This window comes from Marinobacterium sp. xm-d-530, from assembly GCF_013283365.1.
Lineage (GTDB): Bacteria > Pseudomonadota > Gammaproteobacteria > Pseudomonadales > Balneatricaceae > Marinobacterium_E.
Window position 1 is genome coordinate 173,015 of the sequence record NZ_WBYM01000003.1, and the last position, 112,007, is coordinate 285,021.

The following is a 112,007-nucleotide window of genomic DNA, read 5'->3' on the forward strand; positions in this document are numbered from 1 at the left end:
GGATTTCGCTCTTCCCTGCTTTCAAGCCGGCACAACTGGCCAACCTGCTGACCAGTGAAGTCGACAAGCTCAAAGAGTATTACGCAGAGTTTAAGATTCAAAAGCAGATGGCTGTATGGACTCCCGTTTTGATTCTAATTGCCGCTAGCTTTGTGAACTGGTTAGTGCCGCTGATTTTGTTGCTGACCACGCCTTTGATTCCGATCTTTATGATCATTGTCGGTAATAAAGCGGGGGAAGCGTCACGCAACAACTTAGAGCAGCTCAATCGGCTTGGCCATCTACTCGAAGATCGTCTTCGTAACGTCGATCTGCTTCAGCAAGAGAGAGCAGTCGATAGAGAGACCGAGGCGTTGCATCATCAATCGGATCAGTTCCGTATTAGCACGATGAAAGTTCTGCGTTTGGCGTTTCTGTCCGGGACGCTCTTGGAGTTTTTTGCCGCGATCAGCGTGGCACTGGTCGCAGTCTATTTAGGACTCTTCTTTTTGGACAAATACTCTCTCGGTGCATGGGGAACAGACATCAGTTTTGCTGAAGGTGCCTTTCTATTGATGCTAGCGCCCGAATACTACTTACCCCTGCGTAAGATGGGCGCGCTATACCACGCAAAATCGAATGCTCGGGCTGTCGCCGAGCAAATTGAGCAACTCAAACAGGCCGCTGAACAGTCAAGGGTAGTTAGTGAACCTTCAAAAGCAGGCTCTTTTAAAGCATCGATAAAAATCGAAGGCCTAGTATCAGGTAGTGATCAAGCCATTCACAAACCTGTCTCTGTTGAGCTTAAAGCGGGTGAATCACTACTGATTGAAGCGCCTTCTGGCACAGGAAAAACGAGCTTACTCGATACCCTAGCAGGGCTTCGTCCCCCACTATCTGGATCCCTGTCTGCTGACGAAACAACAATCGAACCTTACAGCAACCCTCACTGGCAGCAGACCATTGGATACATAACCCAGCACCCAGAACTGATCTATGGATCGTTAAGGGAGAACCTCTGCTTAGGTAAGAGTTACTCTGATGATGACATTTGGGCTGCCCTAGGATCGGCTCAATTAGAAACCGTCGTTAAGCAACTTCCGCAGGGTTTGGACTACTTCATCACGGACTCTGGGCACTTTCTATCGGGAGGTCAGACACAACGTCTTTCGATTGCGCGAGCGCTTCTGCATCGACCTAAACTACTGCTTCTTGATGAACCTGTAGCGAACTTAGATGTTGATACCGCCGAATTGTTTATGAATGCTCTAAACCAGTATGTTGAACAGGGTGGCATGATCATCATGGCCAGTCACCGCACCAATCGCTTCAACTTCACGCAACGACTCACTTTAGCTAAAGCGGAGGTAGATGCATGAATCGACACTACTGGTCTCTACTGCTAGCAGAGCGAGGCGTCTTTCTACTCGGCTTAACCCTATCCATTGTCACTGCATTTGCCGGCATCGCTCTACTGGCTGTATCAGGCTGGTTCATCAGTGCAGCGGCTTTAGCCGGTGTGACGGCAGCCGCCGCTCATGCATTTAACTTTTTCACCCCCGGCGCCATCGTTCGTGGTCTCTCCATTGCCCGCACAGCTGGTCGCTACGGGGAGCGATTGGCCAATCACGAAGCAACCTTTAGGCTCATATCGACACTAAGACGAGATATCTTCTCTCGATTAGCCAACAGCCAAAACATCAGCGCACGGATGAATCGACACGACAGTGCGAGTCAGATGCTGCAGGATATTCAAAACATTGAAGGGATCCATCTGCATTCGCTCGTGCCTGCCATTACCGCTCTCTTTTCAGCGCTTGGGTTTATTCTGGTTACGGCTCTGTTTCTACCCGGTCTAGCGATAGCTAGCCTGCCATTAATTCTATTAGCTTTGATCGGAATTCCTTGGCTCTATGCTAAAGCGGTTCTGGAGCCCGAGTCTGAGCTGCATCTGAGTCGAAATGCACTCTGGTCACGCGCCAGCGGTATCTTCTCAAGCTTGCGCCTGCTCACCCTGTCGCAGCAGCTTGAACATGAGGGCAATAGGTTGCGCCAGCAGAGCCGACAGTCGGATCTATTCGAACTCCAAGCCCTAAAGCGCCAGCAACTCATCAACCTTCTATCGCAATTGATTAATTTATCTTTGGTCGGCTTAACACTGCTCATGGCTCTGCAGGCCTATCTCACGGGTGAACTGGCCGGCGCATTAATCTTTATGTTGCTGCTGTTATCTCTCGGAACCATTGAGGTCTTTGCCGCTGCAAATGGAGCCATCTCGCACCTTCTGTTAGGCCAACGCGCTTTAAGTCGCTTAGGCAAAAGTAGTAAAAATCAGCAAAACTTCGAAGAAAAACGCACTATATGCATAGAAAAGCCCTATTTTGGTATCTCAATCAAAGAGCTCTCATACGCTTATGAGGGGAGTGCACAGAGCGTCTTCGAAGCGCGATCTGTTGAGTTTAATCAGCTAGGTTTAAACTGGATTGCCGGACAGAGTGGCCGCGGTAAAACCACACTACTTCGATTAATTGCTGGCGAACTTGAGCTACAGCAGGGCAGCCTGATCGTTGAAGGTACCGCCTTATCTCAAATCGCTTATCTACCTCAACGAGTACAGATTGTTCGCTCTACACTGCGTCACAACCTAGACTTCACTGGCCAACGAAGCGACGAAGAGATTATCAGTGCACTGCAAACAGTAGAGCTAGGCGAATGGGTCGAATCACTACCCAAGCAACTCGACACTTGGATTGGTCCTGGTGAATGGGAGCCATCTGGCGGTGAGTTAAAACGCATTGGTTTGGCGCGTCTGCTTCTGAAACAGGCTGACATCCTGCTGTTAGATGAGCCCTTCGCTGGAATGGATGCTGAGCTTCAATCCACCATCGTCAATTCGCTACGAGATCTTTGGCAACATAAGCTGGTTATTCTGGTGTCACATGATCTTGAGCAACGAGCTTCGCAGGACGCCTTACACCAGCTGTAGAGAGACATTGTTATGAAAACCCCTATTACACTCCTCACAGGCTTTTTAGGCAGTGGAAAAACCACACTACTGAATTACTTAATTAATCAGCCTGAACTATCAGATACTCTGGTTATCATTAATGAGTTTGGTGAAATCGCCTTGGATCATCTGTTGGTGGCTGAGAGCAACGAGAATGTCTTGATGGAGATGGACAGCGGGTGCATGTGTTGCACCGTGCGGGGTGATCTGGTCAACACGCTTCACGAAGTAACCGCACAAATTTCAGAGCCTGAGGGTCGACAATTCAAGCGCATCATCATTGAGACAACTGGGTTGGCAGACCCTGCTCCCATCATTCACACTCTGATGACCGATCGCTGGATTGCTGAAGCCTATCAATTAGATGGTGTTGTCACGACGGTCGATCTGGCTACGGGGTCACACACCTTAGATCAGCATAAAGAGTCCGTAAAACAGGCTGCTTTGGCAGACCTGCTGCTACTCACCAAAGGGGATATGACCGATAAAGTGGCAAAAGAGGCGTTAATCAGCCGACTTACCCAAATCAATCCCAGTGCGCGTAAGCTTGAGGTGGCCAGCGGTAAAGCAGACCCTAATCAGCTGCTCAACCTAGGATTGTTCACTACTGAGGGCAAACTAACCGATGTAGAGGCCTGGTTAAAAGAGGAGGCTTATTCTGAACAACATGATCACCACCATGACCATGATTGCCATCAGCATGGCTGCGATCATGATCATGCCAAACGTCATGGTGACAACATCGAATCCTTCTGCCTGACCGTTGAAAAGCCGATTAGCAAAGAAGCGCTTCAAGATTGGATGCAGTTATTAATGAGTCTAGTCGGCAGCAACATCCTACGTATCAAAGGCCTACTAAATATTGAAGGCGTTGCAGAACCCCTAGTCATTCATGGGGTACAGCAACTGTTTCACCCACCCGTTCCTCTACCAGCCTGGCCAAACGATGATCAGCGAACACGATTAGTGTTTATCACGCAAAACGTCAGCAAAGAGTTTATCGAGAACACGTTTAAGGAGCTGATTGATATTGCGGAGCCGTAAAGTAAAAACCCCATGAAATAACGACATTTCATGGGGTTTTTCAGTTAATCGCGACCTCTTCGAGATCGCTCCTACTGTTTATACTGCAGGTTCTACCACTAACTCTGGGTGGCGAAGCATGTTGTTTGTAAGGCGGACAATCGCATAAATCGTCGCGGCCTGAATCAAGAACATAACCCCGATACCCAACCAGTAGACTAAGCCAAACTTAGCGACAATGCCGTTGCCGACAATCGCAACGTGCCACCAGAAAAGGTTCAGCACAAAGAAGGCAACACCTGGGCAGACCAGACCAAAGGCAACTGGGCTGTGCTCACCTCCGTGCAGATACTTGTCTAGGTAACCATTCAACTTCATGACACGGTACCCAACCATCAAGATCACGGCTTGCAGGGCAACCATCAACGTCATCATTTGGAAGTTATCGCCAGCATCCAATGCACCACCGGTTAGGTGAGCAATGCCATGTTCCATACGTAACCACTCAATACCGAGCAGTGTCACAATCGGTACCAACATCCAAAGACTTGGCGTCGCTTGCTCTTGTAGACCATGCTGCATCATCGCATTGACGCCCGACACCAACACAACCAGAACAACCAACACTGCGGCGATTAAGAACAGGTAAGAGAACACCGCGGCAATTGTAATAACAGCGGGAATGTGTGACATCGCTGCAGGCGCCGCAAAGCCGACCGATAGCATCGAAAAGGTAAAGGCCGCCATCAAAGGTGAAAGGTGGTTGTGCTCTTCACTGCGGTAACCCCCCTGCGTCAACATGCGACCCAAGTAACGTCCGTACATTTTTAGCGCGTAGTAACCGATGATCAAAAAGGCGATCAGCGCGCCGGGGAACATCCACTCAATAATCGTCCATAGACCCGGAACAAATAGCGCACCCGATACAAACATCACGTTCACTGTCATGGAGAAGGTCAGAGGCAAGGCCATCATTTGAACTTCAGCGGGTGAGTTCAAAATCTTCTCGTGGGCGTCAGTGCCTTTAACTGCGTTGTATTCGCGGATATTCCAAACCAACAGCGCAATGTGCAACAAGCCAAAAATAACGACACCGGCAATAGCAAAAACGATAATCAATGGCATTGGAATACCACTGGCAATGTCAGCACTCCAGGCACTCGTCCAGTGGTCCCAAGTTGGCATAGGGTAACCCTTATGCGGAACCATCCACATTAGGTACATAAAAAATGCCACTGACATACCGCCAGCGCCAAGTGCAGCTAAGAAAAAGCTAGGATGCCAAGGCTGAGTTGAGTCTCTTCTGAACATGGGAGATCTCCTAATTAGTTAAACCATAATGTATTAGACTTTTCTAATATATTAACAAATCATTAAATTAGCAATATCTAATATAGATATTAATCATCCCCTTTTGATTTATCGCAAAAGCCTATAAATCCGGTTGCGGATTCTCAATGCGACGATCACTGCATGAATAGATACTGCTCGCCAAGCTGGTCGAGATGACTCGACCATTGAGCGGGGAGGTACTCCCCAAAACGTATCGTCTTCAAGGGGAATTATTCAATGGAGATGCTAGGACTCTATCCAGTCTGGTTTGAGCCGACACTCGGTTCAGGTTGGATCATCGGTATCATTGCGACCATACACGTTCTGTTTTCACACACATCTGTGGGTGCAGCACTGGTCTTCTCTTACCTTGCGGTGGTCGCTTACCGTAAGAACCGCCCAGAGCTTCTCGACTACATTCGTCGTTACGGCCTGTTTCTTTTGGTCTTCTCTTATGTCTTAGGTTCGATTACCGGACCAGGCATCTGGTTCTCAACTACGGTCGGCAGTCCGCGTGGTATCTCTGCACTGATTCATAGCTTTGTCTGGAAGTGGGCAACCGAGTGGGTCTTCTTTGTCATCGAGGTCATCGGTGTCTACATGATCGTCTACTTGGTGAATAAGGTGGATCAGAAAACACACCTGCGCATCAGTATCATCTTTGGCCTAGCCTCTTACACCACCATGCTAATCATTATCGGTATTCTGTCGTTCATGCTGATGCCTGGTAATGAAAACTGGTACACCGAAGGCGGTTACTTGAACGGTTTCTATGGCGCCAACACCTTTGCGCAATTGGCTATGCGAACGGCGTTTATGTTCACCATGACAGCGGTAGTCGGAGGCATTGTTGCCTCTTCAATTAAAGATATCGATTTCCGCAAAGAGATGGTTCGTCGTCTGGCGATTCTAGGTTTGGTTGCGACTGCAGCCGGTCTTGGTCTATTCAAATGGTACCTATCAACGATTCCAGCGACCGCTGAATTGGTGATGGAGAATCGTCTACCGGAGTACTTCACACCCGCTCTAATCTCTGTAATGGGCGGCATCATGGCCTACTTCGCAGCCACTCTGGCCGCACCAAAGCTGCTAAAACCAGCCATTGCGGGCGTCATGACGGTCGTCATTTTGGTGTTCGGACTTTGGCCAGAAGAGGTTGCGCGTGAGTCGATTCGTAAGCCTTATGTTGCAGGTGGATACGTCTACTCTAACCAGGTTATTGGTCGTGATGTTCCGGGGCTTGGTATTCACAGTGAGATCCCGACCATTGAAGAGCATGGCTTCACTAACGCTCTAATCTTCCTTCCCGAAGAGCTTCGCACGGTGACTGATTCTAATAAAGAGGCGGTTGGTCAAGCTCTGGCGTTGAACACCTGTTCAAACTGTCACTCACTGACCGATACAGGGATTCGCCCACTGGCAAATTACTTTGGTGACGACTCAAGCGAGTCGGATATTGCGGCCTACCTAAGAGCTGCACTGTCGAGTGGTACAACGCTCTACATGCCACAAATTCCACTTCAACAAGATGAAGCAGTGGCCTTGGCTAGCTTTATTCGTCAGTTGAAAGATCAATCTATTGCTGTCGCGGCTGATCAGGGTAATCCGATCACTGTGTCTCAGTCTCACTAAGGAGTATCACGATGAATGTAGACTCTTTATACGCACTTCGTGATGTGGCCGGGGTTCCCTCACATCCGATTCTATTTTTAGTGTTAGGTGTCGTCACCTTTGCACTTCATATGTTTGCGGTTCACGTTATGTTGGGCGGTGCAGCGCTGACTATTCGTGGTGCATTAAGCCAAGACAGTTACTGGCGTCAGCTTGCTAATGCCATGCTATCGACCGCAAAAATTGCGGTGTCGGTTGCTGTGGTTATCGGCGTTGCGCCACTACTGTTTGTGCAGGTGATCTATGATCCTTTCTGGTACACCTCTAATGTGCTGTCCGCTTGGTGGGTCATTGGATTCATTATCATACTGTCAGTCGCTTATCTGTTGATCTACCTCTTCTACTTTAAAAATGAAGATCTGACGCAGAATAAGACGAAATGTCCTGGCAGCATGATTCTATCGCTCGCACTGTTCATTGTTGTGGGTCTGATTATGCACACCCTAACCAACCAGATGCTCTCCCCTGATCAGTGGATGGAGTGGTACGCACCGCAGGGGCAGATCGATGCCAGCGGTACTCAGCTTCACTCAATCAACTGGGCGCGTTTCATCTTTATGATTGCTCTAGCAGCACCGGTAACCGGCGCATGGCTTTACGGCTACCGCCACTACATCAGCGTTCGTCCTGGTAGCGACTCGGGTTACCTTGAGTTTGTTCATAATCTGGCGCGTAAACTGCTTGCTCAAGGCTCTGTGGTATCGATTCTTATTGGTGCAATCTGGATGGTTAGCCTGCCAGAGAACCAAATTGAGTTTTTAACCAACCCGATGCTCTACATCACAGCCCTAGCATTGATCGCTTTAGCGATGGTGCCGACTCTGTTTGGCAGCAAAATTAACAACGGCTACAACGCCTACTGGTTAGTAGCGGTCGCCTTTGTAGTGATCGCACTGGTCGCGGTTGATCGTGAAATCATTCGCTGGGTTGCCCTAGTCGTTGAGTCTGGCTACAACCCAATGGACTACCCAATTAACATGGATTGGTACAGCACCATTCTGTTCTTCGCGACTTTCGCAGTTGTCGGTGGCATGGCCTGCACCTACCTAATCACGGTTGCATGGCAGGCGGGACAAACAGAAGGCACCTACACACCATCTGTGGCTATCTCTCGCCTGGGTAACTGGACCATTTACATCATCTTAATCTGGATCGTGCACTACTTTGCCGTCGGATTCTGGGTATGGGCACAGTAAGGAGATGACGATGAAAAAAGTAATGATTTTAAGCGCCCTACTCCTATCCACTTCAGCTTTTGCCGATGAGCGAGCGGAAATTATGGCGAACCCCTGCGCTGTGTGCCACGGCACCAATGGACAGGTTGAAAATTCAGCGTTCATGCCGTTAGCAGGAATGAGTGCCGAGACCTTTGTTAAAACCATGTTGGATTTCCGGACAGGTGAACGCGACTCTACTCTGATGAGAGGTCTTGCTCTTGCATACAGTGACGATGAGATCGCAGCAATGGGTAAATACTTTGAATCACTTGAAGTTGGAGGTGAACAATGATTTCACGTAGAGACTTCCTTGGCATGGCTTTGACTGCTGGTGCAGCAGGTCTGCTGCCACTAAATGCGCACGCTGCAACCGGTAAAGTTGTCGTTATTGGTGGCGGTGTCGGCGGTGCAACCTTCGCTAAATATATGAAGATGAAGGCACCTCAAATTGAGGTCACCATAATTGAGCAAAATCCAATTTACATTCGCCCGTACGGATCCTCTGAAGTGCTCAATGGACACATTGATATGTCTGATCTCGAGGTCAGCTATGATGCTTTAAGAATCAAATACGGCGTCAACGTTGTGATCGATAAAGCAGTTGGACTGGATGCCGATAAACGCATTGTCACAACCGCTTCGGGAGCAAACTTCCCATATGATCGTTTAGTTGTCTCACCTGGTATAGAGCTGCTGTACGAGCGCCTAGACGGCTATTCTCGGGAGATAGCAGAGACTAAAGCACCTTCTGGCTGGATTCCGGGATCACAGACTGCTCTGTTACGTGACCAGATCAAAAACATGCGTCAGGGTGGCACCTTTCTGATCGTAGCTCCGCCTAACCCTTATCGTTGTCCACCTGGGCCATATGAGCGAGGCGCGCTGGTTGCAGAGTGGATGCAGAAATACAATCCAACCGGAAAAGTAATCATTACCGATCCAAAAAATGATTTCGTAACGGGCCCTGACATGCGTCTGGGCTGGAACCGAATGTATGGTTACAACGTCCCTGAAGATCTTCAAGCGGGTATGCCAACACTCAAACAGCACAGTGAAGCTGGCATGATCGATTGGATTCGTGAAGTTGACGGTGGTCGACCACTGTCGATTGACGCAGCAAAGATGCAAGTTGAAACAGAGCAAGGCTTCATTAAAGCTGATGTCATCAATGTTGTGCCGCCGATGAAAGCGGGCAAGATTGCCACAACTTTCGGACTAACCGATCAATCAGGATGGTGCCCCGTAGACCCTTATACTTTTGAATCTAAGCTAGTGGCCAATATCCACGTGCTAGGGGATTCAGCATCCGCTAGCCCTCTCCCTAAATCTGGCTTTGCAGCCAACAATGAGGCCAAAGTCGCAGCGTATGCCATCATCAATCTATTTGCAGGGCGTCCAGTTGAGGAGCCCTCTTGGGAAAACACCTGTTACGCACTAGCCGGTAAAGATTATGGATTCATGGTAATCGGCGTCTACGGAATGCGTGATGGAAAGATAGCTAACCTGCCGAGACCTGGTTTCCAAACACTGGATGTCAGTGAGACAAAACATCGTCTTGCTGCTGTTTACCAGCAAGCATGGATGAAATCCTTCACGGAGGACTCTTTCGCATGAAAAAGTTAATACTTTCAGGCCTTCTTTTAGCAGCCACAACAAGTTATGCATCAGATCAGGTCACACAAGCAACTGAGTGGACTTCTCATTCGCTTCGCTTGGCAACAAGCTCAAGACCTACTGGTGATATATCTCGTGGTAAGGCGCTGAATGACTCTATGATGTGCAGCTCCTGTCACGGTAAAGAGGGGCTACCACCGACTAACCGTTGGCCAGCCGTTGCAGGACAGCTGGAGAGCTACACTTACAAGATGCTGTTGGACTATCAGTCCGGCGCGCGAAGCGAGGATAACCGAGCTAACATCATGACGGCCGTCGCTGACCTAATGTCAGAACAGGATATGTCAGATATTGCAGCCTACTACGCATCGCTACCCGCACCGACCCTAGCGCAACAGTCAGCACCGGCACTGGTAACCGAGGGTGATAAAGATCGACTGATTACTGCCTGTGCCTCTTGTCATGGCCTTAGCGGCCAAGGTGGTATTAAGGGAACCCCTGCTATTGCGGGCCAAACTGCCGAGACTTTGAAGCGTGCGTTAGAGATGTATCGCAGTGGTGATCGTGACTCTGATCTCTATTCTGTCATGCGACAAGCAAGTCAAAGACTCACAAGTAGTGAAATTGACTCATTAGCCAACTATTATAGTGGAACTAATTAACTATAAGAGCGTTGAGTATGGGAACACTGGTTGGTCAAGGGCACTGTTTAACCTGCCCGATTAGGCCGTCGAGTCTGTTTGGATGTCTAAAAGAGTCCGAGCTTTCGCTGATTGAAGATTTTCAGACGCGTGTCATTAAATTTGAGACGGGCGACATTATCTACAATGAGGGCGAGAGTCTCGGACTGATCTACACTCTTCGAGCCGGCCATATCAAACTGACTAAATTCAACAATGAGGGCAATGCTCAGATTGTTCGCTTAGTTCGTCCTGGCGATCTCTTTGGCTATGAAAAGCTGATCAGCAGTGGCACCTATATGCACACAGCCGAGGCGCTGGAACCGATCGAGCTCTGCCAGCTTTCGGTTGAGAAGTTGAACCACCTGCGTGATCAGAGTGGCGCCATCAACCAAGCCATTATTGAACGTGCACTGCAGCAGGTGATGAAAACAGAAGATCACCTAACCCAGGTAGGTCTACTCAAATCCAAACCTCGTTTGGCTTGGTTCCTGCTTCAATGGGTGGGTGAGACTGCAGAAGCGGTCAGCTTCCCGATCAGTCGAAGAGATCTCGCTCAGTATCTCGGCTTAACCATCGAGACCATTTCACGCCATACCGCGGAGTGGAAACGCCAAGGCATTATTAGCGAATCAAAGAACTTGTTAACGATATCTGACAGAGATGCTCTGCAGGAAATAGCGAACAGCTAAAGGAGTTCCAATGAAGACAGCACAAGATCTAGTCATGGCCGCAAAGGCGACCATTAAAGAGGTCAGCGTTGCAGATGCCGATGGTGCCATTCACGACGCTGAGATCGTTATTGATGTGCGTGAACCGGCCGAATATGAACAGGGCCATCTAAGTGGTGCTATCAATATTCCGCGTGGTCTTCTCGAGTTTAAAATCGGTGGCATGCCGGCTCTAGAGTCGCGTGACACCAACATCGTGATCTACTGTAAGACCAGTGGTCGTGCTGCTCTTGCCGCTGCATCTCTTGCCGAGATGGGCTACCTGAATGTCACATCCATTGCCGGCGGTTACGACGGATGGGTAGAGGCAGGTAAGCCGGTTGTGACCCAGAACTTGCCTGAGTTCGGTTAATCACAAGAGCCACACCCTAAGAATCAAAAACGGCGTTCAAAAGCGCCGTTTTTATTTTTGATTTACTGACTAGGGTTTATAGGCGGCGTTTTGTTGCCAGCCAATAAAACCAGACTGCAGAACCACAACATTTTCTCGTCCCGCGACACGCAGTGCAAAAGTAGCCTGTGCTGAGAGAGAACCTGTATTACAGAACAGAATCACCTTGCCAGTCTCTGGAATTTCGTCGATGCGATCCAACACCTGGCGCCACTCAATGTTGATCGCACCCGGAATAGTCGCTTCTGCGAACTGCTCTGCATCACGAGTATCGATAAAGGTTGATGCTTCAAATACGACTTGATCAATCTGCTGAGGGACCATAATACCCGACTCATACTCTTGAAAAGCCATGTAGTCGTTCATCGCTTCAATCGCCTCTTCGTTGGCAACCGCAGCAGACATATTAAATGTGAATAAAATCGTAACCAACGAGGTCATTAAGGCACGCATCATTAAACCCTACTCTTAAAATTATCAATTGGCTGCATTGTAACGACACAACCTGTAAAACTCAGTGATTCATTTAGACTCTTTTGCCACAAATAAAAGTCTCTCTATAACGTTAGTGCATCAGGCTGATGGACAGAGCGTCTTGGCTGACAAATTAATCACCGCTTCACAACCTGGGTCCTTGGCATGGAAACTAGCCCGCACTCGATAGTCACCTTCCGCAACCGTCCACATACCTGTTTTGATATCAAAGTATGCAAAACGACGAAGAGGTAGATGAAATGTTAGATCAGCACTCTCTCCAGCTTTCAGTTCCAGCTTCTCAAAGTCGGCCAACTCGAGTTCTGGACGTTCAATGTCAGAGTTAACTTCACCACAGTAAATCTGAACAACGGTCTGACCCTGTCGCTGACCAATATTGTTAACACTCACCTTCAATTCGACATAATCATTAGCCACCTTTCGACAACTTAGATTTTCGAGTTGGTAATCACTGTAACTGAGGCCAAATCCGAAGGGGAATAGCGGCTCAATCTTGTTGGCCTGATAGTGACGATAGCCGATAAACACGCCTTCACGATAAAGCACATGGCCGTCTCGTCCAGGGTAGACCAGTGGGTCATCGGTGTAGGTAGGATTATCTTCCAACTTGACTGGGAAGGTCTGAGGCAAACGGCCGGAGGGATCTTGTTTGCCGAATAAAACATCGGCAATCGCATTGCCACACTCCTGTCCTGGGTACCAAGCCTGCAATATGCCAGATACTTGATCTACCCAAGGCATTTCAACCGGTCCACCCGTTTGCAATACCACTAGGGTGTTAGGGTTAGCACTGGCCACGGCTGCGACCAACTCATCCTGACGTCCAGGGAGTTTAATGCCTTCAAGGTCACTTCCTTCCGTATCCCATTGACCGGATCGACCAACAAACAGGATGGCTACTTCGGCACTTTTTGCTAGTTCTACCGCAGCTTGTATTGCCTCATCCCCTAAGGGTTTTGATAGACCAAAGCGCCAAGCGGCAAGGTCGAGATTGTCCGTATCCTTGGTAGCAAACTCCATCTCAAGGGTATAGGTTTTACCTTCCTCGAATCGATAACTGGCAACGACCTCATCACATCCCTCCTCGAAGAAGGTTCGACCTTTCTGCCAGTGATCCCACACATTGATCACCAACTCGCCATTCACATAGAACTTGGCAAGGCCTGCACTGTGAAGGCCAATATTAAAATCGCCCGTCACCGTTGCTATATAATCAACACTCGCTCGCAGAGAAAATGCGTGTTGATCGACCAGTCCATTCGCAACAGGGGGCAGAATGAAACTCTGGCTCTCATCAACCTCTTCAGTGAAAACCACCTCACCCGAAAGATCTCGATTAGCGAAGTAATCGACTCGTATCTTTTGGTTGACCAGGGGCTCCCAGCGATGATTAGTACACCCCTGTGCATAATGAATAGCATCGCCACCCAGAAGGTTTGTTAATCCCTGCATAGGTGAAACTGAATAGTGGGGATTAAGCATCGAGGAGCCACCGCCCATGATCTGAGCCTCGATGGCATTAGGCCCAATTACCGCAACGCTCTTTAGGTCAGTAGACAGGGGTAGCAAGCCAGTGTTCTTAAGCAGCACACTAGCCTCAACACCGGCACGTCTGATCAGCTGCTGGTGTTCAGGGCGATTATCGGCAATCTCTTTGAACGGCGAAGCATCATTAATAGCACCGCAACGCTCCATCAACTGAACCATGTTAACGGCCAGCTGACGAACCTGTTCAACAGGCACTTCACCGCGATCCACGGCGTTGAGCAATGTGTCACCGCGGTCTCGGGTTGGCCCTGGCATCTCTAAATCTAAACCCGCATTAATGGTTGGTGCCGTTGTTCTAGAACCAAACCAATCGGACATCACAATGCCGTCATAGCCCCACTCGTTGCGAAGAATTTCTGTCAATAACCAGTGATTTTCGGCGGCATAGGTACCATTAATCTTGTTGTATGAGCCCATAATAGCCCAAGTACCCGCCTCTTTAATGGCAGCTTCAAAGGGGCGAAGGTAGATCTCGCGCAGTGTGCGCTCATCAATATCGGAACTGACCGTTGTGCGCTCAATTTCAGATTCATTTCCGATGAAATGCTTGGGTGTGGCAGCAACCCCTGCGCTTTGAAGCCCTCGGATGTATGAGACCGCCAGTGCAGCGGTTAGCTCAGGATCTTCTGAATAGCACTCAAAGTTACGGCCATTAGTCACAGATCGTTGAATATTGATGGTCGGACCAAGCAGCACGTGTGCCGATTTAGATTTAACTTCATCAGCAATAGCGCCACCCACCTTCGCAAGCAGGGCTCGGTTCCAGGTTGCGCCTAAGGCAATACCAACGGGGAAGCAGGCTGCCGTCACACCGCCAAATAGAGAACCACCACCACGTGCACCATTAGGTCCATCAGTGACACGCAGCTTATGGATTCCTAGTCTAGGGATAGCATTAACTGACCAAACATCTTCACCGGACAGTAGAGAGATTTGCTCTCTCAAACTCATCGAATCAACCAGTACCTCAGCCGTCTGTCGGTCAGCCATCACCTCTCCCTTTTATTTATTGGTTTTACCCTTTTAAACGTCGTGCAAAACGTTTCTCAATAGCGGTGATCATAGCGCCCGCAACATCCTTACCGGAAGCCCCCTCAATACCCTCTAAACCTGGGGATGAGTTAACCTCCAATAGAAGAGGGCCTTTGCGAGAACGGATGATATCAACACCCGCCACCTTCAGACCTAGGGTTTTAGCCGCTTTAATCGCTAGCTTGCGCTCTTCTGCTGAAATGCGAACCGAAGAGGCCGAACCGCCTTGGTGTATGTTTGCACGGAACTCGCCTGGTGCCGCAGTACGCATAATCGAAGCGACTACTTTGCCGTCAATGACAAAACAGCGTAGATCTTTGCCATCCGCCTCTTTGACAAACTCTTGTACCAACAAGTTAGCTCGAAGCGCTTTAAACGCGTTGATTACCGACTCAGCTGCTTTACCCGTTTCGGCCAACACAACTCCACGACCTTGCGAGCCTTCGAGTAGCTTTACGATCAAAGGTGCACCGCCGACCATCTCAATGAGGTCATTGGTATCCATCGGTGAATTGGCAAAGCCTGTTGTAGGAATATCCAAACCCGACTTCTGCAGCAGTTGCAGCGAGAAGAGTTTGTCACGCGAACTTGTGATCGCCTCTGCCGTATTCTGAACATAGACGCCAAGACTCTCAAAGTGACGAGCCAGTGCACAGCCATAAAACGTCATTGAAGGTCTAATTCTAGGAATGATGGCATCAAAATCGTTCAGGATAGCGCCACCACGGTAGTGAACCTCTGGATTATCAGCATCCATCTTCATGTAACACTGTTTGATGTTCAAGAAGACCATCTCATGTCCGCGCGCCTCACCCGCCTCAATCAAACGACGGTTTGAGTAGAGATCCGGATTGCTAGCCAACACACCAATTTTCAGAGCAGTGCGAGCTGTTGGGTTCACACCGTACATCTGATTACACTCAGTAATGGTGCGCTCACCCTGCAGACAACTACCTTCAGGATCAACGATCATGCGACCTGACATCGCTTCACGACCCAGCAACATTCTATAACCCATAGAATCACGGTTAGTGAGTGTTAACTCAGCCTCAAACGTTTGATCTGCCAGGGTAATGTTGGTTTTTACAACGTAACGTCTCTCGGCTGTTCCGCTTGATGACTTTACAGTACGGCGATCAACTACCTGAGCTTCACAACGAACAACTAGCTCATCATTTTTTTGCAGAGGGTGGATCTCGAAAGAGACCCAAGTGTCTCGATTACGAGTGAATTTACGAATGTTAAACGCATGCAGTGATGAGGTTTTTGCCCCCGAATCGACACGAGCTTTAACAGCGGGCAGGCCCAATAGAGGAAGGCCACACCACTCCTCAGAACCAACGATCAGTTTGTCCATAATGTTCTCCATTTAATGGGGCGAACCATAGCTCATAAATCCCCAATCACGTAGCTTTTTATAGCAACGATTGGTGAAAAATACTCAGCCTTTATCTGTATATTTTTTAGCCATATTTAATACCACTTTCAAAAAATAGGTCTATATTGAAGGAGATAGAGTTAAGTTACTGAATTCAGGAGTTGTAAATTGCGACGTAGGCAATTTATTAAAAACGCTGCGGGTATTGCACTGCCTGCAGCAATTGGGGGCTTCCCTGCGATTTTAAAAGCAGAGAATGCTCGCCCGACTATTCGTGTCATGGGAACTCACGTTACCCTGCAGGAAGAGCTACGTCTGCGTGCCGAAAAAGAGCTCTGGATTAATATTCAGTTCTACCCAGGCGGTAGTGCTGAAGTACTCATGCGCGCAACAACCAACCCCTCCTCATTTGATCTGTATGAGCAGTGGTCAAACTCCATAAGAGTTCTATGGAATGCCGGTGCGATTCAATCAATCGATACACAACGAATTCAGTACTGGAATGAGATCAATAACCTCTCGAAAAACGGTCAGATTTCGGAGGGCGCCAAGATCGGCCGCGGCGATGCACCACACCGTATTCTCTATGTACAGAAGGATAAAACTTTAGGCCGTGAGCCTAGCCAAAACGTTAGTTTCCTACCCTATGTGCACAACACCGACTCCTTTGGCTATGACTCACGCTACATTGATGTTGGCGAACCCTACATCACAGAGAGCTGGGGCTGGCTCTTAAACGATAACTATTCCGGTAAGGTCGCCATTGTGAACGAACCCACGATCGGCATATTTGATTTAGCCTTAGCCGCTCAAGCAAAAGGACTTATGACCTTTAATGACATAGGTAACATGAGTATCAGTGAGATCGATCAGCTGTTTGAGATCGCAATTGATTACAAAAAACGCGGCCATTTCAGGGGGGTATGGTCATCCGTCCCCCACTCCGTTGAGTTGATGGCGAACAACGAAGTCATCATTGAGAGCATGTTCAGTCCCGGTGCTTCTGCACTCCAAGGGCAAGGGATCCCGTGCATTTACGCTGCGCCGAAAGAGGGCTATCGAGCATGGCATGGGGTCATGTGTCTCTCCAGCCAAACGCGGGGCGAGCAAGAGGACGCAGCTTACCAATTTATGAATTGGTGGTTATCGGGTTACCCAGGAGCCTTTATTGCAAGGCAGGGGTATTACATCTCCAACCCAGAACGCTCTAAACAGTTTATGAGCCCAGAGGAGTGGGACTATTGGTACGCGGGCAAACCCGCCGCTACATCGCTAAAAGGGACAGATGGCTCGATTTCAGTAGCGGAAGGTTCCATAAGAACGGGCGGATCCTACGAACAACGCTTCAGCAATGTTGCCGTTTGGAACAGTGTCATGGACACCTATGACTATACACTGCCCAAATGGAAAGAATTTGTGCTGAGTTAGGGGAGTTGAATGCCTGCTCAAAGAGTTCCTTTTACCACTCGAATTTACACCGGTTATTTTTTAATGGGGCTGATTACCCTTGCGCTGGGGATTATTGCTTTTATCGGGCTCACAACCCTTAACAAACAGTTTGATCAACAAAACGATCTATCGAGCAATTTAAAACATGCAACGCAATTAGGTTTTCATGCAGCCGAGATGCAGAGCCGCGCTGAAACCTTTTTAAGAGTTGGTCAGACCCAAGCAGCCGACTCTGTCGACAATGCCTACCGATCTGCACTGTACGAGCTATCAACGCTCTCGTCATTAGAGAGCGAAACAGCCAAACCGATCATAAAACGAGTGGATGAACATCTTCATACTTTTCAAAAGGCGTTTAAGGCAGCTAAAACTCAGCGATCGCGCCGACAACAGCTTGTAAAGACAACACTTCCCAGTGTCACGAATAGTTGGGGCGCTCTAATCGAAGCCTATCAAAAGCAGACCATATCGGCCGGCTCTTTAGCGATTAGCAACAATATTTGGCGAGACCTATTAATCATCGAAAAACACATGGGGCAATATTTTGAGTCACTCAACCCAGCCGAGCTGGAACTGGTGGATGAGTACTATCAACACGTAATGGGGTTGATAGAAGATCTCTACATTCTAGAGAGCTACCCCCCACAAATCACCCGTTTAGATATCATCCATGACTCATTGGCTCGTGGTTACTCAACATTCAATGAGGGTGTTCAAACCACCCGAAACTATCTCTTTTTAATTAATGTTGTCATGGCGGCCGAGAGTTATGAAATTAAATATCTTTCTGAGAAATTAACTCAAGAGTTCAGGCAGGCCCTAAGCAGCACTCAAGAACAATCTTCAAGCATAGTCAGTTCTTTATCACAGCAGCTAATTGCACTCTGCATTCTCTTCATCTTGATGACGGTCATTATCGGAATGGTCGTCGGCAGAAGTATAGAGAGACCCATTGCCAGACTGAGAGAGATTTTTGATCGACTATCCAATGGCGAGCGAAAAGTACCCATCCCAACTTACCACTCTAAAGACGAGATAGCGGCCCTGGCTGTTTCAGCAGAGGCATTTAGGGAGGCCAACGAAAACACACAGAAGTTGCTCGATAAGTACCAAGAGCTCAGTTCGCAACTCGATGAGAAGGTCAAACAACGAACCAAAGAGCTCGAGAAAGCGAATCACCGATTAAAAGATCTATCAGTAAAAGATGGACTTACGCAGATCTATAACCGACGCTTCCTCGATGCAAGCTTGGTCGAAAACTTTAATCGTGCCCGACGCAGCGCCCTTCCACTATCGGTTATTATCTTAGATATCGATTACTTCAAAGCGTACAACGATACCTACGGCCATCAGGCGGGCGATACCTGTATTCAACGTGTCACCCAAGCGATGAGTCATATATTTCATCGCTCTACTGATACCGTCGCTCGTTACGGTGGAGAAGAGTTTGTTGCTCTCCTTTTCGACACGCCTGCACCAGCGGCACAAGCGCTTGCTGAAAAACTGCGTAAAGAGATTGAATCGAAAAACATTCCGCATCGTGCATCACCCATTGGTTGTGTCACGGTGAGTTTGGGCTGTTGCACCTGGACACCTGATACAGAATTCATGAGTGGCGAAGAGCTCTTAAATCAGGCAGACAAAGCGCTGTATCGATCTAAAGATAGCGGGCGAAACCAATTAGGCATCTGTTCTACAAAACCGCCATCAGAAGGGAGTAGCTGAGTATTCCTGCTAGTAATGAGTAGAGTAGGCTTCGCGTCCAAGCGCCAACCAACAAGGTTAAACACGCAGCGATCAGTCGAGTCGGCTCTAACTCTCCGCTGCTGCTACTTAACACCATAGGCATAGCTATACCCGGCAAAATAGCCACCGATGTATAGCCCAAAGCTCGCTCAACCGGTTTGGGAAGTTGACGATCACCAATTAGCCCTAAGAAAGAGAAACGAATCGCAAAGCTGCCCAGACTTAAGCCCGCTATGATCATCCAAACATACAGATCAGAGTGAATCATACAGCCTCCTTCGAACGGCGCTTTTCAAGCCAAACTTCCGATAGATAGCCCACCGCCAACGCCATGACTCCGGCCACCAAAAGTCCTGAACTGAATGGGAAATCTGCAAATAACAAGGTAAACAGGACTGAGGTAAATGCTGCAAGTAGGTGTGGAATACTTCTTAAAAGTGGTGCAACCAAGGCTAAAAAGGTGACGGGGACCGCAAATTCTAGCCCTAATTCGGATGGAATTTGATTGCCCACCACCGCTCCAAGATAAGTGCCGAGATACCATAGAGAGGAGACCGGAATCGCAACCCCAAAAAAGACACCTAACCGCTCATCCAACGAAAGGTTGGGGTTTTTATTGTGCTCTAGCGCTGTCACAGCGTATGACTGATCAAAAATCCAATAGCTTGCTAGGACTCTCTGCCAGAGTTTCGCTTTCCCAATCAGTGGCACTAGGGCAGCTGAGTACATGCCCATCCTCAGGTTCACCGCAAGCGAGGTGGCTAGAATAATGACGGTAGGGGCATTCTCCTCCATAAGTGTCACGGCTGTAATTTGCGCAGCGCCTGCTAAGACCGCAAAGCTAAACCCCATCACTTGAAGCACATTTAAACCTGCTTCTGTGGCTAAAAGCCCAAACAGTGTGCCAAATGGAACCATGACGATATAGAAAGGGAGCGACGAGATAAAACCACGCCTAGCGCCTTGCCAAAATAGCTTATTACGACCAAACAACAGAGGTTTCCTTATGGGACGGAAAAAGTGAGAATAGTGTTTCAGTTAGGTCCACTATTGTGATCTTTAGCCAACGCGACAACAAGTAAAAAGAGGAGCTAAGTGCTCGACAAAATCCTGAATGCATTTCGCAATTCAAAATGGCGAGGCTCAAGTTTCATTATCGTGGGTATCGATTTTGTAGAACATCAACTCGCCCAAGCACTGATTGAGAGAGGTGGAAAAATAATAGCCTTTGTCGATGATGAGCCATGGAGCCATAAAACCGAGATGCTTGGAGCCCCGCTTCGATATCCAAGCGAAATAGAAGCACTGGCTCAGCGACATCATGTTCAAGCTGTGGTTACATTCAACCAAAGATCTGAGCTGCTGCCTGATGAATGCGTTAAGCAACTTAGCTCAATGAACATACCCACTGTCCAAATGGACCCAAACCTGAGTTTGGAAGAACAACTGAATACGATCTCTTCAACGCTGGACTCATATGAACAGAAGTAACGCGACACTGATTGGTTTTTCAGCCATAGCGCTCTGGGGTGCCTTGGCTCTGTTAACTCGGTTAACGGATAACCAGATCCCACCCTTTCAATTAATGTCGATGACCTTCGCCATTGCTTTTCTACTGATGCTTACCAAATGGCGTAAAGAGGGTCACTGGGGTGTCCGTTACGCAAAACAGAAAAAGCCTGTCTGGCTATTAGGCGTAAGTGGCTATTTTGGTTACCACTTCTGCTACTTTTTAGCGATGTCGAAAGCGCCGGCTGTGCAGGTCAGTCTATTAGCCTACCTTTGGCCCCTACTGATTGTTCTATTCTCTACCCTACTTCCAGGCCACCGTTTTAGATGGGCGCATCTAGTCGGCGCTCTATCAGCTCTAGCGGGCTGTTGGTTATTGATTGGGGGTGGCAGTGACGCCTTCGAACCGCAATACACGTCAGGCTATCTAATCGCCCTAGCCTGTGCTCTAATCTGGTCTAGCTTTTCTGTCACCAGCCGTTTGGCCGCCAATGTACCGACCGATGCGGCTGGCTGGTTTTGTGGTGCCACAGCGGTATTGGCCTTCTTCTGTCACCTCGCCTGGGAGACAACCGTCATGCCAGCCAATCTGATTCAATGGATAGGAGTGATTGGCCTTGGCCTGGGGCCAGTCGGCATCGCCTTTTTCAGTTGGGATTACGGGGTAAAGCACGGCAATATTCAACTGCTGGGGGTACTGGCCTATTCAGCACCGTTGATCTCGGTCGTGCTGTTGGTTCTGTTTGGATTAGCGGAACCGAGCTGGACTCTTGCCTGGGCCTGTCTGGCTATTGTCGGTGGGTCACTGATTGCAGGTTTTGAACGCAACAAAAAAGCCGCTTAATAGAGCGGCTCTTCAATCACTTAGCGGAACTTAAAACGCTGTACCCGCTTTACCGCCTAGCTTCTTCAGGATAATTGCCAATGGGCAGAATCCAGTAAAGGCTGTTTGGAATAGGTTCGCACCAACAAAGGCTGTGAACCACAACCAGTACTCACTGACAAACAGTGGGCTAGCCGCTACGCCCAGTGCCAAGCTCAACAAAACCATAAAGCCAGCAAAGGCAAATACCATACGTTCTACAGACATGTTCCGTCCCTCTCAAAATTGAAATTAGGTGGTTCAACTCGAACCAATTTCTATATATTAGTTTTTACTAATTAAACAAGCAACTAATTTATAAAATGCACAGCGACCTCTAACCAAACCGTGTAAAATATTCAGATCGAAAATTTTTAAGGAGTGGGCGATCCCATGAACGAAATCACCATCAAAACACCCGATGATTGGCACCTTCACTTTCGTGATGGCGATATCCTTGCTGAGACAGTAGCAGCAACCGCTCGCTGTTTTGATCGTGCGATTGTCATGCCCAACCTTGCACCACCGGTTCGAAACGCTGCTGACGCAGAGGCCTACAAACAGCGCATTCTAGCTGCACGACCAGAGGGTTCGAACTTTGAGCCTTTAATGACGCTTTACCTCACCGACAGAACCACCGCTGAGGATATCAATGAAGCGGCTAAAGCGGGCATTAAAGCCGTTAAGCTATACCCTGCCGGTGCGACCACAAACTCGGATGCTGCAGTAACAAACATCGATGGCTTAGCCGATGTGTTCGCTGCGCTGGAAGCGAACAACATGCTTCTACTGGTCCATGGTGAGGTCACTGATTCGCATATTGATATTTTTGATCGTGAAAAAGAGTTCATCGATCAACGCATGGGTCCAATCACTCAGAAGTACCCAACGCTTAAAATTGTATTTGAACACATCACCACTAAAGACGCAGCTGAGTTTGTGCTTGCTGCGGGCGGAAACATTGGTGCCACCATTACACCGCAACATTTGATGCTGAACCGAAATGACTTGTTAGTGGGTGGTATTCGCCCACACAACTACTGTTTACCTGTCTTAAAGCGCAACATTCACCAGCAAGCGCTACGTGATGTCGTTGCATCAGGGTCAGATAAGTTCTTCTTAGGCACTGACTCAGCACCTCATGAACAGGCTAAAAAAGAGACCGCCTGTGGCTGTGCAGGCTGTTACAGCGCCTGGGCAGCCATTGAGCTATACACCCAAGTGTTTGATGAGTTAGGGGCACTGAACAAACTAGAGGGTTTTGCGAGCCTACACGGCCCTAAATTTTACGGCCTACCGGAAAACAGCGGCACCATCACACTGTTAAAAGAGTCCTGGACACTACCAGAGAGCATCACTCTACCGAATGGCCGCCCCATCATCCCATTCATGGCCGGAAGTGAGGTTCAGTGGAAGCTGAAAAGCTAGAACTCACTTGCAAAGCGAGGCGGTATCAGTAAGATTCACGCCTCAAGATAAAGCGCCCGTAGCTCACCGGAGCGCCGGCCGGCTAGATAAAGTAACAGCTTCAGATCCTGTTGGTCGGGGGTTCGACAAATTGTGGCAAGAATTTGGACCGCTGTAAGCGCCCGAAGGGGCGTTGAATCGCTTAAGCGATTCAACGAGTCTATCCCGATGATGGATAGCACTATACAATTCAACAACTCAACGCGCCCGTAGCTCAGCTGGATAGAGTAGCAGGTTCCGATCCTGTTGGTCGGGGGTTCGAATCCCTCCGGGCGCGCCATCTTTACCTGAAAGGCCGAGGTCAGGATTGACCGAGTAATCCCGGGCGCGCCATCTCTACCTTCACCAAGCAAAACCAATCCGTTTAAATGGGTAATTCGACTTTAACGCCAAGCCCACCAAGCAATCCGTCACTAAAGCTTAAATTACCCGAATAGCTCTCTACTACCGCTTTACTGATGGCGATACCAAGGCCTGAACCTGACACTGCAGAATCTTCGTCTAAACGAACGCCTCGTTGAGTTAGTCGAATCATATTCTCTTGCGACACCCCTGTTCCATCATCCTCTATTAAAAGAATCCAACGGTGATTTTCACGTGAGTAGGTTATCGATAACTCAGCTTTTGAAGTCGCATACCTTAGGGCGTTATCTAGCAAATTGCCAATAAGCTCGAGCATATCATCTCGATCATAGGGGAGTTCATATCGGGGCAGTTGTTTTAGGTGTAACTCCTTACTGGGGTAAATTCGTTTAAAGAGCTCAACCATAGGGGTCAAGTCAGCGTAAGGAGCAAACAGTTTGCCGGGCGTTGGTGTTCCTGAAATACGAGCTCGTCGAAGTTCGCGGTCCATCAAATGCTGAAACTCTTCACTTAGAGCTATTGCCTTGGCAGAGTTTTCATTTGAATCTAGTTCAGAGGAGAGCCAGCGCAACTTCTGAATAGGCCGCTTCAGCTCATGAGCTAGATTGCCTAAACCTGTGCGTGATCTCTCTATTTGCGCAGCTGAGCGAGCCAATAATCGATTGAGCGCAGAGGCTAAAGGCGCTATCTCTCGAGGAAGTTGATCCGGGAATTGAATCGATGAACTGATGTCACCAGCCTCAATCGCTTGCCGAACTGGCTCTAGGCTAGCAAAACCTGATTTAACCATTCGCCTTTGTAGCCAAACGACCACCCCAAAAACAACCACCATGATTAGAAATAGCAGCAGTTCTAGCAGCCACTGATTGTGATAGAGCTCCGTTACATCCTCAGCAACCGCAAGCGTAAAATTGACATCTGATTTTTTAAATCCTTGAGTAAGAATCATCCAGCGCTGGTCATCATTAATAATCACCGCAATATCAACAATGCCAGGGGCAACTGACGATACATTAAGCTCGCGATCCCAAAGAGAGCGAGAGAGTGCCTGAAACTGCTCGGACTGAAGTTTGAAATAGTGGCCAGACTCTACGCGTTGATAAATAGAGGAGATACGCTCTTGTTGCAGTTGCCACTGACTGTTTGTATCCAAACTCAAAGCGGTGATAATCGTCTCTGCATCATGACCAAGGCGTTGTTCGATAATGTCATCAACAAACGAGCGAACAGTAAGATGTAAGGGCACTAACAGCAGAACAGCAAGAAGCAGCAGAAGTTTAGTTAAGCGAGACTGGAGATGCGCCTCAATTGAGTATCCCTGCTTAAACATCTTATTCGCTCACATCCAACTGAACGATGTATCCCTGGCCACGTTTGGTCTCAATGAACTCTTTCCCAAAATATTGGCGAAGACGGTTGATGTAGACCTCGATCACGTTGCTATCTTTGAGCATCTCCTCTTCATAGACATGTTCACTCAGCTCTGTCTTAGATACGATTTTTCCTGCATGAGTAATCAGATAACGCAGCAATCGAAACTCTTTGCCGGTCAATGAAATACTCTGCCCTAACGCATCAATTGCCTGTTGGGTATCAACGTTTAAAGAAACGCCCTGACAGACTAAAGTGTTATCTGCACGCCCTTGATTACGGCGCATCACCGCTTCTATACGCGCTTGGAGCTCTTCAAAATGGAAAGGCTTAGTAAGGTAGTCATCTGCACCATGCTTAAGACCATCCACCTTCTCTTGCCAGGAGTCGCGAGCCGTAAGAATCACAATGGGGGTATCAATACCCGCACCTCTCAGGTTAGATAGCACCTCAATTCCTGGGCGTTTAGGCAACCCCAGGTCGAGAATAATGCCGTCAAATGACTCTTCTTGAGCAAGAAACTCGCCATCTACTCCATCTCGGGCCACCTCCACTGCAAAGCCCGCTTTTTGCAATTGGGGTTTTAATTGATCGATGAGTTCGGTGTCATCTTCAATGAGCAGTAGGCGCATCATTAATCCTCCAATTTCTCTTGAAGAAGCTCACCCGAAGCTGCGTCGATGTAATACTCACGCACCTCACCGTCACCACCGAGAACCTCAAATTCATAGATCAATTTGCCATCTTTGCGTTCTAGCTCAAGATCTAAGATTTTGCCGATAAATGTCTGTGCGTTTCTGTCCTGTAGTTCCGAAAGTGAGAGGATATGACCCGACTCCAACAACTCCCTCGCCTCCCGCTGTGAGAGGTTATCTCCCGCAATAGAAGGCAACGAAAGTGCTAGGAGATTAATGATCCCAGCGGCCGTGATTCGGAATATTGACCGAGTCGTCATCAAAGTAGCCCTGCTCTGCTCTATCCCCGTGACAAGCCTGACACTGGCTAAAACTACCAACATCTGGATTACCGGTTACCATACGATCCGGTACCTCATCATGCTTCTTTTTAAAGTAACGTAACTCAGTAATACGCAGTGGTGTAGCGTTATCTGATACGCTGCGTAAAAACTTACGTGCCCTTCGATTTGAACTGTTTTCAGCCGCATTATCAACCAGATACTGAGTAATCGCTTGTTGTGATGTAGGATCCAACTCGGCATTTTCACCAAAGTGATTATCTAAATTACCCATCATCTTCTGCCAACTTCGCTCAGGTAGAAATCCTGTAGGATAGGCCATATGACAGTCTGCACACTCATCAATATAGAGCTGGCGTGCTGGCGAATTATCTGTCTGTTTTAAAGCACCATTTCGACGCTCACCGTACTCATCGTCATCTTGACCGAAGATTTTCCAGCCCTCATCAGCGAAGGCGACATTAACAACACCAACCATTCCAACCCCTAGAGCACTAGTAAGCAGTGTCGTACCCAAAATCCAACGGACCGTTTTAATGCTAAGTTTCATATTTCTATCTCGCTCTTATTGATTAGATAACCAGAGTAGGATGTCTCCTTTCTCTGCTGGGGTGCACTCGCGGCCAAGCGTCCATTTACAGTTCCTTAGGAACCACTTATTAATCTTATGATCCTGCGTAAGTCGCTCCGGATTTACGCTTGGCGCTAGAGGATCAATCGCCTTTTTGGTTTTTGCATGCTGGCCTACCAGTTTCACATCAGACCCATGACAGGTTGTACAGCTCTTACCGTTAAAGTCTCGGTTCCACAACGCTTTACCTGCGTCTGCATTAGCACTTTTACCACTAGCCGCCTCGAAGGCTGCCACCATGCGATCACTCACTGGCGTTGCATTTGCAGCCACTACAAAGAGTGAACCTATCAGTGCGATAGCAAATTTATTAATTCTCATCGCCCTTCTCCTCGATCTCTTTTTTCCCGTTGATCATCGCTCGAACTAGGTTTTCCCCATGGACTAAACTGCTGATTAAGACACCTGATATATGGAACAACACGAAGGCTAGAACTAGATTAGCAACGGCCTCATGAACGTCTTCCATCCAGTACCCTGAAATCGACTCTACCCAAGTGCCAGCAAGCGGTCCTATGCCATCTGGCGCTACAGAAGCCATGCCTGTAAAAGTGAGTAATCCAAGAGAGAGAAGCAGGACAATCACCATTAATCCACCTGCCGGGTTATGCCCCACATAGTGTTTAGGACGCAAAGCAGCCAGATCAATCAGATAGCTTTTAATCGTATTTATACGGTAAACAAAATCGCTGAAGCGTGCGTGGCGGGTGCCAATAAAACCCCACACAATACGGAAAGCTACTAAAGCGGCAATGGTATAACCGGCCCAGAAATGTAGAGTGTCAAATTCGTCTGCACTTATCCAAGCGATCGCAAAGCTCAACACGAGCGCCCAGTGAAAAACACGGACTAATGGATCCCAAACCCTGATCTCTTTTTTCATTGAATACTCCAAAGGTTTATTCAAATTTCTCAACTTGAATGAGATCTTGCCTTGAGCAAGATAAAACCAAGCTTAAAAATTTATTATGAGATTGGAGTTACAAAAAATTGAGGAGAAGCAGCTAATAGTGCTTCTTTATGCAGTGCGAATTTAGAATAGCTTATTGGAGATATCCGTCTAATCGGTTATCGCTTTCTGGCACGACCGCCAGACCCACTGGAAGACTTTCCGCTTTTAGCCGCGCCACCGCGTTTTGCTCCTCGATCAGGATGCTTGGTTGTTGGTTTACGCACGATCGGTTTGCCTGCAGCATTTCGTTTTGGTCCGTTGGAATTGGGTTTTTTACCCTCTCCGTGGCTATTACGATTTGCATGCCCTTTCTTGTGTGTGGATTGAGAGGGCTTTGATCTGTTCGGGCTGCGTGACTTACGTGTTCCGGGCTTCGCCTCTGACGAGGAGTGCTCTACTGATTTTAACAGTGTTGTTAACTCTTTTTGTGTCAGATCTCGCCAATCGCCAAGCGCTAGGCCCTTCAGGTCGACGTTCATAATGCGGGTACGCTCTAGCTTTACGACCTCATAGCCAAAATGTTCACACATACGGCGAATCTGTCGGTTAAGCCCTTGAACAAGCGTTATGTTGAACACACGAGTATCTAACTTTTTCACGGGGCACTTTTTGGTCATTGTGCCAAGAATGGGGACTCCGCCCGCCATCCCTTCTATGAACGCCGGAGTGATCGGTTTATTAACCGTGACCACATACTCTTTCTCGTGGTTATTACCCGCGCGCAGGACTTTGTTAACCAAATCGCCATTATTGGTCATAAAAATCAGACCCTGAGAGTCTTTATCTAGACGGCCGATTGGGAAGATACGCACACCGTGATTAACGAAATCAACGATATTGTTGGGACGTGAGCTCTCTGTAGTCGATTCAATCCCTACAGGTTTATTCAGGGCTATAAAGACGAAGTCATCGGGCTCTGGTGGGTCGATCATCTGACCATTGACGCGAACCTGATCTCCAGGGTGTACTTGGTCTCCAATCTGAGCCCGTTTACCGTTAATAAAGACATTACCCTGTTCAATAAAGCGATCGGCTTCTCGTCGAGAGCAGATACCACTCTCACTGATAAATTTATTGAGTCGCTTTGCTGAACCGTTGAACATGGCTTAGAGTAATCCTGATTAATTGATCGTCTATTGTATCGATCGAACCAGGCTTCACCAACTTAGACCGCAGATTCATAAGTGAAAAAATGACAAACATAACCGCTTTGCTCTTGGCCCTGTCTGTAACAGCACCGGTATTAGCCGATACAGATAACTACACCTTTATATCGGGAAGTGATATTTACGAAGCTTTATCACAGGAGTCGATGGTCGTTCAGGGGTATGTGTTAGGCGTGACCGATGCACTGAAGCACAGCACAGATTCCAGTAGCTGTTTTGTGATTCCTATGCGTCCCGATGCGGATGCCGTTATCTATTCAACCTATTTAGACTATTGGCAGAACCGCCAAATTCCCGACAGTGGAACTGAGGCAATCACTCAGATGATGCTAAACAACTTCCCTTGTGCGACCAACGTCGAAAATAACTGATATCTCTTAACAATTTACGTTAATTACTAATCAATATACGTTTTCAGGCCGTAAACTTTGAAAATTGATAAATATCAATCTATTGTTATGGGAGAAGTCAGAAATTGACTGCAAAGTTAATTCTGATACTTCTAAAAATGGAGAACATCATGAATCTTAAATTTCTAGCCGCAATCCTTACATCGTTGATGATGGCTTTCGCATTTGTATCACCAGCTCATGCAGCTGATGAGGGCGAAGCAAAGTCTATCTACTGCGATGACGGTTCACTGTGTGTACCAGAGGGTGAGCCAGAACCAGAGTGTGATTAATTTCAACACTCAATAATTATTAAAAAAGAAACATCACTGAGGAATCAAACATGATCCGTAAATCTCTTGTAATGGGCCTAGTTGGCGTAGTTGCTACAGGTATGGCGAGTCTTTCAATGGCTGGCTCTCACTCGGACGACAAACCAGTCGGCATCACTGGCGACCTATTGTCGATTGAAGTCATGCACAACGGCAGCAAAGTGACTGTTGAGCGTAACGCTGACAACCAGAACACTGTAAACCCATCATTCGCATTGACTTCACGTCCTTGTCCTCCTTTCTGTATCCAACCAATGAAACTTGCACCTGGTGTCGAAACCATTGGTGAAGTAGAGATGATTGGCTACATGGAGAAAGCGTCTGCAGGTGACGACTCTATCCTAATCATCGACTCACGTACTCCAGACTGGGCTGCGCGTGGCATGATCCCTGGTGCGATCAACCTACCATGGACAGCACTATCAACTCGTAAAGGTGCTGACCCAATCTCTATTGGTGAGATCTTCACTGACACATTCGGTGCTGAAGAGTTCGACGGTCTTTGGAAGTTCGGTAACGCTAAAACTCTAGTAATGTACTGTAACGGTATGTGGTGTGGCCAGTCGCCAACTAACATCAAAGCACTTCTAGACTTCGGCTACCCAGCGCACAAAATCAAGTGGTACCGTGGTGGTATGCAGAACTGGGAAAACCTTGGCCTAACAACTGTTAAGCCTTAATTGGGGTTTTATACCTAGTTGAACAAAAAAGCGTAGTTATTAACGACTGCGCTTTTTTTTGCCTAAAAATAAGGAAGATACAATGAAAAAAATTCTAATCGCGTCACTGGCCGCTCTCACACTGGCTGGCTGTAACTCTGCAGCAACTAAAACAGAGTCGGCTGCAGCAACCAAGCCTGTGGGTATCACTGGCAGCCTAATGTCGGCTGAGGTCATGCATAAGGGTGAAAAAGTAACCGTCATGCGTAACCAAGATACTAAAAACACCGTGAACCCTTCTTTCGCAATGACATCACGCCCTTGTCCGCCATTCTGTATTCAGCCAATCGTACTGGCACCCGGTGTTGAGACCATTGGTGAAGTAGAGATGGTCGGCTATATGGAAGCGGTCTCTGCAGGTGATGACTCAATCCTTATCATCGACTCACGCACCCCAGACTGGGCTGCTCGCGGCATGATTCCTGGAGCAGTAAACATTCCATGGACTAAGCTGTCGACTCGTAAAGGGGCAGACCCTATCTCTATCGGCGAGATCATCGTGGAAGATTTCGGTGGTGAAGAGTTTGATGGCCTATGGAAGTACGGTAAGGCTAAAACTCTAGTGATGTACTGTAACGGTATGTGGTGTGGCCAATCGCCAACCAACATCAAAGCGCTGCTTGATTTCGGTTACCCAGCTGACAAGATCAAGTGGTACCGCGGTGGTATGCAGGATTGGGAAACACTCGGTTTCACAACCGTTAAACCCTAAGTCGTGCGTCCCTAAGGATAAGGATAAGAGAGCTTCGGCTCTCTTATCCTTTCACCTTTAATCTTCTCATCTTTTAGTCTAAAGCCAATCCCACCGATCATCTCTGATCCTCGATAAAGCACTAAAACAGTCACAAGTTGCCCCTATATGCTAGTTATACCAACCCCTTACATCTTTAAACGATAAGAACCAAAGATAGCGTTATTTCGAATAAAACTAATAATCGTTATAATGCGCGCAGAATTTTTAGCCTTCGGTCTAGGTTACCCACAAGGTAGCAAGTAGAGCCGACTTCAATACAGAGAGGAGCAGCCAATGAAAGCAATCATTTCTAAGGCTTCAACAGCACTATGTACTCTAGGTCTAACGTTTGTAGCTCTATCAGCGCAAGCCGTTACTTCTGAAGATGTCATCGCAGAACGTCTAATGCCAGTAGGCAAAGTGTGTCTACAAGGTGATGAAAGCTGTGGTTCAGCTTCTGCAGCACCAGCGGGTGGTGCCCGAACTGCAGCGGATATCGTCGCGGTTTCATGTAATTCTTGTCATGGTGCAGGTGTATTAGGCGCTCCTAAGATCGGCTCTGGTGAATGGGCTGCACGCCTAGATGCTAAAGGTCTAGACACCTTGGTTAGCAATGCAATTAATGGCATCGGTGCAATGCCTCCCCGCGGTACATGTTCTGACTGTACTGATGATGAGATCAAAGCATCAATTGAGTACATGATCGCTCAATAAGCGATACTCGATAAAAAACAGCGCCTATAGGCGCTGTTTTTGTGTGTACTATCAGAAATCATCCAATAGATTTTTTAATCCAGCCAAGGTCTGTTTGCCTCTGACTCGGTTTCGTTCTGGATCGACTTCGCCATGCCCTTCACGCTCAATATCCTCATCGGGCAGTTCGTCTAGGAATCGACTCGGTTCACAACTCTGCCACTCCCCAAACTGTTTACGCTTCTTCGCTAACGTCATCGCTAACGTGCGCTGCGCTCGGGTGATGCCCACATAGGCGAGACGACGTTCCTCTTCGATGGTGTCCGACTCGATGCTATTTCGGTGCGGTAACAGATCCTCTTCCATACCCATTAGGTAGACATGGGGGAACTCCAATCCCTTAGAGGCGTGTAGCGTCATTAACTGAACACGATCGGAGTCATCCTCCTCCTCTTGGCGTTCTAGCAAGTCGAGCAGCACAAGTCGCGCAATCGCCTCTTCAATGCCCGCATCTGGATCATCTTCTTGGATACGCTCCAAGGAGGCACGAAGGGAGTCGACTAGGAACCAGACATTCTGAATACGCTTTTCCGCGATAATATCGCTTGAGGCGTTAGCGGTAATCCACTCTTCGTAGCCAATTTCGGCGATCAGTTCACGAATCGCCCCAATGGGATCCGACCCCAAACAGAGTGAGTGCAAACGCTCTATCATCTCAGTAAAGGCACGCAGCCGAGCCAGCGCGTTGGGCTTCATAACCTGCTCGATACCCAACTCATCGACCGCTGCAAACATGCTGATATGTCGCTCGGTTGCATACTCCCCGAGCTGCTGCAGTGTGGTAGGTCCGATCTCTCGACGCGGCAAGTTGATGATACGAAGGAAGGCGTTATCGTCGTCGCGATTGATCAACACTTTGAAGTAAGCCATCAAATCTTTGATCTCGGCGCGAGCAAAGAACGAGGTGCCGCCGCTGAGCTTATAAGGCACCTTAAAGTTCTGCATTTTAATCTCGAGCAACCTGGCTTGGTGATTGCCACGATAGAGCACAGCAAAATCTTTAAAGGGTGCGCGCTCTCGCAGGTGTCGTTCCAGAATCTCGGTCGCGATGCGCTCACACTCCGCATCTTCACTGGGTAGGTGTATCAGACGCAGCGGATCACCCATGCCCATTTCGCTCCACAGCGTCTTATCAAACACGTGGGGGTTGTTCGCAATCAAGGTGTTAGCCGCCTTGAGTATGCGGCTTGTAGAGCGATAGTTCTGCTCTAGCTTTACTAGTTTTAAACTTGGAAAGTCGTGCTGCAGTTGGGCCAGATTCTCTGGACGAGCACCACGCCATGCGTAGATCGACTGATCATCATCACCTACGACGGTTAAACCTGTACGATGCCCCACCAGCTGTCGAACTAGACGGTACTGTGACAAGTTGGTGTCTTGGTACTCATCGACCAACAAATAGCGAATTCGATTTTGCCAACGCTCTAGCACCTCTGGCTTTTGATCAAACAGCCGCACAGGCACCAGTATGAGATCATCAAAATCGACCGCGTTATAGGCACGAAGGTGGCGCTCGTAAGCCTCATAGGCTCTGGCACAGAGAATGTCGATCGGCTCTGAGACAGTCTCCAGAGCCTGTTGAGGCGTGATCATCTCATTCTTCCAAGAGGAGATTTGGCTCTGAACGACATTGATCTTATCCGTGTCCTCATCGTGATGGACTAGAAGATCTCGAATTAAGATGCGACTGTCTTGGTCATCAAACAACGAAAAGCCTGGCTTCATTCCGAGCGCTTTATGCTCACGGCGCAAGATGGTTAGACCAAGATTGTGGAAGGTTGAGACAATCAAACCGCGTGCCGCTTTACCCTCCACCAGCGACATGACTCGCTCTTTCATCTCACGCGAGGCTTTGTTGGTAAAGGTAACCGCCGCAATGTGGCGCGCCTCAATGCCGCACTCTTCAATGAGATAAGCGATTTTTCGCGTGATGACACTGGTTTTCCCTGAGCCAGCGCCAGCCAATACCAGCAGTGGACCACTGATGTATTCGACGGCTTCTTTCTGACGGGGGTTAAGGCGTGACATGTTTGATGAGCAGACTCGATATTAGGGCGCACAGTGTACACCCTGACATCAGCAAGCCCAAGATCTGCTCATCAGTTAAAGCTGTCGATAGCTGAGCGCCTCCATAATGTGGCTGTTTTCGATCGCCTGATCTGCATTCATATCCGCCAGTGTGCGAGCCACGCGAAGTGCTCTATGGCAAGCCCTAGCGGAGAGCTGTAAGCGTGTCGCTATCACCATAAACTCTTTTGATAATGACTCTGAAGCATTCAGCTCTTTTTGGACTTCACTGCCTGTTAGCTCAGAGTTGAGCTTGCCCTGCCGATCATACTGTCGCTGCTGACACTGACTAACTCGCTTACGAACTGCGTCAGAGCACTCCTCATGCGATTCGCCCAGTAATAGCTCCTCTGTGGGCACCGCACTCAAAGCCAGACGCATATCAAATCGATCCAACAATGGGCCAGAGACTCGACCCTGATATCGATCGATTAGAGCCTGAGAACACTGACATCGCTCGGTCCCATCAGCGTAGTAACCGCAGGGGCAAGGATTCATCGCCGCCATCAAAGAGAAACGCGCAGGGTAGGTCAGCGTGCCCGCCACTCTAGAAATACTGACCTCACCGGTTTCAAGCGGCTCTCGCAGAACTTCCAGAACAGAACGGGGAAATTCTGGCAGCTCATCCAGAAATAGAACCCCTTGATGCGCCAGTGAGATCTCACCCGGCCTAGGGGAAGATCCACCCCCCACCATCGCCCGTGATGATGCACTGTGGTGCGGTGCTCTGTAGGGTCGTTCACCCCGAAACAATCGCTCGACCGGCAAACCCGAGACCGAATAGATACTGGCCGTTTCGATACAACTGGATTGCGAAAGTGGCGGTAGGATCGATGGCAGTGCTTGGGCCAACATACTTTTACCACTGCCCGGAGGACCGCTCAAAAGCAGGTTATGCATTCCACTGGCGGCCACTTCCAAGGCACGACGGGCCATCGGTTGTCCCCGAACTTCTGAAAGATCTACGGGGTAACTCGGCGGATAATGAACTGGGGGTTGAGGGTCTATTTCAGGTAGCTTTTCAGCACTCAACGCCTGACATAGATCGTACAGCGTCTTAGCTGAAAGTTGTTGCTTAGCACCCGCGAGAGAGGCTTCTTGGCTATTATCGGGGGCAATAACAATCAGTGAATCCGCTTCAGCACAGGCATAGGCGGCCGGAAATAGGCCTCTAATAGGGTGCAGTTTGCCGTCCAAGCCCAATTCTGAGTAGAGCTCTGCCTGCTGCAGGTGAGTTGTTTTAAGCTGATTGGATGCCAACAGAATGCCAAGCGCAATGGCTAGGTCATAGCGTCCGCCCTCTTTGGGGAGATCGGCCGGTGATAAGTTAACGGTGATTCGTCGTTGCGGGTATTCAAAGCCGGCGTTTAACAGTGCACTGCGCACACGCTCGCGGCTTTCAAGCACCGCGGTCTCTGCCATACCCACAATTGCAAAGGAGGGTAAGCCTCCTGAAAGGTGCACTTCAACGCGAACGCGAGGTGCCTCGATACCGAGCTGAGCTCGGCTATAAAGAGTTGCCAATGCCATGACGCCATCCTTGGGTCCTGCAGTTGGCCTAGCGTTGCTTTAGGACTCTTTTGACTCCAACTCAGCAACCATCGCTTCCAACTGCTCTAATTTTTCTCGAGTTCGCTGAAGTACAGCGGCCTGAGCGTCAAACTCCTCCCGAGTGACTAAATCCAGTTTAGCAAAACTTGATTGAAGTACAGTTTTAATTTGCTGCTGCATCGCCTCCTGACCTGGAAGTGATGAGTTACCCTGAAGGAATTGGGTCATCGTCTGACTTAGGTTTTCAAACATCTTAGGATCAAGCATCTCAGCCCCCTTTAACATCGATATGCGTCTCAATAGATGCACTATACCAGAACCCTTTTAAGACAAGCGTCTATGATCACTATTTTAGCCTCAATATGGCGCACCAAAGTAGTGCATGCACTTTTGTGGTGCATACTGGCGTGCACTATAAAGGTTGATAAAACGGTAAAGAGACCCATGAAAAATTTATAAGTCAATGTTTTATAAGTTATTTTTAAAAGTTGGCACAAGTTTCGCAAATAGAGTTCACAGGAAAAAATTAATCCTCCCTTTTCACATTAAGGAGAAATCTGATGAAACTAGTGTCAGCCGTAATTAAGCCATTCAAGCTTGACGACGTGCGCGAAGCGCTATCAGAGATCGGTGTACAAGGTATCACCGTGACTGAAGTTAAAGGCTTTGGCCGTCAAAAAGGCCACACCGAACTCTACCGTGGTGCAGAGTATGTTGTGGACTTCCTACCTAAAGTTCGCCTAGACGCTGCTGTCTCTGATGAGATCGTAGATCAGGTTATCGAAGCGATCACCAATGCTGCGCAAACCGGCAAAATTGGCGACGGTAAGATTTTTGTTTCAGCGCTTGAACAAGTGGTTCGCATCCGTACCGGTGAGACCGGCGACGAAGCTCTATAACGTTTTGATTTTTGGCCTTATTGGAGGGCATAACAATGGAAGAACTTTTGAATACAACAGCTGGTGATGTTACCCAGCTGAAGTACGCACTCGATACCTTCTACTTCTTGGTGTGTGGTGCGCTGGTTATGTGGATGGCGGCAGGCTTCTCAATGCTAGAAGCAGGTCTTGTTCGTTCTAAGAACACCACTGAAATTCTAACTAAGAACATCGCGCTATTCGCGATCTCTTGCATCATGTACTTCGTTTGCGGTTACGCGATCATGTACGGCGGTGACTACTTCCTATCTAGCATCACGGGTGACGGTGTTGCCGATGAGTGGACCTACGCGCCATCAGCTGACTTCTTCTTCCAGGTGGTATTCGTTGCAACAGCAATGTCTATCGTATCGGGTGCAGTGGCTGAACGTATGAAACTATGGGCGTTCCTAGCGTTCGCGGTTGTGATGACAGGCTTCATCTACCCAATGGAAGGTTCTTGGACTTGGGGCGGCAACGCTGTATTCGGCATGTACACTCTAGGTGATCTTGGTTTCTCTGACTTCGCGGGTTCAGGTATCGTCCACATGGCAGGTGCTGCAGCAGCACTAGCAGGTGTCCTAATGCTTGGCGCACGTAAAGGCAAATACGGTAAGAACGGTGAGATCAATGCGATCCCTGGTGCTAACCTACCAATGGCAACACTGGGCACATTCATCCTTTGGATGGGTTGGTTCGGCTTCAACGGTGGTTCGGTTCTAGCAACGTCTGACGTTGAGAACTCAAACGCAGTTGCCGTTGTCTTCATGAACACTAACGCAGCTGCGGCTGGCGGTGTAGTAGCAGCACTAATCACAGCGCGTCTACTGTTCGGCAAAGCGGACCTTACAATGGCACTTAACGGTGCACTAGCAGGTCTAGTAGCGATCACAGCAGAGCCTTCAACCCCTTCTGCACTACAAGCTCACATCTTCGGTGCGATCGGTGGTGTTCTGGTTGTCTTCTCTATCCTAACGCTGGATAAACTAAAAATTGACGATCCTGTCGGTGCGATCTCTGTACACGGTGTTGTAGGTCTTCTTGGTCTACTACTGGTACCAGTAACTAACGACGGTTCTACTTTCTCTGGCCAGATCATCGGCGCCCTAACAATCTTCGTATGGGTATTCGTTGTCAGCCTAGTGGTTTGGGGCATCATCAAAGCTGTGATGGGCATCCGAGTGACTGAAGAGGAAGAGTACGAAGGTGTCGATATCTCTGAATGTGGTATGGAAGCCTACCCAGAGTTCGTCACTTCACGTAAGTAATAGGGAACTCAGTTTCTGTTGAAACCCGGGGTGTAGCGATACACCCCTCTTCTCAGCCCTACCCCCAGGTAGGGTTTTTTTCGTTTCTGGACAAACAGGTTGATCAGGAAACTTGAAGGTTAAACCATCCATGTACATAATGGATGAAAATTTACAGCGAATTGGGACAGTTTTGCCTGCCCAGTTCAACAAGGAGAAACTATGAAACTGGTATCGGCAGTTATCAAACCGTTCAAACTGGATGATGTGCGCGAAGCGCTGTCTGACATTGGTATCCAAGGTGTTACAGTGACTGAAGTTAAAGGCTTCGGTCGTCAGAAAGGTCACACAGAACTTTACCGTGGTGCCGAGTACGTAGTGGACTTCCTTCCTAAGGTAAAAATTGAAGTCGCGATCGACGACGACATGCTAGATCAAGTCATTGAAGCGATCAGCTCTACGGCCAATACTGGCAAGATCGGTGATGGTAAAATCTTCGTTATGCCAGTTGAGCAAGTGGTACGTATTCGTACTGGCGAGACGGGTTCAGAAGCGCTTTAAGCTTCGATCCATTTCAAAAATGCCGCTACCGATCAGTTCGCTAGCGGCATTTTTATATCTACTTGAAGCCCCGTTGGCGCGAGGTTTTGGAACTGAACCTCCCCACCGACGCGTTCAGTCGCTCGAGTCACGATACTCAAACCCAAACCGTAACCGCCTGAGTTGGCCCCACGTCTAAATGGCTGCCCAATCGAATCTAGAATCGATTCTGGTAATCCGGGTCCATTATCAACCACTCGAATCGTTAGCCTGCCGTTATCAGTAGCGACAGATACCTTAATCAACGTACCCTGTGGCGTGTGATTGATGGCGTTATTCAACAGATTGCTGACGACTCGACTCAGTGGTTCACTCCGAATGGTTGCTCCATCAGTGACATCAAGTGATAGGTCGAATTGATGCTGTGGGCCGCTGACACGAGCGTCCTGCACCAGATCCCGACACAGCAGTGCCACATCCAAAATTGGTGCAGTCGCTTCGGCATCTCGAGCTCGGGCCAGTGTGAGTATTTCAGAGATTAAACCGTCTAATTTAACGCACTCTTTATTAATGCGTTGCAGGGTACGATCATCCTCACCCCACTTCTGCTCTGCCAAACCTGCTGCCGCCTGAAGACGGGCTAAAGGTGCTCGTAGCTCATGAGAGACATCCTGCAGAAGATGCCGTTGGCTATCGAGCGTCTGCTCAACGTAATCAACCATCTGGTTAAACTCACGTGCCAGCTGGCCCAGCTCATCGCCTCGTTTGACGAGCTTACCCTCGGCTCGACTGCTTAAATTACCCTGTTGATGAAGGCGGCGAACAAACCCCTTCAAGTCGTTAATCGGTCTGACGACTAACCACGTGACCAGAAGGCTGCTGCCAAAGGAGACCGCAATGACCCACAAAACTTGGAAGGAGAGTAAGAACCCCCACATCCGTTCAAACAGCTCTTCATTTCGTTCGGGTGGGAAGTAGACGAGGTATGGGGTGCCATCAGCAGCGATGATCTCTGTCACCATTGCATCCTTGGGTTGTGACCGTCTACCTGACGAGTAGATCAGTTGATTGGATCGCTTCTCATAGATCCAAAGCGGTAGACGTCGGCGCTGCTCTTTACGTTGCATCCCATACTGATAATCGGAGATTAACTGCTCTGCGATGATGGTCGCTTTCTGCTTTTGGCTCTCGGTGCGATCGGGAGTATCAGTTACAGAGATGAACAGGGTCAAGCTGATAAGAATACCAAGCGTGCTGACCAGCCAGACGGCGCCGAAGATGCGCCAGAATAGATGTTGATACCAGCGCATTAACCCTCCACCCCAACGACCATCTGGTAGCCTTCACCACGGACTGTTTTAATCATCTCGGCTAAGCCAGGCTTTGCCTGCTCAAGCTTCTGTCTAACACGGCTGACGTGGACATCGATCGATCGATCGTAAGCCGTTAATTTGCGGTGCAGTACCTGTTCGGTCAGCCACTCTTTTGACGCGACCTGCCCAGCACGCTCCATCAACAAAGCCAGCACATTAAATTCAGCTGCGGTTAGCTGTAACTCTATCTCATCAACACAAGCCACTCGACGAGCTGGGGTAAGATTCACTGCCCCAACCGAAAGCGCCTGTTTGTTAGTCTCCTCTTTAACGGGAACAGACCTGCGTAACACGGCACGAATACGCGCCAGCAGCTCGCGCGGGTTGGCCGGTTTAGACAGGTAGTCATCAGCCCCCATCTCTAGTCCCAGGATGCGATCAATATCATCCCCTTTACCGGTCAACATGATGACAGGTGTAGAGACCTTAGGACGAACCTGCTGCAGCAACTCAAGTCCAGATAGGCCAGGCATCATGATATCGAACACACAGAGATCAAACTGACGACCCGCATCAAACAGCTCCATAGCCTGCTCTGCTGACCCTGCTTGAGTCACTGAGAACCCCTCATTCTCAAGGTATTCACCCAGCATGTCCGTCAGATCAAGATCGTCATCAACTAACAGTATTTGTGTGCTCATATTCACTCCTATTTGGGCCCAGTTTACGCTTGGCTGCGTCAAACTCCCAAAACTTTACGCAACTTTACGAACTCGCAACCCAACTTAGCATTGCCATCATCAATAATGGATACATCGAAACGAACAACGAACGGAGAGTTCACATGAAAAAGACAATCATCGCTTCAATTACTGCTGTAACACTAACAATCGGTGCACTATCAGGCGCGGTATACGCACATGAAAAAGGGGGTAAAGGTGGCCCAAAAAGCGCTGAAGATCGTGTTGAGAAACTGACTCAGCGTCTGGATCTATCAGCCGACCAACAATCACAGCTTTTAGCTATGTTCACAAAACGTGATGCGGATCGTGAACAGATGCAAGCGACCCTAACGGCAGAGCAGCGTGAAAACATGAAAGCCAATGCGCGTGATGGCATGCGTGACCAGATGCACAAAGATATAAAATCGCTGCTGACAGAAGATCAAATCGCTAAGTTCGAAAACATGCACTCTGGTAAAGACGGCCACGGCAAAGGTGGTAAAGGCGGCAAACACTAAGAGACACCACTGCAGGCTCTGAATGAGTTTTTGAAACCAACAATAGGTTAGAACCTTTTGCAGTGTAGGGAGCTTCGGCTCCCTTTTTAGTTTCTCTTGACCTGACTAGGTCCGCATAGTTAATTAGGCCTAAACTATAAGGAGCTCCTAATGAAATTGTTACGAGTCGGCGCCATAGGGCAAGAGAGACCTGCCATTCTGGATAAAGATCAACAGATTCGAGACCTCTCTTCTGTTGTTCCAGATATCAACGGCGATCTATTATCGAATCAAGCGCTCGAGAGATTAAGAGCGGTAGATCTCGATTCACTTCCCATTATCGATTCATCAGAAAGAGTCGGCCCCTGTATTGGTGAGGTTGGCAAAATAGTCTGTATCGGCTTGAACTACTCAGATCATGCCGCAGAAGCGGGCATGGAGCTTCCCTCAGAACCCGTTCTCTTTATGAAAGCCACCAGCGCGATTTCAGGCCCAAATGACCCTATACAAATTCCACGTGGTGCCGATAAAACAGACTGGGAAGTCGAGCTGGCCATCGTCATTGGCAAAAAAACAAAATACATTTCAGAAGATCAATCGATGGATCATATTGCTGGCTTTTGTCTTGCCAACGACCTATCCGAACGAGCTTTTCAACTTGAGCGTTTAGGCAGCTGGGACAAAGGGAAATCCCATGACAGCTTTGCTCCTATCGGGCCCTACTTAGTGACCAAAGATGAAATCGTTGATCCGCAAAATCTAAGGATGTTTACAGAGATTAACGGTGAGCGTTTCCAAGACGGAAATACCAATACGATGGTGTTTGATGTCAAAACGATCGTCGCCTATTTGAGCCAATTTATGACCTTAGAAGCTGGCGACGTCATTATGACGGGGACTCCCCCTGGTGTCGGTATGGGTCAATCACCCCAAAAGTATCTTATGGCTGGTGATAGGTGCGAATTGGCATCGAAGGGCTCGGTGAGCAGCACCAGCTCTGCATCGATGCTTAAAACGCGTAACTAATGACCGACTCACCTGAGTTACTAACCGCTAACACGGGGAAGCGCTCAGGGTGAGTTTTGGCCTCATTAAGCTCTGACTCACTGGTGGGTAGTAGATTCGCCTGCAAAAAGTAACCGATCAGCGCTTTACGAATCTCAAACGCTTCAAGCTGCTCCAGGTCAAAATCATCGATGACCAGTCGTTGTTGTGCCGCTGTAAGCGCGTCATTAACGACCAGTCGAACAGAGAGTGATTCATTCCACGCATTGTCGACCGGCAGCTCATCTCCACCCTCTTTAAGAGTCAGAGCACCGCGGAAGCGACTTAACACAAAGTCACGATAAGCTTGTCGCTCCCAACAATAGGCACGTACATGCAATCGATTGCTGGCACTGATGATGGCACAGGGTGTAATCGATCGAAGTGAACCCTCTGGATTCTGCATCGAAACATAGACCGCCTCTATACGGCTTCGATTCTCAATGCCTGCCAAAATAGTGGCTAACGCGCCGGGCGCAGTCGATCGATTCAATACGGGTACAGAGAAGAAGTCGGGGTTCGCCGGAGTCGATAGGCGGGAGATGGTGATCAACGAGTCAGCCGAATCTGGAATCAGCTTAGGCTTAAACCCCTGAGTGGGTTTGTAACTGCGATCAGATGGCGAATAGGAGCGAACATTTTCAGGCGCGAACTCACAGTAGGTATTAATCGCCTCTTGCGCCTCTGGACGAGCAATACCAAAGGCCCCAACCAACATAGGCGCGGTGACTTCACGCTCCCACAACAGCTGACGCTCAATAAACCTTAAGCGCTGCAGCTGCGGCCAAGATGTCTCGTTAATTGTGACTGCCATTTTATCTATTCCATCCCATTTTAGGTAAAGTCTAGCGCATTCAGAATCAAAGTTGGGGATATTCTAATACCCTCTCAGATCTCCTGTTAGCATGGTAATATGGAGTAAAAATTTTAGGAGTCAAAAATGTTAGGTACCGCTCTTTGTAACAGCGCAACACGCGTCATGATGTTGGGTTCTGGTGAACTCGGTAAAGAGGTTGTCATCGAACTTCAGCGCTTGGGTTTAGAGGTGATTGCCGTAGATCGATACGCAAATGCGCCTGCTATGCATGTCGCTCACCGAAGCCACGTCATCAACATGCTGGATGGTGGTGCACTGCGTGCCGTTGTTGAGAGCGAAAAACCGGACTATATCGTGCCCGAGATTGAAGCCTTAGCAACCGAGACACTGCTTGAGCTTGAAAGCGAAGGATTCAAGGTAGTCCCTACCGCACGTGCCGCGCGTCTGACAATGGATCGTGAAGGTATTCGTCGCCTAGCGGCTGAAACACTGGGGGTACCGACTTCAGCTTATCGCTTCGCAGATACTGAGGCCGACTATCAAGACGCTATCAAAGAGATTGGTATTCCCTGTGTCGTGAAACCGATCATGAGCTCATCCGGTAAAGGACAGTCGTTGGTTCGTTCTGAAGGAGATGTGGCACCGGCCTGGCAATATGCTCAAGAGGGTGGCCGTGCCGGGAAAGGCCGTGTCATCGTTGAAGGGTTTGTCGATTTTGATTACGAGATCACACTGCTGACGGTCAACGCCGTTGATGGCATACACTTCTGTGCACCGATTGGCCACCGTCAGGAAGGGGGTGACTACCGTGAATCTTGGCAACCACAAGCGATGTCAGATCTTGCACTACAACGCTCACAAGAGACCGCTCGCAAAGTGGTCGAGAACTTAGCGGGTTTTGGCATTTACGGTGTCGAGCTGTTTATCAAAGGCGATGAGGTCTACTTCAGCGAAGTGTCACCCCGACCACACGATACGGGATTGGTCACACTGATTTCCCAGAATCTCTCTGAATTTGCGCTGCATGCCCGTGCCATTCTCGGCTTCCCTATCGGTAACATTCGCCAGCTTGGTGCTTCTGCATCAGCGGTCATCTTGGGTGATGGACACTCTACAGACATTCAATTTGATGGGGTTAGGGAAGCGCTGAGTGATAACGACACGCAACTGCGTCTATTCGGAAAACCCGAAATCGCTGGAAGTCGCCGCCTAGGTGTGGCGCTTTGTCAGGCTGACAGCGTTGAAGCGGCCATCGAGAAGGCGGTAACCGCTGCCGGCAAAGTTAGTATCAACTACTGATCAGAGACTCAATATGTCACGACACGGCGGCGGCCGGCACTACAAGAGCGACTCCAATAGCAGCAACACTGTTGGCATGAGCGAGGCTTGGTCGGTCATTAAAATGATCTGGCCATACTTATGGGAGTATCGCCGTCGCATGGCGGTCGCGTTTCTGTTGTTGATCTCCGCCAAGCTTGCAGTAGTTGCTATGCCACTGGCTTTGAAGCAGATCGTTGATGGTCTAGATGCCTCTCTGAATCCATTGATTACAGTGCCCATTGCGATGGTCGTAGCCTATGGGATGCTCCGCTTTGGCTCGGTCTTCTTTGCAGAAGCTCGCGATGCGGTGTTTAGCCGAGTCACAGAGAGAGCGATGCGCCGGATGGTGCTCAAAGTCTTTCGCCACCTCCACTCATTAGAACTCGATTTCCATCTCTCTCGGCAGACCGGTGGTATCTCTCGCGACATTGACCGTGGCAGTAATGGCTTCAGCTTTTTGATGAGGATGATGGTCTTTAACATCGTACCAACGCTGATTGAGATCAGCCTCGTTGCTGCCATTTTGCTGTTCAACTTCAGTGTCTGGTACGCATTGGTGGTTGTGGTCTGCGTTGGTATCTACATCTACTTCACCATACTCACTACCGAATGGCGCAACCGCTACGTGCGAGAAACCAATCAACTCGACTCTCAAGCCAATACTCGAGCCATTGATAGCCTGCTCAACTATGAGACCGTAAAATACTTTGGCAATGAGGAGTATGAGGCCAGCCAGTACGATAAAAACCTAGCCAGCTGGGAAACGGCTCGTTTAAAAACGCGCATGACGTTGATGATCCTCAACAGCGGTCAGGCATTCATCATCTCGCTAGGGATCATCTTAATGCTCTGGCTGGCCGCAGAGGATGTTGCAAGCGGAGCCATGACCCTGGGTTCGTTAGTCATGATTAATGCTTACATCTTACAGCTATTCATGCCGCTTAATTTCCTTGGCATGGTCTACCGTGAAGTGCGCAAAGCCCTGACAGACATTGAGAATATGTTTGGGTTGTTGAAGAAGCAGCCTAAGATTGTCGACCGCCCCGATGCAACCGACTTGATAACTCAAGGGGGCGCCATTTGCTTTGACTCCGTCAACTTTGCTTACCACCCCGACCGTCAAATTTTGAAAAGTGTCAGCTTCAAAGTAGAAGCGGGTAAAAAGGTCGCCATCGTCGGGCCAAGTGGATCGGGCAAATCGACCTTAGCGCGACTGCTGTTTCGATTTTATGATGTTCAGTCGGGGCAGATCAGCATAGATGGCCAGCCGATCGACCAAGTGACTCAGCACTCATTACGACAAGCGATTGGCGTGGTTCCGCAGGATACCGTCCTGTTTAACGATACGATCTACAACAACGTGGCTTATGGACGCCCAGGTTCAAGCAGAGAAGAGGTTCTCAAAGCGATTGAGCTGGCCAACCTAAACGACTTCATTGCGGCACTCCCTGAGGGGGTGGATACCCTGGTTGGCGAACGTGGCCTAAAAGTCTCTGGCGGTGAAAAACAACGCATTGCGATTGCCCGCGTGATTCTGAAACGCCCACCCATTTTGCTCTTTGATGAAGCGACCTCAGCGTTGGATAGCGACAATGAGCAGGCGATCCTTAACGCCTTTGCATCACTCTCGAAAAACCATACGAGTTTGGTGATCGCTCACCGTCTATCAACGATTATCGATGCCGATAACATCCTAGTGATGCGCAAAGGCGAAGCGGTGGAACAGGGTACTCACACAGAACTCCTTGCCCAACAGGGCGTTTATGCTGGTATGTGGTCTCTACAGCAACAATAGAGAGCAATCGCCTCATCTTCGATAAGGCTCCAATCCAGTGCTGGAGAACTATTGGCGCTCTGTTGGAGCGGTCTTAAAAAGGCCGCGATAAATGCACTCAGGCACCAAAACGAATCTTAAAGCTTTCCATCAAAGATTAATCTGAATCTATGTACTATGCTAAGTAAAACAGTATCAATTTGGAGTGATCAATGAACGGTGAATTCCTTAGTGGCGGCATGATCGTCACCTTAGCTTTTGCAATCTTCTTCCTCGTACTCGCCTGGTCTGCCGTTAAGGTTGTTCCACAGTCACAGGTATTTGTCGTTGAACGTTTTGGTAAGTTCTCCAAAACCCTGAACGCAGGGATCAACTTTATTGTCCCTATGATCGACCAAGTGCGTCACCGCATCTCTATACTTGAACGCCAGCTACCGGCCTTTGAGATCAGCGTCATTACCAAAGATAACGTTGAAGTGATCCTAGAGGCGACCAACTTCTACCGTATTACCGATGCGGCCCGCTCGGTCTACCGTATTCAGAACATCGATCAAGCCATTCAGACGACAGCCGAGTCGATTGTTCGCTCTGCAGCGGGCAAGCTGGACCTTGATGAGCTGCAATCATCACGCGCTCAGATGAACGAAGAGATCCTGACCAATCTGCAAAAAGCAGCTGAAGTCTGGGGAATTGAGATTACTCGTACTGAGATCACCGATGTTCAAGTGGATGAGCAGACCAAAGAGGCGCAACGTCAGCAACTCAATGCAGAACGTCAGCGTCGGGCACAGGTTGCGCAGGCAGAAGGCCAAAAACGCTCTGTGGAGCTGAATGCAGAGGCACAACTCTACGAAGCACAAAAGCAAGCTGAAGCGGTAAGAGTCGCGGCCGATGCAGATGCCTATGCGATAAAAGTGAAAGCCGAAGCGACCGCCGAGCAGACGCGCATGATAGCCGATGCTATTAATAACGGCGGGCAATCGGCGATCAACTTCGATATTCTACAGAAACAGGTTGCAGCACTGTCTGAGGTTGCAGCAGCTGATAACAGCAAAACAGTGATCATGCCGACAGACATCACTAAAGCAATTGGCTCATTAGAGCTATTAGCACAGACCGTTGGCGACGGATTAAAGAGTAAATGATGGATTTTTTTACAAACGGAAACGGCTGGCTGATTCTTGGATTGGGGCTCATCATCATTGAGATGGTGTTGAACCTCGCTTACATCTCTATCAGCTTCGGTATCGGGTCAATCCTAACGGGCCTATTGATTAAGTTGAATCTGATCCCGACCCTATTGGATTCTGGCGTAATCGATGAGCTACTGATCGTCGGTATTATCTCAGTGATCACGCTGATTGCTCTGCGCGCACTGTTCAATAAAAAGAGTGATCAGGATATCAACCAGTACTGATCTATCGCCTCATCCTCGATAAGGCTCCAACCCAGTGTTGGAGCTCTGTCGGCGCACTGTTGGAGCGGTCTTACAAAGGCCGCGAATAAGACTGATCAGAAATCATCTTCTGAGTGCGGTGTAATGTAATAATCGCCATACCCATCCACTGAGACAGAAAAGTGGATGGGGTGGCAACAGACCGTACAATCACAGACAAACATCTCAGCCTCATCGGGCTCGTAGACAATCTCGATCATCTCCCAACAATAGGGACACTGTACATTTTGACTGGGCAGCATGGGCGATCTCAGCTTAAAGAGTTAACTTCTATAAGTGAGCTTTAACCCGTTGGATCACCCAATGACTACTCGGAATCTTTACTGCGCTTTTTCGCAAAGCTGGCAGAGACGTAGTAGATCAGCAGCAGAAAGGCGCCAATACCGTACTGAAGCAGGGACACATCAAAGCGTGGCGGACCGCCGTTAGCAATGGCGTAACCCCCAGCAATTGAGGCCAGCATCCAAGCTAATGGTAGCGAGAAGAGCTCTTTTTGCGGCGAGCTCTTTTTCTTAAACAGCAGATTACCAATTAACCATACCAACACCCACACACCAATTAACGAAGAGAGTATTGAGAGGAGTATTGCTGTCATATCGGCTCCTTAATTAAGTTGAGAAGTGACTCGAGCGATCAGTCCGCTCTCTCTTCCGCTTTTTTTACACGAATCATATTACGGCCAACCAGTGTGTGGTTTAGATTTTTAACCGCCGCTTTCGCTTCACCTGGCTTAGGCATTTCAACAAACCCAAAGCCCTTCGATGAGCCCGTTTTCTCGTCCATCACCAAGGTGCAGTACTGAACGCTACCGTAACCTTCAAAGAGCTCTTTAATCTCAGCTTCTGTGGTTGAACGATCCAAATTACGGACTAACAATTTCATAATTAACTCTCTCTATTCAGCAGAAGGTATCAATGTAGAGCTGCTCTACCTTATCGCGAGCCCACTGCTGTTTGCGTAAAAATTTTAGGGATGACTTAACGGATGGATCGATCTGAAAGCAGTTAATATCGATCCGCTCGCCCAACTCATCCCAGCCGTAATGATCCACAAGACGCTCGACAACATCAGCCAACTTAACGCCGTGCAGTGGATTATTCGGTTGATTGTCCATCTTAGTTGACGCGCTCGAACATCAGATCCCAAACACCGTGACCTAGCTTTTCACCCCGTTTTTGGAACTTAGTCACAGGGCGGAAGTCTGGCTGTGGCGAAAACTGACCTTCGCCCATCTGGTTTTGATAGCCCTCTGCCGCACTCATCACTTCCATCATATGCTCTGAGTAGGGCTCCCAGTCAGTCGCCATATGGAAGACACCGCCAATCGCCAGCTTTTGACGAATGGTTTGAGCAAATTCAGGTTGTACAATGCGGCGTTTATTGTGCTTCTTCTTATGCCAAGGGTCTGGGAAGAAGAGCTGCACACCCGCCAAAGAGCCATCCGGTATGCACTGTGCCAGTACCTCGATCGCATCTTCACAATAGACGCGAATATTGTCGACCCCTTCGGCACGTGCATCAGCTAACAAACGACCAACACCGGGAGGATGCACTTCGATTCCAATAAAGCCCTTCTCAGGTGAGCGGCGCGCCATCTCTACCAGCGACGCGCCCATACCAAAACCGATCTCTAGAGTGACGGGGCGATCATCGCCAAACAGAGTTTTAAAGTCGACCATGCCATCTTCAAGTTCTAGCCCATACAGAGGCCAGTTCTCTTTCATTGCACGCTCTTGCCCTTCTGTCATGCGTCCAGCGCGTACGACAAAACTTCTAATCGTACGGTGTGGGCGCTGCTGTTCTGTGTCACTCATTGTTCTATCCGTAAGGTTCGTAACGACCAGGCAAACAGTGCCCAGCCAATAATCATTAATATACCACCGATGGGGGTGATCGCTCCTAACCAACCAGTATCAGTTGCGATTAGCAGATAGAGGCTGCCACTGAAGATCAACGTCCCTGCCAACAGCGAATACCCAGCAAGGCGCCAGCTTTTACTATTGAGTTTAAAACCGGTAATACCGACCACCATCAAACCTAGAGCCTGCCAAAACTGGTAATCCACAGCGGTGCTGAAGGTTTCAAAGCGAGCAGCTGACAGGGTGCTTTTCAGTAAATGGGCACCAAAAGCGCCAAAAATCACCGAAAACATCGCTAAAAGCGCACCAATCATCAAAAAACGTTTCGCGTGCATCATCACCTCATTTGGGCCGCAAGCATACACAAAAAAAGCCGCTAATGCGGCTTTTTCACAACACTTTCATCCGTTAGATAACGACTAAAGCGTTTTTAATTTTCTTCATCGCGTTCTTTTCAAGCTGACGGATACGCTCTGCAGAGACCTCATACTTAGCGGCCAACTCGTGCAGCGTTGCTTTTTCATCAAGCAACCAACGCTGTGCCAAGATATCTCGACTGCGCTCGTCCAACTGGCCCATCGCTGCGGCTAACTGGCGGTTAGAATTATCTTCCCAATCCTGCTCTTCAAGTAGCTCGGCTGGATCGGCAGACTTGTCTTCCAAGAACAGTGCCGGTGCAACAGGCGCACTCTCTTCAGAATCATCAGCAGCAGGCGCATCAAAGGCCATGTCAGTGGCGGCCATGCGACCCTCCATCTGACGCACTACTGCAGCATCAACGCCTAGATCTTCTGCGATCGCTTCAACTTCATCATTGTTCATCCAACCTAGGCTCTTCTTCTGTGAGCGTAGGTTAAAGAACAGCTTACGCTGAGCTTTGGTCGTCGCAACTTTAACAATACGCCAGTTGCGAAGAATGAATTCGTGCATTTCGGCTTTGATCCAGTGAACGGCAAAGCTCACTAGACGAACACCAACGGTTGGATCAAAACGCTTAACCGCTTTCATCAAACCAACGTTACCCTCTTGGATCAAATCACCGAGAGGAAGGCCGTAGCCTTTGTAGCTGCGCGCAATGTGCACAACAAAGCGCAGATGTGACATAACCAACTGGCGAGCCGCATCAAGGTCTTGCTCAAAATGCAGACGCTCGGCAAGCTCCCGTTCTTCCTCTGGAGTGAGGATAGGGATAGTGCTGACATTCTGAACGTAAGCGTCAAGATCGCGCCCCGGAGTCAGATGTTCAACTAATTGCAAGCTAGTGCCCATTTCTCTTTAAACCTCAAAAACTTTCGTTTTTTACACTGTTTTAAATCGTTTTAACTGTCTAGTTAGACCCAGTTTTGACAAAAAAGTTCATTAGGAATTACTAATATTTACCAACACTGGACCCAAAAAGATACCAGAGTGACAGATAAACGCAAATCCGGCTAAATCCGATCAATCAGAGCCTTGATTTAACTGCCCCATCTGTCTGGATACAGCAATGAATGCCCCTATCCATCCTAGTATAGTCCCGCCCACTAACAGCGCCATGATTAATGACAAATCAGGTCCCTGAAGATCAAAACGACCAATATAGAGCTCTGTTAACTCAGCCAATGGCGCTTCGACAAGTGCCAGTGAGAAGTAAACCAATACTAGGCTCAACAGTGCACCAAAGTGTCCGTACAGCAGTCCTGCATAGAGGAATGGGCGTCTCACCCAAGCAGCGGTAGCGCCTATCAACAAACTGACCTCAATCTCCTCTTGGCGACTGCTGATCATGGTACGAATGGTGTTAGCGATCACCAGAAGCACGGTCATACCCAATAACAGCGCCAGCACAAAACTGATGCTGGAGAATGAGCCTAAAATCACTTCGAGACGCTCTAACCACTCTACGTCTAACTCGGCGACATCCACCTCTGGCAAGGCTGCCATGCTTTCACGCAGTGCTTTCATGGTCGCAGGATCTTGATCACGCGGCGTCGCGAGCACAACCGCTGGGAGTGGATTCTCATCCAATAGGTTGATCAGCTCACCCAGTTCAGAGTGGCTTTTAAACTCGCTGGCACCTACATCGCTACTGATCAATTCAACCGAAAGTAGATCATCACGCAGCAGGAGTGAACGGCTGAATCGATCTAACTCGTCGGCTTTGAGTTCTGGGCTTAAATAGAGTGCAAGCTGAGGCTCAAAGTCAGTACCCGGTGTCAGCTGTTTCAAATTACCCAACAGCGAATACATAAAGGTTGGCACAGCGAGTACAACCGCCAATAGCAGCAGTGTCACCAGCGTCGACAGTCGATTATGTAGAAGACGCTTAACGGCATCGGCACTCTCTAGACGGTGCTGTACCGCCCAGTGTTTAACGCGTTGCCAACGGCTGACGCTGATATCAGAGGCGCCGCGTGATCGAGTCTCACTACTGGACATGACGCAGTCGCCCCTTATCTAAAATCAGCACTCTATGACGCATTCGCTTGATCAACGCCACATCATGGGTCGCGATCAAGACGGTCGTTCCAATGCGGTTGAACTGCTCGAATAGACTCATGATGTCGAGAGAGAGTCTAGGGTCGAGGTTACCGGTCGGCTCGTCGGCAATCAGCACCCTAGGCTTATGAACAATGGCACGCGCAATACCGATACGCTGCTGCTCGCCACTCGATAACGCCTGTGGGAGCTTCTGCTCTGACTCCAACAGTCCTACTCGATCGAGTGCCGCGCGTACGCGACGACCAATATCCTCTTCGTTATAGCCTGCGATACGCAGTGGAAGTGCAATGTTCTGGTAAACAGTGCGATCTTCTAACAGACGATGATTCTGGTAGACCACACCCAGGGTTCGGCGATATTGCGGAATCTCGCTGCGAGACAATTCAGATAGATTTTGATCACCGACCCACACATCACCACGGCTAGGTTGCTCAACGCGCGTCAGCAGTTTTAACAGGGTACTCTTCCCTGCTCCCGAGTGGCCTGTCAAAAAGGCCATCTCGCCCGACTCCAATGTAAAGTCGACAGACCTTAGGGCCTCTTGACCAGAGTCATAGCGCTTACTGACGTTAGTGAATTGAATAGCCGCCATAGGAGTTAGTCGAACAACGCCTCAACAAAAGCTTTCGCTTCAAAAGGACGTAGGTCATCAGCTTGCTCACCGACACCGATGAATCGAATAGGCAGACCAAACTGTTTGGCGATGGCAAAGATAATACCGCCCTTCGCTGTGCCATCGAGTTTCGTTAGGGTAATGCCCGTCACGCCCACCGCCTCTTTGAACTCTTTAGCCTGGCTGATGGCGTTCTGACCCGTACCCGCGTCGAGTACCAACATCACTTCATGTGGCGCCGAAGGATCTAACTTCTGCATCACACGAACAACCTTCTGTAACTCTTGCATCAGGTTATCTTTGTTCTGCAAACGACCCGCTGTATCTGCAATCAATACATCAACGTTTTTCGCTTTAGCTGACTCAAGCGCATCAAATAGAACAGAGGCTGAGTCTGCACCGGTATGTTGAGCAACCACTGGGACGTTATTTCGCTCACCCCAAACCTGAAGCTGTTCAACCGCCGCGGCACGGAAGGTATCACCCGCCGCTAACATCACCGACTTACCTTCACCCTGATACTTCTTGGCCAGTTTACCGATGGTCGTTGTTTTACCGACACCGTTAACACCCACCATCAGAATCACCATTGGGGATTTGTCACTCTGTAATTCAAGCGGTTGATCAACGGGTTCTAATAGCTCGGCCAGCTCCTGTTTCAGAGCCGCCTGCAGAGCGTCGCCATCCGAGAGCTGTTTACGCTCTACACGATCGGTTAAACGTTCGATAATCTCTGTCGTTGCCTCAACGCCAATATCGGCCATCAGCAACAAGGTCTCGATCTCTTCCATAAGATCTTCATCGATCTCAGGGTTACCGGCGAAGAGGGTTGTAATCTGCTCAGTCAGGCCGGCTTTCGTGCGACTTAGACCGGATTTAACACGATCGAAGAAGCTTTTTGTTGGCTCTGGCTCTGGCTCTGGCTCTGGCTCTGGCTCTGGCTCTGGCTCTGGCTCTGGCTCTGGCTCTGGCTCTGGCTCTGGCTCTGGCTCTGGCTCTGGCTCTGCAGGAGTCTGTTCAACCTCCACTTCGGTCTCAACAGCTTCTGGCTCAACCGTCTCTTCTGCAGCTGCTGGCTCAACTACCTCTTCGACTGCGTCTTCAGCAACAGGCGGCTCTTCAACGGGCGCTTCGTCAACCGATGGTGTTTCAACTGGGGCCTCTGTAACGCTCTCTTCAACGCTTTTTTCTGAAGCAGAATCCTGAATAGCCTCAGTTTTATCCCCTTTCAGATAACGCATCATCACAATCAAAATGACGACGGCAAAAGCGGCCGCAACGTAAGGGATAATGGCTGGATCATAGCCGTTATCAAGCATCCAGTTGTAGAGAGATTCCATAGTCTAAACAGTCCTAATCAGAGGGAACTAAACAGTCAAAATATAAGTCCAGAATTCTACCACATCAGACGCTGTGAAAGCCTATCTATTAGCCTAAGCTGAGGTTAAAATTTCTGTTTACCTAAAACTGCTTTGGCAGAGACCTTTTTCAATGAGCCCTAGACGCAACAGAAACAGCAAACCCGCCCCTCATAATCGAGCAAATGACTCGTTCGTTCGCATCATCGGCGGAGATTGGCGCTCACGAAAACTGAGCTTTCCAGAGAGTGAAGGACTTCGCCCAACACCGGATCGGGTTCGAGAAACGCTATTCAACTGGTTACAAGCTTACACACCAGCAGCCAAATGCCTGGATCTGTTTAGCGGCAGCGGTGCGCTGGCGTTTGAAGCGCTGTCGCGCGGTGCAGCTCACGCCACACTGATTGATGCATCGCGCTTGGTCTGCAATTCACTTAAACACAATCTGCAAGAGCTGAAGGCACAAAACGCTGAAGTGCTCGAAACAGACGCTACTCAATGGCTCCTGCAGCAAGCGAGCCGTGAATTTCGATACGACCTGGTCTTCTTAGACCCCCCCTTCAACAAAGACTTAGTTTCAGGCATCTGTCAGCTACTTGAGGAAAATCAAGTTCTTGCAGATGGATCGATGATATATATAGAGACTGAGAGATCGCTAAGTACCCTATTAGTTCCAGATAACTGGCAACTGTATCGCGACAAACAGGCAGGTGACGTCAGCTACCGCTTGTATAAAAGAAATTAATTTTAGTTATAGATAAATAATTTAATATATCTATTAATTATTAAAAGTTTCTCCTATAATTTGTCGCCTTGACGCAATTCCGTTACCATCCGCGGGAATATTACCGCTATTAGGAGTAGCTGGGATGAAAAGGGTAGCTTACCCAGGAACGTTTGATCCTATTACGAACGGCCATGTAGATTTGGTGGAGAGAGCCTCCAAACTGTTTGGTCAGATTGTAGTAGCTGTGGCAGAGAGCCCAAAAAAACGTCCCCTGCTGGATTTGGATGTTCGAGTAGAACTTGCACGCGAATCCTTGGCACACCTCGACAACGTAGAAGTGGTTGGCTTTAACAGCCTACTGATCGATCTTTTGAAAGATCATCAATGCGACGTCATTTTACGAGGTTTGCGAGCGGTTTCAGATTTTGAATATGAGTTTCAGCTTGCCAATATGAACCGAAAGTTGGCTCCACAAGCTGAGAGCCTGTTTTTAACACCGGCTGAACACTTGTCGTACATCTCATCGACGCTGATTCGCGAAATCGCGTCATTAGGTGGAGACGTGACAGAGTTTGTTCATCCGGCTGTCGATGCGGCATTGAAACGACATTTTTCTAACTAGTTTAGATTTGAGCCTAGAGTGAGGTAGACACGATGGCACTAATGATTACCGACGAATGCATCAACTGTGATGTGTGTGAACCAGAATGTCCTAACGAGGCGATCAGCCCAGGGGATGAGATCTACGAGATCGAGCCAAGTAAATGTACTGAGTGTGTAGGCCACTACGACACGCCACAGTGTGTTGAGGTTTGTCCGGTTGACTGTATTCCAAAAGATCCTGATCACGTTGAAACTGAAGAGCAACTGATGATCAAGTACGAGAAGCTGGTTGGCTAATCGAACTCAAAGACAAAAAAACGCGACCTTGGGTCGCGTTTTTTTGTGCCTGATTGACCTAAAACTCCGGCGCCAGCTCGTTCATCTGAAACTCTTGATCAAGACGCTGGCCAACCACATTGGGCTCCACCAAGTGGTAGGCGTAGTTCATGTGCAGACAACGAACTTTGTCCCAGTTAGCAATACCGCCAATGCCTACCTCGTTGAACATCTTAGTGAACCCAAGAGTTTCGATTCGCTGTCTGTCCTCCGGACGCATCAGTTCCCAGCGGCGCTCCATGTAGTGTTTCTGCTGCGCCATGTAGGTATCACGAAGCTCTGCATCCTCTTGCAGCTCCTCCTCAAAACGCTTAATCCAGCCCGTCATCTCGACACGACTGATCTCAACACTTAAATCCTTACTGCTCAGCCAATAGAGGGTTGGGAAAGGCTTATCATCGATCAGGCTTCGCATCTGTAACACCAATGGCACACCACTAGGGGTTTGTGCCGCTATCGCCTCGATACCGCGAGGCTCGCGACCGATCTGCTGGCGTACTATTTGAAGCTGTCTCTCTGTTGGTTGCATCTTAAACCTGTGCGTATTGATCAGCATTGAGGATCCATCGATCACACAGCTGACGGGTTAATTCTGTTGATGTCTCTATGCGCTCTGCTGTCTGCTGGACACTGTCGAGCATGTCAGCGTCACGTTGCAGATCGGCGATTCTGAAACTCATCATGCCTGTCTGGCGGGTGCCTAACACCTCACCCGGGCCTCGCAACTCAAGATCACGCTCTGCAATACGGAAACCGTCACTGGTCTCACGCATGATTGCCAAACGGTCGCGACCCTGCTGCGAAAGAGGCGCATGATACATCAAAACACAAAAACTCTCTCGCGACCCTCGACCTACACGGCCGCGTAACTGATGCAACTGTGATAATCCCAGTCGTTCGGGGTTCTCGATGATCATTAAACTCGAATTCGGAACGTCTACGCCGACCTCAATCACCGTCGTAGCCACCAAAAGATCCAACTCATGCGCTTTGAATTGCGCCATCACATCCGCTTTTTCGGCCGGTTTCAGACGACCATGCACCAGACCAATTCTAAGATCGGGCAGAGCCTCGCGCAGCTCTTCGGCAGTCGTTTCGGCTGCCTGACACTGCAGCGCTTCGGACTCCTCTACCAGCGTACAGACCCAATAGGCCTGCAGGCCCTGTTTGCAGTTCTGTTCAACGCGCTCAACCACTCGATCGCGACGACTGTCATCAATCACGACCGTTTGCACTGGCGTTCGGCCCGGTGGTAGCTCATCGATGATGGAGCAGTCCAGGTCAGCGTAAGCACTCATTGCTAGTGTACGAGGGATGGGGGTAGCGGTCATTATGAGCTGATGAGGTATTTTACCGTCATTTCGCCCCTTTTCACGCAAACTTAGCCTCTGATCGACGCCAAATCGATGCTGCTCATCAATCACAACCATCGCCAGATCATGGAAGGCGACCTCATCTTGAAACAGGGCGTGGGTTCCGACAACCACCTGAGCCTCACCACCACTGATCTCAGCTAATGCCGCTTCCCGTGCTTTACCTTTTACCTTACCCGCCAACCACGAGACCTTAATCCCAAGCGGCTCCAGCCAACTTTTAAAGTTGATTAGATGCTGTTCGGCCAGAATTTCTGTCGGAGCCATAACCGCCGCTTGTTTGCCGTTTTCAACCGCTTGTAACGCGGCCAATACAGCAATCATGGTCTTACCTGAGCCCACATCACCCTGCACCAACCGCAACATCGGCAAAGGGCGCCCCATATCACGGGCCACCTCTCGTGCCACACGAAGCTGAGCCTCTGTAAGTGAAAAAGGCAGCCGATCTAGAAACGGCAGCGTGAGTCGACCCGTCGATTTCAGCGCTGGCGCACCTTGCGTCTGCATCTGATGACGTACCACGCGAAGCGATAGGTTATGTGCCAATAACTCTTCGAAAGCTAAGCGTCTCTGCGCTGGATGCTGCCCTTCAAGTAGCGACTCCAAATCCACACCAACAGGAGGCTGGTGAAGAAAGCGCACGGCATCGGTTAGTGAGGGGTAATGGTTGCGCGCTAGCTCAGAGTCCGGCAGCAACTCATCTAAGGGTTCAGAACCCAAAGCGGAGAGTGCCTGCCCTACCAGGCTTCTAAGGCGCGGTTGAGTCAAACCTTCAGTCAATGGATAGATTGGGGTCAGCGTCTCTTCCAACTGATCAAAGCCATCGCCCTTCATCAGCTTGTACTCGGGATGAATCAGTTCTAAACCATTTGCACCAGGGCGCACCTCGCCAAAACAGCGAATATCCGCATTGATCAAGCCGCTCTTTTGCGCAGCGCTGAAGTGGAAAAAACGCAGAGTTAGGGTACCAGTGCCATCCTGAATACGGCAGACCAGGCTTCGGCGGCGCCCCATCACGATGTCACACGCGATTACACGCGCCTCAACCACCACCTCATCACCGGGGCGCATCGCTCCTATCGCAGTGATGCGCGTTCGATCTTGGTAGCGCAACGGCAAGTGAAACAGCAGATCCTGAAAGTTATGAATACCTAGCTTGCCAAGTTTGGACGCTAGCGCAGCGCCAACACCCTTTAGCTCAGTGACCTTTCGATGGGCTACCTGAGAAGACACGGCCAGTTAACTATCCAACGCTCGGCACTTAGCGATGGCATCAACCAACACATCAATCGCCTGTGGACGAGGGAAGCTGGCACGCCAAGCAACAGCAACCGATCGCATGGGTTTGGGATCATTGAACGGCACAATATCAACCAACGAATTGGAGGGGTGATTCGCTAAAGCCGACTCTGGTAACACGCTGGTTCCTAAGCCAGAGGCGACCATCATACGAATGGTCTCTAGTGAACTGCCTTCAGTGACTCTGTGTTGATCATGGAACGACTGATTCAAGCTTGGGCAGGCCTCCAGTACCTGATCCCTGAAACAGTGCCCCTCACCCAGCAGCAGCATATCCAGCTCGTTCAACTTCTGAGAGTCCACTGAGCCCGCTTTGCTCAGCTCATGCCCTTTTGGAGTAATTAAACTGAAGGTCTCATCATAAACCGCCCGAGTCAGCACATCGGGCTCATGGAAAGGCAACGCGATGATGATCGCATCCAACTCACCAGTGCGTATTTTGCTTCGAAGAACTTCGGTCAAATTCTCCTCGATGTAGAGAGGCATTTGCGGTGCAATCTGCTGAACTTCGGGAATTAGACGAGGGAAAAGGTAGGGACCGATGGTGTAAATTGCACCCACACGTAACGGGGTAGCCAGCTGATCTTTACCTTCACGGGAGAGCTCTTTAATCGCTTCAGCCTGCTCTAATACGCGCTGTGCTTGACGCACTACTTTGTCACCTATGGGCGTCACGCGTACGGCGTTTTTACTGCGTTCAAACAACGCGACACCGAGCTCATCTTCCAGCTTTTTAACGGCGATAGAGAGCGTCGGCTGACTGACAAAGCATTTTTCGGCGGCATGGCCGAAGTGCTGTTCACGAGCTAGCGTGACGATGTAGCGAAGTTCTGTAAGCGTCATTTTCGATCCTCTGGTAATCTTTAACGACTAAAGGGAGAACACTACCGTGTCGAAACGTTTTCTAATCATTGGCTGTGGTGACTTGGGCAATACCATTGCAACCAAGCTCATCAGTCAACAACATAAGGTCTATGGTCTTAGACGTAATATAGACCAGCTATCGGAAGGCGTACAACCAATAGCGTGCGACTTTTATGAAATTGAAAATCTCCCGCCCCTTCCAGAAGTCGATTACGTCATCTTCTCGGCCGCCGCAAAATCACGCGATATTGAGCACTACCGACAGATATACGTCGATGCCCCGGCTGCCATATTAAAAGCACTGCCAACTGCACCGATACGCTCTTTTGTGGTTAGCTCAACCGGCGTCTATGCTCAAAACCGTGGTGAGTGGATTGATGAATTCAGCGCTGCTGAACCTAACACGGCGCACTCCGTTCTACTTTTGGAAGGCGAATCACAGTTTAAACAGCGATCAGCTTGCACCCTGATCCGCAGCAGCGGCATATACGGCCCTGGCCGTACCCACCTTCTAAAACGCATCCTCAGTGGAACCATTGCGTTAGAGACGCCGACTCATTTTAGCAATCGTATACACAGTGACGACTTGGCCGATTTTGTTGTGCACTTAATTGGCAAAGCGATCGACCAACAACCACTGAAAGAACTCTATTTAGCCAGCGACGGTCACCCAGCACCGATTCATGAGATTACCAAGTGGCTTGCAGAGCAACTGGGCGTGGCAGCCCATCATCAGGAGCCGATACAGCGTGGCGGGAATAAACGCATCGCTAACAGAGCGATGAGGGAGAGTGGCTTTGTCTGTCGATACCAGGACTACAAAGCCGGATTTGCGCCTCTGCTGGATGATTTCAAATCGCAACAGAGGCAGATCACTTAACAGCGGTTAAGCCTTCGATTTAAGCAGGCGTGCCGCTTTAACGGCAAAGTAGGTCAAGATGCCATCGGCACCTGCTCGTTTGAATGCCAGCAGTGACTCCATCATCACCGACTCCTCATCCAACCAGCCATTTTGAAACGCCGCCATGTGCATCGCATATTCGCCGCTCACTTGGTAAGCATAGGTAGGCACACGTAGCTCAGTTTTCACACGGCGCACGATATCAAGATAGGGCATACCCGGTTTTACCATCACCATATCAGCACCCTCAGCTAGATCGAGAGCAACCTCGTGCAGGGCTTCATCGCTGTTAGCAGGGTCCATCTGGTAGCTGTATTTATTGCCTTTGCCAAGATTACCGGCAGAGCCTACTGCGTCACGGAAAGGACCGTAGTAAGCACTTGCATACTTGGCAGAGTAGGCAAGGATGCGAGTATTGACATGACCACCGGCCTCTAGCGCTTCACGGATCGCCTGAATACGGCCATCCATCATATCACTCGGGGCCACCACATCAGCGCCCGCTTCAGCGTGTGAGAGCGCCTGCTTCACCAATACATCAACAGTGATGTCATTGAGTACGTAACCCTCTTCATCGATGATGCCGTCCTGTCCATGGGTAGTAAATGGATCCAACGCAACGTCAGTAATCACACCCAGTTCTGGTAATTTTGCTTTGATCGCTCGCACGGCACGCTGTGCCAAACCCTCTGGATTGAATGCCTCTTCGGCCATTTCAGACTTAGCGGATGCAGGTGTGACTGGGAATAGAGCCACGGCAGGAATACCTAGTTCATAAGCTTCCTGACAGGCATCAACAAGCAGATCAATGCTGAGTCGCTCAACACCCGGCATAGAGGGGACCGTTTCACGCTCACCTTCGCCCTCAATCACAAACATTGGGTAGATCAGATCTTGGGCTGTCAGCTGGTTCTCACGCATCAAATCACGAGAGAAAGTGCTAGCACGCATACGACGCATGCGAGTGAGTGGAAAAATGCGTTGGCTAGGATCGAATGCCACGAGACACCTCATTAGTAGATGATTTTTAACAAGTATAACGCTCAAGATGGCGGCAAGACTAACCCGCCGACCAACAAATCGACACAAAAATGGCTTTGGTTATTTACATATAACTAAATAATATCTAAATAACCTCTTTTTAGCTGTTATGACTATATACAAACCCTATCTCAATCCCTAAAGTACGCACCACGGAATAACTGAGGTCATGGATTGACCCGGTGAGACCAAGGATTGGTTTCAATGGAAGTAAAGCAACACAGGGACATCGCAGGACGCGACTAGGTTGCAAGGAAAGTCTTCCAACAGGGCGTGCCATGGAGTGGCCGCCCTATTTTTTTGCCTGCTATTTGCCCAACAGCAATGCGATGCGATGCGCCAGATCCTCGGGATCATCCCAGGGCATCATATGCCCAGCCCCTTCAATGAACTCCAAATGCATCGGCTGCTTAATCCTATTAGCCACACGTAGCGCATACTCTTTGGATAACACCTCATCATGATCACCTTGCAGATTGATCAATGTAAATGGGAACACCGAATCAGCAATCCCAGCTTGATGGGTAAACAGTGAAGCAAGCGTTGCCAGAGGGTAGTCAAAGATAATCAATGGATCGTCATTGATGTAGGGCCCTGCGGGGTGATCACCCAGAAGCGACTCAAAATCGATAAAGCTCTTAAGTGGCAGGCGCATATTGGGAAACCACAGAGCGCTGAAGCGAGTCCAGCTCCAACCCAAGGCATACATCATATCGGGAGGCTCTTGCCCTAACAGCAGCGTGGTACAGAGCACCGATTGAATGCGCTGATCTAGCTCAGCCAACGCAACCGCCGTGACAGCCCCTATCGAGTAACCATAGACGGACCATGGACCGGTAAAGCGGGATTCAAGGGCATTCAGCACATGGGAAAGGTGATGCTGGAACTGTTCAACAGTATATCGACCGCGATTACCTGCAGAGTAGCCGTGTCCCGGAGGATCGACCGCAATCACATTAAAACCCTGCTGATTAAGGGCTACAGCTAATTCAGCATAGAGCTCGACATAGGTGCCGATCCCTGCGAGAAACAGAATATTGGGGGCGCTGTGCGAGACAGGGTAGATCTCGACATTAATGCTGGCATCCAATCGCCACACTTCACGATGTGTCAGCGCATCCGAAATACCCAACCCCTGACGACGAGCCTTCTGCTCTACCGTCTCAACGGGGAACGCCTGCCTAAAGCTCATTAACGCTGACACCTAGGACAAAATACCGTCGCCCGTTGACCCTGACGAATCTCTTTAAGCGTCGAGCCACAGGATTTACAGGCCTCACCGCCTCGACCGTAGACCGAGAGCTCTTGCGCAAAATAACCTGGCTTGCCGTCACTGGAGAGGAAATCCCTTAAGGTAGTACCACCGCGCGTGATGGCGTACTCAAGCACGCTCTTAATCTCGCCGACCAAACGCTCATAACGCTGTTTTGACACCTTACCCGCCGGCTTACGCGGATCGATACCCGCTCTAAAGAGAGACTCATTAGCATAAATGTTGCCAACACCGACGACGACTTCAGAGGTCATGATGAACTGCTTGATGGCTAGAGAGCGATTACGTGACGCCTTAAACAGATAATCCACGTTAAATGCATCGGACAGAGGCTCTGGGCCTAGCTTCTCCAATAACTTGTGCGTCTCACCTTTGGGTTGCCAGAGCACAGAACCGAAACGGCGAGGATCGGTTAGGCGCACCAACAAGCCATTTTCCATCACGAGATCCACATGATCATGTTTGGCCGGTTCTGTTCCTTTGGGAAGAACTCTCAAGCTACCTGACATACCCAAGTGCACCATGAGATCGCCCTCATCAAAACGTATCAGGATATATTTTCCTCGACGTTCGACGCTATTAACCTTTTTTTCAACGATGTTTTTAGGAATTTCACTAGGCACAGACCAACGCAAACGAGGCTCACGCACCACAAAATCGGCCACACGCTGCTGATCAATGTGCGGCTCTATGCCTCGTCGTGTTGTCTCTACTTCGGGTAACTCTGGCACTTAACTCACCTTAGCCGCACGTTGGGTTAAAAAGACACCTAGCACCGTCACAGCCACACCCACCAAGGTTAGCATCGACAGACGCTCATCAAACAGATACCAAGCTTCTAGCGCTGTTGCGGGCGGAACAAGATAGAAATAGCTGGCTACTTTGGCTGACTCACCTTCACGAATCATCAACATCAATAGCAAAATAGCAGAGAGCGACAGACCAAGCACCAACCAGGTCAACGCGCCAATTAACTCAATGTGCCAAACCACCTCTTGAGTCTCAAAAGCGAAGGTTAAAGCGCCCATGATAATCGCCGTCATCACGTATTGAATGAACGATCCAGTAAGAAGATCCGCCCCCCCACCAAAACGTTTCTGATAGAGGGTGCCAATAGAGATCGCAAAGAGTGCCACCAAGGCGGCCGTGATCGCTCCCGCCGTAAGGGTAATCTCCTCATCCGCCACACCTGACCAGAGCACTGTCACGACGCCGATCAAGCCAAGCCACAACCCAACCCAACCCATAGGGCTCAACTTCGACTTGAGCCATATCTGTGAGATAAAGGCGGTCAGTAGCGGCTGCAGACCGACAATAATCGCCGTTACACCGGCCGGCATATCCAACTTGATGGCTGCAAATACGCCACCCAAATAGCCTGCATGAATCAACGATCCCGTAACCAACTGATGTTTAGCGACATCCCAGCTCGGCCAACGTCCACGGAAGATCTGAATCAATAAAAAGAAGACCGCCAACGTGAACAGCATACGGATAAATAGGTAGTTAAACGGTTCAATATAGGGCAAACCGTATCGAGCACCGATAAAGCCGGTGCTCCAAAGCAGAACAAATGCAAAAGGTACAACACTCATCCATGACTTAGTCATGCGAACATCCTTAAATGGGTAAACGCTGGGCAAAAAAATACCCGCATCAGTGTAACCGAATGCGGGTATCTTTGGGATGCTGTATCAATTACTTGATCTTAGCTTCCTTGTAGATAACGTGCTTACGAACAACCGGATCGTATTTCTTGAATTCGAATTTGTCCGGAGTGTTACGCTTGTTCTTATCTGTAGTGTAGAAGTGACCAGTACCTGCAGAAGAGACTAGTCGGATCTTTTCGCGTGCGCCTTTAGCCATGACTTAGCTCCTTATGCTTAGACTTTGTTGCCATTTTTACGAACGTCAACAAGAACAGCGTCGATGCCTTTCTTGTCGATGATGCGCATACCTTTAGAAGATACGCGTAGACGAACGAATTTGTTTTCGCTCTCTACCCAAAAACGGTGCCAGTGCAGGTTTGGTAGGAAGCGACGACGTGTTTTACGTTGTGAGTGGGAAACGTTGTTTCCTGTTACTGGGGATTTGCCAGTAACCATACATACTCGAGACATTTTAAAACCTCAGTTAATAGTGTTTTCTTTTACTCTGTCAGATATTTATTGAATGCCACTTTCATAACGAAAACCTTGGCAATCTCAGGCGGAGCGTCCGAAAACGAGACAGAAATCCCGTACCAATGAGACAGAGGCGCGTGATATTACAGAAGAACCACCCCAAACGCCACCTTTTTGTCTGTTTTTTGTTCAATCTTAGGAGTGATGTGAGATCGTGGTTTTGCGGTTTTGTTCGCGGTTTTTAGATTTCGCGGTTTTTCGCTTCGCTCAAATTCGCTCCTACAACGCCACCCCGTAGGAACGAATTGCCGCAGGCAAACCGTGACACATCATCGCAACCCGCACCCCGCAGGAACGAATTGCCGCAGGCAAACCGTGACACATCATCGCAACCCGCACCCCGCAAGAACGAATTACCGCAGGTAAACCGTGACAAATCATCGCAACCCACACCCCGTAGGAACGAATTGCCACAGGTAAACCGTGACAAATGATCGTAACCCACACCCCGTAGGAACGTATTACCGCAGGTAAACCGTGACACATCATCGTAACCCACACCCCGTAGGAACGAATTGCCGCAGGTAAACCGTGACACCCAATCGAAACCTCCACCCTGTAGGAACGAATTGCCGCAGGCAAACCGTGACACATCATCGTAACCCACACCCCGAAGAAACAAATTGCCGTAGGCAAACCGTGACACGTCTAATCAAGCCATATGGCATCCCAATGCGGATATTCTCTGACTGTTGTTACCAAACCCGCTCTTACTGGGTTCATCACAATGTATCTAGCAATACTCTCAATATCATCCGATCGCCTAATCGCTCGATCATAAAAGCCTTTTTCCCAGCTGATACCCTGACCTTTAACCAAACTCAGCTTAACTTTTCTCATCACATGTGAAATTGAACCTGAGTGTTCATTGAGTTGAATTAGCCAATGGAAATGATCGGGCATTATGACATAGGCCAGACTCTCAATCTGTTGACTGTGCAGGCATTTAACTAGAGATCGAGCCACATCAAAATCTTCAAAAAAGCACTGGCGCCCCAGCGTCACCGTGGTTAGATGATAAATCTGCCCTGGAATCGAAACACGGCCTTTTCTTAACGAACTGTAACCTGGTTTTTTAATCATGACTCATCCTTGAGTTATGTAATTTATGTTTGCGGTATTTGTTTGTGTTTTGCGATTTTATGCGCGGTTTTTTATTTTCGCGGTTTTTCGCTTCGCTCAAATTCGCTCCTACAACGCCACCCTGTAGGAACGAATTGCCGCAGGCAAACCGCGACACATCATCGCAACCCCCACCCCGTAGGAACAAATTGCCACAAGCAAACCGCGACACATCATCGCAACCCCCACCCTGTAGGAACGAATTGCCGCAGGTAAACCGTGACACATCATCACATCCCACACCCCGCAGGAACGAATTGCCGCAGGTAAACCGTGACACATCATCGCAACCCCCACCCTGTAGGAACGAATTGCCGTAGGCAAACCGTGACCTATAGCAGCCCCCGCTCTGCAAAGCTCATCGATTGGCTGCCCGCTATGATCAGATGATCGAGCACTTTGATGTCGATCAGAGCTAGCGCTTCTGAGATTCTTTGGGTAATGGTTTGATCGGCCATCGAGGGCTCGCAGACGCCTGAGGGGTGGTTATGGGCGAGGATAATGGCTGAGGCGTTGAGCGACAGCGCCGCTTCAACAATAACTCTGGGGTAGACCGCAGCCGCATTTAACGTACCAGAAAAGAGCACCTGCCATTTAATCACTCGATGCTGTGCATCCAGAAACAGACAGCCGAAGTGCTCTCGGCTGGCGCCGGCCAGCTCATGGCTAAGATAGGCCTTAACCGATTCCGGACTCTCGATCACCGAACGTTGTGCTATTTCACTGGCTAGGTAGCGTTTCCCCAGCTCCAGAGCTGCCTGAAGCAGAACGTACCGAGCAAGGCCGGCGCCGGCCAAATCGATAAAGCTTTCACACTCTCTATTGAGCAGTGCATTTAAGCTACCCGCTTGATCCAACCATTGACGGCCAAGATCGACGGCATTGCAGCCCGGTAACCCCTGCCCTACAAAAACGGCCAGGAGTTCAGCATCACTCAGCGCCGATGCGCCCTGTTGTAATAGCCTCTCACGCGGCCTCTCTGAACTTGGCCAATCCAAAATTTTCATATCACCTCCCTGTGATGAACGATATTTCGCTATACTCTGATCCCAGTATAGAAGATAATTCAATTTAAACATTGTCACTGTTTATAAGGCTTTCGAGGTATGCATAGACTTACTAACCGCCACATTTTGATCGGTATCACTGGCGGTATTGCAGCGTATAAAGCAGCTGAATTGACGCGTCTATTCAAAGGAGTCGGCGCGGAGGTACGCGTTGTTCTAACGGACGCTGGTGCCGAGTTCATCACCCCGCTGACCCTGCAAGCGCTATCAGGCAACCCTGTGCATCAATCCCTGCTCGATCCGGAAGCTGAACAGGGCATGGGGCATATTGAACTGGCCCGTTGGGCGGATCTCATCATCGTAGCGCCAGCGACGGCTGACTTTATGGCTCGATTTGCAGGCGGCATGGCAAACGACTTGCTGACCACTCTCTGTCTGGCGACGGATGCCCCTATCGCGTTAGCGCCAGCCATGAACCAGGCTATGTGGCGTGACCCTCGCACCCAGCAGAACTTAGAGACGTTACTATCTCAAGGCGTCAATATATTTGGCCCAGGTTCGGGTGAGCAAGCTTGTGGTGATACGGGGCCTGGTCGCATGATTGATCCCACTGATATCCTAGCCAGTTGCGCCAATCTAATTGCGAACGGTCCGCTCAATGAGAAGAGCGTTGTGATTACCGCTGGTCCTACCCGTGAAGCGATCGACCCTGTTCGTTTCATCTCGAATCACAGCTCAGGCAAAATGGGATTCGAACTGGCTTCAGCAGCCGCTAAAGCGGGTGCCAATGTCACCTTGATCGCAGGGCCTGTATCACTGCCAACGCCTAAAGGGGTTCGACGAGTTGATGTCGAGTCAGCAGAGCAGATGCTTGAAGCCGCTTTGGTTGCTTCAGAACAAGCTGACATCTTCATTGGCGCCGCTGCTGTGGCCGATTACCGTCCGCAACTGGTCGCAGAGCAGAAGATCAAGAAAGGGGCCGAAGAGGTGATGGAGATTCTATTAACCAAGAATCCAGACATCATCGCTACCATTGCCGGGCAACCTGAGCGCCCACTGATGATTGGCTTCGCTGCTGAGACTGAAAATCTCGTTGAGTACGCTCGCAGCAAACTGGTTCGCAAAGGGCTGGATCTGGTGATTGCTAACGACGTCTCGCAAGCCGATATTGGATTTAATGCTGATCAGAATGAAGTCATTCTGGTTGGACCTAACGGCGAACTCCCTCTTCCCAAAGCCGGTAAGAGCGAATTGGCCGAACAACTCATTTCACACATTTCACAATTGATGGATTGATATGCAAAAGCTACAAGTAAAAATCCTAGATAAGCGCCTAGGTGACTCGATTCCCATGCCAACTTACGCCACCACTGGATCAGCGGGTCTGGATCTTCGTGCCTGTGTTGAAGCGCCGCTGACTCTAGAGCCAGGCCAAACCGAACTGATTCCAACCGGCATGTCGATCTTTATTGAAGACCCTAGCCTCTGCGCAATGATTCTTCCACGTTCTGGCCTGGGGCATAAGCATGGCATCGTGCTTGGCAACCTGGTTGGCTTGATCGATTCTGACTACCAGGGCCAGCTATTTGTCTCGTGCTGGAACCGTGGTCAAACCACTTTCACAGTTGAGCCAGGCGAGCGCATCGCACAGTTAGTTTTGGTTCCTGTGGTTCAAGCTGATTTTGAATTTGTTGAAGAATTTACTGAAACGGATCGCGGCGAAGGCGGCTTTGGCTCTTCGGGTCGTCACTAATTTTTATATTTGATTTAGAGGTTTTTTCACCATGCCATTAACACGCCAACAAGCGATCTCGACCGCCACCGTCCTTTCTGAAGCGCTTCCCTATATTCAACGCTTCGTCGGTAAAACCATCGTCGTTAAATACGGTGGTAATGCCATGACTGATGAGAAGCTAAAAGCCAGCTTTGCACGCGACATCGTTATGCTGAAACTGATTGGCCTAAATCCCATTGTTGTGCACGGTGGTGGCCCGCAGATTGGTGACCTACTCGACAAATTGAAGATCGAATCTCACTTCATTAATGGCATGCGTGTCACCGATACGGCAACCATGGATGTGGTTGAGATGGTTCTCGGCGGCATGGTCAACAAAGAGATTGTCGGCCTCATCAACTCCGCAGGCGGTAAAGCGATCGGCCTGACCGGTAAAGATGGCGACCTGCTTCGTGCACGTAAGCTGAAAGTGAAACACAAGACGCCTGAGATGGAAGCACCCGAGATCATCGATATCGGCCACGTCGGTGAAGTTGAGCGTGTTAACGTCAGCGTTCTAGAGATGCTAGTAGATTCGGACATCATTCCAGTCATCGCCCCGATCGGCGTAGGTGCTGACGGTGCCTCATACAACATCAATGCGGACCTAGTCGCGGGTAAAATTGCAGAGGTTCTTCAGGCAGAGAAACTGATCCTACTGACCAACATTGCGGGTTTGATGGACAAAGAGGGCGAAGTGTTAACGGGCCTCTCAACCCAACAGGTCGATGCTCTAATTGCCGACGGTACTATCTACGGCGGTATGTTGCCTAAAATCGACTGTGCATTGAGCGCGGTAAAGTCGGGCGTAACTTCAGCACATATTATCGACGGCCGTGTAGAACACTCCTGCATGTTAGAGATCTTCACTGACGAAGGTGTCGGCACCCTGATCTCTAACAAATCGTTGAAGGTGGAAGCATGAGCGAGACCAAAATTTCACGACGCGACCAAATTCTCCAAGCACTCGCCCAGATGCTGGAGGTCAATCCAGGACAACGTATTACCACGGCGGCCCTTGCAAAAGATGTTGGGGTATCAGAAGCGGCACTCTACCGCCACTTCCCAAGTAAAGCGCGCATGTTTGAAGGGCTAATCGAATTTATCGAACAGGCCCTATTCACACGCATTAAGACCATCACACAATCCGATGTCAGCGCTGTTCGTCAGGTTGAGCAGATCATTACCCTGCTACTCGCCTTTTCAGAGCGCAATCCAGGGATGTGCCGACTGCTTGGTGGTGATGCTCTTTCGGGCGAAAATGAGCGTCTGCGCGGTCAAATTAATCAACTGTTCGAGCGTATCGAGACGCAAATCAAGCAGACCTTACGCGAAGCCGAATTGAAAGAGGGTATTCGTACCCAGCTGCCAGCCGGCTCTACCGCCAACTTGATTTTGGCAACGGCTGAAGGTCGCATTCGCCAGTACGTTAGAACGGACTTCAAGAAACGCCCCACGGAGTTCTGGCCAGAACAGTGGTCCCGCATGTCAATCGGTCTGTTCAGAAGCCCATCGAACTGATGGGTAATAACTACTTCAAAGATCGCCTCAGTTTTTTTGCGGCGATCTTTGCCTTGATGCTGGCCGCAGCCAACCTTCGCGGCGGCCTAGTCGTTATCGGCCCGCTGGTCGAGGATATTCGGTCGGACCTGGGGATTTCAGCAGCTGCGTTCGGCTTCTTGATGACACTGCCACTGCTCTGTTTTGCCTCATTCTCTCTGGTCGTGCCCTGGGTTGCTAACCGTTTAGCACCGATGAAAGTCGTGGCACTTGCTCTGCTGACTCTTGGCATAGGAGCAGCGGCGCGCCTCTTTGGCGACTATGGGATGATGGTCTCTGGCACACTAGCACTAGGAGCCGGCATCGCCATTTTGAATGTACTGATTCCATCACTGGTTAAGGGACTCTTCCCAGAGAACGCGAGCTCACTGACCGGTGTCTATACACTGGTGCTAACCACAGGGGCCGCGTTTAGCTTCTACTCCGCGATCCCGATGCGAGATGCCTTTAATGATTGGCATGTGCCTATGATCGTTTGGGCCATCTTGCCGATCATTGCTCTATTGGTCTGGCTGCCGATGTTGCGGGTTAAGTTTAAACCGGCTGCACCGAACAGTGTCAGCAGCAGCGTTTGGCGTTTACCACGAGCTTGGTCTTTGGCCTCTTTCATGGGACTGCAGTCTATTCAGTTCTATGTATTAGCGACTTGGCTTCCACGCATCTTTATGGATGCAGGGTTAAGTGATGCAGAAGCAGGGCTGATGACCGCCATCTTCACCATGATCGGTATACCGGCGGCACTCCTAACCCCGATGATAGCGGCTAAGTTGCCAACGCAACGCAGCATTGTCGCGATCATCACCTTAATCGGCTTGGTGGGCGTTTTTGGAATATGGCTAGCGCCCATTGAAGGTCGCTACTTGTGGGTCGCTTGTTTAGGTACCTATGGTGGGGCTTCGCTCTCACTTGCGTTGGCTCTGATCGCGATGAAGTCGCATGATATGCGCCAAGCAACCGCTCTGTCAGCCATGGTCCAAGGGGTCGGTTATCTGCTCGCAAGCATCGCACCGAGTCTGATCGGCGCTCTTTACGACTGGCAACAAGCTTGGACACTGCCGATGCTCACGCTTGTCTTGCTGCTGATTGCACAAGCGGTGGCCGGTTGGCCAATCAGTGGCACCGGCAAGGTCGATGCAACGCGTTAAATATTGAAGGTTTCGATCTCCTGGCAGAGATCGAAGCTATGAGGCAGTGATTTAGACTGGTCAGAAAACTCTGCAATGATTTGATCTTCCGCCCCCGGTTTTAGATGCATGATGTGCACCTTGCTGGCCTCGTCTAATCTGGCCAAATCCTCAGCCAAAGTAACCGATGTATAGTGCTTACTGATTCCAGCCAGTTCGGCAGAGTCATTTCGGTAGGAGAGTTCTATGAAGATATCTGAGACCGGCTGCTGGTTCAGGGTTTGCCACACCAACTCGGTCGGTCCGGTATCACCAAAAAAGCAGAAAGCACCCTCTCCTTTGCTGATCCGGTAGGCAAAACTCGGCACCGTATGCGACAGAGGAATCGGCATCACCTGATAGCCGTTTAACTCCAATCTTTGTAAGGGCTCTAGCTCAAGATATTCAAGAACCGGGGTCTGCTCGTTGGGTATTTTTGAAAAGTCTGGCCAGATCACCCAGTTCAATATGTGCGCCTTAACCGCCTCTAACACCTCTTTAGGTGCCGCTAAGATAATTGGCTTGTGACGATGCTCAGAAAGAGAAGCGAGCATCATGGCGACGCCCGCTATGTGATCCATGTGGGCATGGGTCAGCAGCACCGTTTCGATTTGGTTCATCTGCGCTAAGCTAAGGAGACCAACCCCAGTGCCCCCATCTAAGAGTGTGCGCTCATCCAATAGAAAGCTGGTGGTGAACAGCCCCTCTGCCAAGCCTCCTGAACAACCTAAATTTCGAACCTTCATCACTGATCAATCATCGATTAAGGATGTTCAACGCTTTGAGCATAGTCAGCGCTTGATAGAGCTGGAAGTCATCACCGGCTAAATCGGACTGCACTGAGGATTGAACTGTCTCTTCTGACTCGTTCTCAAGGTGACCTGCCAAATCCACTTCGCGTACCTGATCTAGATTAGGGGCTTTGCGATCCAGCTGTAGGTCTTCGACCACCACATCAGGACTGATACCCTGCGCCTGAATGGATCGTCCATTGGGTGTAAAGTAGCGTGCCGTCGTAATTTTAACAGCACGATCTTCTGACAGCGGAACAACCGTTTGTACCGAGCCTTTACCAAAACTCTGGGTTCCCATAATTACGGCACGTTTTTGATCCTGCAGAGCCCCTGCGACGATCTCTGACGCCGATGCGGACCCACCATTAATCAGCACGATTAACGGTACATTACCGATCGCCACATCATCTGTGGCATTAAACTCCAACTCAGATCGAGCAATGCGGCCCTCTGTATAGACAATCAGACCTTCATCCAAGAATGCATCCGACACCGCAACAGCCGCCTGAAGCACGCCACCAGGGTTATTTCGCAGATCCAAGACAAGCCCTTTAAGCGCCTCATCTTTTTGCAGCTTAGCCAGAGCATCTAACAGATCCTGACCTGTATTAGCTTGAAACTCACTGATTCGCACATACCCAAAGCCAGGCTCTAACAGGCGACTTCTGACGCTTCGAATCTTGATTGCTGCACGAACCAACTCAACTTCAAAGGGGGCATCGACGCCTTCACGCATGATGGTGATGCGAATCGACTCACCAATTTTGCCGCGCATCAATTTCACTGCGTCACTGAGAGACATACCTTGAACCGGCGTATCACCCAATTTAGTGATGAGGTCACCCGCTTTGATACCGGCCTCTTGAGCAGGGGTATCGTCCAGCGGCGTAATGACATGTACAAAGCCATCCTTCATACCGACTTCGATGCCCAATCCACCGAACTCGCCGTTCGTGTGTTCTTGCAGGTTATCGAACGCCTCTTTAATCAAGTAGTCCGAGTGCGGATCTAAGCCACGTACCATGCCGGCAATGGCATCTTCTAATAACTGCTGATCAGTAACCGGTTCGACGTAACTCTTTTTGATACTGCTAAATACCTCCGCAAAACGGCGCAGCTCATCGAGTGGCAACTGATTCTCGGAGGACTCTTCACTGGTCTGTTCTATCGGGTAGGCAAAGACGTTCAATGATAAGAGGCTTGAAAGGAGCAGAAAGCTAACGGAACGGAACAACATAAAACCACCTATCACTGATTCGAATTATCTCTTTTTATTTAGCCAGGGAACCGGGTTAAAACTCTTACCATTATGACGTAATGAGAAGTAGAGGCCAGTCTGATCATAGCCACCACTGCTACCGGTGAGTGATATGGTCTCGCCCGCTTGCACCCAATCACCTGTGTTACGCAACAGACTCTGATTGTGACCATAGAGGCTGAGGTAGTCATCCCCATGGTCCACTATGATCAAAAGCCCATAGCCTCTTAACCATTCAGAAAAGACAACACGACCTGGATGGATCACTCTAACAGCCTTACCTGGATCGGAACTGATGAAGATACCATCGGTCGATAGCGTGCTCTTTTTACTGCCATATTTAAGAGCCAACTTACCCGACACCGGCCAATCTAACTTCCCTTTGCGTTTGGCAATCTGCGGCGTATCGATATCGACGAAGTTATCTTTCAGCGACTGCTCTATCTCAACGAGGAGAGACTCAAGCTGTTTGCGATCTTGCTCAAGTTTGACCAACTGATTTTTCTCGCTGCCAATGTCTCGCTTGATTTCATCCAAGGTTTTTAAGCGCTGCTGGTAGGCTTGTTTTAAGCGATTTTCCTGCTCAACTAGCGCCTGCTTTTCAGACACTAGTTGCGACTCTGTCGCACTGAGGTCTGCGCGATTCTGATCAAAGTCACTTAATAGCCTTTGGTAGCTAGTCACTCGCGTTTTTAAAACATCGCTGAGGTGATCGTAGTAGCGCAGCATGCGATCAACCGTCTGTGGCTCTGTACCACTCAAAATCATTTTCAGTCTTGGCTGACGACCTTTACGGTACTGCTCTTGCAGCAAAGAGATTAACAATGCGCGCTCTTTTTCGACCGCCTGTTTTAGACGAGTCTGATCACTGGTTAGCGTATTCGCTCGACCAGTTAGTTTATTGATAGATAGGGACACTTCGCGCTTTTTAGAGGAAATTTCAGCAATTTTACGCTCATCTTCACGAAGTTTTTTCTGGAGCGCTTGCTGGTCGCCCTGTTTTTTAGCGACACTTTTTTGCAGTGACTGCATCTGTGCAGTCAGCTGTTTGATTTTCTGCTCAGTCTCTTCAGCCGTTCCCGCTAATGCTGGGGAGCAACAGAAGAGACCTAGAAGGAGCCAGTGGCGCAACACGGATTAGCGTGACGCCAGGCTAGAGCCGGTCATTTCAGACGGCTTATCAATATCCATTAGATCCAGCAGCGTCGGTGCCAGATCACATAGCGCGCCATCCGCTAGGGTTAGCGACGCTTTACGAGGACCATCGTAGATCAAAGCGACTGGCCAGTTGGTGTGGGATGTATGAGGCTGTCCTGAGTTTGGATCAACCATCAACTCAACGTTACCGTGATCGGCTGTGATCAGTGTCTCGCCGCCCACTTCTGCCATCGCCGCCAGCACCTTAGCCAGTGCTTCGTCGACCGCTTCACAGGCTTTAACCGCTGCATCAAATTTACCGGTATGACCGACCATATCGCCATTGGCAAAGTTGCAGACAATCAGATCATATTTGCGACTGCGAATCGCTTCACAAAGTTTTTCACTGACCTCTGGCAAGCTCATCTCAGGCTTCAGGTCGTAAGTGGCCACATCGGGAGAAGGCACCAAGATGCGCTCTTCACCTGGGTAGACCTCTTCCTGACCACCGTTAAAGAAGAAGGTAACGTGTGCATACTTCTCGGTTTCAGAGATGCGCAGCTGCGTTTTACCCATACCCGAGAGGTACTCACCTAAATCGTTACTGATCTTTTGTGGCGGGTAGGCACAAGAGGCCGGGATATCCGCTGCATATTCGGTCAGCATGACAAAGTCAGCAAGCGCTGGGCGTTTAGCACGCTCAAAACCGTCGAATGAGTCATCCAGAACAAAGGCACGCGTAATTTCACGAGCACGATCCGGGCGGAAATTCGCACAGATCAGGGTATCACCATCGTTGATCGTACCCACTGGCGCTCCCGATGAGTCAGTAATCACAGTGGCCGCGACAAACTCATCGTTCTCATCACGAGCGTAAGCAGCAGAGAGCGCCTCTTGAGCGGACTCAGCCGTTTGAACACCTTTACCCATTGTCATGGCATCGTAAGCCATCTGCACACGATCCCAACGGTTATCACGATCCATTGCGTAGTAACGACCAACAACGGTGGCGATGGCGCCTACGCCCAGATCTGCAAACGCCTTCTCAGCGAGAGCAATCGACGGCTCTGCAGAGCGAGGCGGCATATCACGACCATCCAAAATAGCGTGTAGGTAAACCTGCTTCGCACCGCGTTGAACGGCCATTTTAGCCAACGCAACAATATGATCTTCGTGGCTGTGGACACCGCCAGGGGATAACAAGCCAGTAATGTGCACAGCATTACCCTTTGCAATTGCGGCATCCATCGCGTTAACCAGCACGCTGTTCTCGAAGAAATCACCATCGGCAATCGCTTTGGTAATACGCGTTAGGTTTTGATAAACGGTTCGGCCTGCACCGATATTCATGTGCCCTACTTCAGAGTTACCCATCTGACCATCTGGAAGGCCCACGGCCATGCCCGATGTTTGAATACGTGAGTTTGGATTATTGGCCAATAGACCATCCCAAACGGGCGTATTAGCAGCGGCTACAGCTGATGATTCAGTGGCTTCGACTCCGTACCCATCTAGGATAAGAAGCGCTCTTGGGGTGCGCATATCACTCATAGTTATGAATATTCCGGTTATAAGACTTTAGATTGATAGAGATTTTAACCGCTGAGGCCCGTTAAAACCATTAAACATTGGTGATTTTTCAGTCAGCCCCCTTATCCCTTGAGGCTCTGCAATGTATACTTTCGCGCATTAATTTTTATTGCATACACAGGTCTGAAATGGAAAACGTAATCGAATTTATCGGCAATCACACCATGATGGTTGTTGCTTGGGCATTTACCCTAGCCATGCTGATCTTTACTGAGCGTATGAAAGGCGGTAAATCAGTGACGGCGGCTGAAGCAACGCGCCTAATCAATAAAGAAGATGCTGTTGTTCTTGATATCCGAGCGCACAAAGATTTCAGCACTGGCCACCTGACTAACTCGATCAACATTCCACTGGCTGATTTCGATCGCCGCATGACTGAGTTGGATCAGTACAAAGAGAAGCCGATCATTGTAGTGTGTAACATGGGTCAGACAGCGGGCACCGCGTGTCGCAAAATGAAATCGGCTGGATTCACACAGGCGATGCGTCTTACCGGAGGCATCTCTGAGTGGCGCCACCAAAGCATGCCAGTGGTAACAAAATGACAGTAGAAATTTACAGCTCAGCTCTATGCGGTTTTTGCACTCGTGCAAAGATGTTACTTGATCACAAAGGTGTTTCATTTAACGAGATCAGCGTAGATCAGGATCCAACAAAACGCGCTGAAATGATGGAACGCAGTGGTCGACGTACCGTTCCTCAAATCTTTATCGGCGAGCACCACGTTGGCGGATGCGACGATCTGTTCGCACTTGAGCGCAATGGTGAACTGGACGGACTGCTGGCAAACAACGCCGGCGAATAATTAGAACGATTAAAAGTAAGGAAGCAACATGTCTGAAGAGAATCAGCAACCAGCACCACAGTTTGGTATGAAACGTGTCTACCTAAAAGACGCATCACTTGAAACACCTGCTGGCCCAGAAATTTTCAACAAAGCTTGGCAGCCACAGGTTGGTCTAGATGTTAATTCGGCTAGCCGTGTACTGGGCGATGATCACTACGAAGTGAACCTAACACTGACTGTGACCGTTAAGACAGAAGATGAAACAGCCTTTCTGATCGAAGTACAGCAAGCAGCTATCTTCCAGATCAGCGGCTTTGAGCCAGCACAGCTGCACCACACTCTAGGTGCATACTGCCCAACGCTTCTATTCCCATACGCACGTGAAGCAGTAGACAACCTAGCGACTAAAGCTAGCTTCCCTGCACTGATGCTTGCACAGGTGAACTTCGATGCTTTGTACGCACAGAAAGTTCAGCAAGTAATGGAACAGCAGAAAGCAGAGCAAGGCGAAGCTGAAGCGGCTGAATAAGCACGCACTGCACACAATATAAAAAGGAGGCGAATGCCTCCTTTTTTGTTGTCTAAAGATCGGTGTTTTACGATCGATGCTCCACCCAATACTCGAACATATCATTCATCGTTTCAGAGAGTGGACGATACTCAATACCTAATACCTCCCGACTCTTACTGTTGTCCGCTCGCCATTCGATGTTGACGTTGTTAGCAATAAACTTTCGATCCAATTTAATGAACGGAGTAAGCAACCAAACCAACCATTTAGGTGCAGCTCTCTTGGGAAGTTTGTAGTCCTTTCCGAATCGCGCTTGCAGTGTCAGTAGTGCGGTTAGTAGGTCGCTACAGTGTCCAGAAAGAATAAAGCGCCCTACTGCCTCAGGGGTGAAGGCTGCACGTAGATGAGCTTCTGCGACCTCTCGAACATCAACAAAACCAATACCTAAACGTGGCGCACCCTGTTTGAACTCACCCGAACCCACACGTTCGATGATCGAGAAACTCTCTGACGTTGGAATGCCACCTATCGCTGGCCCCATCACTAAACAGGGATTGATCGTCACCAAGTCAAACGATGCATCCTCAGCGATGCGCCAGGCTTCACGTTCGGCCAGAGTTTTTGAATACGAATAGGGCTGATAGTCTATGGATGCGGTTTCATTCCAGTTTGCTTCCGTTAGCACGCCGCCCTCGACCGAGTCACACTCTGTCGCATCAGTATAGATTGCAGCACAAGAACTGGTGACCACCACCCGCTTAACGGTTTCGAAGGATTTAGCCGTCTCGAGCACATTGCGGGTACCGATCAACGCAGGATCAATAAGTTCCCGCTGCGGGTCTTTAAAATTTGAGGTAAAAGGCGATGCGGTATGAAATACAACACCACACCCCTCGATCGCATCGGCAAACCCCTCTTTGGAGAGCAGATCGGTTTTGAAGAATTTAAGCGTACCCGGGCTTCCATCAGCTAAGGCGTTCAACGCTTTAAGTTTATCGGTGGCCTCGGGATCACGCACCGTGGCATGTATAGTTAACCCCTCTTCCAATAAGCGCTTAATAATCCAACCAGCAACATAGCCTGTAGCACCCGTCACTGCGACGGAAAGAGAACGATCTATGTTCATATAAAGGACTCTTCTAAATTTTAATTAATGTATCACGTACGCTAGTGTTTTAGACCTAGACCGCTTTAATCCTATTAACTGCCATCAATCATTGATAAGCTGTTTCTAATATAAACTAAACATTAGGAGAGCAACATGGCGGTTATTGAGCTAAACCAAGAGAATTTTGAATCGACCATTACGCAAAACAACTTTGTGATTGTCGATTACTGGGCGCCTTGGTGTGGTCCTTGTAAAGCCTTTGGCCCAACCTTTGATACCGTCTCTGAAGAGTTCCCAGACGTTGTCTTTGGTAAGGTGAATACTGAGGTTGAACAGCAAATTGCAGCAGAGTTCCGCATTCGCTCGATTCCAACACTGATGATCTTCCGCGACAACATTCTGATCTACAACGAAGGCGGTGCACTGCAAGCGGGACAGCTTCGCGAACTGCTGACCAAAGCGGCTGAACTTGATATGGATACCGTTCGTGCAGAGATTGAGCAACAAGCCGCAGCTAAAGCTGAATAGTCTTCAGGCTCAACAGGCGTCCAATTTGGGCGCCAGTTCTTTCTAAATTTTCAGCGCCATTAGCAAGCGCCTCTTCCAAGCTACAAACACCTGGAACCACTGAGAAAAGTGCATCTATCCCCACGTCATGCACGCCCTCTGCACCCTCACCAATAGAGCCACAGAGTGCAATTACAGGCAGGTCGTGCTGTTTAGCCCAACGTGCAACGCCAACCGGGGTTTTACCGCTTAGACTTTGACCGTCCATGCGTCCCTCACCGGTAATCACCAGATCGGCACCCTCAAGCGTTTTATGGAAATCGACCGCCTCCAGCACCAGATCGATACCTGGTGCTAAGCGAGCATCTAAAAACTGAACCAACGCGTAGCCAAGGCCACCCGCTGCGCCAGCGCCGGCACGATCTCGTAAATCCTTACCCAACAAGTCAGCACTCACGTCGGCCAATCGAGTTAGGGCGTCATCCAACTGTTGAACCTGTTCAGGTGTCGCCCCCTTTTGCGGACCAAAAATAGCAGAAGCCCCCCGCTCACCTAACAGCGGATTATCAACATCACAGGCGACTAAGAACTCTGTCTCGGCTAAACGTGGGTCAAATCCGGTTAGATCTATACGATCCAGATCAGCCAGTGCCGCACCCCCTTCGGCAAGTTCATGACCTGCCGCATCAAGAAACTTAGCACCCAGAGCCCTTAACAATCCCGTTCCACCATCATTGGTGGCACTGCCTCCTAAGCCCATAATGATGCGACGCGCGCCTTGATCCAGGGCTTTAAGGATCAGCTCACCCGTACCATAGGTTGAAGCTGTTAGGGCATCACGCTGTTCAGGCAGTATCTTATCCAATCCTGAGGCTGCCGCTGTTTCGACCACCGCTGTCAGTGGCACACCCTCTTGGTGACCCAGTACGCCCCAGATAGCATTGAGGGAGCCCCCTAATGGCCCCGTCACTTCGGCCGTGTGTTGCTTCCCAGAGGTTGCTGCAATCAGCGCTTCCGTCGTTCCCTCGCCACCGTCCGCCACAGGTACGCAGTGAATGTCGACATCCGTTAGCGTTGACTCAATGCCTTTGGCAATCGCACGTGCGACGCCTTCTGCATCTAGGCTCTCTTTGAACGAATCAGGGGCAATGACTAGCTTCATCAACAAGGCTCCAGAAGTTGGGACTCACCCAACTATCGCATTGTGCACTGCATCAAGCAATAAAAAACCCAGCACATGGCTGGGTCTTATTACAGAACCGGTCTTAAGAGGGCTGCTTAGTGGTGCGTAGGTAAGGCAGCTTGATGTCTACATCGCCAAAACGCTCTTTAGCCTCTTCATCGTTAAGTGATAGAGCTACGATTACGTCCTCACCAGGCACCCAGTTAGCTGGCATCGCAATTGGCACACCGTAAGAAGCTTGAAGTGCGTCAAGCGCACGCAGTACTTCAGCAAAATTGCGACCAACAGACATCGGATATGTCATCGAAAGCTGAAGCTTTTTATCTGGGCTAAAAATGAATACAACTCGAACACTAGCAGAATCAGCTGCTGTTCTGCCATCAGGAAGGTATGCTTCCGCTGGCAACATATCGAGTGCTTTAGAAACCTCTAGCGACTCATCAGCAATGATTGGGAAATTAGCCTTTGCATTGGCAAAGCTCTCGATATCGCACTTCCACTCTTTGTGCTCATCAACACCGTCAACCGATAGACCGATCACTTTGGTATTGCGCTTCGCCCATTCATCGGCCAGTTGAGCAACTGCGCCAAATTCAGTTGTACATACTGGAGTAAAGTCTTTCGGATGGCTGAAAAGGATTGTCCAGCTATCACCAATGAAATCATGAAGCTTGAATTCACCCTGATCAGTGACAAGATCAAGATTTGGGACAGTATCATTAATACGTAAAGCCATGGTTTATCTCCATTGTTAATTTAATTTCGACTTATCTTCAGTCGATATGGTTATAGTTACATAACAAAAATACATAATAAATTTTATTATGTTTATGGCCTTGATAAATTATATCTATGTTGGTCATCGAAGAGCTTGGCGAAAAAAGAACTTAAACTAGTTCGCCTGTGTCACGATCACGCTTGGCTAATCGACCACGACTAGCGACGTAGTGCTGATTAAAGCGTTTGAAATAGGCATTGAGGTGGTTCGAGGCAGGTTCATCGCCTAACTGTTCAAGCAGTGCGATGGCAACTTCGGCGGTGCAGAGTTGTCCTTCATGAATCGCTTTGCGCAATCCATAACTCGACTCGCGCACTTCATCCAGACTGATCACTGGTAGATGTTGTAGGTAGTCAGAGTGGCGGAAGATCCTGCGCGCTTGTCGCCAGGTACCATCCAGCAGAATTAAAAGTGGCTTACCCGAACGTTGTTGGACCTCAACGGGCGTTGTCATTCGCTCGAGGTAGTCCTCTGCGGGTGGGAAGACAATGATAGGCTGATAAGAGGGATCGTTCAGTAAAGCTGTTAACTCGTCACCTGGCTCTTTGCGACCTTGCCACTCTATGACGCGGGTTTTAGCGATACTGTCGGCGATTAGCCTACCGGTATTGGTGGGTTTATAGGTTTCGTAGCGATGCATCAGCACCACAAACTCAACCTGTGATTCAACCTCAGATCGGTACTCACAGATACAGGCGGTGATTGGCAGACGGCAATGTTCACAGCGCTTTACATTAGCACCACGCGTAACAAAGGGTTTACGAGGGGGGTTGTCGATCTGAGGCATTGAGCAGCGTTAAAACTTAGCTTTTAGCGCTGCTATCAGTCTCTTCTGAGTCTGAACGGTTTGCATCGTCTTCGGCTTCGGCCGCGGCGAACTCATCTTCAAACTCCTCTTCATCCGTGTTGCGAACAAAGATACGGCCCATGATCAGACCTACTTCGAACAGCAGCCACATTGGCAGCGCGAGTAGTGATTGAGAGATGATATCTGGCGGTGTCAGCAGCATGCCGACAACAAAACAGCCAACGATCACATAGGCACGTTTTTCACCCAGTGACTGTGCAGTTGTCGCGCCTGACCAGATCAGTAACAGCGTTGCGATAGGGATCTCGAAGACCACACCGAAAGCGAAGAACAGTTTTAGAACGAAGTTCAAATAGCTGCTGATGTCCGTCATCACCGCAACGTTCTCTGGACCTACGCTGGTAAAGAAGCCAAATACCAGTGGGAAGACCACAAAGTAGGCAAAGGCAATACCGGCGTAGAAGAGGAAGATCGATGAGATCAGAAGAGGCACGGCAAGGTGCTTCTCATTTTCGTATAGACCCGGTGCGATGAAGCTCCAGATCTGATGCAGAATGTAAGGGATACCGATGAATACCGCTAACACCAATGCCAATTTAAAGGGCGCAAAGAACGGCGACGTAACGTCCGTCGCGATCATGCTGGTCCCTTCAGGCAGCAGCGCAGTCAGCGGTGCCGATAGGTAGGCATAAAGATCATTCGCGAAGTAGAAAAGCCCCGCAAAAATCACCAACACGAACAACACGATGCGCATGACGCGCTGGCGTAACTCGATTAGGTGGGCAATTAATGGCTGCTCTTTATCAGCTGTGTTTGTTTGGCTCATTCTGCTCTGTATTGTCCGCTAGCTGCTCAGCTGGTTCAGCAGTTACCGGCTCGGCAACATCTGATTCAGCGACTTGGGCAGCGCTCTCTTCTTGAGCGTTCTCTTCGGCTACGGCGGTTGGCTTGTAAGCTTCGTGAACGGAAGGGTCACTGGTAAATGAAGTTGGGTCAAAGTCGGTTTTGGGGGCGTCAGGTGCTGCTTTTTCTGCAGGCGAATCCTCACCAAAAGGACGCTGGAAAGATTCGGTAACATCACCAAGCTCTTTCTCTAGCTGATCTTTGCTCATCGCCGTGGTGCGTTTTAGCTCGTCAACGCGCAACTCTTCATTGATCTCGCGTTGAATCGAACCGATAGAGCGGCGAATACGACCTACCCATAGGCCAACCGTGCGAGCTGCTGTCGGCAGTTTCTCTGGACCAAGTACGACCAGACCTACTACACCAACGATGAGCAGCTCGGCAAAACCGATATCAAACATCTTAAATTAAGACTTAGATTCGGTTTTATCTTCAGTTTTTTCAGCGTCTGCAGCTTTGAACTCTGCATCACTCTCTTGAGCGATTGATTTAGGCTCTTCTTTTGCGCCTTCATCAGACATTGCTTTTTTGAAGCCTTTTACAGCTGAACCTACGTCACCACCCAGGTTACGAAGTTTCTTAGTACCGAACAGCAGAATGATAATGCCGAGTACGATAACCAATTGCCAAATGCTGATACCACCAAAACCCATTACAGTTCTCCTAACGCGTTGTTGTTCTGTTTTAGTTTGTTATACACCTATTATTTGGTGCGATTTGCTTTTTCTTCAAGGCCTGACAGACCAAAACGTCGTGCCAGTTCCTCTAAAACCTGTTCCGGTGACACATCTAAGTGCTTTAACGCCACCATGGTATGGAACCAAAGATCAGCAGTTTCGTAGATTAGCTCCGAATTGTCACCACTCTTTTCTGCATCTTTAGCCGCAAGGATGGTTTCAGTCGCCTCTTCACCCACTTTCTCTAAGATTTTATTTAACCCTTTAGAGTAAAGACTGGCTACATAACTCGAGTCAGCTGACGCCCCTTTACGTTCTTCAAGAATAGCGGACAGTTCGCCAATAACGTTATTCACCTTTGGTATCCTCTTTCGCATACAGCAGCGCTGGATCCTTCAGCACGTCCGTTTCAACTTGCCATTCGCCGGTCTCACTGTTGAGCTTACGGTAAAAACAGCTGCGGCGACCTGTATGACAAGCCACTTCGCCAATTTGTTCAACGCTCAACTGAATGACATCTGCATCACAGTCCAAACGGATCGCGTGCAGCTGCTGAACATTACCCGACTCTTCACCTTTACGCCAAAGCTTTTGACGCGAACGCGACCAATAAATGGCACGCCCTTCGGCCACACTCAACTCTAATGACTCGCGGTTCATCCAAGCGACCATTAGGTTTTCACCGGTTTTGTAATCTTGAGCGATCGCCGGTACTAAACCACGATCGTCCCACTTAATTTCATCTAACCAAGACATCTCTCTTTCCTATGCCCGCCACACAAGCAGCCAAGCCAAACCGGCTGGCAGCCAAGCATAACCGGGAAGGGATTCTACCCAAGCCAATACGGCCGGCTCTGCCAATGCTGTCGCAGCTGCTAAAGTGGCTGCCAACAGTAGGGTACGGCGTTTATTGCGTGATCGCTGCTCTTGCGCTTGCTGCAAAGCCAGCATGCGTTGGTACTCTAACTCACCCGCTTGACGGTTTTGTTGCAAGTTATCAAATACCAGTTGTGGAATTTGCGGTAACTTCTCAATCCAATCCGGTGCCTGCTGCTTGATATTCTTGATCATCGCTTTGACACCCATACGCTCTTTCATCCAGTTTTCTAGATAGGGTTTACCCGTTTTCCAAAGATCCAATTCTGGATAGAGCTGTCGACCCAGCCCTTCAATATTGAGCAAGGTTTTTTGCAGAAGAATCAGTTGAGGCTGAACAACCATATTAAAGCGACGCGCCGTCTGGAATAGTCCTAACAGCACCATGCCAAAGGAGATATCCTTCAATGGCTTTTCAAAAATCGGCTCACAAACACTGCGAATCGCGGTCTCGAAAGCGTGAACATTGGTATCAGCAGGTACCCAACCGGAGTCGATGTGTAACTGTGCCACCAAACGGTAGTCGCGCTGGAAGAAGGCCAAAATATTACGGGCCAGGTAGCTCTGATCTTCAGGTGAAAGCGATCCCACAATACCAAAATCAACGGCAATGTATTGTGGGTCGTCAGGGTTTTCACGCGATACAAAGATGTTACCTGGGTGCATATCAGCATGGAAAAAACTATCACGGAAGACTTGGGTAAAGAAGATCTCTACGCCACGTTCAGCCAGCTTCTCCATATTGGTACCCTGAGCTTGCAAAGCGTCGACATCCGCCACAGGAATACCGGATATACGCTCCATCACCATGACGCTTTGACGCGTAAAGTCCCAATAAACCTCGGGCACATAAAGAATATCTGAGTCGGCAAAGTTACGTCTTAGCTGAGTCGCATTGGCAGCCTCTTTGCGCAGATCGAGCTCATCAAAAATGGTCTGTTCGTACTCTTCAACCACCTCAACGGGACGCAGGCGCTTACCTTCGGACCAAAGATTCTGCACCATACGTGCCATGACATAGAGCAGCGCAACATCTTGGCGTATGACACGTTCAATGCCCGGGCGAATCACTTTAACAACGACAGCACGGCCATCTTTTAAGCGAGCCGGATGAACCTGGGCAACGGATGCCGAGGCTAAGGGTTCGGCATCGAACTCTGCAAAAAGCTCATCGACACTGGCACCCAGTTGTTTCTCTATCAATTGTCGCGCTTGTGCGCCTTCGAACGGGGGCACTCGATCCTGCAGCAGTGCTAATTCATTGGCGAGATCTGGCGGCAGCAAGTCACGTCGGGTTGATAGGGTCTGTCCAAACTTAATAAATACAGGACCTAAAGCGATCAATGCACCGCGTAAACGCGCCTCAGAGCTGCCGTTGGCACGGAAGAAGAGACGCCAAGGCAAAAGGGTAACCACAAGGCGAAGGTACCAAGGCAAGCGGGTCGTGTTGATGAAGGTATCAAGACGGAAACGGGCAATAACCCAATAAATTTTGATGATTCTAAGAATGCTTTGCACGAAACGGCCGCCAGCACTGATCGATAATGAAGCGGCTATTATGCCACCTTAGAGGAGTACAAAAAACAACTGCTCCAAAAGGAGCAGCTGTTAAAAGGTTATTGCGCCTTTATTGAGCGTTGCGCTCTTTCTCGATTAGGTGTTCTGCCACTTTCAACATGTTGGCGTGTGAACCCGTTAGAGTAGAGGTGACTAGGTATTTACCGTTAACGATGATGCTTGGTACACCCTGAATCTGGTATCCACGGACACGCGCATCACTCTGCTTCAGCTGCATGCCAACCGCAAAGGAGTTGTAGGTCTTAAGGAAGTCCTGCTTCGACACGCCATGCTCTTCAAATACTTCAGCGATATCTTCTGGACTGCGGAAGCGACGACGCTCAACATGAATCGCATCAAACATCGCTTGGTGAACCTTATCTTTAACGCCAAGTAGCTTACCTACGTAGTAAGCACGAGCGAGTGGCTCCCAACTGCGGCCAAACACAACGGGCATATTTTCAAACGTCACGTCGTCTGCAAGCTTCTGGCTCCAAGCGTGAAGCATCGGTTCAAAGGCATTACAGTGCGGACAAGAGTAACCGAAGGCCTCAACCACCTCGATTTTGTTCGCATCCGCTGTAGGTACAGGCTGTTTAAGAACGGTGTAGTGCTCACCCGCCTTCCACTCTGTCGCATGAGCAAGTGTGGCGCCAAGCGATAAAACGGCAACAGCAAACAGATTGAATGAACGTCTTAACATGGTTTAGTTCCTTGAAAATGGTCTTTAATAACTAAAGTAATGGTCATGGCTGAATTGAAGCTGAAATCAAAAAAGGCAGCCGAAGCTGCCTCTTAATGGAAGTCTACGATTACTCGTATAGACCTTGAATGTAAGCGGCTACCGCTTTCATTTCGTTCTCTTTCATCTTCGCAGCGATCGTACGCATCATAGCGTTTGGATCGTTGTTACGCTCACCTGAGTAGAACTTCTTAAGGGTGCTCTCAGTGTATTGAGCGTGCTGACCCGCTAGAGCTGGGTAGCCTGCAGACGTAATGCCTTTACCTGCAGGACCGTGACAAGCGGTACAAGCTGCAACGCCGCTCTCTGGGTTACCTGCGCGGTAGATCTTCTGGCCAAGCTCAACCAGTGCTGGATCTGCCTGACCGCCAACCATCGTTTTACCTGCGTAGTGAGCGGCAATCGCTGCAAGCTCATCATCGCTCATTGCATCAAGAAGACCGGTCATTTCAGGAATCGCACGTGCACCTGATTTGATCTCTTTCAGCTGTTTTAGCAGGTATGGCTGACCTTGGCCGGCAATCTTAGGAAAGTTACCCACCATGCTGTTACCATCAGCACCGTGACAGCCAGCACAAACAGCCGTTAGTTGAGCGACATCTGCCGCATTCGATCCGCTAACCAGACCAACGCTGATCAACATTCCGAGTAATACTTTTTTCATGGCTCTCTACCCACATTTCATCTTTGAAAAGTTTGAAACCAGTGGTGCTGGCTTCGTCGAATCCGTTCAACGCGCTCGTTTTTTTCACTTTTGGTGGTTACGAGTTGACGACAGCGCTAAAATTGCGGTGCATTATAAACCTAATCATCTATAACGAAAACCGATAAACCCCGTACTTATATAGTACTAAAGGCCAGATATGACTGAAGAGTTAGAACAAATTCATTACAACACAGCACGTTTTCTTATAAGCGCGGCAAAACTCAGTCAATGTCCAGAAGATGTCGGTGCAGAAGTTGCCTTTGCTGGACGTTCCAATGCGGGCAAGTCGAGTGCCATTAACTCGCTAACCAATCAAAACAGTTTAGCGCGCACTTCTAAAACGCCAGGTCGCACACAGCTGATCAACTTTTTCGATCTGAATGTCGAAGGTGTGCGAATTGTCGACCTTCCAGGGTATGGCTATGCGAAAGTGCCCATCGCGATGAAAGAGCACTGGCAAAAGCATCTCGATGACTACCTACAGCGCCGTCAATGTCTGCGCGGGGTGGTATTGGTGATGGATATCCGCCATCCGATGAAAGAGTTCGATGAGATGATGATCGACTGGTGTGAATCTACGGGCGTGCCACTGCACATCCTTCTCACCAAAGCCGACAAGCTAAAACGCGGCCCAGCTCAGGCAACACTGTTGAAGATTAAGAAAGAGACCAAAGAGCGTCTGGCCGACAAAGTCAGTGTCCAGGTCTTTTCAGCACTAAAGAAAACGGGCGTCGATCAGCTACGTAACCGTCTAGACAGCTGGCTACTGCCTGAGCAGTTCGACGCAGAATAGAGCTATTTGTGTCAACGGGAGCACGCTTAGTGCGCTTGCTCCCAGTTATCACCGACACCCACTTCGACCAACAGCGGCACACTCAATTCAGCGGCCGACTCCATTAGACGTTTAATCTCAGCATTAAATGCATCAACCTGATCTTCAGCCACTTCAAAGACCAATTCATCGTGCACCTGCATGATCATTCTGGCATCAAAGCCGCTTTCTGTTAGCCAAGCATCTACCGCCAACATAGCGCGCTTAATGATATCGGCGGCGGTACCCTGCATCGGAGCGTTGATCGCAGTCCGTTCAGCCCCTTGGCGCAACATTGGGTTACGGGCGTTGATCTCTGGCAAGTAGAGACGGCGACCAAAGATGGTCTCAACGTACCCCTGCTCGCGCGCCATGTCGCGGGTGCTCTCCATGTAGTTTTGGACACCTGGGTAGGTTTCGAAATAGTGCTCAATGTAGGTCTGCGCCTCTTTACGCGACGTACCCAACTGCTTGGCCAAACCAAACGCAGACATACCGTAGATCAAGCCGAAGTTGATCGCTTTGGCACTGCGGCGCTGATCGGTGCTGACCTCATCCGGTGAGACCTTAAAGACCTCGGCAGCCGTCGCTTTGTGAATGTCATCGCCATTGGCAAAGGCATTGACCAATCCCGCATCGCCAGAGAGGTGCGCCATAATGCGCAGTTCGATCTGTGAATAGTCGGCCGCCACCATGCGGTAGCCCTCTGGAGCGACAAAGGCGTGTCGGATACGTCGACCTTCGGCCGTTCTAACCGGAATATTCTGCAGGTTCGGGTCAGTCGAAGAGAGACGTCCTGTAGCCGTCACCGCTTGATGGTAGGAGGTGTGCAGACGACCCGTATTGGGATCAACCATCGTCGGCAGCTTGTCCGTGTAGGTCGATTTCAATTTGGTTAGACCGCGGTGCTCAATAATCAGCTTGGGCAGTGGGTACTCCAGCGCCAACTCTTGCAGCACCTCTTCTGCCGTCGACGGGGCGCCTTTCGGAGTCTTCTTAATCACCGGCAGCCCCTGCTTTTCAAACAGAATGGTCTGCAGTTGTTTAGGTGAGGATAGATTGAAGGGCTCGCCCGCCGCTTCAAACGCGTCGTTCTCTAACACCTTAAGGCGCTGCTCGATCTCAGCACTCTGTTGCGCCAGCAGTACCGATTTAATCAGCGCACCGTTGCGTTCAATGCGTGACAGAACCGGAATCAGTGGAATCTCGATCTCGTCTAGAATCGGTTTCACCGAAGGCACTTCATTTAGAGCTTGCTGCAAGGTCTCATGCAGACGCCACGTAATATCGGCATCTTCAGCGGCATAAGGGGCGGCCTGCTCTATCTCGATCTGATTAAAGGTCAGTTGTTTCTTGCCTTTACCGGCCAAGGATTCAAAGCTGATGGTACTCTCATCTAGATAGAACTTAGCCAAACTGTCCATATCATGGCGTGTCGCGGTACTGTTCAGCACATAGGATTCCAGCATGGTATCCGCTGATACGCCCTGAACATTGATGCCATATCGCGCCAGCACATTCATGTCGTACTTAATGTGCTGACCCACTTTCTTAAGGGAGGCATCCTCGAGCAGCGTTTTAAGCTCCGCTAGCGCCCAATCAAAATTAACCTGCTCCGGCACGCCGACGTAATCATGGCCCAGTGGCAAGTACGCCGCTTTACCCGCTTCACAACAGAATGAGACACCGACCAACTGCGCTTGCATGTAGTTTAGGCTGGTCGTCTCGGCATCAAAGGCAAAGGTGCCCGCAGCACGCAGTTTGGCAAACCATGTAGAGGCTGTCGCCTGATCCAAAATGGTTTCGTAGTGGCGTTCAACACTAGGCTTAGGAGCATCGGGCTCGCTTGAAGGCGCAGAGTCTTCAACCGCTTGCCCATCGGGGCCTTCTAATAGCGCCACCCAAGAGCGGAACTCGTAATCCTTAAACAGCTCAATCAATGATGCGTTATCCGGTTGCGGAAGGTGCACATCCGACAGAGAGATCGACAGCTCAACATCGGTTTTAATCGTGGCCAACAGATAGGAGAGCTCAGCAGCTTCGCGATGCTCTTCAAGCTTCTTGGCCATGGTTTTAGAGCCGCGGAAGGTTAGATCGGCAATCTTATCGAGATTTTGGTAGAGGTCACTGATACCGCCAATACCTTGCAGAAGCGCCAGTGCCGTCTTCTCGCCCACACCTGGCACACCTGGAATGTTGTCGACCTTATCACCCATCAACGCCAGATAATCGATGATCAATTCTGGGGGAATACCAAACTTTTCGACCACCCCGTCGCGATCCATCTTAGTGTCCGTCATGGTGTTGATTAGGGTGACCTTATCATCGACCAACTGCGCCATATCTTTATCACCTGTTGAGATCACAACCTCTAAATTGTGCGCTTCGGCTTGGCGCGCCAGAGTACCGATCACATCATCCGCTTCGACGCCCTCTTCCACCAACAGTGGCAATCCCATCGCTTTAATGATGTTATGAACCGGTTCAATTTGCTCACGCAGATCATCGGGCATCGGTGGACGCTGTGCTTTGTATTCCGGATAGATCTCATCACGAAAGGTTTTACCCTTCGCATCAAAGATGACCGCCACTGGAGAGTTGGGATAACTCTTTAACAGGCTGCGCATCATTGAGGTGACCAGTCGCACCGCACCGCTTGGACGCCCGTCGGATGTTCTTAAATCAGCCTGTTGCGAGGCAAAGAAGGCGCGGAACAGATAAGAGGAGCCATCAACGAGAACTACAGGGGCTTTTGTGTCGGTCATAATAAGATATCTATTGTATTTTTAAGCAAGGCACACAATCATAGACAAAAGCGCTGCTGCACCCAAGCTTTAGCAGCAGATAGCCCCTGATCATTGAGAACCAACCATGGCTGTATACACCCAGGTGTCTGACACCGACCTCGACAAACTGCTCGCTGATTTTGATATTGGCCAGGCCGTGGCACTTAAAGGCATTGATGGTGGTATTGAAAACACCAACTTTTTCTTAAAGACTGAAAAGAGCGGCCAACAGGCGGAGTATGTACTTACTCTTTTTGAAGAGCTTGACAGAGATGAGGTACCCTTCTTTGTTGAGCTGGGTAGCTGGCTAGCGAAGCGCAACGTTCCGGTCTCTTATGCCATCGAAGATCGAAATGGCATTGGTCTGAAACAGATCTCAAAAAAACCGGCTATTATTCAGCCGCGCTACCCTGGCGCACACCTAAAACGCGAGCTTATGACGGCCAATCATTGTGCTCAAATCGGCACGGCCCTTGCACACTACCACCAAGCCTCTAACGATTTTTACCTGAAGCGACAGGCACACCGTGGCGTGTTCTGGTGGCGTAGAGAGAGTGAACGACTCGCTCCTTTTATCGATTCAGAGTCTCGTGATTTACTGTCCGAAGAGGTCGCTCGGTTTGATGAGCTTCGCGACACCTACACGAACCTTCCAATGGGCATTACGCATGGGGATCTTTTCCATGATAACGCTCTGTTCCATGAGGATAAGCTGGCGGCAATTCTGGATATCTATAATGCAGCAACCGCCTACTGGCTCTATGATCTAGCGATTGTCGCCAATGATTGGTGTCTGGATGAGAATCTGCAGATTGATCCGGTGCGAGAGCAAGCCCTGTTAAAAGCCTACTCAGCCATTCGCCCCTATACTGCAGACGAGCATGAGGTTTGGCCACAGCTGACTCGTACCGCTGCGATGCGATTCTGGCTATCTCGCTTGGAGCCATGGGTTGATGCCCAGCAAGGCAACGGCAGCGATAAGACACTGAAAGACCCTGATGAGTTTAAACAGGTGCTGATGCACCGAATTAAATCGCCGAGTCAGCTGTAGGAACGAATTTCTACATTTAAAAGATAGTGGTGTCAGACCGGAGGTCAGACACCTGTGAGGAACCGGTGGGTCTGACCTCTGGTCTGACCCATCTATCTATGCCAGTGATAATAAAGCTTCCGCCAACTTAGTCTCATCGTAGCAATCTGTGCGCTTAGGATTCACCAGATCAACATCCAAAAGCTGAATGCCACGCTTATCTAGCCAGGTTAGAAACTCTGCATCAATGCCACTCAACAGTTTGGAATCGGTCAGCAAAATATCGATACAGCGCTCTGCTCTACTTTGAAAAACACCGCCTGCATCTCGAGCAATAAATCGTTCCAACTGCTCAATCTGCTCCTGCAATGTCATGCCAAATTGCTCAGGATCCATACCTAAATTTGGGACATACACTTTGCTGGCAGGGTTATCCATGATCGCTTTACCCACCCCTTTGGGGAGTAGGTTAGCCAGAATACTGCTATAGAAACTACCGGGCGGGAAGACGACCAGATCCGCTGAATTGATCCAACCTCTCTCTTGATCAGCCAAATGCGATTCCGAGCCCTGCGGCAAATGCAGATCAAGCGAGGCGATACGCTCATTTAATGGCTGGGACTCTTTTCCGGTCATCCGATGCTGTCCGATGATCTCTCGCCCACTCTCTGTCGTCACTTTCAGTTCACCGCACTCGTCCGTAACAGTGCGTACTTGGCCTCTAACATGAACCAGACGACTAAACAGCAGAGCAATAGGATCTAATGATCGATTATGGCTCAGGTAGCCCCCCGCCAATATCAGATTACCAATACTGGCTCGCCTGAAGTCAAAATCCTTGGGGGCTGACTCAAGAAAGTAGTTTAAAAAATCACAAATAATGCTCTGGACAGGCTCGGGAATGGACTGAACGCGCCTGTTGTTGCGTTGTTGCATCGCCTCTACCCTTACACGCAACAATGATTGCGACTCATCGGTCGGAAGGCGGTAAGCAAATAGTTCGGTCACTTCAGGGTGACCGGCGAGTGAGGCGTCAGCTAACGCCATCATTCGGGAACGTAGATCGCCCACGGCAGGCATATCAAATGCTTTTCGCAACACAGCAGAGCTGCCGCCAGAGTCATAGGGGGTCACTAAATGAATAGAGTTGTGGGTGTAGCGTTTGAGTATCTGCGAAAAGCCATTCAACGCAGTGCCACCGCTAAAAAAGAGCAGCTTAGGCCCGGTATCAGGGTTGGCTTGATACTCAGCCAAACGGGCAGTCGTATGGTCAGCAGATAGGGGCATTCACTACTCAATAAAGGTGGATATGTCATCCCAGTGTAAGTTTGCTGCGTAGGAATGCCAAGACTCCCATAATAATTATGCGTATACTGTACGCCCATTCAGTAATTTCTCTTTTTGAGCGGTGCGGCACTATGGATGTAACTCACATTATCGACTCCCTCAACGATGCGCAGCGTGAAGCGGTTACCGCGGATATCAGCAACCTTCTGGTGCTGGCCGGTGCAGGATCAGGCAAGACGCGTGTCTTGGTTCACCGAATCGCTTGGTTGATAGAAGCCGAGCAGATTTCACCCTATTCGATATTGGCGGTTACCTTTACCAATAAAGCGGCTAAAGAGATGCGTGGACGTATCGAGAGCCTGCTCAACGTCAATGTGCATGGCATGTGGGTCGGTACTTTCCACGGCTTGGCGCACCGACTGCTTCGCTCGCACTGGCAAGAGGCCGGGCTGCGTGAGAACTTCCAGATCATGGACTCCGATGACCAGTTACGTTTGGTTAAACGCATCTCTAAGGAGATGGGATTAGACGATTCACGCTGGCCGCCGAAACAGATTCAGTGGTACATCAATGCACAGAAAGATGAAGGGCTACGCAGTAAACATCTAGAGCGCACCGGTGACCTGGTACAAGACACCTTAATACGTGTCTACGAGGCGTATGAACAGGCCTGTGATCGCGGCGGCATGATCGATTTTGGTGAACTCCTGCTGCGCTGCCTTGAACTGCTGCGTGATAAGAACCCACAACTGCTGCAGCACTACAAAGAGCGCTTCCGTTACGTCTTAGTAGACGAGTTCCAAGACACCAACGCCATTCAGTACGCTTGGTTGCGCCTGCTCTGTCAGGGTGAACACAAACTGATGGCCGTGGGCGATGACGATCAGTCGATTTACGGCTGGCGTGGCGCACGTATTGAGAACATTCAAAACCTTGAGGCACACTTTGGTGGGCTTAAGACCATCAAGTTAGAGCAGAACTACCGCTCGACAGACAACATTCTGTCTGCGGCCAATGCCGTCATTCGCAACAACTTTGGACGACTGGGTAAGGAGCTGTGGACCGAGGGCAATCAAGGCGATCCTATCAGCCTCTACGCAGCCTTTAATGAACAGGATGAAGCGCGATTCATTGTCGATCGCATCGCACAGTGGGTTTCGGATGGTAATCGTCGTGACGAGAGCGCCATTCTCTACCGCTCCAACGCACAATCCCGTGTGCTTGAGGAGATGCTGATCCGTGCCGCAATTCCCTATCGCATCTATGGCGGCCAACGATTCTATGAGCGTTTAGAGATTAAAAATGCCCTCGCCTACCTGCGCCTAATAGCCAACCGCGATGACGACACGGCGATGGAGCGCGTCATTAACGTGCCGACCCGTGGCATCGGAACGCGCACCATTGAAGAGGTACGCGATTACGCACGAAGCCAAGGCATCTCAATGTGGCGAGCCTCGAACGAGATCATCGAGCATAAGAAGCTGCCAGCACGTGCCGGCAATGCTCTGCAGGCCTTCTTAGATCTGGTCAATCAGTTGACGGTTGATACAGAAGAGGCATCCCTGCAGGAGCGGACAGAACATACCATTCGCTTCTCTGGACTGATTGCTCACCATGAAAAAGAGAAAGGTGAAAAAGCACAGTCGCGCATCGAAAACTTGGAAGAGCTAGTGACAGCTGCGCGTCAGTTTGAGCAACAGTGGTCCCAAGAGGAGAACCCCGAGTTCCCTTCCGTGCTGGCTGCCTTCCTTGATCAAGCTGCGCTGGATGCCGGTGAATCACAGGCGGATCCCAATACCGACAGCGTTCAACTGATGACTCTGCACTCGGCGAAAGGCTTGGAGTTCCCGCTGGTCTTCCTATGCGGTATGGAAGAAGGCCTCTTCCCGCACAGCATGTCGGCCGAAGAGCCCGGACGTTTAGAAGAGGAGCGCCGCCTCTGTTATGTAGGTATTACGCGTGCCATGCAGAAACTCTACATGACCTACGCTGAGTCCCGCCGCCTTCATGGCCAAGACAACTACAACCGCCCTTCACGCTTCATTCAGGAGATTCCATTGGAGTTGATTGAAGAGGTGCGCCTAAATGCCAGTGTTCGCCGACCGCTCTCCAGCGGCTCGGATATGGAGGTCAGCTTCACACCTCAATCCGCTTTTGCCAGCGAAGTGCCCGACACTCAACTCAGTCTAGGCCAGAGGGTCAACCACCCTAAATTTGGTGATGGCATGGTCATAAACTTTGAGGGGTCCGGCCCGAAGGCCCGAGTACAAGTGAACTTCGACTATGAAGGCACCAAATGGCTAGTCGTTGGTTTTGCTAATCTAACAACGCTGTGAATAAAACATTTCAGTTTGTTTAAAGAAAAATTACACCTGTGTAACATTCTTGTAACAAAAGTGTATTTAAATGGCGTCAACTTAAATTAGCGACTACTTTAAGTAGTGGTAAATCAATGAACCAAGCAAGAGGAGCTTCTCTTGGAAATTAAAGACATGAATAAGCTGGATAAAGCGACAGCATCTAACCGTGGCGATGTTATGCGCATCGGTTACGCCCTGCTCTTCCTAGTAGGTATTGTTCTCTTTATCTCAGCACAAGTTGGGGATATCCCAGGAAGTTACATCCTTGTCATTGCCGCAATGATCGGTGGTTACATGGCAATGAACATTGGTGCTAACGACGTAGCCAATAACGTGGGCCCAGCAGTAGGTTCAAAGGCGCTTACCCTAACAGGCGCTATCATTATCGCGGCTATCTTTGAAGCATCGGGTGCTTTAATCGCCGGCGGTGACGTTGTCAGCACAATCAAAAAAGGGATCATCAACCCAGAAGTGATTGGTGATGCTGATACCTTTATTTGGTTGATGTTAGCCGCACTTCTAGCGGGTGCGTTATGGCTTAACCTAGCAACAGCTGTTGGTGCTCCTGTCTCTACTACTCACTCTATTGTTGGTGGTGTATTGGGTGCTGGTATCGCTGCAGGCGGTTTTGGTATTGCTAACTGGGACAAGATGGGCGCGATCGCAGCAAGCTGGGTGATCTCACCTGTACTTGGCGGCCTGATTGCAGCTGGTTTCCTATACCTAATCAAACGCACCATTACTTATAAGTCGGACATGCGTGTTGCAGCTAAGAAGATGGTACCTCTGCTGATCATGTTGATGGCTTGGGCATTCTCGACCTACCTAGCACTTAAAGGCGTTAAGAAGCTGATCAAACTCGATTTTGTGACAGCTCTACTGATCGGTCTAGCCATTGCGGTAGTTATTTACTTCATTGTTAAAGGTCTGGTAGCTAAAGCAGCTGACCGCCTGGATAACGATAAAGCGGGTGTTAACCAACTGTTCACCATTCCTCTAATCTTCGCTGCAGCACTACTAAGTTTCGCACACGGTGCAAACGACGTTGCAAACGCCATTGGTCCACTAGCGGCGATCAACGATGCGATCGTTAACCACGGCATTTCAACGAAAGCAGCGATCCCACTTTGGGTCATGATGATCGGTGCTCTAGGTATCGCGTTGGGTCTAGCACTATTTGGTCCAAAACTGATCAAAACCGTTGGTTCTGAAATTACTGAGTTGGATCAGACACGTGCATTCTCTATCGCTATGGCGGCAGCGATCACGGTTATCATCGCTTCTCAGCTAGGTCTTCCAGTATCTTCAACTCACATTGCTGTGGGCGGTGTATTCGGTGTGGGCTTCCTTCGTGAGTACTTGAAATCAAGCCACGCTCGCATGATCAACGAGATCAAATCGCACCACCAAGGTGCTGATCAAGAGGAAGTGGAAGAGTTTCTTGCTAAGTTTGAAAGTGCATCAATCGATGACAAAGCTAAAATGCTTAAGCAACTTAAGAAGAAAACAGCCTCTGCAGAACTAAGCAAAAAAGAGCGCAAGCAGCTTAAGAAAGCGTACAAACAGGAGCTGGTTAAGCGTTCAGCTGTTTACAAAATTGCCGCTGCATGGGTTATTACAGTTCCAGCATCAGGTACATTGGCGGCGATTCTGTTCTACGTAATCCGTGGAATCATGGTCTAATAAACGCCAAACTATCCATCAAAAAGCCCCTTCGTGGGGCTTTTTTGCGTCTTATATTTATCATTAAATTGTCATAAACGCTTCACAGAGTTGTAACAAAGCAAGCGCCTAATAGTTATCAAAGAGGTAAGCGACAGCCTACCGACTGATTTAGAAACTAAGGAGTTTGAAATGTTCCTACGACTCGCAACAACAGCTGCTACTTTAACCGCTCTAATGAGCACTCCAGCAATGGCCCGAGATAACGTGAGCATCGCTGGTTCATCTACCGTTCTTCCATTCGCAACAATCGTTGCTGAGCGTCTAGGTCGTAACCCAGCGTTCAACACACCTGTTGTTGAATCAGGCGGTTCTTCTGTTGGTAAAAAAGGCGTTTGTGACGGCATCGGTACTGAGTTCATCGATATCGGTAACGCTTCTTCACGCATGAAGAGTGGCGAACTAGAGTACTGTGATGCAAACGGCGTGAAGATCACTGAGATCAAAGTCGGCTACGACGGTATCGTATTTGCTAACTCTAAAGACGCTGCTCAACTAGAGATCTCTCGCTCAGACCTTGGTAAAGCCTTAACAGCTAAAGTGGCCGTTAACGGTGAGCTAGTTGATAACCCATTCAAAACTTGGAAAGACGTTAACCCAGCGCTTCCAAATGTTGCAATCCGTGTCTACGGTCCACCAACGACTTCTGGTACTCGTGCATCATTCGCTGAAATCATCAACGAAAAAGCGTTCTGTAAAAAAGACGACGAGATGAAAGCAGCACTAAAAGCAGCAGGCAAAAAAGCAAAGTCTTGTCGTGCGATGCGTACTGACGGTGCGTACATCGAAGCTGGCGAGCAGGACAACCTGATCGTTCAAAAGCTGCAAGAAGACTCAGAAACTTTCGGTATTTTCGGTTTCTCTTACCTTGATCAGAACTCTGACACTCTACAGGGTGCGAAACTGGATGGCGTAGCACCAACATTCGAAGCGATTGCTGACGGTTCTTACAAAGCATCACGCGCACTGTTCATGTACGTTAAACACCAGCACGTTGGTGTTGTACCAGGCATTGCTGAGTACATGACTGAGTGGACTAAACACTGGGACGAAGATGGCATCCTAGCGGACGCAGGCATGATCCCAATGCCAACTGCAGAACGTGAAGAGATGGCTGCTCGCATGACAGCACTGCCAGTTCTTACTGCTGATGCTCTTAAGTAACCCAATCCTAGATTGAAATTAATCCGGCCTGTATTACAGGCCGGATTTTGCAGCATTTGAGATACTGAAATGACACTGACTTCGTTGCTAATTATTTTAACAGTCATCAGTCTCGCCTTTTACTTCATAGCTAAAAGGACGGTTCTTATCGCTCGATCAAATGGGCAGGTATTCCACTCACTTCCGAACTACTATGGCCTTTGGGCTGGCTCTTTAGCCTTCTTCCCAGCGGTTGTTGTATTGATTCTCTGGTCTATCATCGATATTCAGCTGTTCCAGAGCTGGGTGCGTGATTTCTATCCTCCTGAAATCCTTGCTGCCGGTGGCTCACAAGCCATTGTGGCGCTCGCCAAGGTAGAAAACATAGTCGCAGGCATCCGTTTTGGTGAACCTGAAGCATGGGTTCTGCAAGCAGGAGATGCTTGGATTGGCTGGGCTGCAACCTCTACGATGCTGAAATCAGCCGTGGTATTAGGCCTAGCAACTGTGTGTGGTCTAATCGCTTACCGTCAGATCGATTCCGATTTTCGTGCACGTAACGGTGTAGAAAAGCTGATCTCATACGGTCTGATTGCAGCATCGACTATCGCGATACTAACAACCATTGGTATCGTACTGTCTGTACTGTTTGAAACCATTCGATTCTTCCAACTGGTACCGCCAACTGATTTCATCTTTGGTACCGAGTGGAACCCTCAATTCGAAGGCGCAGAGCGCGCTGGATCGGGTGGAGGTGAAGCTAAATACGGTATGCTTCCGATGTTTGCCGGCACCTTATTAATCTCATCTATCGCGATCATCGTTGCAGTGCCTGTCGGTCTAGCCAGTGCGGTCTATCTAGCAGAGTATGCATCACCCAAAGTACGCTCTACTGTTAAACCGCTTCTTGAGATTCTTGCCGGCGTACCCACTGTGGTTTATGGCTTCTTCGCAGCCTTAACTGTTGCACCTGCTATCAAAGGGTTGGGGGAATCATTAGGTCTTACTGTTGCGTCTGAATCAGCACTCGCGGCAGGTCTCGTCATGGGCGTTATGATCATTCCATTCGTCTCATCACTTTCAGATGACGTGATTAACGCTGTACCTCAATCACTTCGTGATGCAGCTTACGGACTGGGCTCAACAAAAAGCGAGACGACTCGCCAAGTAGTTCTTCCTGCGGCCCTACCGGGTATTGTTGCGGCCGTCATTCTTGCGGTGTCTCGTGCAGTCGGTGAGACCATGATCGTAGTAATGGCTGCGGGCCTAGCGGCTAACCTTTCGTTCAACCCTCTCGATGCTGTCACAACGGTGACATCTCAGATCGTTACAATTCTGGTCGGTGACCAAGAGTTTGAGTCGGCGAAAACACTATCAGCATTTGCGCTATCTACGATGCTGATTATTTTGACCTTGGGTCTAAACTTCTTCGCCCTTCAAATTGTTAAGAAGTACAGGGAACAATATGACTAACAAGGCATTCAAAGGCCTCTCACCTCAAGAGGCGACTGCGCGCGTTGAAGCGTCACTTAAACAACGTCGCAAGAAAGAGAAGCGCTTTCGTCTGATGGGCTTATCGGCTGTTGGCTTAGCGTTAACATTCCTAGTCATTCTGTTCTCGGGCATCTTAACGAAAGGCTTGCCAGGTATGTTCCAGCACTACGTTCAGCTGGATGTGGTATTGGACAAAGCGCGTCTTGACCCACAAGGTGATATGTCAGATGCCTCGCTTTTCTCGGGCGATGCCGACAAAATTATTTTGGAAGCCTCACTGGCCTCTATTGGTGAAGAGGGAGGCCGAAAAACCAAGAAGGCCCTTCGTAAGATGGTCTCTTCGGGTGGCTCACAGCGCCTGATCGATTTCGTAAAGGCGAACCCTGAACTGATGGGGACAACCCAAACGATTAAGTTTGCTGTGGATGATGATATCGACTCGTTCCTGCGTGGATTCATTAAACGTGAGACCCCAGAAAAGGATCGTCGAATCAACGACTTCACCATTGAGATCGTAGATAAGTGGCAAGAAGCCGGTTTAATCAGCTACGAGTTAAGTGACTACCTGTTCTTCGGTTCTGCATCGCGTGATGCAGAGATGGCAGGCATCAAAGGAGCGCTTTTTGGATCGCTCCTGACCCTGGCTATCTGTGTCAGCATCGCCTTCCCTCTTGGGGTTGCAGCAGCCGTCTATCTTGAAGAGATTGCTCCGAAAAACCGCTGGACTGAGATCATTGAGATCAATATCAACAACCTAGCGGCAGTGCCTTCAGTGGTGTTCGGTATCATGGGCTTGGCGATCTTCATCGTCACCTTTGGTATGCCACGATCTATTCCACTAGTAGGTGGTATCGTACTGGCTCTGATGACTCTGCCGACGATTATCATCTCCTCTCGCGCGGCGATTCGTGCAGTACCACCGAGTATTCGTGATGCCGCATTGGGTATTGGCGCATCGAAAATGCAGACCATTTTCCACCACGTTATCCCACTTGCGATGCCAGGCATGCTGACGGGTACCATCATTGGTATGGCGCAAGCTCTAGGTGAGACGGCACCACTGTTGATGATTGGTATGGTGGCCTTCATTGTTGATATTCCTGGTGGCTTTACCGACCCTGCGACGGTACTACCGGTTCAAATCTTTATGTGGGCTGACTTTGCAGAGCGAATGTTTATTCAGAAAACCAGTGCTGCAATCATCGTACTACTGGCCTTCCTTATCACGATGAACGCCGCTGCAATCATGCTTCGTAAGAAGCTAGAGCGTCGTTGGTAAGCGAAAAAATGAACGAATCTAAAGACTTAAACAATTCAACGGACAAGAAGATGGAAAACAGTAATATCAAAACGACGGGTAATGTGTTTGTTGAAAACCCGCGCATGACTGCTCGTAATGTTGACGTTTACTACGGCGACAAACATGCCATCAATGATGTCACCATCGATATTGGTGAGCAGGAAGTCATTGCTTTCATCGGCCCATCCGGCTGTGGTAAATCAACCTTCCTTCGTACCTTGAACCGTATGAACGATACCATCGATATCTGTCGAGTAGAGGGTACTATCGCATTGGATGGCCAGGATATTTACGCGCCATCCGTGGACGTTGTACCACTTCGTGCGCGTGTCGGCATGGTTTTCCAAAAGCCAAACCCATTCCCTAAATCGATCTACGACAACATTGCTTACGGTCCTCGTATTCATGGCTTAACGAAAAGCAAAAGTGAATTGGACGACATCGTAGAGTCAGCACTAGAGAAAGCGGGCCTTTGGAACGAAGTTAAAGATCGTCTAGATCAACCGGGTACAGGCCTATCGGGCGGTCAACAGCAGCGTCTATGCATCGCACGCGCTATTGCGGTAAGCCCAGAGGTCATTCTTATGGATGAGCCTTGTTCCGCACTGGACCCTATTGCGACAGCAAAGGTTGAAGAGTTGATCGAAGAGCTTAAAAGTCAGTACACCATCGTTATCGTCACGCACTCAATGCAACAGGCAGCGCGTGTCTCTGATCGTACAGCCTACTTCCACCTGGGTGATCTGATTGAGGTGGGTAATACTGAACAGATCTTCACCAACCCATCACACCAGCTAACGCAGGATTACATTACAGGCCGTTTTGGTTAGAGCAGAAATTCAATTCGCATATCGATGCCGTACTGTTTACAGAAAGACTCTTCCCGCTCCAGATCCGCAATCAGGAGTGGATATTCATCACTGACCTCTGCATCTAATGAGAGGGTGAGTCGTTCGCCATCGAATTCAATTTTAGGTACTTCAGGGTACTCGCTGCTTCGACTTAGGTGCCAGATAACAGAGATACGTAAAATCAGAATCAACGCGATGGCATGTTTTTTGGATAGCATGCCAAGGTTGGTCACTAGGGACTTTTTAATCTTTTTACGATGCAATCGAACCATTAGCGCGACCAGCTTTTGCTGGTCGAAACTAAAACCGGCTAGGTTTGAATGCTCTAAAATATAGGCTGAATGCTTCTGCAAACCACTTGAATTTAGGTTTAGTCCTACCTCATGTGTCAGTGCCGCATATTGCAGGTAACGACGAGTAAAAACCGGAAGTCGTAATTCTGGAGCTAACTGCCGCCAAAGTTTCGTTGCGGTATCACTGACTCGCTCCGCATGCTTGGTATCAACGTGGTAACGTGCCATCAATGAGCGAATCGCACGCGTTCTAGTATCCTGCTGATCACCCGATGACGCCGTAAACTCTCCCAGCAAACCTTCACGTAACGCACCAGAGGAAAACTTGGCTTGCTCAATCTCGAGGCTAGAGAAAACGGCATCTAGAATCGCCAAACCACCAGCGAAAATCTGCAATCGTTGCTCACTAATGCCTTTTACAACTTTACTGGATAACTCATTTTTGACGACTAATTTACGTAAGGCTTTTATCGATTTAGCGGAAATCTCTTTCGGATCATAGCCCAAGTTTTCACTGGCTGTCGCTATCGCTTGTGCTGAACCTGAAGTACACCGGACTTGATTCCAACCGATGGATGCAAAGAGGGCAGAAAAGCGTTCCAGCTGCTGTTGCGCATAGAGCTTCGCTTTTTTATAAGAGGCCTTATCAACGCCTTTACTGAAGAAGGCCTCGGTAAAACTCACCGAACCCATAGTATGAGAGCGACCTAATTCCAAGCTATTCTCACGACCGAGTGCAACCTCAGTGGACCCGCCACCAATATCAATGACCAAGGTGTTACCCGCTAAGTGCTCTGAACTTGAAACACCCAAATGAACCAGGCGAGCCTCTTCTTGACCACTGATAATCTCGATGGGGTATGGAAAGACTTGTCTAGCAGAGGCAAGAAATTCACTGCGATTCTTAGCAATTCGCAAGGTGTGTGTACCGACCACGCGCACAGTACAGTTTGGAAAGGGCGTTAGTTGTTCAGCAAATGTCTTGAGTACTGCGACTCCTCGTTCGATAGCCTCTTCAGAGAGGTTATTTTTAGCGTCTAAACCCTCAGCCAAGCGAACACGCTCTTTGTGTTTAAAAAGGGGCTGCACATCATCGTGAAGTTGACGCACGACCAACATGTGAAAACTATTAGAACCTAGATCAATCGCTGCAAAGTGTCGTGATTCAGATTCAGAGTTATGCTTGTCGTTCACGAGAGCGCTCCAGCTGTTTTAAGTAGTCGTAAATCGCCATCTGTGAGCGTATTTTCTTACGATTGCCACGAGTTACATAATGATTGGCCTGCTCCGGGTCTAAGGCTCTAGCCTTAGTGTTATCTCGCCATTGTAGGTCGAGCTGGTCCTTAATGAGCTTACGAACATTTTTATCCAAAATTGGGCAACCGACTTCAATTCGGTGGTCGATGTTGCGAGTCATCCAGTCAGCAGAAGTTAAAAACATCTTTCGTTTACCACCAGCATAAAACAGTGACACACGAGCATGCTCAAGATAGCGATCGACAATACTGATGATTTTGATATTGTCACTCACGCCTGGTATACCGGCTAAAATGTTACACATTCCGCGAACAATTAGACGTATTTTGACTCCCGCCTGGCTCGCTTCATAAAGTTTATTAGAGAGTCCTTCGTCGACTAGATTATTCACTTTCAAAAAGATCTCGGCACGGTTGCCATTGCGTGCCGCTTCAATCTCATCATCAATCAATTGATTGATTGGGTCACGGCTGTAATTTGGACTAACTTGAAGATGTTTGAACTTGAAATTTTTGTAAGGATTGATAATAAAATCAAAGACTTTATCGAGCTCTTCTGTAATCTCAGGTCGTTTAGTAAACAGACCAAAATCAGTGTAAATTCGAGCAGTTTTCTCGTTCAAGTTACCGGTACTGATGTAACCATAAGCAACCTCTTCACCCTCCTCTTCTCGGACGACGTGAATTATTTTTGCATGACACTTAAGTGAGGCAACACCAAACTCAACAACAACCCCTGCCTCAGTAAGTTCACGTGCCCATTCAATATTCGCCTCTTCATCAAATCGTGCACTGAGCTCGACAATGACAATCACTTTTTTACCGTTCTTAACAGCCTCGATCAGTGATTTGAGAATCTGACTATTGTTCGCTACTCGATAAACCGTTACCTGTATCTGCTTAACAGCGGGATCGAACGACGCCGCACGCACAAAATCAGTCAAATAACGAAATTTATAGTAGGGGTAGTGGAGCAGAATGTCCTCTTTAGAGATCGCTTCGAATACATTCGATGCACTATCAAATTGATGACTATTCAGAGCCGAGAGCTTTTCGTTCTCTAGATAGCGAGGACCAACATTTGGAAAATTAATAAAGTCTTTAAAGTTTCGATAACGTCCGCTCGCAGTGGTTTCCGCATCGGGTTGTAGCCCCAAATTCTCACACATGAAGTCAAACATGTAATCAGGCATCATTTCGTCATAGACCAGTCGCACAGGCCTATTCGTATCACGCTGTTTGATGCCTTGAGACATTTTCTCTAGTAGGGATAACTCAACATCACGCTCTAAGTCATAATCCGCATCTCGCGTCACCTTAACGGCAAACATTTCGGTCGAGTCAAAATCGATAAAACCATCAAAGATATCGTCAACGCAATAGCGAATGGCGTTATCGAGCACGATGATTGGCTTTCGCCGCTGACCTTTGATTCGAGGCAGTTGGATAAATCGGTTGGTTTTATCAGAAGGAATTTCAAGAAGTGCATACTGAACTGAAGTCCCTTTTTTTAGGGCACACATCAGGTACGCATCTTCGTCATTCATGACGCTAGCAAGCTTGGTGTTCTCATTCACTAAGATGGGTGTGATGTGGTGCAGGACCTCATCTCGGAAGTATTTCCGTAACCAGCCACCCTCTTTCTCGTTCAACTGATCGTTATTGATCAGAAAGATATTGCGACGGGCGAGTCCCTTGATGACATCAATGTGGATGTCATTAAAACGATCTGCGAGAGTTTGTACCTTCTCATTCACTAGATGTAACAGGTTTTCAGCCGACATCCCTTTGGGTTCGACCTTGCCTAGTTGCTCAAGACGTAGGCGACGGTGCAAGTCTGCAACCCGAACTCTGAAAAACTCATCTAAATTGCTGGAGTAAATACCCAAAAAACGGACACGCTCAATGATGGGTACGTTTACATCCGCAGCTTCCTGCAGTACGCGTTCATTGAACGATAACCAACTTAACTCTTTTTCAATTAACTGCATTGCGTGTCCATTGGGCTTATCTCAACAGCCTAAAAAGCTTATTTCTTTGATAATCATAAGTTTTATCGCAAGGTAAGCCTACCCTTTAGAGATATATTTTCCTTTAACCAAATCGACACGAAACTGTCACAAATCTCTAACATTCTTTTGAAATACTAAAGGTAATTAGACCTAGTTGACCTAAAAAGAGGTTTTGTAATGCGCGACAGTGGCGAGATCTATTCGCAACACACATCAAATAAGTTCAACGAAGAGCTTGAGAGGCTTCGTTCCGAATTTTTAGAGATGGGCAGAACCGTTAAGCAGCAAGTCACTGACTCTTTGCATGCACTGCTCAATCAAGATATCTCACTGGCTGAATCAACTCGTGAGCTGGATCGAGAGACCAATCGCTTCGAAAATCAGATAGATAAAGCGTGTGAACAGATCATTGCGCTTCGCCAGCCAGCAGCCGTTGATTTAAGGCTGGTTCTGTCAATCAACCGTGCCATTGTTGATCTGGAGCGTATCGGAGATGAAGCCTCTCGCGTTGCCAAACAGGCCATCGATCTGTCAAATAATGAATCGAGTAGCAAAAGTCTTCATGAGGTCAGCCACATTGGTGAGATGGTCACAGACATGCTCAACTCAGTATTAATCGCTTTTGAAAATCGTGACATCGAATTAGCGTACAAAGTGGTCAAGAGTGATAAACATGTTGATCGTGAATACCAGTCGACCATGCGAGCTTTAATCACTTTCATGATGGAAGACTCACGCTCTATCAGTGGTGTGCTAAATATAATCTGGATCCTTCGTGCACTAGAACGAATCGGTGACCATGCCTGCAATTTGGCTGAGCAAGTCATCTACCAAGTCAGCGGTACCGATGTTCGTCACATGAAGACTAAAGAGATCAAAAAGATCGTTCGAGAGTAAGCTTGCGACTCTGCTTCTAACAAAGCCACCTTCAGGTGGCTTTGTTGTTTTAAGCACTCCCTCACTTCATACTACCACCTTAATTTAAAGATACTTGAGTCACTTGTGATCACTGCAGATAAACTCCATGCCGCATGGCAATTGATGCGAGCAGACAAACCGATTGGCACCTATCTCTTGTTATGGCCAACTCTCTGGGCTTTATGGATCGCCGCAGGTGGCTTACCCAGTTGGGATCTACTGTTTATCTTTACCTTTGGGGTATGGGTGACTCGTTCAGCCGGCTGCGTCATTAACGACTTTGCAGACCGCAAAGTGGATGGCCATGTAAAACGCACCTCCGAAAGGCCGCTACCAACGGGCCGCATTACTAGCAAAGAAGCCATTGGCTTGTTCGTCGGATTAATGCTGATCGCGTTTATCTTAGTGCTATTCACGAACAAAGCCGCGATCTTGCTATCGCCCATCGCTCTGTTATTAGCCTTCAGCTACCCCTTTATGAAGCGCTACACCCACTTCCCCCAAGTCGTTTTGGGTATGGCGTTTGGTTGGGGAATTCCGATGGCCTTTGCTGCAACCTTAGGCGAAGTGCCATTAGTCGGCTGGTTAGTCTTCCTTGCTAAAATTTTATGGACGGTCGCTTATGACACCATGTACGCCATGGTCGATCGGGATGATGATTTAAAGATAGGCATCAAATCGACAGCTGTATTTTTTGGCCAATACGATCGCATGGCTATAGCCGGCCTACAGATTGCTGCTCTTGCTGTACTGGTTTGGATTGGAATACTGGAATCCCTTGGAATCTATTTCTATCTTGGACTGATAGGTGCTGTAGGGTTCTTTATCTACCAGCACTGGCTGATAAAAGATCGTGAACGCATGCCCTGTTTCAAAGCATTTTTAAATAATCACTATGCTGAACTAGTTGTTTTGGTGGGATTAGCTGCTGATTACGCACTGTAAAACGTCATTGTCATCTTTTTGTAACGAAAGCATCATTTAATGAGGTCAATGAAACAGATGAGAGAGTTACCATGAGTCGTTCCAGACGCATACTGATCGTTGATGATGAATCCGCTATTCGTGAAATGATTGTAATGGCACTAGAGCTCGCCGGCTTTGAGACACTAGAGGCCTGTGATGCAAAAACAGCCCATGCCATGGTCATTGATGAAAAGCCTGACATGATGCTGCTCGATTGGATGATGCCTGGTACCAGCGGAATAGAGCTAGCCAAACGCCTTCGCAGCGACCCTACCACCAAAGACCTACCGATCATCATGCTGACGGCGAAAGCTGATGAAGACAATAAAATTCAGGGCCTTGAAGCGGGTATAGATGATTACATTACTAAGCCTTTTTCACCCAAAGAGCTGATCGCTCGCTTAAAAGCGGTTCTTAGAAGAAGCCTTCCCGAGAGTGATGAGGGCGCCATCTCAATCGGTGGGATTATTTTAGATCCAGTCTCACATCGGGTTTCGGATGCTTCCGGCCAGTCGCTCAATCTAGGTCCAACAGAGTTCAAACTGCTTCATCTGTTTATGACACATCAAGATAGAGCCTATTCCCGGGGCCAATTATTAGATATGGTTTGGGGCGGGAATGTCTATGTGGAGGAGCGAACAGTGGATGTGCACATTCGACGTCTTCGCAAAGCACTAGGGCCAGACCTTGGTAATTTAATCCAAACAGTTCGTGGTACAGGATACCGTTTTTCAACCAAACTCTAGGATAGATTTGTGACCGAATCGATAGCACGCCAACTACTTGGCCTTCTCAGCTTTACTCTTGCTGGTGCAGTTCTCGGTTTTTTTACAAGTCACAACCTAATACTGGGTGCATTATTTGGCTCTTTGCTTTGGTCGATATTGAGTTCGCTGCTGAACGCAAAGTTAGTCACTTGGCTAGACCAAAATCTCAGCTCGCCAGATCCTAAATTACCCTTTGAACAGGGGCGTATTGTTCGCTCGATAGCCAACTATCGGAATAAGACGGAAGCAGAATACGATGAGATCCATGCCGATATGGATCAGTTTCAAGCAGCCACCTCTGCCATGAAAGACGCCATCGTCATCATTGATAATCAAGACAATATTGAGTGGTGGAATAATGCCGCTGAAGAGATATTAGAGATAACCATTGAGCAGAAACATAAAAGGGTACAGGAGGTCTTTTCTGAACCTAATTTCTTAGAATTTTACTCTCAATCGTCTCATATCGCTTCATTCAAAGCAGACTCAGCAGACCAGAAAAGAGTGCTTGAGTACCGTGTAGAATCCTTTGGTGAAGGTGACAAAGTTCTCATTGTTAGGGATATCTCTGAGAGCGAAAAAATTGGCCTTATGCGTCATACCTTCTTAGCCAATGCGTCACACGAACTGAGAACTCCAATCACAGTTATTCATGGGTATCTGGAGACATTACAAGAGCAAGAGCTGCCCAAACCAATACAAAAAGCGATCCACTCTATGCAGTCTCAGAGCAGTCGTATGGCTGCTCTGATTGCTGACCTTCTAACCCTTTCTCGCTTGGAAACCAGCTCAGAAAATAAGAGCCGAAAGCCCATTTTCATTAGAGAAATGCTAGAAAGGATCACAGAAGAAGCAAAAGAGGTGTCAGGGCCAAAACAGCATCAAATCTCACTCGAAATGGACCAAGGCTTTGAGATTCTTGGTAATGAGGGCGAGGTACGCAGCGCTCTATCCAACCTCGTGTTCAATGCGGTCCGATATACTCCGGCTAACGGAGTAATTGATATAAAACTGAAATCCGTCGACACCAGTGTACTGTTTTCGGTGACCGATACCGGTGTCGGTATACCAGCAGAGCACATTCCAAGAATCACTGAACGCTTCTACAGAGTGGATGAAGGGCGATCCCGCGACAGTGGTGGTACAGGACTTGGACTGGCCATAGTGAAACACGTGTTGGTTCGGCACAATGCTAAGTTGGGAGTTACTAGTAAACCGGGTGAAGGCAGCCGATTTAGTGTGACCTTCCCTGAAAGTCGAGTGGTTAAGATTTAGCAGCGCTTACTTTAAACGCCCCTGCTCACCATCAGCTTCATACTCTTCCACCCAAAAGATCGTTGCGCCAATCACTGCCGCCGGCATCAAAATCAGATTCAGCAGGGGTACCAACATGCCAAGCTGTATCACCGAGCCTAGACTTAACGCAGACCAACGACGCTCTTTCAATAACCCCTTCATTCGCTTGAAGGTCAGGCCGTTGTTATCCATCGGGTAGTCGATGTATTGAATCGCCATCATCCACGCACTGAAGATGAACCAAAGCACTGGGGTCGCTAGGTTGATGAGCGGTATAAAGCCTAGAATCAACAAGAGCAAAACCCTTGGAATAAAGTACGCCAACTTAGCTAACTCACGCGCGAGGGTGCCGGGAATCATCTGCAATAGGCTGAGTTCATTGCTGATCGCATCGCCTCGCAGACGCTGCTCAACCCGTTCTGAAAGGATACCGTTGAATGGCGCGGCTATAAAGTTCGCAACAACCGAGAAGCCGTAATAGACCATCAGCACCAAGACCAGTGCGAAGATAGGCCATAAGAAGTAGATCAGATAATCCAACCAACCCCAATCAGGTAACCAGAGCGCGATTAGAGCATCAACCCAAGCAGAGAAGTTGGTCACCAGAAGATAGATCGCCCCAACAAAGATGACTGTATTGATCAGCAAAGGTACCAATACAAAGGCGCGAAGACCGGGCTCCGACAGCATTTTGAAACCGCGGCCTAGATAGGCCAACCCTGAGAAAGGCGAGTTCGTGCGCATGGTGAATTACGCTAGGAAGTTTAGGTAGACTCGAATCACAACCGCCAGAATCATGCCGCTCAGACCGATGCGGTTGATACGAAACTCGGTTGGGTTAAGTTTGAGTAGCGGCTCCCAAAAGCGAATGATCGCTTTCCAATCGCCACTGCGAGTTCCATACATGGCCAGAGAGATGATGTAGATGCCCAAGCCACCCCAGAATAGGAAGGGCTCCATCGCTGCTAAATAGTAGTTCATTCAATTGTCCTTATTGTGTTGCGCAGTGCTGCTGCTTTTGACGCATCAGAAGACGGCAGCCATCGCCGCGACTGTTCAGATCGTAGCAGGCAAAACGGGCCCACTCTTTCTCCTCTTCGGTCTTCTCTTCTTGGAACTCTGGCACCCCATCACAGAAGCTCTCTGCACGTTCGGCAACGCCCCAACAACCACGCAGATACTGGCCTGCATCTACGGTACAGGAGATGCTTAAGCACTCAGCAATCTGGCCAATGGCATCATCAAAACAAGCTGCGTCCGTTTTTACCCTACCCTGCTCTTCACCCTTAGCAAAAAACTCGGCAGCCGCCTGTTGTCGCTCTGAATTGAACGCTTCGAGCCAATCATCACCGGCAAACTCTACCCAGAGGTAGAAGCCGATGCCTGACATTAAAATAAGAGCCCAGATGATCTTTTTAATCACGCAACGTCTCGCTTATTGGGTTTATAGAGGCCAACGATGGTTAACAGAAGACCCAACACACTCAACAGCATGCCGCCGTTCACCAACAGTGGGTAGCGCACCATAAAAGGAATAAAAGGTTGTTCTGTCTGTGGATCACACTCTGAGAGAGCATAGTCGTAGAAACCACCGGTCGCCGTGCAGCTCTCGATCAAGTGCTGCTCGTACATGTAAGCCCCCATCAGTGCGAGGCTTGGAACAATCAGAAGAATAAGACCCAGTCTAAGCATTACTCTTCGTCGCTGATCCCTATATTTGAGATGCCTTGGTTTTCACCAAGCTCACGCAGTGCTGAAATGGTTGCAGCATTCTGTTTAGCGCCGTTTAGCTGTTCCAGAACTTCGCTCTGAAACGCATCTTCATCCAGCATCATGTCGTGTGAGTTGATCATGCGGATCAGCTCTTCATCTGACATCTGATCGTTCGCTTCAGCAAACTCAATGTAAGCCGATACGGTTTCATAAGAGAGGTTCGATACCGCAACCGCGTCGCTCGCCTCTTTCTCTAGCTTACACATCAGCGTTGAGTAGAGCGCCAGCATTGCATCGCGGGCAGGAATGGCACCAAAGGTGTCGAACTCATCGAGATCCACCAGGTTATCGTCTACATGGCCAAGCTGAACGTCGTAGTTTAGCTTGCTGCCGTTTTGAGCCAGTTCACCCCATACGCCATCAAGCACGGTGCGCATGCGATCTAAATCGCCAAACTCCATCAACTTGGAGAACAGCGCGAAGTTATTGAACATACGCTCGGTCAGCGCAGCAGAGAAGGCAACCTGCTGCCAGTGCTCAAGGTTACGAATCTCAGTTTCTAGTTCATTGGGATCTAGCATCGATGCCTACCTTTGCCGTTGATTAAAGACGTACTTCAATACCGCGCTCACGCATGTACGCTTTCGCTTCGGGTACTGTGTATTCGTTAAAGTGGAAAATAGAGGCGGCCAGCACTGCGTCGGCTTTGCCTTCGATGCAGCCATCAACCAAATGATCTAAGTTACCAACGCCACCTGATGCGATGACGGGAATGGTCACCGCTTCAGACACTGCTCGAGTCACGCCTAAATCATAACCACTTTTCACACCGTCTTGGTCCATGGAGGTCAGTAGAATCTCACCTGCACCAAGCTCTTCCATCTTTTGCGCCCATTCAACAGCGTCTAGGCCGGTTGGCTTACGGCCACCGTGGGTAAAGATCTCCCAGCGGCCCTCTTCATCTGGAGCAGAGACTCGTTTTGCATCAATCGCCACGACAATACACTGACTACCAAAACGATCCGCTGCCTCTTTCACAAACTCGGGGTTAAATACGGCTGCCGTATTAATAGAGACCTTATCAGCGCCAGCATTTAACAGCGTACGAATATCGTCACAGGTACGAACACCACCGCCAACGGTCAACGGAATAAACACTTGCGACGCCATACGCTCAACCGTATGCACCATCGTGTCACGGCCTTCATGACTGGCTGTGATATCCAAAAAGGTGATCTCATCAGCGCCCTGTTCGTCGTATCGACGGGCGACCTCAACTGGATCACCGGCATCACGAATATCGAGGAACTTAACGCCTTTAACGACGCGTCCGTTCTCGACGTCCAGACAAGGGATAATGCGCTTCGCTAGTGCCATCTATAAATCCTTACTTAGCCGTCAGCTGATCGCTAAGAGCCTGTGCTTCAGCCACATCCAGTGTGCCTTCGTAAATAGCACGGCCAGTAATCGCACCCAAAATGCCTTGGTCAGCCACTTCCGCCAATGCACGGATATCGTCGATGTTTGTGACACCACCTGAAGCGACAACAGGAATGCCGCCCTGTACTGCTAGATCAACGGTCGCCTCTACATTAACGCCCTGCATCATGCCGTCACGAGCGATATCGGTGTAGACAATTGAAGAGACGCCGTTGTCACGGAAACGCTTAGCCAGATCAACCGCCATGACGTCAGTCACTTCCGCCCAACCATCAATCGCAACGCGGCCATCTTGCGCATCAAGACCCACGATAATGTTGCC

At 49.1% G+C, this 112,007-nt stretch carries 122 protein-coding genes, 1 tRNA gene and 1 pseudogene (2 of these 124 running past the window's edge); 55 read left to right on the plus strand and 69 right to left on the minus strand.

The annotated features are described in order from the left end of the window. The 3 genes in view from cydD to XMD530_RS06160 are tightly spaced (at most 12 nt apart) and all read left to right on the plus strand, a layout consistent with a single transcriptional unit that may run on beyond the window. Positions 1 to 1,358 carry the 3' portion of a thiol reductant ABC exporter subunit CydD gene (gene cydD, locus XMD530_RS06150; RefSeq protein ID WP_173506896.1) on the plus strand. 328 nt of this gene lie to the left of the window's left edge, so the window shows 1,358 of its 1,686 coding nt (coding positions 329-1,686); the start codon falls outside the window, past its left edge; it ends in the stop codon at positions 1,356 to 1,358. After that, positions 1,355 to 2,965: an amino acid ABC transporter ATP-binding/permease protein gene (locus tag XMD530_RS06155; protein ID WP_173481936.1), complete on the plus strand. Its 1,611-nt coding sequence runs from the start codon at positions 1,355 to 1,357 to the stop codon at positions 2,963 to 2,965. Before cydD ends, XMD530_RS06155 begins: the two co-directional genes overlap by 4 nt. A 12-nt stretch (positions 2,966 to 2,977) precedes the next feature. Then, positions 2,978 to 4,030: a GTP-binding protein gene (locus XMD530_RS06160; protein ID WP_173481935.1), complete on the plus strand. Its 1,053-nt coding sequence runs from the start codon at positions 2,978 to 2,980 to the stop codon at positions 4,028 to 4,030. A gap of 78 nt (positions 4,031 to 4,108) precedes the next feature. On the opposite strand, the gene XMD530_RS06165 is transcribed toward XMD530_RS06160, so the two are convergent. Next, complete coding sequence (locus tag XMD530_RS06165) at positions 4,109 to 5,320, minus strand: hypothetical protein (protein ID WP_173481934.1); 1,212 nt, start codon at positions 5,318 to 5,320, stop codon at positions 4,109 to 4,111. 258 nt (positions 5,321 to 5,578) lie between these two features. Between XMD530_RS06165 and XMD530_RS06170 the strand changes: the two genes are divergently transcribed. From XMD530_RS06170 to XMD530_RS06200, 7 genes are read left to right on the plus strand one after another with little or no spacing between them, the layout of a single operon-like run. Then, a complete protein-coding gene (locus XMD530_RS06170; RefSeq protein WP_173481933.1) occupies positions 5,579 to 6,973 on the plus strand; it encodes a cytochrome ubiquinol oxidase subunit I in 1,395 nt (464 codons plus the stop codon). Between the two features lie 11 nt (positions 6,974 to 6,984). After that, a complete protein-coding gene (locus tag XMD530_RS06175) occupies positions 6,985 to 8,208 on the plus strand; it encodes a hypothetical protein (protein ID WP_173506897.1) in 1,224 nt (407 codons plus the stop codon). Between the two features lie 10 nt (positions 8,209 to 8,218). Continuing rightward, positions 8,219 to 8,521, plus strand: a complete 303-nt coding sequence (locus XMD530_RS06180; RefSeq protein ID WP_173481931.1) for a cytochrome C — start codon at positions 8,219 to 8,221, stop codon at positions 8,519 to 8,521. After that, positions 8,518 to 9,843 (plus strand): NAD(P)/FAD-dependent oxidoreductase, encoded by a 1,326-nt coding sequence (locus XMD530_RS06185; RefSeq protein ID WP_217363692.1) that lies wholly within the window; start codon positions 8,518 to 8,520, stop codon positions 9,841 to 9,843. The genes XMD530_RS06180 and XMD530_RS06185 overlap by 4 nt, the downstream gene beginning before the upstream one ends. Beyond that, positions 9,840 to 10,505, plus strand: a complete 666-nt coding sequence (locus tag XMD530_RS06190) for a cytochrome c (RefSeq protein WP_173482607.1) — start codon at positions 9,840 to 9,842, stop codon at positions 10,503 to 10,505. Before XMD530_RS06185 ends, XMD530_RS06190 begins: the two co-directional genes overlap by 4 nt. 17 nt (positions 10,506 to 10,522) lie before the next feature. Further along, on the plus strand, positions 10,523 to 11,215 hold the full coding sequence (locus XMD530_RS06195; RefSeq protein ID WP_173481929.1) for a Crp/Fnr family transcriptional regulator: 693 nt from the start codon (positions 10,523 to 10,525) through the stop codon (positions 11,213 to 11,215). A gap of 10 nt (positions 11,216 to 11,225) precedes the next feature. Next, on the plus strand, positions 11,226 to 11,606 hold the full coding sequence (locus tag XMD530_RS06200; protein WP_173481928.1) for a rhodanese-like domain-containing protein: 381 nt from the start codon (positions 11,226 to 11,228) through the stop codon (positions 11,604 to 11,606). A gap of 69 nt (positions 11,607 to 11,675) precedes the next feature. Here the strand turns inward: XMD530_RS06200 and XMD530_RS06205 are convergent, their stop codons facing one another. From XMD530_RS06205 to XMD530_RS11290, 4 genes and pseudogenes are all read right to left on the minus strand, one after another. Further along, a complete protein-coding gene (locus XMD530_RS06205) occupies positions 11,676 to 12,101 on the minus strand; it encodes a rhodanese-like domain-containing protein (protein WP_173488778.1) in 426 nt (141 codons plus the stop codon). A 117-nt stretch (positions 12,102 to 12,218) separates the two neighbouring features. Then, the gene (locus tag XMD530_RS06210) at positions 12,219 to 14,678 is read right to left on the minus strand and encodes a glycoside hydrolase family 3 protein (RefSeq protein ID WP_173488777.1); all 2,460 of its coding nucleotides are present in this window, start codon (positions 14,676 to 14,678) and stop codon (positions 12,219 to 12,221) included. A 25-nt stretch (positions 14,679 to 14,703) separates the two neighbouring features. Then, positions 14,704 to 15,597, minus strand: coding sequence for a 30S ribosomal protein S6--L-glutamate ligase (rimK, locus tag XMD530_RS11285; RefSeq protein ID WP_217362114.1), 894 nt, complete (start codon positions 15,595 to 15,597; stop codon positions 14,704 to 14,706). A gap of 75 nt (positions 15,598 to 15,672) precedes the next feature. Then, positions 15,673 to 16,089 (minus strand): annotated as a pseudogene (locus XMD530_RS11290) (ATP-dependent zinc protease); the annotation flags it as partial. A 177-nt stretch (positions 16,090 to 16,266) separates the two neighbouring features. On the opposite strand from XMD530_RS11290, the gene XMD530_RS06220 reads away from it, so the two are divergent. Continuing rightward, positions 16,267 to 17,526 carry a PotD/PotF family extracellular solute-binding protein gene (locus XMD530_RS06220; protein WP_254446195.1) on the plus strand — a complete coding sequence of 420 codons (1,260 nt, stop codon included), beginning with the start codon at positions 16,267 to 16,269 and terminating at the stop codon, positions 17,524 to 17,526. 9 nt (positions 17,527 to 17,535) lie between these two features. Continuing rightward, a complete protein-coding gene (locus XMD530_RS06225) occupies positions 17,536 to 19,272 on the plus strand; it encodes a diguanylate cyclase (RefSeq protein WP_173506898.1) in 1,737 nt (578 codons plus the stop codon). Here the strand turns inward: XMD530_RS06225 and XMD530_RS06230 are convergent. Then, the gene (locus XMD530_RS06230; protein WP_173484136.1) at positions 19,241 to 19,561 is read right to left on the minus strand and encodes an AzlD domain-containing protein; all 321 of its coding nucleotides are present in this window, start codon (positions 19,559 to 19,561) and stop codon (positions 19,241 to 19,243) included. The two genes, XMD530_RS06225 and XMD530_RS06230, sit on opposite strands and share 32 nt — an antisense overlap. Beyond that, positions 19,558 to 20,286, minus strand: a complete 729-nt coding sequence (locus tag XMD530_RS06235) for an AzlC family ABC transporter permease (RefSeq protein ID WP_217362110.1) — start codon at positions 20,284 to 20,286, stop codon at positions 19,558 to 19,560. The genes XMD530_RS06230 and XMD530_RS06235 overlap by 4 nt, the downstream gene beginning before the upstream one ends. 102 nt (positions 20,287 to 20,388) lie before the next feature. Here XMD530_RS06235 and XMD530_RS06240 point away from each other — a divergent pair, with 102 nt between their 5' ends. Both XMD530_RS06240 and XMD530_RS06245 read left to right on the plus strand, forming a co-directional pair. Further along, positions 20,389 to 20,784 carry a nucleoside-diphosphate sugar epimerase/dehydratase gene (locus XMD530_RS06240; protein ID WP_173481922.1) on the plus strand — a complete coding sequence of 132 codons (396 nt, stop codon included), beginning with the start codon at positions 20,389 to 20,391 and terminating at the stop codon, positions 20,782 to 20,784. Next, the gene (locus tag XMD530_RS06245) at positions 20,771 to 21,646 is read left to right on the plus strand and encodes a DMT family transporter (protein ID WP_173506899.1); all 876 of its coding nucleotides are present in this window, start codon (positions 20,771 to 20,773) and stop codon (positions 21,644 to 21,646) included. Before XMD530_RS06240 ends, XMD530_RS06245 begins: the two co-directional genes overlap by 14 nt. A 30-nt stretch (positions 21,647 to 21,676) precedes the next feature. On the opposite strand, the gene XMD530_RS06250 is transcribed toward XMD530_RS06245, so the two are convergent. Next, positions 21,677 to 21,892, minus strand: a complete 216-nt coding sequence (locus XMD530_RS06250) for a DUF2892 domain-containing protein (protein WP_173481920.1) — start codon at positions 21,890 to 21,892, stop codon at positions 21,677 to 21,679. Between the two features lie 165 nt (positions 21,893 to 22,057). On the opposite strand from XMD530_RS06250, the gene pyrC reads away from it, so the two are divergent. Both pyrC and XMD530_RS06260 read left to right on the plus strand, forming a co-directional pair. After that, a complete protein-coding gene (gene pyrC / locus XMD530_RS06255; RefSeq protein ID WP_173484137.1) occupies positions 22,058 to 23,092 on the plus strand; it encodes a dihydroorotase in 1,035 nt (344 codons plus the stop codon). 242 nt (positions 23,093 to 23,334) lie between these two features. After that, a tRNA-Arg gene (locus XMD530_RS06260) sits at positions 23,335 to 23,411 on the plus strand. An 84-nt stretch (positions 23,412 to 23,495) separates the two neighbouring features. Here the strand turns inward: XMD530_RS06260 and XMD530_RS06265 are convergent. The 7 genes from XMD530_RS06265 to rluF form a co-directional block, all read right to left on the minus strand. Beyond that, positions 23,496 to 24,824 carry a sensor histidine kinase gene (locus tag XMD530_RS06265; protein ID WP_173482614.1) on the minus strand — a complete coding sequence of 443 codons (1,329 nt, stop codon included), beginning with the start codon at positions 24,822 to 24,824 and terminating at the stop codon, positions 23,496 to 23,498. A gap of 1 nt (position 24,825) precedes the next feature. Then, a complete protein-coding gene (locus XMD530_RS06270) occupies positions 24,826 to 25,497 on the minus strand; it encodes a response regulator transcription factor (protein WP_173481961.1) in 672 nt (223 codons plus the stop codon). Positions 25,498 to 25,499: 2 nt separating this feature from the next. Then, on the minus strand, positions 25,500 to 25,757 hold the full coding sequence (locus tag XMD530_RS06275) for a PepSY domain-containing protein (RefSeq protein ID WP_173506900.1): 258 nt from the start codon (positions 25,755 to 25,757) through the stop codon (positions 25,500 to 25,502). A gap of 16 nt (positions 25,758 to 25,773) precedes the next feature. Then, positions 25,774 to 26,391 (minus strand): diheme cytochrome c, encoded by a 618-nt coding sequence (locus XMD530_RS06280; RefSeq protein ID WP_173481916.1) that lies wholly within the window; start codon positions 26,389 to 26,391, stop codon positions 25,774 to 25,776. 15 nt (positions 26,392 to 26,406) lie between these two features. Further along, positions 26,407 to 26,793 carry a DUF1924 domain-containing protein gene (locus XMD530_RS06285; protein ID WP_173481915.1) on the minus strand — a complete coding sequence of 129 codons (387 nt, stop codon included), beginning with the start codon at positions 26,791 to 26,793 and terminating at the stop codon, positions 26,407 to 26,409. Further along, positions 26,783 to 27,355 carry a cytochrome b/b6 domain-containing protein gene (locus tag XMD530_RS06290; RefSeq protein ID WP_173481914.1) on the minus strand — a complete coding sequence of 191 codons (573 nt, stop codon included), beginning with the start codon at positions 27,353 to 27,355 and terminating at the stop codon, positions 26,783 to 26,785. The genes XMD530_RS06285 and XMD530_RS06290 overlap by 11 nt, the downstream gene beginning before the upstream one ends. A gap of 185 nt (positions 27,356 to 27,540) precedes the next feature. Next, complete coding sequence (rluF, locus tag XMD530_RS06295) at positions 27,541 to 28,527, minus strand: 23S rRNA pseudouridine(2604) synthase RluF (protein WP_173482615.1); 987 nt, start codon at positions 28,525 to 28,527, stop codon at positions 27,541 to 27,543. Positions 28,528 to 28,616: 89 nt separating this feature from the next. Between rluF and XMD530_RS06300 the strand changes: the two genes are divergently transcribed. From XMD530_RS06300 to XMD530_RS06320, 5 genes are all read left to right on the plus strand, one after another. Continuing rightward, the gene (locus XMD530_RS06300) at positions 28,617 to 28,961 is read left to right on the plus strand and encodes a hypothetical protein (RefSeq protein ID WP_173481912.1); all 345 of its coding nucleotides are present in this window, start codon (positions 28,617 to 28,619) and stop codon (positions 28,959 to 28,961) included. Between the two features lie 149 nt (positions 28,962 to 29,110). Then, the gene (locus XMD530_RS06305; RefSeq protein ID WP_173481911.1) at positions 29,111 to 29,272 is read left to right on the plus strand and encodes a hypothetical protein; all 162 of its coding nucleotides are present in this window, start codon (positions 29,111 to 29,113) and stop codon (positions 29,270 to 29,272) included. A gap of 50 nt (positions 29,273 to 29,322) precedes the next feature. Then, positions 29,323 to 29,991: a rhodanese-like domain-containing protein gene (locus XMD530_RS06310; RefSeq protein WP_217362111.1), complete on the plus strand. Its 669-nt coding sequence runs from the start codon at positions 29,323 to 29,325 to the stop codon at positions 29,989 to 29,991. 82 nt (positions 29,992 to 30,073) lie between these two features. After that, positions 30,074 to 30,742 carry a rhodanese-like domain-containing protein gene (locus tag XMD530_RS06315; protein ID WP_173482616.1) on the plus strand — a complete coding sequence of 223 codons (669 nt, stop codon included), beginning with the start codon at positions 30,074 to 30,076 and terminating at the stop codon, positions 30,740 to 30,742. Between the two features lie 315 nt (positions 30,743 to 31,057). Then, positions 31,058 to 31,477, plus strand: a complete 420-nt coding sequence (locus XMD530_RS06320; protein WP_173481909.1) for a cytochrome c5 family protein — start codon at positions 31,058 to 31,060, stop codon at positions 31,475 to 31,477. Between the two features lie 51 nt (positions 31,478 to 31,528). Here XMD530_RS06320 and rep read toward each other — a convergent pair whose 3' ends face one another. From rep to XMD530_RS06335, 3 genes are all read right to left on the minus strand, one after another. After that, positions 31,529 to 33,544, minus strand: coding sequence for a DNA helicase Rep (gene rep, locus XMD530_RS06325; RefSeq protein ID WP_173481908.1), 2,016 nt, complete (start codon positions 33,542 to 33,544; stop codon positions 31,529 to 31,531). A gap of 75 nt (positions 33,545 to 33,619) precedes the next feature. Then, positions 33,620 to 35,113: a YifB family Mg chelatase-like AAA ATPase gene (locus tag XMD530_RS06330; protein ID WP_173506901.1), complete on the minus strand. Its 1,494-nt coding sequence runs from the start codon at positions 35,111 to 35,113 to the stop codon at positions 33,620 to 33,622. Between the two features lie 39 nt (positions 35,114 to 35,152). After that, a complete protein-coding gene (locus XMD530_RS06335) occupies positions 35,153 to 35,401 on the minus strand; it encodes an accessory factor UbiK family protein (protein WP_173481906.1) in 249 nt (82 codons plus the stop codon). Between the two features lie 293 nt (positions 35,402 to 35,694). Between XMD530_RS06335 and glnK (XMD530_RS06340) the strand changes: the two genes are divergently transcribed. The 3 genes from glnK (XMD530_RS06340) (at position 35,695) to glnK (XMD530_RS06350) (ending at position 37,859) form a co-directional block, all read left to right on the plus strand. After that, the gene (gene glnK, locus XMD530_RS06340; RefSeq protein WP_173481905.1) at positions 35,695 to 36,033 is read left to right on the plus strand and encodes a P-II family nitrogen regulator; all 339 of its coding nucleotides are present in this window, start codon (positions 35,695 to 35,697) and stop codon (positions 36,031 to 36,033) included. Positions 36,034 to 36,068: 35 nt separating this feature from the next. Further along, positions 36,069 to 37,319, plus strand: coding sequence for an ammonium transporter (locus XMD530_RS06345; protein WP_173481904.1), 1,251 nt, complete (start codon positions 36,069 to 36,071; stop codon positions 37,317 to 37,319). Positions 37,320 to 37,520: 201 nt separating this feature from the next. Continuing rightward, positions 37,521 to 37,859: a P-II family nitrogen regulator gene (glnK, locus tag XMD530_RS06350; RefSeq protein WP_173481903.1), complete on the plus strand. Its 339-nt coding sequence runs from the start codon at positions 37,521 to 37,523 to the stop codon at positions 37,857 to 37,859. A 32-nt stretch (positions 37,860 to 37,891) separates the two neighbouring features. Here the strand turns inward: glnK (XMD530_RS06350) and XMD530_RS06355 are convergent, their stop codons facing one another. Together XMD530_RS06355 and XMD530_RS06360 are read right to left on the minus strand one after the other, a co-directional pair. Continuing rightward, positions 37,892 to 39,148 (minus strand): HAMP domain-containing sensor histidine kinase, encoded by a 1,257-nt coding sequence (locus tag XMD530_RS06355; RefSeq protein ID WP_173506902.1) that lies wholly within the window; start codon positions 39,146 to 39,148, stop codon positions 37,892 to 37,894. Beyond that, positions 39,148 to 39,852: a response regulator transcription factor gene (locus tag XMD530_RS06360; protein WP_173506903.1), complete on the minus strand. Its 705-nt coding sequence runs from the start codon at positions 39,850 to 39,852 to the stop codon at positions 39,148 to 39,150. The genes XMD530_RS06355 and XMD530_RS06360 overlap by 1 nt, the downstream gene beginning before the upstream one ends. Before the next feature lie 143 nt (positions 39,853 to 39,995). Here XMD530_RS06360 and XMD530_RS06365 point away from each other — a divergent pair, with 143 nt between their 5' ends. Both XMD530_RS06365 and XMD530_RS06370 read left to right on the plus strand, forming a co-directional pair. Continuing rightward, complete coding sequence (locus tag XMD530_RS06365) at positions 39,996 to 40,391, plus strand: hypothetical protein (RefSeq protein WP_173481900.1); 396 nt, start codon at positions 39,996 to 39,998, stop codon at positions 40,389 to 40,391. Positions 40,392 to 40,541: 150 nt separating this feature from the next. Beyond that, positions 40,542 to 41,396 carry a fumarylacetoacetate hydrolase family protein gene (locus XMD530_RS06370; protein WP_371731739.1) on the plus strand — a complete coding sequence of 285 codons (855 nt, stop codon included), beginning with the start codon at positions 40,542 to 40,544 and terminating at the stop codon, positions 41,394 to 41,396. Here the strand turns inward: XMD530_RS06370 and XMD530_RS06375 are convergent. Then, a complete protein-coding gene (locus XMD530_RS06375; RefSeq protein WP_173481899.1) occupies positions 41,380 to 42,228 on the minus strand; it encodes a WYL domain-containing protein in 849 nt (282 codons plus the stop codon). The two genes, XMD530_RS06370 and XMD530_RS06375, sit on opposite strands and share 17 nt — an antisense overlap. A 126-nt stretch (positions 42,229 to 42,354) precedes the next feature. Between XMD530_RS06375 and purT the strand changes: the two genes are divergently transcribed. From purT to XMD530_RS06395, 4 genes are all read left to right on the plus strand, one after another. After that, positions 42,355 to 43,530 (plus strand): formate-dependent phosphoribosylglycinamide formyltransferase, encoded by a 1,176-nt coding sequence (purT, locus tag XMD530_RS06380; RefSeq protein WP_173506904.1) that lies wholly within the window; start codon positions 42,355 to 42,357, stop codon positions 43,528 to 43,530. Between the two features lie 13 nt (positions 43,531 to 43,543). Further along, positions 43,544 to 45,346 carry an ABC transporter ATP-binding protein/permease gene (locus XMD530_RS06385; protein WP_254446196.1) on the plus strand — a complete coding sequence of 601 codons (1,803 nt, stop codon included), beginning with the start codon at positions 43,544 to 43,546 and terminating at the stop codon, positions 45,344 to 45,346. Between the two features lie 191 nt (positions 45,347 to 45,537). Beyond that, positions 45,538 to 46,470, plus strand: coding sequence for an SPFH domain-containing protein (locus XMD530_RS06390; RefSeq protein WP_173481897.1), 933 nt, complete (start codon positions 45,538 to 45,540; stop codon positions 46,468 to 46,470). Further along, positions 46,467 to 46,742 (plus strand): hypothetical protein, encoded by a 276-nt coding sequence (locus XMD530_RS06395; RefSeq protein ID WP_173506428.1) that lies wholly within the window; start codon positions 46,467 to 46,469, stop codon positions 46,740 to 46,742. The genes XMD530_RS06390 and XMD530_RS06395 overlap by 4 nt, the downstream gene beginning before the upstream one ends. 95 nt (positions 46,743 to 46,837) lie before the next feature. Here XMD530_RS06395 and XMD530_RS06400 read toward each other — a convergent pair whose 3' ends face one another. The 10 genes from XMD530_RS06400 to ftsY all read right to left on the minus strand — a co-directional run bounded on the left by XMD530_RS06400 (position 46,838) and on the right by ftsY (position 52,978). Next, complete coding sequence (locus XMD530_RS06400; protein WP_173481895.1) at positions 46,838 to 47,023, minus strand: CPXCG motif-containing cysteine-rich protein; 186 nt, start codon at positions 47,021 to 47,023, stop codon at positions 46,838 to 46,840. Positions 47,024 to 47,088: 65 nt separating this feature from the next. Continuing rightward, positions 47,089 to 47,376: a hypothetical protein gene (locus XMD530_RS06405; protein ID WP_173482618.1), complete on the minus strand. Its 288-nt coding sequence runs from the start codon at positions 47,374 to 47,376 to the stop codon at positions 47,089 to 47,091. Between the two features lie 38 nt (positions 47,377 to 47,414). Beyond that, positions 47,415 to 47,663: an RNA-binding protein gene (locus XMD530_RS06410; protein ID WP_173481893.1), complete on the minus strand. Its 249-nt coding sequence runs from the start codon at positions 47,661 to 47,663 to the stop codon at positions 47,415 to 47,417. 16 nt (positions 47,664 to 47,679) lie between these two features. Then, positions 47,680 to 47,895, minus strand: a complete 216-nt coding sequence (locus tag XMD530_RS06415) for a VF530 family DNA-binding protein (RefSeq protein ID WP_173481892.1) — start codon at positions 47,893 to 47,895, stop codon at positions 47,680 to 47,682. A 1-nt stretch (position 47,896) separates the two neighbouring features. Further along, the gene (gene trmB / locus XMD530_RS06420; RefSeq protein WP_173482619.1) at positions 47,897 to 48,595 is read right to left on the minus strand and encodes a tRNA (guanosine(46)-N7)-methyltransferase TrmB; all 699 of its coding nucleotides are present in this window, start codon (positions 48,593 to 48,595) and stop codon (positions 47,897 to 47,899) included. After that, the gene (locus XMD530_RS06425) at positions 48,592 to 48,978 is read right to left on the minus strand and encodes a DUF423 domain-containing protein (protein WP_254446144.1); all 387 of its coding nucleotides are present in this window, start codon (positions 48,976 to 48,978) and stop codon (positions 48,592 to 48,594) included. The genes trmB and XMD530_RS06425 overlap by 4 nt, the downstream gene beginning before the upstream one ends. Before the next feature lie 70 nt (positions 48,979 to 49,048). Beyond that, the gene (gene rpoH, locus XMD530_RS06430) at positions 49,049 to 49,909 is read right to left on the minus strand and encodes an RNA polymerase sigma factor RpoH (protein ID WP_173482621.1); all 861 of its coding nucleotides are present in this window, start codon (positions 49,907 to 49,909) and stop codon (positions 49,049 to 49,051) included. A 171-nt stretch (positions 49,910 to 50,080) separates the two neighbouring features. Next, the gene (gene ftsX / locus XMD530_RS06435) at positions 50,081 to 51,058 is read right to left on the minus strand and encodes a permease-like cell division protein FtsX (RefSeq protein WP_173482622.1); all 978 of its coding nucleotides are present in this window, start codon (positions 51,056 to 51,058) and stop codon (positions 50,081 to 50,083) included. Next, positions 51,048 to 51,713, minus strand: coding sequence for a cell division ATP-binding protein FtsE (ftsE, locus tag XMD530_RS06440; protein WP_173481887.1), 666 nt, complete (start codon positions 51,711 to 51,713; stop codon positions 51,048 to 51,050). The genes ftsX and ftsE overlap by 11 nt, the downstream gene beginning before the upstream one ends. Before the next feature lie 5 nt (positions 51,714 to 51,718). Beyond that, positions 51,719 to 52,978, minus strand: a complete 1,260-nt coding sequence (gene ftsY, locus XMD530_RS06445) for a signal recognition particle-docking protein FtsY (protein WP_371731743.1) — start codon at positions 52,976 to 52,978, stop codon at positions 51,719 to 51,721. Between the two features lie 247 nt (positions 52,979 to 53,225). Between ftsY and rsmD the strand changes: the two genes are divergently transcribed. The 3 genes from rsmD (at position 53,226) to XMD530_RS06460 (ending at position 54,719) form a co-directional block, all read left to right on the plus strand. Then, positions 53,226 to 53,837 (plus strand): 16S rRNA (guanine(966)-N(2))-methyltransferase RsmD, encoded by a 612-nt coding sequence (gene rsmD / locus XMD530_RS06450; RefSeq protein ID WP_173481886.1) that lies wholly within the window; start codon positions 53,226 to 53,228, stop codon positions 53,835 to 53,837. 124 nt (positions 53,838 to 53,961) lie between these two features. After that, positions 53,962 to 54,441, plus strand: coding sequence for a pantetheine-phosphate adenylyltransferase (gene coaD, locus XMD530_RS06455; protein WP_173481885.1), 480 nt, complete (start codon positions 53,962 to 53,964; stop codon positions 54,439 to 54,441). Positions 54,442 to 54,473: 32 nt separating this feature from the next. Next, positions 54,474 to 54,719, plus strand: a complete 246-nt coding sequence (locus XMD530_RS06460) for a YfhL family 4Fe-4S dicluster ferredoxin (protein WP_173481884.1) — start codon at positions 54,474 to 54,476, stop codon at positions 54,717 to 54,719. Positions 54,720 to 54,777: 58 nt separating this feature from the next. Here XMD530_RS06460 and XMD530_RS06465 read toward each other — a convergent pair whose 3' ends face one another. The 3 genes from XMD530_RS06465 to XMD530_RS06475 are packed head-to-tail and all read right to left on the minus strand — an operon-like array spanning position 54,778 to position 58,273. Next, entirely contained in the window at positions 54,778 to 55,314 is a 537-nt protein-coding gene (locus XMD530_RS06465) for a DUF501 domain-containing protein (RefSeq protein ID WP_254442848.1), read from the minus strand. Continuing rightward, positions 55,289 to 57,364, minus strand: coding sequence for an ATP-dependent DNA helicase RecG (gene recG, locus XMD530_RS06470; protein WP_173481883.1), 2,076 nt, complete (start codon positions 57,362 to 57,364; stop codon positions 55,289 to 55,291). Before recG ends, XMD530_RS06465 begins: the two co-directional genes overlap by 26 nt. 6 nt (positions 57,365 to 57,370) lie before the next feature. Next, positions 57,371 to 58,273: a hydrogen peroxide-inducible genes activator gene (locus XMD530_RS06475; protein ID WP_173481882.1), complete on the minus strand. Its 903-nt coding sequence runs from the start codon at positions 58,271 to 58,273 to the stop codon at positions 57,371 to 57,373. 46 nt (positions 58,274 to 58,319) lie between these two features. Here XMD530_RS06475 and XMD530_RS06480 point away from each other — a divergent pair, with 46 nt between their 5' ends. Beyond that, a complete protein-coding gene (locus XMD530_RS06480; RefSeq protein WP_173482625.1) occupies positions 58,320 to 59,174 on the plus strand; it encodes an NAD-dependent epimerase/dehydratase family protein in 855 nt (284 codons plus the stop codon). Between the two features lie 6 nt (positions 59,175 to 59,180). On the opposite strand, the gene hemB is transcribed toward XMD530_RS06480, so the two are convergent. The 8 genes from hemB to radC all read right to left on the minus strand — a co-directional run bounded on the left by hemB (position 59,181) and on the right by radC (position 65,821). Beyond that, positions 59,181 to 60,197 carry a porphobilinogen synthase gene (gene hemB, locus XMD530_RS06485; protein ID WP_371731467.1) on the minus strand — a complete coding sequence of 339 codons (1,017 nt, stop codon included), beginning with the start codon at positions 60,195 to 60,197 and terminating at the stop codon, positions 59,181 to 59,183. A 346-nt stretch (positions 60,198 to 60,543) separates the two neighbouring features. Further along, complete coding sequence (locus XMD530_RS06490) at positions 60,544 to 61,428, minus strand: alpha/beta hydrolase (protein ID WP_173481879.1); 885 nt, start codon at positions 61,426 to 61,428, stop codon at positions 60,544 to 60,546. Beyond that, on the minus strand, positions 61,428 to 62,240 hold the full coding sequence (gene mutM, locus XMD530_RS06495; RefSeq protein WP_173481878.1) for a bifunctional DNA-formamidopyrimidine glycosylase/DNA-(apurinic or apyrimidinic site) lyase: 813 nt from the start codon (positions 62,238 to 62,240) through the stop codon (positions 61,428 to 61,430). The genes XMD530_RS06490 and mutM overlap by 1 nt, the downstream gene beginning before the upstream one ends. Then, positions 62,241 to 63,119: a DMT family transporter gene (locus XMD530_RS06500; RefSeq protein WP_173481877.1), complete on the minus strand. Its 879-nt coding sequence runs from the start codon at positions 63,117 to 63,119 to the stop codon at positions 62,241 to 62,243. A gap of 88 nt (positions 63,120 to 63,207) precedes the next feature. Continuing rightward, on the minus strand, positions 63,208 to 63,375 hold the full coding sequence (gene rpmG / locus XMD530_RS06505) for a 50S ribosomal protein L33 (RefSeq protein WP_027854336.1): 168 nt from the start codon (positions 63,373 to 63,375) through the stop codon (positions 63,208 to 63,210). A gap of 17 nt (positions 63,376 to 63,392) precedes the next feature. Then, the gene (gene rpmB, locus XMD530_RS06510; protein ID WP_173481876.1) at positions 63,393 to 63,629 is read right to left on the minus strand and encodes a 50S ribosomal protein L28; all 237 of its coding nucleotides are present in this window, start codon (positions 63,627 to 63,629) and stop codon (positions 63,393 to 63,395) included. 711 nt (positions 63,630 to 64,340) lie between these two features. Then, positions 64,341 to 64,775 (minus strand): transposase, encoded by a 435-nt coding sequence (locus tag XMD530_RS06515; protein ID WP_173506905.1) that lies wholly within the window; start codon positions 64,773 to 64,775, stop codon positions 64,341 to 64,343. 371 nt (positions 64,776 to 65,146) lie between these two features. After that, the gene (gene radC / locus XMD530_RS06520) at positions 65,147 to 65,821 is read right to left on the minus strand and encodes a DNA repair protein RadC (RefSeq protein ID WP_173481874.1); all 675 of its coding nucleotides are present in this window, start codon (positions 65,819 to 65,821) and stop codon (positions 65,147 to 65,149) included. 99 nt (positions 65,822 to 65,920) lie between these two features. Here radC and coaBC point away from each other — a divergent pair, with 99 nt between their 5' ends. The 5 genes from coaBC to XMD530_RS06545 are packed head-to-tail and all read left to right on the plus strand — an operon-like array spanning position 65,921 to position 70,300. Beyond that, positions 65,921 to 67,117, plus strand: coding sequence for a bifunctional phosphopantothenoylcysteine decarboxylase/phosphopantothenate--cysteine ligase CoaBC (gene coaBC, locus XMD530_RS06525; protein WP_173506906.1), 1,197 nt, complete (start codon positions 65,921 to 65,923; stop codon positions 67,115 to 67,117). Position 67,118: 1 nt separating this feature from the next. Then, positions 67,119 to 67,574: a dUTP diphosphatase gene (gene dut / locus XMD530_RS06530; RefSeq protein WP_173481872.1), complete on the plus strand. Its 456-nt coding sequence runs from the start codon at positions 67,119 to 67,121 to the stop codon at positions 67,572 to 67,574. A gap of 31 nt (positions 67,575 to 67,605) precedes the next feature. Further along, entirely contained in the window at positions 67,606 to 68,520 is a 915-nt protein-coding gene (gene argB / locus XMD530_RS06535; RefSeq protein ID WP_173481871.1) for an acetylglutamate kinase, read from the plus strand. Continuing rightward, complete coding sequence (slmA, locus tag XMD530_RS06540) at positions 68,517 to 69,116, plus strand: nucleoid occlusion factor SlmA (protein WP_173495357.1); 600 nt, start codon at positions 68,517 to 68,519, stop codon at positions 69,114 to 69,116. Before argB ends, slmA begins: the two co-directional genes overlap by 4 nt. Beyond that, entirely contained in the window at positions 69,116 to 70,300 is a 1,185-nt protein-coding gene (locus tag XMD530_RS06545) for an MFS transporter (RefSeq protein WP_173484171.1), read from the plus strand. Before slmA ends, XMD530_RS06545 begins: the two co-directional genes overlap by 1 nt. On the opposite strand, the gene XMD530_RS06550 is transcribed toward XMD530_RS06545, so the two are convergent. The 4 genes from XMD530_RS06550 to gpmI are packed head-to-tail and all read right to left on the minus strand — an operon-like array spanning position 70,297 to position 75,058. Then, positions 70,297 to 71,064 carry a 3',5'-cyclic-nucleotide phosphodiesterase gene (locus XMD530_RS06550; protein ID WP_173506907.1) on the minus strand — a complete coding sequence of 256 codons (768 nt, stop codon included), beginning with the start codon at positions 71,062 to 71,064 and terminating at the stop codon, positions 70,297 to 70,299. The genes XMD530_RS06545 and XMD530_RS06550 overlap by 4 nt on opposite strands. A gap of 10 nt (positions 71,065 to 71,074) precedes the next feature. Further along, positions 71,075 to 72,349, minus strand: coding sequence for a S41 family peptidase (locus XMD530_RS06555; RefSeq protein ID WP_173484173.1), 1,275 nt, complete (start codon positions 72,347 to 72,349; stop codon positions 71,075 to 71,077). Positions 72,350 to 72,373: 24 nt separating this feature from the next. Continuing rightward, the gene (locus XMD530_RS06560; RefSeq protein WP_173488766.1) at positions 72,374 to 73,501 is read right to left on the minus strand and encodes a murein hydrolase activator EnvC; all 1,128 of its coding nucleotides are present in this window, start codon (positions 73,499 to 73,501) and stop codon (positions 72,374 to 72,376) included. Positions 73,502 to 73,507: 6 nt separating this feature from the next. Continuing rightward, positions 73,508 to 75,058, minus strand: coding sequence for a 2,3-bisphosphoglycerate-independent phosphoglycerate mutase (gene gpmI, locus XMD530_RS06565; RefSeq protein ID WP_173506908.1), 1,551 nt, complete (start codon positions 75,056 to 75,058; stop codon positions 73,508 to 73,510). 167 nt (positions 75,059 to 75,225) lie between these two features. On the opposite strand from gpmI, the gene XMD530_RS06570 reads away from it, so the two are divergent. Genes XMD530_RS06570 through secB form a run of 3 tightly spaced genes read left to right on the plus strand, consistent with a single transcriptional unit; the run spans position 75,226 to position 76,413 of the window. Further along, a complete protein-coding gene (locus tag XMD530_RS06570) occupies positions 75,226 to 75,642 on the plus strand; it encodes a rhodanese-like domain-containing protein (RefSeq protein WP_173481864.1) in 417 nt (138 codons plus the stop codon). Then, complete coding sequence (grxC, locus tag XMD530_RS06575) at positions 75,639 to 75,902, plus strand: glutaredoxin 3 (RefSeq protein ID WP_173481863.1); 264 nt, start codon at positions 75,639 to 75,641, stop codon at positions 75,900 to 75,902. The genes XMD530_RS06570 and grxC overlap by 4 nt, the downstream gene beginning before the upstream one ends. 28 nt (positions 75,903 to 75,930) lie before the next feature. Then, positions 75,931 to 76,413, plus strand: coding sequence for a protein-export chaperone SecB (gene secB / locus XMD530_RS06580; protein WP_173481862.1), 483 nt, complete (start codon positions 75,931 to 75,933; stop codon positions 76,411 to 76,413). A 67-nt stretch (positions 76,414 to 76,480) separates the two neighbouring features. Here the strand turns inward: secB and XMD530_RS06585 are convergent, their stop codons facing one another. Then, positions 76,481 to 77,521: an NAD-dependent epimerase/dehydratase family protein gene (locus XMD530_RS06585; protein ID WP_173506909.1), complete on the minus strand. Its 1,041-nt coding sequence runs from the start codon at positions 77,519 to 77,521 to the stop codon at positions 76,481 to 76,483. A 135-nt stretch (positions 77,522 to 77,656) separates the two neighbouring features. On the opposite strand from XMD530_RS06585, the gene trxA reads away from it, so the two are divergent. Further along, positions 77,657 to 78,031 carry a thioredoxin gene (gene trxA, locus XMD530_RS06590; RefSeq protein WP_173481860.1) on the plus strand — a complete coding sequence of 125 codons (375 nt, stop codon included), beginning with the start codon at positions 77,657 to 77,659 and terminating at the stop codon, positions 78,029 to 78,031. On the opposite strand, the gene XMD530_RS06595 is transcribed toward trxA, so the two are convergent. The 11 genes from XMD530_RS06595 to XMD530_RS06645 form a co-directional block, all read right to left on the minus strand. Then, positions 78,018 to 79,172 carry a glycerate kinase gene (locus XMD530_RS06595; protein ID WP_173481859.1) on the minus strand — a complete coding sequence of 385 codons (1,155 nt, stop codon included), beginning with the start codon at positions 79,170 to 79,172 and terminating at the stop codon, positions 78,018 to 78,020. The genes trxA and XMD530_RS06595 overlap by 14 nt on opposite strands. 103 nt (positions 79,173 to 79,275) lie before the next feature. Continuing rightward, positions 79,276 to 79,929 carry a peroxiredoxin gene (locus XMD530_RS06600; RefSeq protein WP_173481858.1) on the minus strand — a complete coding sequence of 218 codons (654 nt, stop codon included), beginning with the start codon at positions 79,927 to 79,929 and terminating at the stop codon, positions 79,276 to 79,278. A 151-nt stretch (positions 79,930 to 80,080) separates the two neighbouring features. Further along, on the minus strand, positions 80,081 to 80,758 hold the full coding sequence (locus XMD530_RS06605; protein ID WP_173481857.1) for a tRNA-uridine aminocarboxypropyltransferase: 678 nt from the start codon (positions 80,756 to 80,758) through the stop codon (positions 80,081 to 80,083). Between the two features lie 16 nt (positions 80,759 to 80,774). Further along, a complete protein-coding gene (gene tatC / locus XMD530_RS06610) occupies positions 80,775 to 81,605 on the minus strand; it encodes a twin-arginine translocase subunit TatC (RefSeq protein WP_173481856.1) in 831 nt (276 codons plus the stop codon). Beyond that, positions 81,583 to 82,083, minus strand: coding sequence for a Sec-independent protein translocase protein TatB (tatB, locus tag XMD530_RS11505; RefSeq protein WP_173481855.1), 501 nt, complete (start codon positions 82,081 to 82,083; stop codon positions 81,583 to 81,585). The genes tatC and tatB overlap by 23 nt, the downstream gene beginning before the upstream one ends. A 6-nt stretch (positions 82,084 to 82,089) precedes the next feature. After that, positions 82,090 to 82,335 carry a twin-arginine translocase TatA/TatE family subunit gene (gene tatA, locus XMD530_RS06620; RefSeq protein WP_173481854.1) on the minus strand — a complete coding sequence of 82 codons (246 nt, stop codon included), beginning with the start codon at positions 82,333 to 82,335 and terminating at the stop codon, positions 82,090 to 82,092. Positions 82,336 to 82,385: 50 nt separating this feature from the next. Then, the gene (locus tag XMD530_RS06625; protein WP_173481853.1) at positions 82,386 to 82,715 is read right to left on the minus strand and encodes a phosphoribosyl-ATP diphosphatase; all 330 of its coding nucleotides are present in this window, start codon (positions 82,713 to 82,715) and stop codon (positions 82,386 to 82,388) included. Continuing rightward, a complete protein-coding gene (gene hisI / locus XMD530_RS06630; protein WP_173481852.1) occupies positions 82,708 to 83,115 on the minus strand; it encodes a phosphoribosyl-AMP cyclohydrolase in 408 nt (135 codons plus the stop codon). The genes XMD530_RS06625 and hisI overlap by 8 nt, the downstream gene beginning before the upstream one ends. 9 nt (positions 83,116 to 83,124) lie before the next feature. Then, positions 83,125 to 84,753 carry a ubiquinone biosynthesis regulatory protein kinase UbiB gene (gene ubiB / locus XMD530_RS06635; RefSeq protein WP_173506910.1) on the minus strand — a complete coding sequence of 543 codons (1,629 nt, stop codon included), beginning with the start codon at positions 84,751 to 84,753 and terminating at the stop codon, positions 83,125 to 83,127. Positions 84,754 to 84,862: 109 nt separating this feature from the next. Further along, positions 84,863 to 85,495 carry a thiol:disulfide interchange protein DsbA/DsbL gene (locus XMD530_RS06640; protein WP_173506911.1) on the minus strand — a complete coding sequence of 211 codons (633 nt, stop codon included), beginning with the start codon at positions 85,493 to 85,495 and terminating at the stop codon, positions 84,863 to 84,865. Positions 85,496 to 85,604: 109 nt separating this feature from the next. Further along, positions 85,605 to 86,198: a cytochrome c gene (locus tag XMD530_RS06645; protein ID WP_173484178.1), complete on the minus strand. Its 594-nt coding sequence runs from the start codon at positions 86,196 to 86,198 to the stop codon at positions 85,605 to 85,607. Positions 86,199 to 86,397: 199 nt separating this feature from the next. Here XMD530_RS06645 and yihA point away from each other — a divergent pair, with 199 nt between their 5' ends. Next, complete coding sequence (yihA, locus tag XMD530_RS06650; protein WP_173506912.1) at positions 86,398 to 87,033, plus strand: ribosome biogenesis GTP-binding protein YihA/YsxC; 636 nt, start codon at positions 86,398 to 86,400, stop codon at positions 87,031 to 87,033. Between the two features lie 26 nt (positions 87,034 to 87,059). On the opposite strand, the gene polA is transcribed toward yihA, so the two are convergent. Beyond that, positions 87,060 to 89,816 carry a DNA polymerase I gene (polA, locus tag XMD530_RS06655; protein WP_173506913.1) on the minus strand — a complete coding sequence of 919 codons (2,757 nt, stop codon included), beginning with the start codon at positions 89,814 to 89,816 and terminating at the stop codon, positions 87,060 to 87,062. Between the two features lie 106 nt (positions 89,817 to 89,922). Here polA and XMD530_RS06660 point away from each other — a divergent pair, with 106 nt between their 5' ends. Further along, a complete protein-coding gene (locus tag XMD530_RS06660; RefSeq protein ID WP_173506914.1) occupies positions 89,923 to 90,888 on the plus strand; it encodes a homoserine kinase in 966 nt (321 codons plus the stop codon). A gap of 96 nt (positions 90,889 to 90,984) precedes the next feature. Here XMD530_RS06660 and XMD530_RS06665 read toward each other — a convergent pair whose 3' ends face one another. Continuing rightward, a complete protein-coding gene (locus XMD530_RS06665) occupies positions 90,985 to 92,154 on the minus strand; it encodes a GAK system CofD-like protein (RefSeq protein WP_173506915.1) in 1,170 nt (389 codons plus the stop codon). Positions 92,155 to 92,285: 131 nt separating this feature from the next. On the opposite strand from XMD530_RS06665, the gene uvrD reads away from it, so the two are divergent. The 6 genes from uvrD (at position 92,286) to pstB (ending at position 101,003) form a co-directional block, all read left to right on the plus strand. After that, positions 92,286 to 94,490: a DNA helicase II gene (gene uvrD / locus XMD530_RS06670; RefSeq protein ID WP_173481844.1), complete on the plus strand. Its 2,205-nt coding sequence runs from the start codon at positions 92,286 to 92,288 to the stop codon at positions 94,488 to 94,490. A 141-nt stretch (positions 94,491 to 94,631) separates the two neighbouring features. Then, entirely contained in the window at positions 94,632 to 96,197 is a 1,566-nt protein-coding gene (locus XMD530_RS06675) for an inorganic phosphate transporter (RefSeq protein WP_173481843.1), read from the plus strand. A 171-nt stretch (positions 96,198 to 96,368) separates the two neighbouring features. Beyond that, positions 96,369 to 97,400 (plus strand): substrate-binding domain-containing protein, encoded by a 1,032-nt coding sequence (locus XMD530_RS06680; protein ID WP_173481842.1) that lies wholly within the window; start codon positions 96,369 to 96,371, stop codon positions 97,398 to 97,400. Between the two features lie 69 nt (positions 97,401 to 97,469). Further along, complete coding sequence (gene pstC, locus XMD530_RS06685) at positions 97,470 to 98,852, plus strand: phosphate ABC transporter permease subunit PstC (RefSeq protein WP_173484184.1); 1,383 nt, start codon at positions 97,470 to 97,472, stop codon at positions 98,850 to 98,852. Next, complete coding sequence (gene pstA, locus XMD530_RS06690; protein WP_173506916.1) at positions 98,845 to 100,152, plus strand: phosphate ABC transporter permease PstA; 1,308 nt, start codon at positions 98,845 to 98,847, stop codon at positions 100,150 to 100,152. Before pstC ends, pstA begins: the two co-directional genes overlap by 8 nt. An 8-nt stretch (positions 100,153 to 100,160) precedes the next feature. Continuing rightward, complete coding sequence (gene pstB / locus XMD530_RS06695) at positions 100,161 to 101,003, plus strand: phosphate ABC transporter ATP-binding protein PstB (RefSeq protein ID WP_173481839.1); 843 nt, start codon at positions 100,161 to 100,163, stop codon at positions 101,001 to 101,003. On the opposite strand, the gene XMD530_RS06700 is transcribed toward pstB, so the two are convergent. Both XMD530_RS06700 and ppk1 read right to left on the minus strand, forming a co-directional pair. Then, a complete protein-coding gene (locus tag XMD530_RS06700) occupies positions 101,000 to 102,511 on the minus strand; it encodes an exopolyphosphatase (protein ID WP_173481838.1) in 1,512 nt (503 codons plus the stop codon). The genes pstB and XMD530_RS06700 overlap by 4 nt on opposite strands. Then, complete coding sequence (gene ppk1 / locus XMD530_RS06705; RefSeq protein WP_173481837.1) at positions 102,495 to 104,564, minus strand: polyphosphate kinase 1; 2,070 nt, start codon at positions 104,562 to 104,564, stop codon at positions 102,495 to 102,497. Before ppk1 ends, XMD530_RS06700 begins: the two co-directional genes overlap by 17 nt. 198 nt (positions 104,565 to 104,762) lie before the next feature. On the opposite strand from ppk1, the gene phoU reads away from it, so the two are divergent. The 4 genes from phoU (at position 104,763) to phoR (ending at position 108,511) form a co-directional block, all read left to right on the plus strand. Continuing rightward, positions 104,763 to 105,482, plus strand: a complete 720-nt coding sequence (phoU, locus tag XMD530_RS06710; RefSeq protein WP_173481836.1) for a phosphate signaling complex protein PhoU — start codon at positions 104,763 to 104,765, stop codon at positions 105,480 to 105,482. Positions 105,483 to 105,587: 105 nt separating this feature from the next. After that, positions 105,588 to 106,448, plus strand: a complete 861-nt coding sequence (ubiA, locus tag XMD530_RS06715) for a 4-hydroxybenzoate octaprenyltransferase (protein WP_371731468.1) — start codon at positions 105,588 to 105,590, stop codon at positions 106,446 to 106,448. A 71-nt stretch (positions 106,449 to 106,519) separates the two neighbouring features. Continuing rightward, positions 106,520 to 107,215, plus strand: a complete 696-nt coding sequence (gene phoB / locus XMD530_RS06720; protein WP_173481835.1) for a phosphate regulon transcriptional regulator PhoB — start codon at positions 106,520 to 106,522, stop codon at positions 107,213 to 107,215. A 9-nt stretch (positions 107,216 to 107,224) separates the two neighbouring features. Continuing rightward, positions 107,225 to 108,511: a phosphate regulon sensor histidine kinase PhoR gene (gene phoR / locus XMD530_RS06725; RefSeq protein WP_173506159.1), complete on the plus strand. Its 1,287-nt coding sequence runs from the start codon at positions 107,225 to 107,227 to the stop codon at positions 108,509 to 108,511. Between the two features lie 6 nt (positions 108,512 to 108,517). Here phoR and cysZ read toward each other — a convergent pair whose 3' ends face one another. The 7 genes in view from cysZ to hisA are tightly spaced (at most 22 nt apart) and all read right to left on the minus strand, a layout consistent with a single transcriptional unit that may run on beyond the window. Beyond that, positions 108,518 to 109,276 carry a sulfate transporter CysZ gene (gene cysZ, locus XMD530_RS06730; protein WP_173481833.1) on the minus strand — a complete coding sequence of 253 codons (759 nt, stop codon included), beginning with the start codon at positions 109,274 to 109,276 and terminating at the stop codon, positions 108,518 to 108,520. Between the two features lie 6 nt (positions 109,277 to 109,282). After that, positions 109,283 to 109,513, minus strand: a complete 231-nt coding sequence (locus XMD530_RS06735) for a hypothetical protein (RefSeq protein WP_173481832.1) — start codon at positions 109,511 to 109,513, stop codon at positions 109,283 to 109,285. A gap of 10 nt (positions 109,514 to 109,523) precedes the next feature. After that, the gene (locus XMD530_RS06740) at positions 109,524 to 109,955 is read right to left on the minus strand and encodes a hypothetical protein (RefSeq protein ID WP_173482640.1); all 432 of its coding nucleotides are present in this window, start codon (positions 109,953 to 109,955) and stop codon (positions 109,524 to 109,526) included. Continuing rightward, on the minus strand, positions 109,952 to 110,224 hold the full coding sequence (locus tag XMD530_RS06745; RefSeq protein ID WP_173481830.1) for a hypothetical protein: 273 nt from the start codon (positions 110,222 to 110,224) through the stop codon (positions 109,952 to 109,954). The genes XMD530_RS06740 and XMD530_RS06745 overlap by 4 nt, the downstream gene beginning before the upstream one ends. Next, complete coding sequence (locus XMD530_RS06750; protein WP_173506917.1) at positions 110,224 to 110,826, minus strand: DUF416 family protein; 603 nt, start codon at positions 110,824 to 110,826, stop codon at positions 110,224 to 110,226. The genes XMD530_RS06745 and XMD530_RS06750 overlap by 1 nt, the downstream gene beginning before the upstream one ends. 22 nt (positions 110,827 to 110,848) lie before the next feature. Continuing rightward, positions 110,849 to 111,622, minus strand: coding sequence for an imidazole glycerol phosphate synthase subunit HisF (hisF, locus tag XMD530_RS06755; protein ID WP_173481828.1), 774 nt, complete (start codon positions 111,620 to 111,622; stop codon positions 110,849 to 110,851). Positions 111,623 to 111,632: 10 nt separating this feature from the next. After that, positions 111,633 to 112,007, minus strand: the 3' portion of a protein-coding gene (hisA, locus tag XMD530_RS06760; protein WP_173499196.1) for a 1-(5-phosphoribosyl)-5-[(5-phosphoribosylamino)methylideneamino]imidazole-4-carboxamide isomerase. The gene runs 366 nt beyond the window's last position; only the last 375 of its 741 coding nucleotides appear in the window; its start codon lies beyond the right edge, outside the window; its stop codon occupies positions 111,633 to 111,635.

What these genes read in the sequence shown, in the direction of transcription:
- XMD530_RS06155 (WP_173481936.1), top strand. Translation starts at nt 1,355, where the DNA reads ATGAATCGACACTACTGGTCTCTACTGCTAGCAGAGCGAGGCGTCTTT.
- XMD530_RS06160 (WP_173481935.1), top strand. Translation starts at nt 2,978, where the DNA reads ATGAAAACCCCTATTACACTCCTCACAGGCTTTTTAGGCAGTGGAAAA.
- XMD530_RS06165 (WP_173481934.1), bottom strand. Translation starts at nt 5,320, where the DNA reads ATGTTCAGAAGAGACTCAACTCAGCCTTGGCATCCTAGCTTTTTCTTA.
- XMD530_RS06170 (WP_173481933.1), top strand. Translation starts at nt 5,579, where the DNA reads ATGGAGATGCTAGGACTCTATCCAGTCTGGTTTGAGCCGACACTCGGT.
- XMD530_RS06175 (WP_173506897.1), top strand. Translation starts at nt 6,985, where the DNA reads ATGAATGTAGACTCTTTATACGCACTTCGTGATGTGGCCGGGGTTCCC.
- XMD530_RS06180 (WP_173481931.1), top strand. Translation starts at nt 8,219, where the DNA reads ATGAAAAAAGTAATGATTTTAAGCGCCCTACTCCTATCCACTTCAGCT.
- XMD530_RS06185 (WP_217363692.1), top strand. Translation starts at nt 8,518, where the DNA reads ATGATTTCACGTAGAGACTTCCTTGGCATGGCTTTGACTGCTGGTGCA.
- XMD530_RS06190 (WP_173482607.1), top strand. Translation starts at nt 9,840, where the DNA reads ATGAAAAAGTTAATACTTTCAGGCCTTCTTTTAGCAGCCACAACAAGT.
- XMD530_RS06195 (WP_173481929.1), top strand. Translation starts at nt 10,523, where the DNA reads ATGGGAACACTGGTTGGTCAAGGGCACTGTTTAACCTGCCCGATTAGG.
- XMD530_RS06200 (WP_173481928.1), top strand. Translation starts at nt 11,226, where the DNA reads ATGAAGACAGCACAAGATCTAGTCATGGCCGCAAAGGCGACCATTAAA.
- XMD530_RS06205 (WP_173488778.1), bottom strand. Translation starts at nt 12,101, where the DNA reads ATGATGCGTGCCTTAATGACCTCGTTGGTTACGATTTTATTCACATTT.
- XMD530_RS06210 (WP_173488777.1), bottom strand. Translation starts at nt 14,678, where the DNA reads ATGGCTGACCGACAGACGGCTGAGGTACTGGTTGATTCGATGAGTTTG.
- XMD530_RS06225 (WP_173506898.1), top strand. Translation starts at nt 17,536, where the DNA reads ATGCCTGCTCAAAGAGTTCCTTTTACCACTCGAATTTACACCGGTTAT.
- XMD530_RS06230 (WP_173484136.1), bottom strand. Translation starts at nt 19,561, where the DNA reads ATGATTCACTCTGATCTGTATGTTTGGATGATCATAGCGGGCTTAAGT.
- XMD530_RS06245 (WP_173506899.1), top strand. Translation starts at nt 20,771, where the DNA reads ATGAACAGAAGTAACGCGACACTGATTGGTTTTTCAGCCATAGCGCTC.
- XMD530_RS06250 (WP_173481920.1), bottom strand. Translation starts at nt 21,892, where the DNA reads ATGTCTGTAGAACGTATGGTATTTGCCTTTGCTGGCTTTATGGTTTTG.
- pyrC (WP_173484137.1), top strand. Translation starts at nt 22,058, where the DNA reads ATGAACGAAATCACCATCAAAACACCCGATGATTGGCACCTTCACTTT.
- XMD530_RS06265 (WP_173482614.1), bottom strand. Translation starts at nt 24,824, where the DNA reads ATGTTTAAGCAGGGATACTCAATTGAGGCGCATCTCCAGTCTCGCTTA.
- XMD530_RS06270 (WP_173481961.1), bottom strand. Translation starts at nt 25,497, where the DNA reads ATGCGCCTACTGCTCATTGAAGATGACACCGAACTCATCGATCAATTA.
- XMD530_RS06280 (WP_173481916.1), bottom strand. Translation starts at nt 26,391, where the DNA reads ATGAAACTTAGCATTAAAACGGTCCGTTGGATTTTGGGTACGACACTG.
- XMD530_RS06285 (WP_173481915.1), bottom strand. Translation starts at nt 26,793, where the DNA reads ATGAGAATTAATAAATTTGCTATCGCACTGATAGGTTCACTCTTTGTA.
- XMD530_RS06290 (WP_173481914.1), bottom strand. Translation starts at nt 27,355, where the DNA reads ATGAAAAAAGAGATCAGGGTTTGGGATCCATTAGTCCGTGTTTTTCAC.
- rluF (WP_173482615.1), bottom strand. Translation starts at nt 28,527, where the DNA reads ATGTTCAACGGTTCAGCAAAGCGACTCAATAAATTTATCAGTGAGAGT.
- XMD530_RS06300 (WP_173481912.1), top strand. Translation starts at nt 28,617, where the DNA reads ATGACAAACATAACCGCTTTGCTCTTGGCCCTGTCTGTAACAGCACCG.
- XMD530_RS06305 (WP_173481911.1), top strand. Translation starts at nt 29,111, where the DNA reads ATGAATCTTAAATTTCTAGCCGCAATCCTTACATCGTTGATGATGGCT.
- XMD530_RS06310 (WP_217362111.1), top strand. Translation starts at nt 29,323, where the DNA reads ATGATCCGTAAATCTCTTGTAATGGGCCTAGTTGGCGTAGTTGCTACA.
- XMD530_RS06315 (WP_173482616.1), top strand. Translation starts at nt 30,074, where the DNA reads ATGAAAAAAATTCTAATCGCGTCACTGGCCGCTCTCACACTGGCTGGC.
- XMD530_RS06320 (WP_173481909.1), top strand. Translation starts at nt 31,058, where the DNA reads ATGAAAGCAATCATTTCTAAGGCTTCAACAGCACTATGTACTCTAGGT.
- rep (WP_173481908.1), bottom strand. Translation starts at nt 33,544, where the DNA reads ATGTCACGCCTTAACCCCCGTCAGAAAGAAGCCGTCGAATACATCAGT.
- XMD530_RS06330 (WP_173506901.1), bottom strand. Translation starts at nt 35,113, where the DNA reads ATGGCATTGGCAACTCTTTATAGCCGAGCTCAGCTCGGTATCGAGGCA.
- XMD530_RS06335 (WP_173481906.1), bottom strand. Translation starts at nt 35,401, where the DNA reads ATGCTTGATCCTAAGATGTTTGAAAACCTAAGTCAGACGATGACCCAA.
- glnK (WP_173481905.1), top strand. Translation starts at nt 35,695, where the DNA reads ATGAAACTAGTGTCAGCCGTAATTAAGCCATTCAAGCTTGACGACGTG.
- XMD530_RS06345 (WP_173481904.1), top strand. Translation starts at nt 36,069, where the DNA reads ATGGAAGAACTTTTGAATACAACAGCTGGTGATGTTACCCAGCTGAAG.
- glnK (WP_173481903.1), top strand. Translation starts at nt 37,521, where the DNA reads ATGAAACTGGTATCGGCAGTTATCAAACCGTTCAAACTGGATGATGTG.
- XMD530_RS06355 (WP_173506902.1), bottom strand. Translation starts at nt 39,148, where the DNA reads ATGCGCTGGTATCAACATCTATTCTGGCGCATCTTCGGCGCCGTCTGG.
- XMD530_RS06360 (WP_173506903.1), bottom strand. Translation starts at nt 39,852, where the DNA reads ATGAGCACACAAATACTGTTAGTTGATGACGATCTTGATCTGACGGAC.
- XMD530_RS06365 (WP_173481900.1), top strand. Translation starts at nt 39,996, where the DNA reads ATGAAAAAGACAATCATCGCTTCAATTACTGCTGTAACACTAACAATC.
- XMD530_RS06370 (WP_371731739.1), top strand. Translation starts at nt 40,542, where the DNA reads ATGAAATTGTTACGAGTCGGCGCCATAGGGCAAGAGAGACCTGCCATT.
- XMD530_RS06375 (WP_173481899.1), bottom strand. Translation starts at nt 42,228, where the DNA reads ATGGCAGTCACAATTAACGAGACATCTTGGCCGCAGCTGCAGCGCTTA.
- purT (WP_173506904.1), top strand. Translation starts at nt 42,355, where the DNA reads ATGTTAGGTACCGCTCTTTGTAACAGCGCAACACGCGTCATGATGTTG.
- XMD530_RS06385 (WP_254446196.1), top strand. Translation starts at nt 43,544, where the DNA reads ATGTCACGACACGGCGGCGGCCGGCACTACAAGAGCGACTCCAATAGC.
- XMD530_RS06390 (WP_173481897.1), top strand. Translation starts at nt 45,538, where the DNA reads ATGAACGGTGAATTCCTTAGTGGCGGCATGATCGTCACCTTAGCTTTT.
- XMD530_RS06395 (WP_173506428.1), top strand. Translation starts at nt 46,467, where the DNA reads ATGATGGATTTTTTTACAAACGGAAACGGCTGGCTGATTCTTGGATTG.
- XMD530_RS06400 (WP_173481895.1), bottom strand. Translation starts at nt 47,023, where the DNA reads ATGCTGCCCAGTCAAAATGTACAGTGTCCCTATTGTTGGGAGATGATC.
- XMD530_RS06405 (WP_173482618.1), bottom strand. Translation starts at nt 47,376, where the DNA reads ATGACAGCAATACTCCTCTCAATACTCTCTTCGTTAATTGGTGTGTGG.
- XMD530_RS06410 (WP_173481893.1), bottom strand. Translation starts at nt 47,663, where the DNA reads ATGAAATTGTTAGTCCGTAATTTGGATCGTTCAACCACAGAAGCTGAG.
- XMD530_RS06415 (WP_173481892.1), bottom strand. Translation starts at nt 47,895, where the DNA reads ATGGACAATCAACCGAATAATCCACTGCACGGCGTTAAGTTGGCTGAT.
- trmB (WP_173482619.1), bottom strand. Translation starts at nt 48,595, where the DNA reads ATGAGTGACACAGAACAGCAGCGCCCACACCGTACGATTAGAAGTTTT.
- XMD530_RS06425 (WP_254446144.1), bottom strand. Translation starts at nt 48,978, where the DNA reads ATGATGCACGCGAAACGTTTTTTGATGATTGGTGCGCTTTTAGCGATG.
- rpoH (WP_173482621.1), bottom strand. Translation starts at nt 49,909, where the DNA reads ATGGGCACTAGCTTGCAATTAGTTGAACATCTGACTCCGGGGCGCGAT.
- ftsX (WP_173482622.1), bottom strand. Translation starts at nt 51,058, where the DNA reads ATGTCCAGTAGTGAGACTCGATCACGCGGCGCCTCTGATATCAGCGTC.
- ftsE (WP_173481887.1), bottom strand. Translation starts at nt 51,713, where the DNA reads ATGGCGGCTATTCAATTCACTAACGTCAGTAAGCGCTATGACTCTGGT.
- ftsY (WP_371731743.1), bottom strand. Translation starts at nt 52,978, where the DNA reads ATGATGCGTTATCTGAAAGGGGATAAAACTGAGGCTATTCAGGATTCT.
- rsmD (WP_173481886.1), top strand. Translation starts at nt 53,226, where the DNA reads ATGAGCCCTAGACGCAACAGAAACAGCAAACCCGCCCCTCATAATCGA.
- coaD (WP_173481885.1), top strand. Translation starts at nt 53,962, where the DNA reads ATGAAAAGGGTAGCTTACCCAGGAACGTTTGATCCTATTACGAACGGC.
- XMD530_RS06460 (WP_173481884.1), top strand. Translation starts at nt 54,474, where the DNA reads ATGGCACTAATGATTACCGACGAATGCATCAACTGTGATGTGTGTGAA.
- XMD530_RS06465 (WP_254442848.1), bottom strand. Translation starts at nt 55,314, where the DNA reads ATGCTGATCAATACGCACAGGTTTAAGATGCAACCAACAGAGAGACAG.
- XMD530_RS06475 (WP_173481882.1), bottom strand. Translation starts at nt 58,273, where the DNA reads ATGACGCTTACAGAACTTCGCTACATCGTCACGCTAGCTCGTGAACAG.
- XMD530_RS06490 (WP_173481879.1), bottom strand. Translation starts at nt 61,428, where the DNA reads ATGAGCTTTAGGCAGGCGTTCCCCGTTGAGACGGTAGAGCAGAAGGCT.
- XMD530_RS06500 (WP_173481877.1), bottom strand. Translation starts at nt 63,119, where the DNA reads ATGACTAAGTCATGGATGAGTGTTGTACCTTTTGCATTTGTTCTGCTT.
- rpmG (WP_027854336.1), bottom strand. Translation starts at nt 63,375, where the DNA reads ATGGCTAAAGGCGCACGCGAAAAGATCCGACTAGTCTCTTCTGCAGGT.
- rpmB (WP_173481876.1), bottom strand. Translation starts at nt 63,629, where the DNA reads ATGTCTCGAGTATGTATGGTTACTGGCAAATCCCCAGTAACAGGAAAC.
- XMD530_RS06515 (WP_173506905.1), bottom strand. Translation starts at nt 64,775, where the DNA reads ATGATTAAAAAACCAGGTTACAGTTCGTTAAGAAAAGGCCGTGTTTCG.
- radC (WP_173481874.1), bottom strand. Translation starts at nt 65,821, where the DNA reads ATGAAAATTTTGGATTGGCCAAGTTCAGAGAGGCCGCGTGAGAGGCTA.
- coaBC (WP_173506906.1), top strand. Translation starts at nt 65,921, where the DNA reads ATGCATAGACTTACTAACCGCCACATTTTGATCGGTATCACTGGCGGT.
- dut (WP_173481872.1), top strand. Translation starts at nt 67,119, where the DNA reads ATGCAAAAGCTACAAGTAAAAATCCTAGATAAGCGCCTAGGTGACTCG.
- argB (WP_173481871.1), top strand. Translation starts at nt 67,606, where the DNA reads ATGCCATTAACACGCCAACAAGCGATCTCGACCGCCACCGTCCTTTCT.
- slmA (WP_173495357.1), top strand. Translation starts at nt 68,517, where the DNA reads ATGAGCGAGACCAAAATTTCACGACGCGACCAAATTCTCCAAGCACTC.
- XMD530_RS06545 (WP_173484171.1), top strand. Translation starts at nt 69,116, where the DNA reads ATGGGTAATAACTACTTCAAAGATCGCCTCAGTTTTTTTGCGGCGATC.
- XMD530_RS06550 (WP_173506907.1), bottom strand. Translation starts at nt 71,064, where the DNA reads ATGAAGGTTCGAAATTTAGGTTGTTCAGGAGGCTTGGCAGAGGGGCTG.
- XMD530_RS06555 (WP_173484173.1), bottom strand. Translation starts at nt 72,349, where the DNA reads ATGTTGTTCCGTTCCGTTAGCTTTCTGCTCCTTTCAAGCCTCTTATCA.
- gpmI (WP_173506908.1), bottom strand. Translation starts at nt 75,058, where the DNA reads ATGAGTGATATGCGCACCCCAAGAGCGCTTCTTATCCTAGATGGGTAC.
- XMD530_RS06570 (WP_173481864.1), top strand. Translation starts at nt 75,226, where the DNA reads ATGGAAAACGTAATCGAATTTATCGGCAATCACACCATGATGGTTGTT.
- grxC (WP_173481863.1), top strand. Translation starts at nt 75,639, where the DNA reads ATGACAGTAGAAATTTACAGCTCAGCTCTATGCGGTTTTTGCACTCGT.
- secB (WP_173481862.1), top strand. Translation starts at nt 75,931, where the DNA reads ATGTCTGAAGAGAATCAGCAACCAGCACCACAGTTTGGTATGAAACGT.
- XMD530_RS06585 (WP_173506909.1), bottom strand. Translation starts at nt 77,521, where the DNA reads ATGAACATAGATCGTTCTCTTTCCGTCGCAGTGACGGGTGCTACAGGC.
- trxA (WP_173481860.1), top strand. Translation starts at nt 77,657, where the DNA reads ATGGCGGTTATTGAGCTAAACCAAGAGAATTTTGAATCGACCATTACG.
- XMD530_RS06595 (WP_173481859.1), bottom strand. Translation starts at nt 79,172, where the DNA reads ATGAAGCTAGTCATTGCCCCTGATTCGTTCAAAGAGAGCCTAGATGCA.
- XMD530_RS06600 (WP_173481858.1), bottom strand. Translation starts at nt 79,929, where the DNA reads ATGGCTTTACGTATTAATGATACTGTCCCAAATCTTGATCTTGTCACT.
- XMD530_RS06605 (WP_173481857.1), bottom strand. Translation starts at nt 80,758, where the DNA reads ATGCCTCAGATCGACAACCCCCCTCGTAAACCCTTTGTTACGCGTGGT.
- tatC (WP_173481856.1), bottom strand. Translation starts at nt 81,605, where the DNA reads ATGAGCCAAACAAACACAGCTGATAAAGAGCAGCCATTAATTGCCCAC.
- tatB (WP_173481855.1), bottom strand. Translation starts at nt 82,083, where the DNA reads ATGTTTGATATCGGTTTTGCCGAGCTGCTCATCGTTGGTGTAGTAGGT.
- tatA (WP_173481854.1), bottom strand. Translation starts at nt 82,335, where the DNA reads ATGGGTTTTGGTGGTATCAGCATTTGGCAATTGGTTATCGTACTCGGC.
- hisI (WP_173481852.1), bottom strand. Translation starts at nt 83,115, where the DNA reads ATGTCTTGGTTAGATGAAATTAAGTGGGACGATCGTGGTTTAGTACCG.
- XMD530_RS06640 (WP_173506911.1), bottom strand. Translation starts at nt 85,495, where the DNA reads ATGTTAAGACGTTCATTCAATCTGTTTGCTGTTGCCGTTTTATCGCTT.
- XMD530_RS06645 (WP_173484178.1), bottom strand. Translation starts at nt 86,198, where the DNA reads ATGAAAAAAGTATTACTCGGAATGTTGATCAGCGTTGGTCTGGTTAGC.
- yihA (WP_173506912.1), top strand. Translation starts at nt 86,398, where the DNA reads ATGACTGAAGAGTTAGAACAAATTCATTACAACACAGCACGTTTTCTT.
- polA (WP_173506913.1), bottom strand. Translation starts at nt 89,816, where the DNA reads ATGACCGACACAAAAGCCCCTGTAGTTCTCGTTGATGGCTCCTCTTAT.
- XMD530_RS06660 (WP_173506914.1), top strand. Translation starts at nt 89,923, where the DNA reads ATGGCTGTATACACCCAGGTGTCTGACACCGACCTCGACAAACTGCTC.
- XMD530_RS06665 (WP_173506915.1), bottom strand. Translation starts at nt 92,154, where the DNA reads ATGCCCCTATCTGCTGACCATACGACTGCCCGTTTGGCTGAGTATCAA.
- uvrD (WP_173481844.1), top strand. Translation starts at nt 92,286, where the DNA reads ATGGATGTAACTCACATTATCGACTCCCTCAACGATGCGCAGCGTGAA.
- XMD530_RS06680 (WP_173481842.1), top strand. Translation starts at nt 96,369, where the DNA reads ATGTTCCTACGACTCGCAACAACAGCTGCTACTTTAACCGCTCTAATG.
- pstC (WP_173484184.1), top strand. Translation starts at nt 97,470, where the DNA reads ATGACACTGACTTCGTTGCTAATTATTTTAACAGTCATCAGTCTCGCC.
- pstA (WP_173506916.1), top strand. Translation starts at nt 98,845, where the DNA reads ATGACTAACAAGGCATTCAAAGGCCTCTCACCTCAAGAGGCGACTGCG.
- pstB (WP_173481839.1), top strand. Translation starts at nt 100,161, where the DNA reads ATGAACGAATCTAAAGACTTAAACAATTCAACGGACAAGAAGATGGAA.
- ppk1 (WP_173481837.1), bottom strand. Translation starts at nt 104,564, where the DNA reads ATGCAGTTAATTGAAAAAGAGTTAAGTTGGTTATCGTTCAATGAACGC.
- phoU (WP_173481836.1), top strand. Translation starts at nt 104,763, where the DNA reads ATGCGCGACAGTGGCGAGATCTATTCGCAACACACATCAAATAAGTTC.
- phoB (WP_173481835.1), top strand. Translation starts at nt 106,520, where the DNA reads ATGAGTCGTTCCAGACGCATACTGATCGTTGATGATGAATCCGCTATT.
- cysZ (WP_173481833.1), bottom strand. Translation starts at nt 109,276, where the DNA reads ATGCGCACGAACTCGCCTTTCTCAGGGTTGGCCTATCTAGGCCGCGGT.
- XMD530_RS06735 (WP_173481832.1), bottom strand. Translation starts at nt 109,513, where the DNA reads ATGAACTACTATTTAGCAGCGATGGAGCCCTTCCTATTCTGGGGTGGC.
- XMD530_RS06745 (WP_173481830.1), bottom strand. Translation starts at nt 110,224, where the DNA reads ATGCTTAGACTGGGTCTTATTCTTCTGATTGTTCCAAGCCTCGCACTG.
- XMD530_RS06750 (WP_173506917.1), bottom strand. Translation starts at nt 110,826, where the DNA reads ATGCTAGATCCCAATGAACTAGAAACTGAGATTCGTAACCTTGAGCAC.
- hisF (WP_173481828.1), bottom strand. Translation starts at nt 111,622, where the DNA reads ATGGCACTAGCGAAGCGCATTATCCCTTGTCTGGACGTCGAGAACGGA.